This window comes from Aestuariivivens sediminis (assembly GCF_022662105.1).
GTDB classification, from domain to species: domain Bacteria; phylum Bacteroidota; class Bacteroidia; order Flavobacteriales; family Flavobacteriaceae; genus Aestuariivivens; species Aestuariivivens sediminis.
Window position 1 is genome coordinate 461,374 of sequence record NZ_JAKMCP010000003.1, and the last position, 115,343, is coordinate 576,716.

Here is a 115,343-nt window from a genome sequence, read left to right on the forward strand (position 1 = left end):
AAGGGAACTGTACAGAAGATAGCCTCCCACAAAGAATAAAATGAAAGCAATAATTAAATTCAGTATGGGTAAATGGTAAAATGACGCCATAATGTGTTGCAACTGCATGTTGAATTCGGGATTCTCCATAGCCTGTTGCATCAAGTCCTGTTGTGGTTGTTGCATTGGGGTCAGGTCGATATTAAAGATTAGGGAAACTATTGAGATTAAGAACCCTCCTAAAACAATCCAGATGACAAACTGAGTGATCCCTGCCAATGAGGTCCCTATAATTTTACCCAATAAAAGTTGAATCGGCTTTACCGAGGATATTATAATTTCGATGATCCGACTCGTTTTTTCTTCAATAACGCTTCGCATAATCATATTGCCATAAATGATGATGAACATAAACAACAAATAGCCCGCAGCACCACCAAAAGCCAGTTTTAAAATACTATCTGTTTTGGAGGTCTTTTCTCCTTCAAAACTTTCCTGAACAATCCCCACATTAACTTTCGATTCATTAATTAAATCCACATCAATCCCATTTTCTATAAGGTTTAAATTGGTTAGTTTCTTGTTTATTTTGGCTTCCAGTTCTGAAATAACAGTAAATGATGGAGATTCTGTGGAATAAAAAGTGATTTTATTGGCCACATCATTAAGAGCACTCCATTTTTGAATATATAACAATCCATAATTGTTCGAGGCCTTCGTTATCGCTTTGGCCTCTTCCAAAGACATGTTTTGAAGGATTTGGTATTTGGACTTATCCGAACTTTCAAAAACATCATCCATGACACCGGATTCGTCCAAAACCGAAATGACATGAACTTTATCGTTATTTAATTGTGATAAATACGCCACAACAGCAATTAAGGCCATAAAAATCACAGGGCTTAAAATAGTCATCACAATAAACGCCTTGTTTTTCACCTTGGTGAAATATTCGCGCTTTATGATTAGTGGTAAATGGTTCATCTTACTGGCTATTCTTTACGGTTCTTATAAAAATATCGTTAACGCTAGGGATCAGCTCAACAAAATGGGACACCTGGCCATGCCCCGCCAGATATTGAAATAATTGATTTGATGTTTCTCCATTGGGGATTTTAATATTTAATTTTAATTCATCATTTAAGGTTTTAAACTGGGCGGTAGTGACCTCAAATTTCTCAGACAACAGGTGTTGAAGTCCGACTTTATCATGGGTAGTAATACCAACTTCAAAAGTGTTTCTTTTATAGTGTCGTTTAATATCCAATAATTTCCCTTCTAAAATCTTGTTCGCCCTGTGAATTAAAGCAATATCATCACAAAGTTCTTCAACGGATTCCATTCTATGGGTCGAAAAGATTACGGTGGCCCCTTCATCACGTAAGCGCAATATTTCATTTTTAATAATGTTGGCGTTTATGGGGTCGAATCCGGAAAACGGCTCATCGAATATGAGCAATTTGGGCTGGTGCAATACCGTCACGACAAACTGAATTTTTTGAGCCATGCCCTTCGATAACTCCTGAATTTTTTTGTTCCACCAATCCCCAATCTCCAGACGATCAAACCACTGGGTTAGGCGGGCTTTGGCTTCAGCCTTGGATAATCCTTTTAATTGGGCCAGATACAAGGCCTGTTCACCCACTTTCATCGATTTGTATAAGCCCCGTTCTTCGGGCAGGTAACCAATATCCTTAATATGGCTACTATTTAATAATACGCCATCCAAAATCACTTTACCTGCATCCGGTGCAGTAATTTGATTAATGATTCTAATGAGTGTGGTCTTCCCTGCGCCGTTGGGACCCAATAAACCGAAAATGCTGCCTTGTGGTACTGAAATAGACACCTGGTTTAAAGCTTTATAGGTTCCAAAATTTTTAGATACGGATTGAACTTCCAGTAAGTGGCTCATAAATTTGTTTAAATACGCTTCGTGTTTGTAAATATATTAAATGTTATAAAGGTAGTTTAATGCTTTAGCAAGAAATGGAAATAAAATGAAAGTTTACGCCTAAAAACAAAACCCATCCTTAACGAATTAAGGATGGGAAAAAAATTGCTATGAAAAAGAAAAATTACCACTAAAATGAATTAGTGATAGTTCAAATATAGTTTTTTTTTCAATACCATGGGCAAAAGTGTTAAATAACTTATGGCAAAAATTAATCCGCACACTGGCGGATTATAACATTTTTAAAGGGTTCTCTTAGGAAAACATATCTTTAACTTTTTCGAAAAAAGACTTGTCCGAACTTTCTGGTTTTGGTTCAAAATGTTCGTCATTGAGCATGGTTTCAAAAAACTCGCGCTGTTGTTTATTTAATGTTTTTGGCGTCCAGACATTAACATGTACCAAAAGGTCACCTTTGCCGTAACCGTTAATACTTGGAATACCTTTTCCACGCAATCGTAAAATCTTACCCGATTGAACGCCGGGTTCTATTTTTATACGAACCTTACCCGTAACGGTGTCTATTTCTTTGGAAGCCCCTAAAACTGCTTCCGGATAACTCACATACAAGTCGTAGTGCAAATTATCGCCTTCACGCTGTAATTTTTCATGCTCTACCTCCTGAATGGCAACCAGTAAATCTCCGCTAATCCCATTTCCGGGCGCATCGTTTCCTTTACCGGAAACTTTAAGCTGCATACCATCCACCACCCCTGCCGGGATTTTAATTGAAACGGTTTCTTCAACAGCTTTAAGTCCTTGAGCATCCGCATCTGAAGGTTTCTTATCTATAATTTCACCCGCACCTCCACAGACATTACATGGCGATGATGTTTGCATTCTTCCCAAAATGGTATTGGCTATTCGCGTTACCTGTCCCGTACCATGACACGTGGAACAGGTTTTATACGTCGTTCCGGGAGCTTGTATCTTACGTTTGACTTTTATTCTTTTCTCAACGCCATTAGCAATTTCTTCCAGCGTTAGTTTTACCCGAATACGTAGGTTACTCCCCTTAACACGGCGTTGTCCGCCGCCGCCGCCAAAACCAGAGAATCCGCCACCGCCAAAAGCACTTCCAAAAATATCGCCAAACTGACTGAATATATCTTCCATATTCATGCCACCGCCACCAAAACCACCACCGTTTTCAAAGGCCTGATGACCAAATTGATCGTAGCGGGCCTTTTTATCGGGATTGCTCAGCACCTCGTAAGCTTCAGCCGCCTCCTTAAATTTTGTTTCGGCATCCTTATCATCCGGATTTTTATCGGGATGAAACTGTATGGCCTTCTTCCTGTATGCCTTCTTTATTTCAGCATCACTGGCACCTTTACTTACTCCTAAAACGTCATAATAATCTCTCTTAGCCATATTTTTGGTTTATTGTCCTATTACCACTTTTGGAAAACGAATGACTTTATCTCCTAAGGCATACCCTTTCTCGACAACATCTATAATTTTTCCTTTTAAATCGTCACTGGGCGCCGGAATTTGGGTAATGGCTTCATGGTTATCGGCATTGAACTCATCTCCCGGTTCTACTTTAATTTGTGAAAGACCCTTTTGTTCCAGGACTGCTTTAAGTTTATTACTTATTAATTCTACCCCTTTAAGAAGCTCCTTTTCTTTTGATTTCGAGATTTCTAAATACGCCCTGTCAAAATCATCTAAAATGGGCAATAGGGCTACCATTACATCCTGACCTGCCGTTTTAAATAATTCTATACGTTCCTTTGCGGTACGTTTTTTATAATTTTCAAATTCTGCGAACAAACGTAAAAACTTATCCTTTTCCTGTTGGAGCTGTTCTTTAAGCTTTTCTTCAGCGGACTCCTGTTCTGCAACAGGTTCTTCAATCTCTACAGTTTCAGTTTGTGTCTCTTCAACCTGTTCTGAGTCTATTTTTTTTTCATCCTTTTTACTCATGCCAAAATTAATTTATGCAAATTCTACAATTGTTTGGCAAAAGTACTGCCATTATTGTAAAAATGTCATAATGTCACTAAAAAAATTTTAGGCCCTGAACAGAATACTCGGGTGATCCAACTCAAAAGTTGTAATGTGTTGAAAATCATATAATATAAAGCTTTGAATTCAGGAGTAACAGGGGGCTCTTTCAAGCTGTTTTTTTTGGAATCCGGATTCATGAGGCAATTCCCATTATATCTTTTAACTAAAACTAAAGTTTGTAAACCACCCGATACATCTTTGAGATTCAACAGCTCTGTACTAAGATGAAGACCCGAAGCTGTCCCTTTAACACTATTCCAACCAGGCTTTAAAATCTTTCACCTTTTCACGTGCTACGATAACAGGTTGATCTTTAAAGGTATTTAATTTGATCTGTAGACGTGAATTGGTATAACTAACCATATCCTTGATCGCATTGATATTAACAAAAAACTTTCGGCTTACCCGAAAAAATAATTGGGGTTCCAATTCGTGTTCCAACTGCTCTAAGGTGAGGTCCAACAAATAATTTCGCCCGTCGGTGGTATGGAGGTATGTGCCTTTATGTTCACTGTAAAAACATTCAATATCGTCGATATTGATGAGCTTTAAATGTTGTCCGAATTTTACGGAAAACCGCTTTTTATAACCGCGATCCAACGGATTTACCAAAAGATTTTTAATATCGTTGAAATCTAAAGTTACGGCTTGCTGGGGAAGTATCCTGTGTTTGTATTTATCAATAGCCACGGTCAGTTCGCCTTCATCAATGGGTTTTAACAAATAGTCAATACTATTCAGTTTAAATGCCTTAAGGGCATATTCATCAAAAGCGGTGGTAAATATAATGGCAGATTTAATATCGATCTGTTCGAAAATTTCAAACGACAGGCCATCACTTAATTGTATATCCAAAAAAATTAAATCAGGGTGATTGTGGTTTTGAAACCAGTTTATGGCCTCTTCCACCGAATGTAACAAGGTTTCGGCCTGCACATTTAACTTTTTTAACATGCGTTGTAATCGTCGTGCTGATGGTTTTTCGTCTTCTATGATAATGACATCCATTCGTTTTAAAAATTACTGGTTTTTGTTTCAAAAATGAGCATACCTGATAAAATGGCCTTTTCGTAGGTATTCCATACCATTTTTACCTTTGGTTTGCCTTACACTTCATGGGATGTAAAACATGAGTGACGCCCAACAGGGCTACTCCCAACGCTTATTTTCTTGATCCATATACCTCTTTATTTTTCGTTCTTCCCATGATTTACTAAAGATGATGTGCTTACCAAAAACTCCCAAGGCATGAAATCCCAAACCAATACCCCAAAAAATGGCAGTGGAAAAGGTTCCGAAACTCCAGAACTCCGTGTTTTGACTTCCTATAAATACAATTAAAAAGAAGTTCACCACGACATACCAGAACGCGTGCCAATAAAATCCTTTTAAGGACTTCACGCGTTTTTCTGCGCGAAGATAGGCATCCTCTTTATAAAATCCCTGGTTTTTCAACCTGTTTGGTTCGTGTTCTCTCATCGCATATTGTTTTAATTCCAACGTTTTTCTTCTTCCTGCATGTACTGTTCTATTTTTCGTTTTTCCCAATCTCTGCCGTAGGGACCATTGTTAATAAATAAGCGGAAAGATTGAATTCCAATCCCAATACCCCAACCAAATATGGGGAACCAAAACCATTTGAAATCCCAGGAAGTTTGATAGTTAATGAATATTAAAAACGGTATGACGAAACAGAAGGAAATTATACTGTAATACAAATGTTTAAGTTCCTCAACATAGTTACGGGCACGCACGTAAGTGTCGTCTAATTTTGATTCTGATGAAGGTCTCATAATTGCTATTTGTTTTGTTAATATAGGTACTGCTACAACAAACCTATTGGTGTCTTTATTAATGGTTATTTTTCTATTCGTTAACAGGTTATACCGTTGTTTAATATTATCCAGTCCCACACCACTGCTTTTTTTTAGGATTTGTTTGGGCTGTACGTTATTTTCAACGATCAATTCCCCTTGATGTTCATAAATTTTTATGTGTAAGGGTTTTGTTGAAGTGACCCTATTATGTTTAACTGCATTTTCCAACAACAATTGCAACGACAAGGGTACTACCTTACTTTCCGGATCTGAAGCCTGCTCCGGTGCACTAAATTTAATACTATCCTCAAATCGCATTTTAAGCAATGACATGTAGGTTCTTGCAAATTGTAATTCCTCATCCAGGGTAACCAGTTCCTTATCCTTTTGCTCCAACACATAGCGGTACACTTTGGATAGTGATGTCGTGAAATTTTGAGCCTGTTCGGGGTTTTCCTCTATTAAACTGGTTAATACATTTAAGCTATTGAATAAAAAATGGGGGTCTAATTGATTTTTTAATGCATCAAATTTAGCGCTTGCCGTACCTGCAATGACCTTTTGCTCCTTTATCCTGTTTTGCTGGTACTTGTTATAAAAATAAATAAGATGAAAAATCGCCACTACGACAAGGGTAATCCATAGCCCAAAGGAATAATTTTCCCATTTTTCATTATCCAGAAAGGCATCAAAACTTTTGCCATTAAAAATTATGGCCGTCAGTGCCCGCAATACAAACAAACCCATTACGGTTAACACGGTGGAACCCAGTACGCCTAAAACGCTACGTTTTATCCAGTTATTGGGCTTCCATTGGAGGCTGTTCATGTAATGGAAAAAATACATATTGGAATATCCCAACACAAAAGTATACAATTGATAAAAGGCGAAATCGATTAAAAAATCATTAGGCGTTTCGAAATTAAAGCCCCCGGACAGGATATGTCCGACCGCAAAAATGGCACAGCCCATAAGGAATACGATAACGATATTTTTAATCGATTGAGACATGATTATTCTTTATTTAATTTAATTCCTGCAAGATTCCAATAACAGGGTTGTTCGTTCCTTGCCCCAATTGGGGTGAAACGATGTTTCTGGTTTAAAGTTAGCAAAAAGTTCCAAGGCTTTTTCGAAATCTTTACAATAGGGTGCGGTATCCTGACCAAAATATTGGGCACTTCTCATATTCCATTCCGCCTTACAATAGGTAACTCTTGGATTTTCTGGTGCAAGTTGTTCTGCGGTATTATAAATCTCCATAATTTTAGGGGAAAGGGTTCTGCCGTAGGTTGCTCCATCATAGGCTAACCAAGCCGTATGCAATAAGGCCTGTAGCACCATTATCTCCGGATTGTTATTAGAAATGATTTGAGCTTCGTTAATTAAATCCTGTGCTTTGTTAAGTTGTGCCGTAAGCTGCTCCACATTATTTAATCCAAAACTATTAATAATAAGGATTTGGGCTGCATAATAAGGGGGTAACCAATTGTCGGGTTCTGCCTGTGCTATGCGCTCAAACAGATTGGACGCCTCGATGGGACTGTTTTTCCATAGCTCAAAGGCGGTTTCCATGCCTTTTTCATAAGGACTTTGCGATTGCATTAATCCGCATACCGATAAGGATAGGATAAAGATGATTTGTTTCATTTTTAAAAATTTAGAACTGAATTGACTTCAGCAGTAATGACGAAACAAATATCCTCAGTTAGGCATCATTTTAAAAATGAGACCGCCCCAACTGTTGTTTTTTGACACTGAACTGTATAAACTGAGATCCATTTGTGAAAACGAACGGATCCACGCCCCCTAGGCCGAGGCATGAAATTTATGGACCGGGTAAGATCTATTATAGGCTTTAAACCATAGCAGCTTCACGCATCAGGTCTGGAAAGGTGATATTCCATGCCTTTTCTAACCGTCTCGAAGTTTAAAGAAAATGGGGACGGCATAACTCACTTTTACCGGCTTATTACGTTGCATTCCCGGAGTCATTCGGGGTAATAATCCAATGATGCGTTCGGCCTCTTTTTCCAAAATCCGATCGGGTCCTCGTGAACGAATACCTGTTACAAAACCCTGGGAATCTATTGCAAAAAGGACAGACACACGTCCTTGTATACCCAAATCCACGGCGGTTTCAGGGTACTTAAAATTCTCTTTAACATGTTCCTGAATTTTTAATTGGAAACATTCTTTAGATTCGAATTTACTGAGTCCTTCACAGCCGGGAAAAATGGGAACCTGTTCTATAACCGCAAAGGCCACCTCAACTTCTTCTTCGACTTCTTCGACTTCCACCTCACTAACTTCCATAATATGCTCAACGATGGCTTCTTCCTGATTGGTTTCGGTACTTTCAATAACGGTCTCTTCAATTTCCTGGATATCTTCAACTATTTGAATGGATTCCTGAATGGCGACTGGCGGAGGCGGAGGGGGTGGGGTATTAATATTTATGACCGGAATGTCTTCTTCCATGTCCTCCGTAACATTAACAACGCCAATATCAATATTGGATTGCTCATAGGTTTTATGCTCCAAAGCTCTCCAAGAGATAAAGAGCATAAGATTCAACCCTACGGCAAAATACAGGCTGCTATTTCGGCCTATTTCCAGCTCGGGGTTCTTTTTAGCTCTCATGACATTTACATTTTATCTATTAAAAATATTGAAATCCCAGCGGAATTACTATGATATATATCATTTAAGAACAGAGATCACCGAACTTTGAAAACATAAAAAAAGCCTGTTAAACAACAGGCTTTATAATAAACAGGTTCAATGATTTTAGGAAATCTTTATGGTTCGGGAAGGCTTTTGTTTGGCTTCCTCTTTTTTAGGAAGATGCACCGTTAAAATACCTTCATTATAACTGGCATTTATCTTACCGTCATTAACGGTATCCGGTAATGTAAAGGCTCTTTTAAATGAAGAGTATCCAAATTCTCTTCGGGTATAGCCTTCATCTTTATTATCGTTTTCCTGTTTGAGCTCTGCGGAAATTGACAAAAGGTTATTATCTAAGTTTATATCGAAATCTGATTTTTTCATACCTGGAACAGCCATTTCCACAATAAATTCATCTGAAACCTCTTTGATATTCACTTTTGGCATGGATATGCCGGTATTAAAACTTGAAGAAAAGAGAGATGGAAACTCACCCAATGCAAAATCGTCAAACCATGTTGATAATCCGGGGAAATTTGGCAACCTATTTTTAGTTCTATGTGCTAAATTTCCATTTTTTGGTAATGTCACTAGATTGCTCATAATATAAAAATTTTTAAGAGTTAAACAATTAATTTTCACTTCATATTATACAAATAAAATACCAATGCCAAAGCCTGTAAAATTTGACATGCTTATTAAGATTTCATTAACAGATTTCTGAAATTTTGACATTTCAAAGTGGCTTATTTGCGACAAAATTTCAGATAGAATTACTATAAAGCGTACCGGTCCACAGCACTTATCAATGGGAATGGCTGGCTATGTAATACTATAAGTTATCCAATTGATTCCTGTTCTTATCATCACTTATGGTCCAAAAGAATCCTACAAAAAAGAATTGGTCTGCCGCTGGCTGCAAGGCACGACGATTAAAATGCCCGGTCACATCTGGAGAAGTTGCATATTGATAGCCATTAATGTTTTTAAAACCCAATACGTTATTGACCGAGGCGTAAACTATTTTTTGCTGACTGATTAGATAAGCCCAATTCAGACTCAAGTTATTATACGCCCTGGTTTTCGCATTTAAAAATCCTGTCCGGTTAGGATTGGTATAGGGTCGTCCTGAAGCAAAAGAATAACTCAATCCAACCTGACTTCTCCATTTATTTATCCAATATTTTCCTACCAGCGACAGGTTATGGGTATTGACATAGCTCGGCTGTACCGATTTGGGGTAATTATCATCATTTCTCCTGGTATCCAACAAAGAATAACTCATCCAGTAGTCTACGTGTCTCAAACTTTCACTGTCCCGCCAAAAGAAATCAATACCTCGAGCATAAGCCTTACCGTCACTGGTAAAATAGCTGTTGGCACGGGGTATATCAGAATCGTATTTCGCCAGGTTATCATAGGATTTAAAATAGGCCTCTGCCCTAAATAGTCTTCCGTTCGAGTTATGTTGATAATTCAGAATATAATGCTTAGCGTTTTGTGGTTTAAAATTCGTATTAAACTTAAGAAGATGATTTGACGGGGTTTGAAAAAAACTACCATAGGCCAGGGATAATTGACTTTTTGAGGAGGTCTTCAAGGCCAAAGATACCCGTGGTACAAGACTGAAATCATTTAACAATGCACTGCATTCTGACCTGAGACCTGCTTTAAATGCCAGGTCTTTTGATACAAAGATATCGGTCTCGACAAAAGCGGCAGCAATGTCATTCCTAAAACCGTATTCCAAGGCTTCATTTGGTGCGTCACCATATGGCTCATTAAAATCGGTAGTTAAATATTCCGCTCCAAAATAAAGCCTCCAATAGTTACTAATATGATTTTTAAACTTGATTTTGGCGTGTATCGCCTTTTCAACTGCTGCAATAGCTCTATCATCGATGCGCCTTTTGTTTTTGGCGCGTGTATAACTTAAACCTGCATGCATAGACCAAGCTTCGCCTAAAACGCCGCCATATGAACCATTAAAGTAGGCATTTTGATTGTCTAACTTAAAGAATAGTCCCTCCGGTTTATTGATATCCTCCTGTATCAATTCAAAATTCGTACTATCATATGCTCCATAGAGTTTAAAAAGACCCTTTCTTGTTTTCCGTCTGAACACCGATTCTCCTGAAACCGACTCGTACGGTTTAATAAACTGATTTCTATTGGGTAAAATGGCATTATAGGGCGCTAAATTGATATAGGACATATTCACGCTCAAAGACCCTGTCCTCCATTTTTGTGTATTCCCTAGTTTAACACCCAAGCTCATTAGACCCACATCGGTCTTTTCCTGATCGGGTTCATTTATGGTATTCAATAAAAGTACCCCGGATAAGGCCTGACCGTACTCCGCTGAATAGCCTCCCGTAGAAAAGGTAATGCCATCAAATAAAAAAGGGGAATACCGACCGCGGGTTGGTGTATTATTTGTTGTTGGTGTATACGGTGTAAATACACGAATACCATCAATGAATATCTGAGTTTCTCTTGCCTGACCACCACGCACAAACAAACGACCGTCTTCGGCAACCGTAGTGGTTCCCGGTAAGGTTTGCAATGCGCCTATAAAATCACCCAATGCACTCGCCGTTGTCACCACATCGAGAGGCTTTAACACATTTATCTTACTATGATCCCCTGCATGAAAGGTTCCTGCCGACAAGACTACCGCATCCAAAGCATTTACATTTTCACGAAGACTAATGGATAGATCCCTCATACTTAATACCTCATCCATCATGCGACATGTTTGGAAGGATAAATAGGAGATTATTAAAGTTTGGGTTCCAGTTTCATGGGTTAGAAACGAAAAGGTACCATCATCCAAACTTGTTGCCCCGTCGTAGGTGCCTTGCAGATAAATATTGGCCCCCGGAATAGGCATACCTGTAACTGAAGTGACCTTCCCATTAATGATAGTTTGAGACTGGATCACTTGGAGTGTTGCCATACTAAAAAAGAAAATAATGGAGGTCAAAAGATTTAATTTTGGCATAAGGATTTCATTTGAAACAAAATTGAACCAGAAAACCAATGGTTAAAAGTTAAACTAACTGAATTGTGATTATTTGATGATGAAATGAATGCTTAGACAAAAAACAGACCCAGCAGATGACGTTCTATGTAACCCCTTTCAGTACCAAAAATGGGGTATGATAAACCAAATATTTGACCAAAGGGCTAAGATATTTTGTTCAATTTATGATATCCATGGGTCCTTTATATCTATTTTTTTAAAGATGATTAGGGAGATTTAAGACATCATATCATGCCGTACTCACCATTATTTTTAGATAAAAATGCAGCTCATTTTATCTGGTGAACAAGTTGCTTCGTTGCATTTTGTTTTGGGTTTTCTAAGAATTTCTGGGTCTTATATGTCATGCGGATGATGGATTTTTGAATATGGTTTTTGGTGTTTTACGCATCACTGAGACGAGCCGCATATTAATGGATGCTTTAAGGTAAATCTGTAAGGGTATTACCATGAAAAGCCATCATAAACAAAATCTATAATTGAGCCTTTTATATTTGATTATTAGAATTATAGAATAACTAATATAAACTTATACTTTAATTAATAAAACGAACACTGACAGCCATTTAACTTTTAACTTAAAATGGTAAAATACCGATTAAAACATTAAAATATCGGCCTGTCATGAGCCGAACAGTTAGGTCCATTTTTTAATATAAGGGTAATCCTAAATTGTTAAATTTACATGCCACAAGAGTCCATTGTATTATGAAAGTCTTTTTATTTTTATCCCTTAATGCTCCCTCTACTCTAGTCTATAACAAATGATTATTTTTGTAACATTTTTAAACGCTATGCTACTTACACAATAACTAACCCACCAATTTGAAGAAAGATCTCGAACATAGTTTTGTGGAATTGCTGGAAAGGCATCAAAACATCATACATAAAGTATGTCGGTTGTACACAAACCATTACGATGCGCATAATGATTTATTTCAAGAGATCACCATTCAACTATGGAAAGCGTATCCCAAGTTCAGGGGCGATTCCAAATTTAGCACGTGGATGTATCGCGTGGGTTTAAATACGGCCATTACCCTGTACAGAAAATCGAAACGCCAGATTTCAACTCAAGATTTTGATGGGGTTGAATTCAAAATTAAAGCAGAACATTATGATGACACTGAAGAACAACAACTGAAACAGCTCTATACAGCCATTCATCAATTGAATGATATTGAAAAAGCCCTTGTATTTCTGTATTTGGAAGACCGGGATTATAAAGAAATAAGTGAAACATTAGGTATAAGTCAAGTCAATGCCCGCGTGAAAATGAACCGGGTAAAAACAAAACTAAAAACCCTGCTAAACTCTTAAACCTATGGATGAATTAGAGGTATTAAAAAAGGATTGGAATAAACAAGATCAGCGTTTTAGAAAGTTGTCCTACGGTGAGATCTACAAAATGATTTTAAAGAAATCGTCCTCCATTGTAAAATGGATTTTTATAATTAGTCTCCTTGAGTTTGTATTCTGGTTTGTAATTTCTTTTTTATTAAAGGGAACTTCGGTTTCGCGTAAGGTTGAGGCTCTCGAAATGGATCACATCTTAATTCCATTAAGTGTAGTCTCCTATATTATTTTAATCTATTTCTTCTATTTGTTCTATAAAAACTACAGAAACATTTCGGCTACCGATAACGCCAAAAGTCTCATGGAAAACATTTTAAAAACCAGAAGAACGGTTAAATATTATGTTATTTTCAATCTGGTGGCATTAGTAATCGGCACCGTAATAGGTACCTTTTATGCCCTAAGACATAGTCCGGAGTTTACTGAAAAAATGGCTATAGCGACATCACAGGACGACACCTTTAAAATCTATGCCGGAACGGTAATCGCCATCGTCATTGCCTTGGCTATTACCATTTTATTTTTATTGGTGTTTTATTATCTTATCTACGGCTTGTTGCTAAAACGGTTGAATAAGAATTACAGGGAATTAAAGAAATTAGAGGTCTAAATATGGGGTGGCTTTGGAAAATTTTATAGAGTCATGGACCTGAACGACCTATGGTGAAAATAAACGCAACGCTTTACATGCTATCAGGTTCTTAGCGCCCAGCTAAATCATAAATTTATCGACCTCCATAACCTCCCCCACGTGCATACCATCCAAACCAATACGTCCTACCCTAACCCGGACCAATCGCAAGGTGGGGCATCCTACTGCCGATGTCATTTTTCGCACTTGCCTAAATTTACCTTCCCTCAAGATTATGGATAGCCACGTTGTCGGCCCATGACGTGCATCCCTTATTTTCCTGGAACGTTCGGGTAAATTTGGGGTTTTCTCCAAGGGTATTACTTTACAAGGTTTAGTGGTATATTTTTTGCCATGGATTCCTATGTCTACACCATCCCTCAATTGCTGAACAGCTTCATTAGAAATTCGACCATCGACCAGAGCGTAGTATTCTTTCTCTACCTTTTTACTGTTTACGTAATCGCTCATTTTTCCATCGGTAGTCAACAACAGTAATCCTTCCGATTTTTCATCCAAACGTCCAACAGCCATAATACCAGAAGGAAAGTCCTCTAAATCCCCTAGCAACTTTTTTTTGTTTTGTTGTGCAGAGTTGGTTTGAAACTGACTTAAATACCCATAGGGTTTATAGATGATGTAATGCTTATGGATGAGTTTATTCATTTCCATGACCTTGAATCCTATTGCTCTTTAACTTTGGGAAGTAAAACCTGAAAGGTGTTATTTTAAATCTATAATGTTATACACTGAGCCCTCCTTAGATTTACCAGAACTGCTCCAGGCCGTATTTCCAACAGGCAGATGTAAGTCCTCATGGTTTCGAGGCTTACCATTCCCGCAATTTATTGAGCGCTTCTTGCTCTTCCAGTTCGCTTTGGGGAATGACCTTAAGAAATGATGGGTGCTGTTCTATGGCAAATTCTATTTTTTTTACGATGTCTTCGGTGGTTTCATTGTCGTAATCAATTTCCAAAGGCGCTTTAATCTCCATGGATTGCAGAATATTCTTCTTTTTAATCCGCAGGCCTTTTTTATCGAAAGAGCGCCTAAAACCGTCAATAACTATAGGCACTACTATAGGCTTATAGCGTTTTATAATATGAGCGGTGCCCTTTCGAATGGGCTTAAAAGGTGTAGTTGTTCCTTGGGGGAAGGTAATCACCCAACCATCATCCAAAGCCTTTCCGATATTAGAGATATCGCTCATCTTTACCTGTCGGTTGACCTCCTGACCATCCGCTCTCCAGGTACGCTCAATACTTATGGATCCGACATAAGCCAGAATTTTTGGTAACAATCCAGCCCTCATGGTTTCCTTGGCTGCCACGTAATAAATATTTAATTTAGGGTTCCAAAGGTATCCCACGTTTTTTATGGAATCCACACGACCACTCAAACTGGCATTAAACACATGGAACATGGCCACCACATCCGCAAAGTAAGTCTGATGATTCGATATAAACAGCACGTTATTATCCGGTAAGGTTTTTATGACCTCTGAACCATCAATTTGCAGTTCGTTAAACCCTCTAAAACGCCTGTGGGTCATCACGCCCAAAATACGAATGATCCATTTTTTTATAAAGAGAATATGTCCGAATGGATTTTTCTTGAATAACCCCATAAAACCCTGAGTGAAAATTTAGTTAGCTGCTACAAAAGTACATGAAATTTTTCCATTTGAAAATTCACGAAACAAAATGGAAAAACGATTTGATTGCACTAAGGGAATGCTAAGGTAACATTAAGTTTTATCCTTATTCGTAGAAAAATTAATTTCTTATTTATGAAACACAAGGCTTAAACCACCTGCCTTATGAGGTCTTTAATTTCACTTAACATCATAGCTGTGGCACCCCAAACCACATAATTGTTCAAATAAAATGCAGGAACCTCTACATCCATACTATATGATGTTTCCACTTTTTTTGTAATTAAAACCGTATCCTCCATAAAATGATGTAAAGGAACTTCAATAACCGTTTCAACCTCATCCTCTTGTTTGGTAAATACCGGAGTTTGATGGGTAATACCCAAAAACGGAGACACATAAAAATTACTTGGAGGTATATAGACGCTGGATAATTCGCGAATAATTTCAATGGCAGGTACAGGCACACCTATTTCCTCGAACGTTTCCCTTAACGCTGCATCTTTAAGGTTTTGGTCTTGCTTTTCCATCTTACCTCCCGGAAAACCTATCTGTGCTGAATGTACACCGTTATAGGTTTTTCGCAATATCAATACAAAATTGGTTTGTCTTCTGATATCAGGAAAAAATAAAGCAAGAACACCCGCACGTTTCGCATTTTCAATTCCTTTTCTTTGCGTTTTCAAAAGTTGCTGACGCAAAGGGGGGACCATTTTAAAGTGTGAGGTTTCGGCTGGTAGCTCAATATTTTTTATTTTTGAAATCGATTTTATAAATTCATCAAAATTCATTTACATGCGTATTGCCCTTTTACTTGGTTTATTTTTCATTCTTCTGAATTGTGAAGATAAACAATCTAAAAAAAACAGCATATCACAACCAACAACGGATTTGCAACAGGAAGAAAAAACCAATACCACTGTTGCAAGGAACAAACCGGAGCGTGTCTATCCGCAATTAAATGATGAAAATGCCATGGAGTTCTTTCTGCAATATGAAAAGGACCACAAAGAGAATAAAGTACGCATGACTACGGATTTTGGGGTTATTGATATTCTATTGTTCAATGAAACAAAATTCCATCGTGCCAACTTTATCTTTTTAACCAAACAGAACTATTTCAACAACACGCAGTTTTACAGGGTTATAGATAATTTTATGGTTCAAGCCGGAAATAGTGACGATAGAAAAACAGCAAGAAAACGTAGAAAAATTGGAAAATATTTACTACCAAAAGACACGAAACGTGGTTTTACACATGAAAGAGGAGTCATATCCATGCCGAGCAGCGAAATTGACAATCCTCATAAATTGGCCTCCCCATATGAATTTTTTATCGTACAACAACACGGTGGCGCCCATTATTTAGATGGTGACTACACTATTTTTGGAAGGGTTATTAACGGCATGGATGTGGTGGATAGAATCGCTGCGGTCGATACCGATGAAGCCGATTGGCCCCTTAAAAATATTTTTATTAGAAAGGTTGAAATTTTGGAATAGGCCGGAAGATCTGAAACCATACAAAACTTAACCATTTACTTATAGATAACAGGCAGTGCAATTTTAAATTTGACGGCAAGTAACCTCAGCACTATAACCACAACACCAGAAATTATAAAAACTACATGGTTTGCAATGGGTAATTCCTGCAACAAGAAATAGGTCAGTCCTCCTAAAATACATGCCGTGGCATAAATCTCCCTTCTAAATATCACTGGTATTTCATTACACAGAATATCCCTTATTACACCACCAAAACTAGCGGTCATGGTTCCCAAAGCTATACATATAATGGGGTGCAATCCAAAATGAACTCCCTTTTCAATACCAACCACGGTATACAACCCAATTCCAATGGTATCGAACAAAAACAAGGAGGTTCTTAAATAGTTAATCCTGGATCTAATCATTATGGCAATAATAGCTGCAGCCATAATGACGTAGGTATATGTCATATCCTTCATCCAGCTTACGGGTGTGGCCCCGATAAGCAAATCCCGAAGTGTTCCTCCTCCCACGGCCGTAACAAAAGCAATTATGAAAATGCCAAACATATCCATCTTCTTATTAACGGCTGCAAGTACGCCAGAAATGGCGAAGGCTATGGTTCCTAAAATATCTATGGCATAAAACATCATTAGTCTTGTTATATTATTAATTCGGTGATCTGTTACATGTTTTGTGTATAATAGTTGTAATCCTTTAAAATGATATCTATGAATTCAACATCTGAATCCTGTTTTATTTCCTTGATATCCATAACTTCTACCAATTTCTGTCTTAATTTTATTAATGTTGGATAATCCCTGGTTTTTTTCGCGGCTAGGAATGTGTCCTTGATAATACGTGCATCCTTATCGGATAATCGAATAACATGGGGATAAGATGGCACGTAATTATTACTTAAGTCCTCTAAAATAGTATGACTGATGTTTATATTATGCTTTAAAGTAATGACTGCTGTTCCGGCAGCTAAATCCCCCAGCCTTTGATTTTTGGAGCTCGTGATAATAGCAATTAGGGCTACGATACCGGTCATGATATTCAAATCCACAATACGCATAAACCATCGTATCAAAAAGTCGGCAAAAGACGCTTGATACCCATCGATCTTAACCACTTTGATTTTCATGATGCGCTTACCGGGAGTTTGCCCGTCTAAAAGAGATTCGAAGACCAAAGTGTAAACGACCACTGGCATATAAAACAAGGCATAAATGGATATTTGAGACCACTGGTCCATATCTCGTACCGCCTCATCTATACGAAATAGATTAAACATTACCTGATAAATTACCACGATGTAGGCAATTTTTATAATCCAATCGATACCATAGGCTAAAATACGTTCACCCACGCTGGCTGCGGTAAAATTAATATTTACATTTTGGGTGGTATTTATTTGTAATTCTACCATGAATCGACTTTAAATTTTGCCATACAAATCTATTGTAATTTATCGTAAGGACTAAACTACGATTAAATAATTTTGATTAGTTTTGATTTGCATGAGAGAAGTTGCCTTTATTAAACAAAACAAGGAAAAATGGCTAAATTTCGAAAAAGCTATTTTTGGAAGGACTCTAAAAAATCCTGATGAACTGGCATCTTTATATATTCATTTGGTTAACGATTTGTCTTATGCACAGACCTACTATCCCAAGAGTAAAACCATCTTATATCTCAACCATTTAACGGCCAAGGCTTTTCAAAAGATTTACAAGACCAAACGCGAAGACACCAATCGTTTTGTGAGTTTTTGGAAGAATGAAGTCCCCCTGTTAATTTACCAATACAGAAGGTATGTCCTGTATGCCTTTATTATTTTTTTTGGTTTTGTCACCATCGGCGCTTTATCGGCGGCCTTTGACGATACTTTTGTGCGTATAATTTTAGGTGACGACTATGTGAATATGACCCTTGAAAATATCGATAAGGGCGACCCTATAGCTGTTTACAAAAACGGGAGTAATTGGGGAAGTTTTATTGGGATCACTTTAAATAACATATACATTGGTATTAAGTCCTTTATTTATGGTGTTTTTGGAGGATTGGGTACCGGATTGGTAATGCTGTATAATGGTATTATGCTGGGGTCTTTTCAGTATTTCTTTTATGAACAGGGTGTGTTTTGGGAAAGTGTACGTGGCATTTGGATACATGGTGCTATGGAGATTTTTGCCATCGTCATTGAAGGGGCAGCAGGCCTCATGCTTGGCGCCAGTATTTTGTTTCCAAAAACCTATTCTAGATCGACTTCATTTAAAATCGGTATCAAAGACGGTGTTAAAATTTTAATTAGCACCTTCCCATTTACGATACTTGCAGGATTTTTAGAGGGTTATGTAACACGCTATTCCAATATCATGCCCAATTGGCTGTCTGTAGGCATTATTTTAATTACACTTGGGATGATTTCATATTACTATCTCATTTACCCATTTATAGTACATCATAAACTCAACAAGTCGCATGCAATTATATAAATCTAGAGGATTTAGTGATTTTTTTCAGGATACCTTTGCTTTTATTAATCAGAATGGAAAGCATTTTTTCAAACACTATTTTATCATCAATGGTGTTTTTTTACTCATTCTTATAGGTATTGGTTATCTATTTACCAAATTTTACACCAATGTTGTTTTTGGTGGATTTCTTGGAGGTAATCAAAGCACAACGGTGTTAGATAATTATATTAATGATCATCTCGGGTTATTTATTGCCATAATGTTCATATTCATTTTTGTTGCCATTATAGCCGCGATGGTATCCTATGTTTTCCCTGCCATTTACTTAAAATTATATGTTGCCCATGATGGTTATCCATTTAACACCGCACAAATAATCAATGTATACAAACAAAACATAGGAAAACTTATAATTTATCTCATTTGCAGCATGCTTTTAGGTATACCGTTGCTCATTGTCTTTTTTGTTGTAGCTTTTATTTTAGCCATTACCATTATAGGCCTATTGGCCATTCCGTTGCTCTTTGGCGCCTTCATGCTCTTTTATATTATGACATTAATGGAATACTTAGAGCATAAACGAGGTATCTGGGAAAGCTTCAGGTACTCCTGGGAACTTTTAAAATCCAAGTTTTGGGCCGCTGCAGGCTGTGTAGGCCTGTTCTATCTTATAAGTTATATTATACAAAACGTGATTAATATAATTCCCTATTTATTTGGAATGGCAAGCTTATTCACAACCATAGAAACAGGAGGTCCCGGTAATGATGAGTTGGATACAACCATGACCATTATACTGTTAGCGGTTTTCTTTTTGTCATTTTTGGTAAGCGCCTTTTTAAATACCATTGTACAATTGAACCAGGGCATTATCTTTTACAGTTTAAAAGAAGACCTTGAAAATATTAATGCCAAAAGCATTATTGACCAAATAGGATCCGGTGAATAAAAATTATGGCCTTCATATCATTGTTTTCCTTATGGGGTTTTTATGGATGTCTCATGTATCCGAAAAATCAGCGATTATCCCTTTTGAACCGCAACAAAACACAAGGGATAGTTTGCAAATAGACACCGGTAAGGTGTCTCCAAGAAAATTTGAAGATTTTAACGATCGCTATACCGATGATGATTTTATTTATGAGAGAACGGTGGAAAACTCTGGTTGGTGGATGCGTTTTAAGCAGTGGTTGACAGATATATTTTGGGACCTCTTCAATCTAAAAAATAAAGAACAAGCTGCTGAGATAACCAATGTAGCCATAAAAATAGCCGGTATTATTATTTTTCTATTGGTTGTTTATTTTATTGTTAAAGCGATATTAAATGAAGAAGGCACCTGGGTATTTGGGAAATTATCCGACAAAAGTATAATTCCTGCAAGCACCATTGAAACCCATATCCACACAACGGATTTCAAAGCCTTAATACAGGATGCAGAAAATCAAAATAACTACCGCTTAGTGATTAGATATTACTACCTATGGCTCTTAAAGTCATTAAGTGAAACCGGAGCCATTGCATATGACCTGGAGAAAACCAATAGTGACTATTTCAATGAGATTGCATCAACCGAGATTAAAGAAGGATTTGCCTATACCTCCTATCTCTATAATTACATATGGTACGGGGAGTTTAATATTGATGACTCTCAGTTCGGTAAGGCCAAACAGGCGTTTGTTAAATTGCTTAGCCTACTAAAAGAATGAACAAGACCGTAAAACTATATTTAGTTATTTTACTTATCCTATTTATTGGTGTGGCCGCTGTCGAATTGTCTTTACCTAAACCCATAAACTGGACACAAACCTATAATGAAAAGCATAAAATACCATACGGCACCTATATTCTGCATGACCAATTAAAATATTTATTTCCTAACGATAGTATCATAACCATACGTACTACGCCCTACCAATATTTTAATGCCCTGTACAACTGGCAGGATAGCACCTATACCTCAGCCGGAACTTATCTTTTAATAAAAGGGTTTACCAATATGGACGACGCATCATCTCAAGAACTATTGGATTTTGCATCCCATGGCAATGAGGTGTTCATTGCCTCCAATTATCCACCCCAAAACATATTGGACTCACTTCACATAACGGTGAAGTACGACTATAATTTTAAAGGTAGGGCTGAACTTAGCCTTTCCAACCCTGTTTTTAAAAAAGACTCCATTACTATAGAAAAAGGATTGAGCAATTCTTATTTCTCTGCATTGGATACCGTGAACACCACGGTCTTGGGTTATCAAAAATTCAACACGTCGAAACATATTAATTATGTGAAGGTCAGTTATGGATCAGGCCATGTCCTGGTACACCTTCAACCAGCCGTGTTCACCAATTATCATTTGTTAAAAGAAGACCATAGGAAATATGCAGCGGCTATTTTATCTTATATAAAAGAGGGTAACATCTATTTCGATTCCCAAAATAAATTAGGGAATAGCTTAGGGAATTCGCCATTGCGGTTCATTTTAAATGAACCTGCATTACGCTGGTCCTGGTATTTAGGACTCATCAGTCTGGCCTTGTTTATGGTATTCAATGCCAAGCGAAAACAACGCATAATACAGGTTATAAAACCTTTGGAGAATACCACTATTGCCTTTACAAAAACCATTGGGAACCTGTATTATGAAACCAGGGATCACCATACCATTATCGATAAAAAAATCACCTATTTTTTAGAGCATGTCCGAAGACTGTATTATATAGATACACAGGTTTTAGATGACACCTTTATTAAGACCTTAAGCCTTAAATCCGGAAAGGATCGGGCAAAATTAAATCAGTTAATCACTTTAATTATAAATTTAAAAGGAAATCGACAGTGCACTGAGGATGATTTGCTTAAATTGAATACCGCTATTGAAAATTTTTACACCACATAAATATGGAACATTTAAACAGTGACGATTCCCAAAAATCACAAAACAAAAATGAAGCACATACAGAAAGCTCAGACCAAATGACTCAAAACCATATGGAAGAAAATATAGATTTTAAAAACCGTTTAGACTTGAGTGAACTTCAGGAGGGCATTGCTCTTATAAAGCATGAAATAACCAAAGTTATTGTTGGTCAAAACAGTATGATCGATTTGCTCATTGCCACAATTTTGGCCAATGGTCATGCTTTAATTGAAGGTGTACCGGGGGTAGCTAAAACCATTTCAGCTAAATTATTGGCAAAATCCCTGGATATTGGCTTTAGCCGAATTCAATTCACACCGGATTTGATGCCTAGCGATATTTTGGGAACTTCGGTGTTTAATGTTAAAACCTCGGATTTTGAATTTAAAAAAGGGCCTATTTTCTCCAACATGATTCTTATAGATGAAATAAACCGCGCTCCGGCTAAAACACAGGCCGCTTTATTTGAAGTTATGGAAGAGCGTCAAATCACCATGGATGGCCTTACATTTAATATGGATCTTCCTTTTATCGTTTTGGCCACTCAAAACCCCATAGAACATGAAGGTACCTATCGGTTACCGGAAGCCCAGCTGGACCGTTTTTTGTTCAAAATAGATATTGATTATCCTAAACTGGATGAAGAAATTGAAATTATTAACCGGGAACAGGCTTTACATGGCGAATCCAAAACCGAAAAAATAACGGCAAACCTTAGCGGCAGCAAAATCATAAATTTTCAAAATATTGTAAATCAAATTATTATCGAATCCCATTTAGTAAAATATATTGCCAATATTATTGTTAATACCCGAAACAATCCCTTTTTATACCTGGGAGCATCACCACGAGCCTCTATAGCCATTTTAAAAGCCAGTAAGGCGTTTGCTGCCATGGGTGGACGTGATTTTGTAACGCCGGAGGATATTAAGCGTGCTGCAATTCCCGTTTTGCAACATCGCGTTATTGTCACGCCGGAACGTGAAATGGAAGGTGTTACAACAAAACAGATTATTAGTCAAATTATTGATACGGTAGAAATACCAAGATAACAGGAATGATTTCAGCTAAAATCGTATGATTGCTAAACCATTAATTAAAAATCCAAAACATAAATAGTGAAGCTTCTTAAGGCGCTTTATATACAAAATCGTTTTTTTTATCTGGCCATGGCCCTGATGGGCTTGTTTGCCCTGGGGTTTGTTTTTCCCAGTTGGTTTAACATCACCAAATTGATCTTATTGGTTTTGGCTACTGTCACTGTTTTGGACATGCTCATCCTTTTTAGTACAAAAAAAGGGCTTACAGCAGAAAGGCACTTGCCTGAAAAATTTTCTAACGGGGACCCAAATCACGTCTCTCTAACCATCGAAAACTTTTATACATTTCCTATATACACCAGGATTATTGATGAAATACCGGAGCAATTTCAAATTCGTCATTTTAAAATAGACAGGAAAATAGCTCCGACAAGCCTATTGGAATTACAATATGAATTACGCCCCACAGCACGTGGCGAGTACCATTTTGGGAAACTTAATATTTACGTCTCTTCCATTTTTGGGCTTATTACACGCCGTTTTAGTTTTAATGACCATATGACAATTCCCACCTACCCTAGTTTTATGCAATTGCACAAGTTCGATTTATTGGCGATAAATAACCATTTACACCAGTACGGAATAAAAAAAATCAGGAAAATAGGTCACACCATGGAATTTGAGCAAATCAGGGAGTATGTCCTGGGGGATGATTTGCGCACCATCAATTGGAAATCTACCGCCAAGAAAAACGAATTAATGGTAAATCAATTTCAGGATGAAAAATCCCAACCGGTATATTCGGTAATTGATAAAGGGCGTGTTATGAAAATGCCCTTTAATGGCCTAACCTTATTGGACCATGCTATAAATTCCACCCTGGTTATCAGTAATGTTGTCCTTAAAAAGCACGATAAAGCCGGACTTTTTGCATTTTCAAAAAAAGTAGAAAACCGCATTGTGGCAGAACGTAGATTGTCGCAAATGCATTTAATATTAGAATGTCTTTACAATATTAAAACTGATTTTTTCGAAAGTGATTTTGGGCGTCTTTATGCGGATATAAAACGAAACATTACGCATCGAAGCCTTATATTATTATACACCAATTTTGAAACATTAGATGGGTTACACAGACAAATGGCCTATTTGAAAGGCATTGCTAAAAGTCATCTATTAGTGGTGATCTTCTTCAAGAATACTGAATTAAGCGCACTCATAAGCAAAAAAGCAGAAACCGTACAACAAGTTTATGATAAAGTTATTGCCGAAAAGTTCTCATTCGAAAAACGATTGATTGTTAATGAATTAAAAAAGTACGGAATCCAATCCATTTTAACCACCCCGCAGGATCTTACTATTGATACGATAAACAAATACCTTGAAATTAAAGCTCGTGGTTTACTTTAATCAAAAAAAATACCCGCTATAAAACGGATATAGCGGGTATAAAAACTAACCACTAACTCATCTAAACTGTTTGACCTAACCAGGCTTTCATCATCCAAACCGTTTTTTCTTGCTCCGTAATGAAGTCACTCATCATGGCATTGGTTCCTTCATCATTGGCATCATCTGACTTGTCTAAAATATCGCGTTCAATTTTAAGTAGTTCGGTTAAGGATTCAACAATCAACCAAACGGCTTTTTCATCCTCAGAAATGTTTTTACCCACTCGTACCTGGGCGATTTCGGAATAATCTTCAAAGGTATGTAATGGTGTTTCTCCAAGGGTCAATATACGTTCGGCTATCATATCAACTTTTAAATTGGCATCATTGTATAACTCTTCAAACTTCACATGCAAATCGAAAAAGCGTTTGCCTCGTATATTCCAATGAATTCCTCTTAAATTTTGATAATATATTTGAAAATTAGCCAGTAATTTATTCAATTCCCGGGCCAATTGGACTGTTTTTGTGGCATCCAAACCAATACTATTACGTGTCATCATTTTTATCATTCTTATAATTCTTATATTATTTTGTACTACAAATTTAATTTATAATTAACGCCTATTTTAATAAATTTTATTGATAGTTTTTATATTTTTATAGCCTAAATCAATAGATTATGACCATTACACAATTGTACTATGTCCTGGCGGTTGCTGAAAACCAAAATTTCACCAAAGCAGCCGAAAAATGTTTTGTGACGCAGCCCACTTTGAGCATGCAAATACAAAAACTTGAGGATCAATTGGATGTTCAAATTTTTGATCGTACCAAAAAACCCATAGAACTCACTGAAATTGGAAGAAAAATTGTTACCCAAGCAAGAAATATCGTTAATGAATCGTATCGTATTCAAGATATCGTAGACCAGCAAAAAGGGTTTGTTGGAGGTGAATTTAAGTTAGGTATCATACCGACAGTCATGCCTACCTTATTACCCATGTTCTTAAAAAACTTTATTAAAAAACACCCTAAGGTTAAGCTCATAATCGAAGAATTAACCACCGAAGAAATAATAAACAAAATAAAAGATGGGCATTTGGATGCGGCTATTGCTGCCACGCCACTCGAGGAAGAAGACATTAAAGAACGGGTACTTTATTTTGAACCCTTTGTAAGTTACATTCCCAAAAGCCATAGGCTACATTTAAACAAAAAAATAAATGTTGAAGATCTGGATATTAATGACATGCTTTTATTGGAAGACGGGCATTGTTTTCGGGATGGAGTTATCAACCTGTGTAAAGTTTTTAAGAATAATCCCGACGATAAATTTCAGTTGGAAAGTGGAAGTATTGAAACCTTAATAAAACTCTCCAATGAAGGACTTGGCATGACTTTACTCCCGTATTTACACACGTTGGACATCAATGAAAAGGACAAAGAGAACATTCACTACTTTAATGAACCCACTCCTGCTAGGGAGGTAAGTCTCATCTATCACAAGAGTGAACTAAAAATACAAATTATTGAAGCCTTACAGGATGTCATATCCGGCATCATTAGAGGTGCCATTGCCTTCCAGAATGTAAAAATAATTAGTCCTCTATCCAAAATGTAAAAGAGCGACTTAAAGTCGCTCTTTTCCCTATGGTTTTAAATAGATTAAACATTGATTTAATTCTGGGTTTTGCTGTACCAAGGACTGAATAAACACTTTGAGCTCCTCAATCTCATAAGGTAACAACCGTGTTAAAGCCTTTTGTACTTCCTTGCAAAACAATGTAACATCAAAACTGACTTTATTAAGTACCGTTTTGGTATACTCAAGCATTGCTCTTGCCATAATTAATATTAAGTATTTGGTTTGAAAAAGTAAAGGTATACGATAGGCCAGAATTTTTAAAATTTAACATCTAAATTTAACAAAAAATTGGAAACGCCCATCAAAATTTAAATTTTTTAACATATTAAAATCTATTGTCACCGTCCAACAAATCACCTAAACCTCCCAAAATACTACCTTCTCCTTTATCTTTACCGCCTCCTCTGGGTGCTGAAGCCAATACTCTTCCGGCCAATCGACTAAATGGCAAAGATTGAATATAGACTTCTCCAGGCCCTTGCAATTTCGCAAAAAACAGCCCTTCACCTCCAAATATTGTGTTTTTAATACCCCCTATAAATTCAATATCATAATCCATATCCTGGGTAAAACCAACAATACATCCTGTATCCACGCGCAAGGTTTCACCCGATCGTAATATTTTTTTAGCCATGGTGCCTCCCGCATGAACGAATGCCATACCATCGCCTTCCAGTTTTTGCATTATAAAACCTTCCCCTCCAAAAAGTCCACGTCCCAGTCGTTTAGAAAATTCGATGCCAATACTAACCCCTTTAGCGGCACATAAAAAAGCGTCTTTTTGACAAATAAATTTACCCCCATACTGGGTCAGGTCTATTGGAATTATTTTACCGGGATATGGAGAAGCAAAGGAAACTTTACGTTTACCTGACAATATGTTATAGAATGCTGTCATGAAAAGGCTTTCTCCTGTAAGAATCCGTTTTCCAGCACCTAAAATTTTACCTAAAAACCCGGAATTTTGTTGGGATCCATCTCCAAAAATGGTTTCCATTTTAATGCCATCATCCATCATCATAAAACTACCAGCCTCGGCAACAATGGCCTCCTGTGGATCCAGTTCAATTTCTACGTATTGCATTTCTTCTCCGTAGATTCGATAATCTATTTCGTGTGCAGTCATTTTTTTATGGTTTTGATTCGTTTATTTGTTGATTCCATTTAGCTTTTGTTACACCATGTCTTAAAAAATTCCATTTACCATTCTGAAATTTTAAGTTTTGAACTCGTTTATGCTGATACCTATTACCTCTTTTTTTTTAAATCTTAATTTGCGGATCTATTTTTTAACTTTTATGCTCCATTCAAATTTAAATGTCGATACTTCCAACCCCGCTTCATTAACGCCCGTGGCAGTCATCCAAATGGTTTCCCCTTCTCCACCATGTATTGCTTTATTTAAGGCCTCGTCCACCAGACTCCCATCTTGGCAAGTAAATGTAATTTTACCTGTTGCTTTTTTTGTAAACGTTGCCTTATTGGAGGTAACTAACATAGACATCCTTGTTCCGCTTTCCTTAATTTTACCTGTAATCAAGGCTCCGGTAGAAAATTCGGCTGCCATTCCTTGCACTGCCCAATACATGGATTTAAATGGATTTTGATTTATCCATCGATGCCTAACGCTCACTTCACATGACCGGGCATCAATAAACGCCGTTCGAACCCCGCATAGATAAGCCGATGGCAACTTTAAAAACATGAACAGATTTAGTTGTCTGGGTGTTAATTTCATTTAGTAATGGTTTAAATACAGCCTAAATTAAAAAATAAATCAATAGCCGTAAATGTTAAATTAATGTTAAATTTTAGTACTGTGTATTGCATAATACCTTCTTTTAGATATATATTTGCATAAGAAACTATTATATGTTTTAAAATCATGTTAGATAATCACCAAAAAAATATTGCAACATTTATCCATTTATCTACTTTTAGCAGGTTTATAATTCCCTTTGGAAATTTTATAGGCCCTTTAATTTTATGGATTAGCAATAAAGATAAATCAGAATTCATTGATCATCATGGTAAACAGGCTCTAAATTTTCAAATTAGCATTTTGCTTTATGCCATTATTATTGGTACGATTACCATTCCTCTCTTTGTATTCAAAATACTCGGTGGATTGGATTTTATGGAATTTAACGGTTTTCATGATTTTCATATCAATATTGGGAAGCCTTCGCCCCTACTGTATATTGGTGGCGGTCTTGGCGTTATAATGATCCTTGCATTTATTGTGGAACTTGCACTGATCATAAGGGCCAGTCTTAAAGCAAGAAATGGCGACCTGTACAACTATCCCCTGACCATTAATTTTTTAAAATAGACGTTACACATTTCATCATCAATAATCAATCAAAAAATGAACAGTTTCACCTTATTTAAACGCTTTAGAACATGAAGATAGAAAACACAAAAGCACAAATGCGCAAAGGGGTTCTGGAATTCTGCATACTATCGGTCTTAAAGGACGAAGATGCCTACGTAGCAGAAATCTTAGATACCCTGAAGAACGCTAAGTTGCTTGTAGTAGAGGGAACCATTTATCCACTGCTAACACGGCTTAAAAACGCAGGACTCTTAAATTACAGATGGGAAGAATCTACATCCGGACCTCCAAGAAAATATTACGGGTTAACCGAAACGGGCAAACTTTTCCTTAAAGAACTTGATAATACTTGGGGAGAACTACAAAATGCAGTAAATATAGTAACAAGACAAAAAACAACAAAAAAATGAATAAAACAGTCAACATAAATTTAGCAGGTATATTTTTTCATATCGATGAGGATGCATACTTAAAATTACAGCGCTATCTTGAGGCTATAAAACGTTCATTTACGGACTCTCAAGGACGTTCTGAAATTATCGCCGACATAGAAGCACGCATTGCTGAACTTTTTAGTGAACGCATGCAACACGATAAACAAGTTGTACGTATAAAAGAAGTCGACGAAATCATTGCCATTATGGGACAACCCGAAGACTATCTGGTTGACGACGAAATTTTTGAAGATGGGCCGAAGACGACTTCCAAAAGACCTTCATCTCCGTCGAAAAAATTATTTAGAGATACAGACAATTCTTATATAAGTGGTGTATCTTCCGGGTTAGGTCACTATTTAGGTATCGATGCCGTATGGATAAGACTATTGTGGATCCTGCTGACCTTAGGATCTGGTGGTACGTTTATATTTATTTATATTCTATTTTGGGTTTTAGTTCCTGAAGCAAAAACGACCGCTGAAAAACTAATGATGACGGGTGAGCCCGTCAACATTAGTAATATTGAAAAAAAAATCAAGGATGGCTTTGAAAATGTATCGGATACTATAGAAGATGTCGCTAAAAATGTGTCTGAATCCGTTTCTGATGTCGCTAAAAATGTATCGGATGCTGCCAAAAAAGTTGATGTTAAAAAACAGGCTAACTCCATAAAATCGTCTTCAAGGACATTTTTCGACACCCTGGGTGAAGTTATACTGTTCTTTTTCAAGATATTCGCCAAGTTTGTTGGTATTCTTTTAATGCTTATTGGTGCCTCCACGCTCATTGGACTCGTTATAGGGTTGTTTTCTTTAGGCGTTGTAGATATTATTCATATTCCCGGTTTGGATTTGGTAGATATTCTTAATACTGGTGAAACACCTATTTGGCTTATTTCACTATTGACCTTTTTTGCCATAGGAATCCCCTTCTTTTTCCTGTTCTATTTAGGGTTAAAAATTTTGATTAACAACCTGAAATCCATTGGAAAAATTGCAAAATTTACATTGTTGGGTGTTTGGTTAATGGCAATCATTGGTTTGGTTGTGACCGGTATTCGGCAGGCCAGTGAACATGCTTTCGACGAATCCGTATTGGAAAAGCATGAAATAACCATAAAAACTTCGGATACTCTAAATGTTAAAATGTTATCCAATGATTTTTACAATACCTCCAATTTTAGATACCACCATGGATTTCGAACCGGACAAAATGAAAATGGTGAAAAAACCATTTATTCATCAGATATTACCTTAATAGTGCGGTCAACAACAGATTCCATAGGTAAACTAATAATAGATAAAAATGCAGATGGCAGAAGTTATGAAAAAGCTATTGCGCGGGCAAAAAATATTAACTACAAGTATAGTATCGGTGATAACGAAATACAACTTGGATCTTATCTAACGACCGATCCCAAAAACAAATTTAGTGATCAGGAAGTTACTGTTATACTGTATTTACCGGAAGGTACTATTGTTAATTTTAGTAAAAGCACGAAATCTATATTGCATTTTAGCAGATATAATAACACCATTGTAACATCCGGGGATGTCAATCATTATTTGAAAATTCTTGATAGTGATATTGAATGTTTGGATTGTCCGGTAGAAGAAGGATTTGACGTAGATGTTGATATTAGAGATGACGACTCCAGCTTAAAAATAAATGATGAAGGAATGGAAGTCAAAGTTGATAGTTCTAGCCTTTCCATAAAGCGTCATGCTATTAAAGGCAGCACCGAATCTGTTAAAGTCGATTTGGATAAAGACGGGCTTTCCGTAAAATCAACTAACGAATAACATTTCGTCCTCGGAAAATAACAGCTCAGATATAAAAATTACTTTTTCCCGGTCTTTCATCAGACATTTAATCAAAATTAATCATCAATTAAAAACGAACAGTTATGACAACTTTAATCAAAATCATAGTATCAACCCTCATGAGTTTAACCCTTTTCTCCTGCAATTTCGATTTCAATTTTGGTATGGGAGTTCGCGGTAATGGAAATGTGGTTGTAAAAGAGCGTATGATCAATGGAAATTTCTCTACGATTAAGGCGACGGAGGGTTTGGATGTTTATTTAACCCAAAGCGATAATGAAAGTATTGTTGTAGAAGCCGATGAGAACCTCCACAATCTTATTTTAACAGATATTGAAGATGGTGTATTAAAAATTCATACCAAGGAGAATATTGGATCCTGCAAAGCCAAAAAAATATTAGTAGGTTTTAAGACTATTTCCCAAATCATTGCCACAAGTGGAAGTGATGTGTATTCTACAAATACCATTACTGCTAACCAATTGAATTTAAGAACAACCAGCGGCAGTGATATGAAGTTAGATGTTAACACCCAGACCTTGCATTGTGAGGCTACCAGTGGCAGTGATTTGAAATTATCCGGAAACACCAATACTTTAATTGCAGAAGCAACCAGTGGAAGCGATATTAAAGCCGGGGAATTGTTTGCCCAATCCAGCGAGGTAAAAGCCACTAGTGGGGCAGATATTACGATAAACACCTCCAAGGAACTTACTGCAAGAGCTACAAGTGGGGGTGATATAAATTATTACGGGAACCCGGAACATGTTGATAAAAAGGACAACTCTTCCGGTAGTATAAGGAAAAAATAGCGACATATCAAAAACCAACCAAATAAAAATGAAAAAGGTCTTCAATAATTTGAAGACCTTTTTTGCATACATCTTTTAATACTTAATTTTCTCTTACGGCCAATTGAAAATCAATTGTAATTTCATCCTGTACGGTAACTAATCCAAATAGTTTTTTAGGGGCCTCCAAATTATAATCCTGCATACTTAAAGTTAGATCTCCCATAATGAGCATGCCCTTATCCTTTTTAAATGTTAAAGGCACTTTATAGTTTTTATTAATGCCGGCAATGGTGATATCTATATTTGCCAAAATATTATCGGAATGCGCCTCTAGTTCACTAATTTCATTTAAAAATAGCGTAATTTGAGGATACTGATTGGTTTTTAATATTTTTTGAAGATCATTATTCAGGGCTTTCCCTCCACAATCAAAACATTCATTTTCCAAGACCAATACCGTTTTGTTAAAAACCATTTTATTATCCTTAAGATAATAAATTACCTCAATCGGATTTTTAAGTTTATTCACATCGAAACCACAGGTAAACCTATTGATGTTGGTTTTACCACTAACCTCTAAGGAACTCTCGGACGTTACAATTACCGAAGTTCTTTCAAATACAGCATCACTTGTTGCAAATGCCAACAAACTGAGCATTAACCCAATAAATAAAATCTTTTTCACGGCACTTAACGTATTAAAAATTATTACATAATTTATGAACTATAAGCTCTTACGTTTAGGTAATATAAGAAAAATGAATGAATTAAAATTTCAATTCCTTTTGAATCCTTTATTTAGTCATTAATCGCAGCCCTTTTAACAACATCCCCAATCCCAAAGTATTATCGGAATCGGGGATCTGTTTAACTCAAATCATCCTCTTTTAAATGCATTCTTATCTTAGAAGCTAATGGCTGCCTCTAGCATAAGGCCATTAAATTCACCGTTGTTAAGTAATGAGCCTGGAGCATACCCATGATAATTTTGATCAACATATTCTAATTTCATTAAAACGTTCTTGGTCATAAACCACCCAGCTCCTATTTGGCGTCTATCAATACTTACGTCACCACTGGTTTCCTCAGAATCTACGTTGTTATAACGTGCTCCCAAGTAGAAATTTTCTGATTGACCGAATCTGTAAATCACCTCACCGGCTAACTGTGTTACATTTCTACTATCACTATCTCCGGTAGACTTGCCTGAAACCGTTTCAAAAGTACCAAAGAATTCTAGTCCATTGTATTTCAAGAATGGATTTATCATGATAGCCGTAACACTATTTCTAAAACTGGGTGAAAAACGTCCTGATCTAAAGCCTGAAGAACCTACAGGTTCCATAACATGATAATATCTTGATCCTGCTCTATCTGCTGAGTACAAATATAAACTTGGAACATAACCCGTGTTATACAATGACCCTGTTAATCTGAATCTAAAATCGTCGTTAATTTGTTTATCATACCCCAGTTTAGCCAGGAATGATGCGCCTCCGGTCTTATCACTGGTGTATTGACCGGTATTTCTGCTTATAGGATTCTCTGTTGATTGGTTTAATTTACCATTTGCAAAACCAATCATTCCCAATAAACCACTGTCACACTGATAGTATAATTCTGCTCCTACCTCGGTCGTAAAAGCATCCATAATTAGGTTACCAACAAATGGGTTAAATATGGTTTGGGCATTATCACTTCTTCTAAAATGCGCGTCACCATAGTTGTTTTCCATGTGTCCTATCTTAATGGTGGCATGTTTCATAAAGTCCTCTAAAAGTCCTTCACTGATAAAATCCAAATTATCAATTTGAAAATACCCCCCTTTTACATAGGGTTCTGGGTGGTGTCTGGAGGATAAATAGGTGCGTAAATGCATCCTAACACCCTTTGCTAATGCGACATCCAAATCCAGGTTGGCTGTGGCTAAATTAAAGTTTGATCCAATCTCTGCCAAAGGAGTAACATCAAACCATGGGCTATCTTCATCGGTCGTAGCCATCCAACCACTATCATGGTCTAAGGATTGGTATTGTAATGTCGATGACCCACCTATTCTAACCTTTACGCCTTCAAAGGTACTTACGGTATCCTTAGGTGCTTCAAAGACGTTTATGCCGTTTTTATCGGGTTCCCGATAATTATCTAGGCTTCTGTTCTGAGCATAAAAGCTCAACCCCATAAATACTACTGCCAGTAATATTACTTTTCTAAATATTGATCTCATGATTTTACTATTTTATAGTTATTAATTGTTATTGTTTAAATATTGATTCGAATTTTATTGTAATTTCATCTCCGGTTGTAATGGTTCCAAGTAAAGCTGTTGGTGGGTCAACATTAAAATCTGTCATCAGAAAGGTTTTCTCACCTATCAATTTAATGGTGTTGCCATTTACCTCGGCCTTAAGTTGTAATGAAATATTCCTTTTGGTTCCGGAAATAAAAAGATCCCCAGATGTATCTGCTATATACCTATTTTCTCCCAGAGATTTAACGCCCTTGACTTGTGTTAAGTGGAATGTGATTTTTGGGAATTTATCCGTCTTCAAGGCTTTGTAGGTATTTTTGTCCATGGACTTCTTACCACTTTTAAGCGTCTCGGTTACAATATTAACCTGCAATTTATCCAAGTTGAAGTCTTCCAAACTTGTAAATGACACCGTTCCATTATAGGAATCGGTTTGGATATGCCAATCGTGTAAACTGGACGTACCAAAAACTTTTAATGATGAGTTGCCCGCATCTAATTTAAATACCTGACCAAAACTGAAACTGATGTAGAAAACAGCAACCAGAAAACAAGCTAATGTGCTTTTATTTTTTATAGATCCCATAATATTGTCTTTTATTGGTACAAAGTTCCGACACGAACCAATATTAAAATATGATTTTTGTCATTGTCTAACAACAAGGTGTTTCAGCGACGGTAATGGTATAACATTTTTAACTTAAAACTTACATTTTTTAAACACACCCGCTGAAACCCAAATTCCATAGATCTCAAAATAAAAAAATTATTGTATTGAATTATGGTCGAACTTTTTTAAATGATTGATTCCCCCATATTTTATCTACAGGTGTTTCGCTTAAGGGGATTACACCGCATGAATTTAACATAATTAATCATGGTAATAAAATATCTGGCTATTTCGAATTTATCATGCTGCCATAAAGGATGAATGAGATCGATAGGGGCCTTAATGCATACAACTATGTTAATTGAAGTAAAATTAATATCTTTCCATTATACCATCGATTTCCAAAGCATACCTGTCGATACCCCCTTGAAGGTTATAAACGTTATCAAACCCATTACTATGGAGATAGTCAACCACTGCTTTACTTCTGCTACCAAGATGACATATTACAACTATGGATTTATTTTTAGGTAACTTATTCAAGTTTTTTGAAATTTGTTGTAAGGGTATTAATTCAGACCCCTCAATCCTGGCGATTTCATATTCATGGGGTTCTCTAACATCCAATAAAAAAACTTCATCCTTCCTTATTAAATGCAACAAACTTTGAGGTTGTATTTCTTTATTGTCTTGAGGATCAATGGTTGAATGTGAAATTTTTGATTCGTCTTTTTTTACGCCGCAAAAAACATCATAATCAATGAGTTCTTTAATGGTTGGGTGCTCCCCACATATCTCACAATTTGGATTTTTATGTAAACGAATTTCCGAAAAGCGCATGTCCAAAGCATTGTATACTAATAAACGTCCGATTAAAGGCTTTCCTTTATCCAAAATTAGTTTAATCACTTCAGTGGCCTGAACCGTTCCCATGATTCCCGGCAAAACGCCCAAAACACCTACTTCAGAACACGACGGTACTGTTCCTGCCCCGGGTGGACTAGGGTATAAACATCTGTAACAAGGCCCATCATTTGTCGCAAATATACTGGCTTGACCTTCAAACTTATAAACCGATGCATAGACATTGGGTTTCCCCAATAACACACAAGTATCGTTGACCAAATATCGTGTTTGAAAATTGTCAGTCCCATCAGCCACAATATCATAATCTTTAATAATATCCTTTGCATTGCTCGAATGTAGTGCAACATGATGTAAAACTACATGAACATCCGGATTAATATCCTTAAGGGTCTGTAGGGCTGATTCTATTTTTAGCTGTCCTATGGAGGAGTTACCATGAATAATTTGTCGCTGGAGATTAGAGGTTTCTACCACATCAAAATCAACCAATCCTAAAGTACCTACGCCCGAAGCAGCCAAATACATGGCGAGTGGAGAACCCAATCCTCCGAGACCTACTACCAAAACCGATGCCTTTTTTAGCCTTTTCTGTCCTTCCATTCCGACTTCCGACAATAATATATGCCTGGAGTATCGTTTTAATTCTTCTCTGTTTAACATGTTCTGTGTAATTTTGTAAACATTCAATTCTCCACCATTGAGAGGAAGTGTTTACCGTATTTAAATTAAAATCATTGGATAAAATTAAGACATTTCATATAGAAAAATTGATATTATGTCAACATTTAGAGTCTTAAATACAAGTTATTCCTTTTTCGTAACATGCTACCTTAATTTGTTAATCCGCCAATCACTCTAGATTTTAGATCGATAGACAGCTTCTTAAAATGTCTTTGGATGAAATAACGATTAACTCTAGACCTAATAGTTTTGGGATTATGGTGGTCCACTGTTATTTTAAAATAATTGATAATACCCTTCTACTAATTCTAAAGTCTAATTAATGTAACGTTTTGGGTATAACCTATTGCCACGCCTAAAATTACTAAAAATGTAATTGCTTTTTTCATGATAAGTTGGTTTAGTAACTATTTAAACGTGTTGAAACACATTATCTGAAAATGTATCTAAAACGAGACTCACTTACTGTTTATCAATATTCTAATAAAAGTTTAAAAGGTGTAAAAAACAAGGCTTACAGGTAGGAAATATTAGCTTGAATTAAGGTAATTCAAGCCGTACTTTTAATTTAGAATTATAATTAGGACCAGGAGTATACAAATTACCATTAAAACCTTATATAAAAGAATAACTAATAGAAACTTATTTCTGCTTTTCATATTCTGCTATTATTTGTCTATTTCATTATTTAAGCTAGCCACCAATACAAGCCGAAACAAATGATTGTATAAAACACCAATAGAAAGAGTTCCAATTTGAACTTATTCAGTTCTTTCATAGCTTCATCTTTTTAAAGTGAAATGGGATTTAAAGGATTTTATTTCTCCGTTTTTTGGCTCTATATAGTTCAGGGTAAACCAATAATCATCTGCAGGCAGAGGAACACCCTTGACAGTACCATCCCATCTCTCCCTGCTTGGATTAAACTGTTTGATTAACTTACCATAACGATTAAATATATTGACACAAGCATTAGGTTGATTGTCAAGACCTGAAATATTCCAGGTATCATTATATCCATCGCCGTTAGGTGTAAAATACCTGGGATAGTCCATAACTATTTTTCTTATACTGCTAACACCACATCCTGCTAAGTTTCTTACGGTTATGAGATGCTCTCCTTTGCTTACATTACTAAATAGGTTGCTTTTTTGCCAAGGGTTTTGATCCAATCTATATTCAAAATCTTGAATACCAATACCTGATACGTTAACTTTTAGGGTGTTTTCCTCAATTAAAGGATAAAAAATTGTTTCAACCATAATTTCCGGTGGTGGACTCAACACAACTCTTGTTTTAAATGTGCAAAAACAATCTGTTAGTTTACTTTTAACCTCAACATGATATTCTCCATCTTCTGTAGGAGAGATTGTGTTTGACGATTCGTTTGAAATTATAGTACCATTGTTAAACCATTTAAAACTATATTCATCCGCATTGAGTCCTGTATCTATTTTTTGATTATTCTTTAATAATCCTTTGGACTACCGATGCGGTTTCAAATTCCATTTTAAGCACATAAATACCTGCAGGAAGTGTTGACAGGTCCAGTATTGAATCCTTTTCTTTAATATTTTTCACAGGTTTACCAAGCATATCGAATAATTGCATGCTTACCATCTTATGTTCTTTCGAAGATACATGCAATTGTTCCGTTGTTGGATTGGGATAGATTTCTAGTCCTTCCAGCAGTTCGGCCCGGTCCACACTTAACAGTGCCCCACTGTTTACATACATTTCCGCAATTCGTGTGTTGGAATAGCCTAAAATTATGATATCCTCTGTACCATTACCATCCACATCTCCAATGGCTATATCTGCATTATTAATGCCCGTTATACTCTCTGATGACTCTTCTCTAAAATTACCCAACCCGTCATTGCTGTACAACCTGGTATTTCTTTTAGGTGTTGAATTCTCATAACCAGAAATAATGACATCCATATCACCATCGTTGTCGGTATCAAAAAAATTTACAGTTCCGGCATTGCCACCAATAAATGGTTGAGTGGCATCTAATGTAAAGGTTCCCGTCCCATCATTTAAATATAACTCGGCCACCCTGTCTGAGGTCCCAAAACGTCCATTTATTAAAAGATCCTGGTCGCCATCACCATCAACATCTGCAAAATCAGCATCACTATCCCTCATATCTGTGAATATGGCAGAAGCCGCGATATCCTTTACAAAAACACCCGTTCCGTCGTTTAAATATAAACTCGTTAACTCACTGGGCCCTGTATCTCCTGTGATCAACAAATCTAAATCTCCATCACCATCTACATCGGCAACATCAACATCGCCCTCGTTCGCCAAATCGAATGCCGGGCTGGCTGTAAGCAAAGTGAATACCGCCGGATTTGCACCGTTATTCTTATAAACCTCTGTTATCCTAGCTGCGGCTGCAGTATTATATCCGGAAAGGATTACATCTAAATCACCATCGTTATCCAAATCCTCAATGATGACATCGCCAACACTAACATCCTTAAAGGGCTGGGAGGCATCCAAGATAAAAGCTCCTGTCCCGTCATTAAGCCATAATTCTGCTATCCTACCGCCTGAAATACTTCCGGTCAAGATTAAATCCATATCACCATCCCCCTCGATATCCGCAAATTCAGACCCCACATTTTCCACACCTTTAAAGGGTGTCTCTGCTACTAGAGTAAAATTACCTGAGCCATCATTAGTGAACAGCTCTGCTATCCCCTGAAATCCAGAGCCTCCCTGATCTCCTGTATTGAAAAAATCCAGGTCCCCGTCGCCATCTATGTCCACCAGGTGAGCTGATCCGTCTGTGGTGCCTTTGAATGGGGTACCACCAATTAATGTAAAGCTTTGGGCATAAACAATAGCCCCACATAAAATTGTTAAAAATGTAATTTCTTTTTTCATAATTAGTCTGATTTAGTAACTATTTAAAAGTGTTAAAACACGTTAACGATATACGCATCTCAATCAAGACTAACTTACTGTTTATCAAATTTTTAATAAAACTTTATAGGTGTGAAAAACAAGGCTTACAGGTAGGAAATTTTAGTGATATCGGTGAATATTATCGGTGTGTTTCTTGAAGGTAAAACGATCCTATTGAACCAACCCTATTTGTATAATTTATCTCGGTATTCGCTGGGAAGCAACCCATAGTGTTTTTTAAATTTTTTGGAGAAATATTTTGAATCCCTAAACCCTACAATGTAGGCGATTTCAGCAATGGAAACATCTTCATTCTTTGCTAACAGATCACGTGCCAATTCCAATTGAATTTTATTTTGAAATCCAATTAAAGACAATCCCACAATATTTTTTACACGACATCTTAATTTTTTTTGTGGCATATTTAAATCCTCTGCAATTGTTTTCCAGGTTTTACCATTTCGAATGATTTTGTCATGCACAGCCATTTCAACTAACGCAATCCATTGTAAATCATTTTGGATGGCATCCTCAGTAAACAGTGTCTCTTTTCCCGTATTGGGTTTAAGTTGGGTAAATTCTGAATGGATAAATTTAATTGGAATGGAAAACGGTAATTCGTCCTCCTCTTTAAACTTATTCTTATTGTTACATGTGCATTCAAATGTGTTTGACAATTCCCTTCCTAGATTTATCAATTCTTGCTTGTTAATTTCTATTCTTGGAAATGACTTTTCTATGGTACTAATCAAATTAAATATACAAGAAAAAAACAATTTGTTATCATTAAATGCACTTTTCGACAGAAAACTTAACTCATCTGTCACTCTAAATTTAACCAATAAAGTCAATGTTTTATCCATTTTTAAAGTTGACTTTATCCTGTTTTTTTCCATTAGGTTTTCTTCCATGTTAATAATGCCAATAGTGTTGATGTTATGGCTGCTCCGATCCAAAAGATGGTTATGCCATTAAAATTGTATACCGTATTTCCCTGGATTACGGATTTATTGTTTTCAATTAAATACCCACTGGCAATATCTTGAATCCCTGCAGCCATATAGCGCATTATACCTACCACTCCCAAAGCTGCTCCTGATGCCTTCTTAGAGGCCATATCAATAGCCATTAAACCTCCAAGGTAACATATTAAAGCACCTATTGCTAACCCAAAAATAATCATGCTTAAAGCATCCAACCACCACATATTTTTGGGCCCTAATAAAAAAAGTGATATCCCTATCACGTTCATCAATCCAAAAATGAAGGCAGGGGCTTTTCTCCTACCCTTAAAAAATCTATCTGATACAAAACCTGATGATGCGGTGCCCAGAATACCACATATGGCACTAATTGCAACGAGCGAATTTGCCTGTGTTAATGTATAGCCTTTCGCCGTTTCAAAATAATATGGGCCCCAACTGTTTACAGCGTATCTTGAAATATACATAAAGGCACTGGATAATGCCAAGATCCAAACGTAAGGGTTCTTTAAGACACCTTTTTGTTCTTGCCAAGTCGATAAATTATCCTTTTTAAAATCTTCATTAACTGGCGAAAGCCCCATGCTCTCAGGGGTATCATGAAAGAAAACAGAAATAATTAACGCTCCAAACAATCCAACCAAAGCTGCTGCTCTAAAGCCCCATTGCCACCCAAGATAAGATACAATCACAGCAGTTAATATATATGTAAAAGCTTCACCTATATTATGACTGGTACTCCAAAACCCATAAAAACTCCCACGTTCTTTGTCTTTATACCAGCGTGAAAGCGACACGATACAGGATGGCGCCCCCATGGATTGTACCCAACCATTTATCCCCCAGCACATCGCAAAAAATATAAAAGTACTAGTAAAGCCCATAATTAAGTTAGCTAAAGCAGATATTAATAGCCCTGCAGACATGAATCGTCTTATATTACTGTGATCGACCAAAAACCCATTAGTGAGTTTACCAATGGCATAGGTGAAAAATAAAGCTGATCCTATTAAACCCAACTCAGATTCTGTCAATACTCCAGTGTCTACAATGGGCTTTTTAATTACATTTAGACTCATTCGACATACATAGTATAATCCGTAACCTAAGGTAGCGGATAGAAAAACCTCCCATTTTAGTTTTTTATAGAATTCGTCTTGCTCTACATCCAAGATTAGATTTTGCTTAGGATTTGATTTCTTAAAATATTTGATCATGAACTATTTTATTTATTTGGACCCGTATATTTTACCTGGCTAGATGTTCGATTAAAGTTATCTATGGTTGGCAACCCTATTTTTGTGGAAACAATCCTTTTATAGACTATTAATTATTCAAATTATCTGAACTATCTATAAAAGTTGACAATAATTCAATGTCTGATTTTTTAAAAAAGGTAATGGCATGGCATAATGCCATGCCTTCCCTTTCAACAACTGAACTAACTTAAATTAACCAAATACTAAAATTACCCAGCATTGAATTAATGTTTTTATTCTGTGATCTTTAATCATGAAGGTTTTTACTTCTTAAATATTCTAACAATAATTTTGGACATTCGGTCTGAATGATATTAATCCCTTTTGAAATCAATCTCCCAAATGCAGCATCAGGCTCTTTTAAGGCCCGGTCATCATGATGTCCCTTATTATGATCAGGCCAAAGCACGTTGACCCAAACACGTGTACTCACTCTTTGAAATTCAATTAACTTTTCAACTTCCGGATAGGGATCAGATGAAAACCTAAATTCAACAGCATCAAAAGAGTTTTGTAATACCTCAATAAAGCATTCCTGATATTTATCCTCACCGAGTTGATAATTAGCATGTACAGCACGGAATCCATTTAGAACCCAAAATTTTGTTTAACATTACTAAGGGGTTTATTATATCCCTTAATGATAATTTGATCTGCGGTATTTGTGCCCTTATTAATTGGTAAAACTTATTCATATAAAAGAGATGATTAAAGTGGCATTAGGTCTCGACATGTTTAGAAAAAAACTGCAGATAAAGTCAGATTGAGTTCCATTTTTTGTTCCTTTCTCGATTACAGATGCCCCTGCTAAAGGCATCCCGGACTCATCTGATATTACACCAGATACTTCGGCTTGTTGTCCAACCTTTAGCGAGTCGTTATTTCTAACTAAAATGGTATTATTAGCCGTGAATTTTACACTAAATTTACCACTGGAAAGACTTCTCTCGGATAACTGATTTGCATTAATATTGCCCTTTTTTACCTCTATCTTTGTAAAGCCATCAAATAACCCATCTTGATAAATAAACTTATATGCTGTTTGTTCTTTTATCAATTTAAAGATCTCTTCACCCGTCAATGATTGGTCAATATCAATCTTGCCCTTTGCATTTTGAGATAGTAAATTGTTTGGTGAGAAGCTAAAAGCGGTCAAACAACATAATATAATAAAGGTACACATGATAATAATTAGCCATTTCCTTCTAAAAAAACAAAGAACATGTTTACATTTTAACTCCATAAATTTGCCTTGTTATTAGTTAGTTTTTATTTATTAATTAATGACTCCAAAGGGAATAAAGCGCAATACTTATCAGGTAAACCTTTATTCCCCATTTTTTACTTTAAGGTTATTGTTTTATTACTTATTTCATAATTTTTAATTGTACTTAATGTTTTTAATGTGGTAAATATTCCTTCAATGTTCTGATTTTTTCCCAATACGCCGGAAAACGTTATAGTCTCTAATTGTTTATTTTCATAAATCACATCCACATCATACCACCTCGAAATGGTTTTCATGATATCCCGTAATGGCTTTTTATCAAAACTGAAAATGCCATTTTTCCATAAAATTTCATTGTTCACATTAACTAATGCAACACTCATTTCATTATTACTTGAGTTTAAAATGGCTTGCTCCCCGGGCTTTAATACCCTATTTTGCCCTGAAGAATGTATGGAAACTCTTCCCTCCACCAAGGTAGTGTAAATGGAAATGTCGTCTTTATAAGCTTTTATATTAAATTCCGTTCCCATCACCTGAACTTCCTGTGCATTATTGAGGACTTTGAACTTAGATCCGTTGTGTTCCTCACTTGGGGTTACATCAAAATAGGCTTCACCATAGACCAATTCTACCTGTCTGTCTTGTTCTTCAATAAAGCTAACCGGATATTTTAATTGGGATTCTGAATTCAACCAGACCTTTGTCCCGTCGGCCAGTACTATAAAAAATTGTCCTCCTCTGGGTACTGTTAAGTAATTATATACTAATTCTTTAGTTCTTTTCTGATTGGATTCATAAACTAACTGCTCACCATCACTTGTTGCATAAAATGTTTTTAGAGAGGTCCCTTTCTGTAAGGCAATTTGGGATCCGTCTTCCAATGTTAAAGTGGCTTTATCTGTTCCCGGTTCAATTACATGGGTATTTACCAGTTCCGGATTAATTGTATCATCCCCGGATGAATGAAATATATTGTCTTTTAAGAAATAAACCGTTGTCAATACTCCAATAATAATGGCCGCTGCATATTTGGACATTCTTTGCACGTGTCTTAACCTAACCACTCTTTTTTCACTTTCGATCAGTTTATTAAGTTCATGCTCCGTTCTACCGGAATTAAAGCTTTTCAAATTATAGTCAATTAAATAATTGGTTTTAACATAATTGATAAACTCTGCTTTATTCTCCTTTTCCTTTACCCAAAGATATAATTCATCTAATTCAGATGATGAAGCCTGATTTATGCAGTATTTAACTATTACTCTTTGTATTTTTTTTGACGACATTCAATTATAATCTTTTCAACTAAAGCGAAGCAAAAACGAAAAACCCTAACTTTTTTGATAAGTTTTTTTTTAGTTTTGCAATAATTGATGTCTAATTTTATTGATTTCGATATGAAAGTTGTATACAATAATGATGTTGAATTGATACAATCGTTAAAAAATGGAGAATCAAAAGCTTATAGTTATTTATTAAATCAATATCACCATAAACTTTGTGTTTATGCTTATGGCCTTACTAATGACTATGACATATCAGAAGATATCGTCCAAAATGTTTTTGTTTATCTTTGGAAGAATCGAGTAAAATTAAAAGATCTATTTTCTATTAAGAGTTATTTATACAAATCCGTTTACAATGAGTTTATTGACCAATATAGAAAAAAGAAAACCGTAATAGCCTTGGAAAAGGAGTATATTGATGCTTTAAACCATGTTGTAGACACGGAAGACGAAAACTCCTTGGAGCGACTTATCACCCTTGTGAAGCAAGAAATTGAACATTTGCCCCCGAAATGCAAACAAACCTTTTTACTCAGTAAAAAGGAAGGTCTTACTAATATGGAAATTGCTGAATATCTTGATGTTTCCATTAAATCAGTGGAAGCCCATATCACTAAAGCGTTTTCTATATTACGCCAAACGGTTGGTGATAAAATGGAAAGTTTGCTGTTCTTATTATTTGGGATAACCAGGAGGTCATCTTCCACCTATTAAATTTTGAATTTCAATCCCTTTACTGACTTAAAAGGTCGCTTTTGATAAAAGGTTTTGATGTTGTCACTGGTATGAATTAGGAATTATGTCTGAATATTTCCCTTGCCCATATTTCCTTCCCTCAAATTATCCAAGAAGATGATTTTTACATTCTATATCGGAGCAGACTAATTCTATATCGTTTTTTGGTTTTGCAGCACTTTTTCAAGGATTTCTTCAACGCCTTCTTCGGCATTACTATTGGTTGTATAACGCGATATTTTTTTTACGTCTTTATGCGCATTTTCCATGGCAAAACTAAAATAACCCAACTGCATCATGTTCAAGTCGTTATTATAATCGCCAAATACCATGGTTTCTTCATGACGAATTCCCATCTCTTTCTGAACTAATCCTAAGGCATAACTTTTATCGACCTCCGGATGTGATATGTCCAACCAATTTTGACCGGAAACCACCACCTTTAATTCATTGGACAATTCCATTAAAAAAGGCAACACCTGTTCCTCTGTAGATTCAAAATGATACACTGCAATTTTTAAGAAGTCATCATCAACAACCTGGGTCAAATCGTTAACAATGTTATAAGCGGTATAATAATTACTTAATTTAGATATAAAACCAGGATTATCCGTCTCAATATAGGCCGATTTTCTTCCACACAGAACAATATAACTTCCTTTAACTGCCCTTAAAATGGTAATAGCCTTTAGGACTTCATATTGGGTTAGTTTAAACAAAATCTGTTCGGTATTCTTGTATTTTATCATGCTACCGTTTTCGGCAATTATGGATAACTGATCTTTTATGGGATGCAGTTTTTCCAAAATACTTTGATATTGTCTCCCACTGGCCACTACGAAATGAATATTTTTCTTTCTTAATTCCATAAACTGGTTAAAAAAGCGTGTACTCACCTCACCCTTTGGATTGAGTAAAGTCCCATCCATATCTGAAACAACTAATTTAATCTGTGATAATTTCATAGTAAAAAATCAAGTGACAAAAATAACATATTAATGTTGTCTCGAAGCTAAGCTATATTAAGTTTTTGTTTTAAACTGTACCGCTTAACAAAATCCATCGATTACATTTGCAATTATTGAAGGCTTAAAGAACCGTTTAATTTACTTTTTCAGAATTACTCCTGCGCTATCGCTTCAAGGTGAAATGGCCTTTAAAGGATCTTCCGTCTGCCAATTCCACGTGAAACCAATAATCGCTGGTGGGTAGCATGGCTCCATGGAAGGTCCCATCCCAGCCCATAGATAAAGGGTATAATTGTTTTAATAGCTTACCATACCGATCATAAATATAGATTTTGCTATCAGCCTGTAAAGTGCTCAATCCTTGAATTTGCCAATAATCATTTTTACCGTCCCCATTGGGTGTAAAAAACTTTGGGTAATTCATTATATAAACCTTCTTTTCAACAATACCACATCCTTTCTTATCTCTTACATAAACAACATAGTCGCCCGGAAGTAAATCATTAAAAGTATTTTGGTCCTGATAAAACAGATTATCTATGGAGTACTCATAAACTCCATTACCCTGAGCATGCACGCTAATGGAATTACTCTGAAATGTCCAATCCTTAATTTCAATATTATTGATGACTGCCAGGCCAGATTCAAAAACCTCAATTTCTACGGTATCCTCACAGACGATTGATGGGTCTGCAGTGTTGTTAAATACCGTAACACCATACGTTCCTGCATGTTTGATTTCAATGACACTAGTAGTTTCGCCAGTCGACCACAAATAGCCATCGTGACTCGAATTTAAATACAGTATTACCGGTTCTTGATCACATATAAACCAATCTGTGTTGATATCAATGGATGGATTGTCATACACCACAATAGTTTGATTTAAATAATAGGTGTTATGGCCAGATATTACCTTCGCATTAACCTCATATACTCCCGGAGTTTTATACAAATACTCCAAGGAGGCTTCGGAAGAATTTTCCATTTGTCCATCCCCCAGTTCCCAGGTGATGCTGTCAATTGGTTGATTAATCTCTAATTTAAATTGACCGGCATTCCCCAGGCAAATATTATCGGCTTCAATACTCCCAACAAAATAGGATTGTATAAAGGACGGTAGTCCAAAAACTGTAATTCGATCCCCTAAATTGATCACCTGACTTCGGTGCTCACATCCAATTCCCCGTACATTAGGGTTATCTATAACATCCAAAAATGAAGTGTAACTATTAGATATATATATTCTACCATCCAGGGCCAATTGTATTGCCGACAATAAATTCGGTCCAGAATAAATAAGGATATCTGAACTTAAAATGCTGTCTTTGTCATAATTGCTTACATCAAATTGGTGTAACTTGCTTGAGACTTTTGCCAAATTGAAATCTGAAACATAGAGTAGATTGCCATTTGGAGAAAATTCCAAGCCATAAGCACCACTTCTACCATCATTATCAAAAACACCATTAATTAAAATAGGATCTGTAATAGCACCCGTGCGGGTGTCAAAATTGAAGAGCTCCACAAAACTATCTGTATACCATTTAGCTATTGCCAGTTTAGTACCATCCGGAGATACCTTCAAGTACCCAGGGCTGTTATTTCCATGGCCTCCATGATAGCTACCTGTCGCTATTTTCATGGGTGTTGTGTTTACCCCATTATCGCTAACACTAAATACTAAAAACTCATTACTGTTCCACGCATGGGAAATTACCCAAAAATCCTTGCCATTGGAATGATGTACAGCGGTAATTTTTTCAGAACAAGGGGTATACAAGGGAACATTTTTATTCGTTGTAACCGCTCCCAAGCCATTATTTAAACTAAGGTCGACTTCAGTATATCTCAACCCATTCGGGTTGCCTACATTGGTGACCGTAAAGATGTAATAAATAGAATTAGAGTTTGGTTGTGGCACAATGATAGCAGATTGCGTACTGGATGAATGCCCCAATAGACCTGTCCCATTGGACATTATGTGATGCCTTCTATCCCAAACCGTAATTCCATCGGTATAGAATAACAGTTCCCCTTTATTATTTGATATGGTGGCACAACCTTCATTGGTTACTAAAGCACCGTTCAAAACAACTTCAGCATCACTCTTATTAAAATGTAAACCAGCTGCATTACCAAAATACCAATAGGAAGACTCTTTTTGAGCACTAGACCAATGAACTGCAATCACCATAAGAACCTGCAACAGTTTTCTTAAAGATTTGTATAAATTCGCGTATTTTTTGTTAGAATTGGTCAATATATCCTTTTATTCAATAGCATTAAATAAGTTCCAGACCCATTTAAATTACCGTTTCCATCATAGATTATAATACAAATAAGTGTATATTCCAAAAGATAAAGTCTTCCTTGCTGTAGATTGTATTATTTTTGGCTTTGATGATGACAATTTGAAGATTTTATTGTTTCAAAGGAATTTTAGATAAAGTATTGGATGAGATAAACTTTATCAATAAAATAAAATCGATGGATATCCTTAATTAAGTTAAAAGAAAAAGATATGACCTCTTCTACTAAGGGATCATATCTTTATAGGTTTGATCGGAAAAAATACGACGCCAAACAAGGCAACCATTTTTACTTGAAGTTATCGTATTCTAATTTCCTTTTTTAAAGTCCTCTAAGAACTTTGCCAATCCGATATCGGTTAACGGGTGTTTCAATAGTCCCATGATGGAAGATAACGGGCCTGTCATCACATCACTACCTATTTTTGCACAGTCAATCACATGCATGGTGTGTCGTATAGAAGCCGATAAGATTTGTGTTTCAAAGCCATAGTTGTCATAAATTTGTCTTATTTCTGCAATAAGATGTAAGCCATCTGTGGATATATCATCCAATCTTCCAAGGAATGGGGATACATAGGTAGCTCCGGCTTTCGCTGCCAACAGGGCCTGACCCGGAGAGAACACCAGGGTCACATTGGTTTTAATACCCTTATCTGAAAAGTATTTACAAGCCTTGATACCGTTCGCAATTAGAGGAACTTTTACAACGATTTGTGGATGTAGAGACGCTAATTGCTCCCCTTCTCTTACCATGCCTTCAAAATCGGTTGCTATGACCTCAGCACTTACGTCACCTTCAACGATATCACATATTTTTTTGTAATGGGCCAAAATGTTTTCAGCTCCTGTAATGCCTTCTTTGGCCATTAAGGATGGATTCGTTGTAACGCCATCCAAAACACCCAAGGCCTGGGCCTCGGCAATCTCATTTAGATTTGCCGTATCTATAAAAAATTTCATGTTTTTAATTTATTAGAGCCGTTTTTCCTATGAATTGTTTGACTTCTTCACTCACTTTTTTACCAGTGAATCCGAATTTCTCATCCAGTACAGATGCCGGCGCTGAATATCCAAAATGATCCAAACCAAATACTTTTCCGTTCACACCCACTAGCCCTTCTAAATTAATAGGCAACCCAGCGGTTAAACCAAATAATGGAACATCATTGGGAATTATGCTTTCTTGATAAGATTTCGGTTGTGATCTAAACAGGCCTTCTGAGATAATGGATGCTATACTCACTTTTAAACCATCCTCCTCTAAAATGGACGCTGCCTCCACCAATGTTGACACTTCAGAGCCATTGGCTATGAGCACCACATCGGGATTTTCAATTTGCTTCACTAAATAGCCTCCCTTTTCCGATGCTTCAGCGTCTTGATAGCGCGACCCGGTAACCGCCGGAATATCCTTAATATTTTGTCGTGATAAGATGAGACCTGAAGGTGTCTTATTATTTTCCAGGGCCATCTTCCAAGCCACTGAGGTTTCTGCTGAATCCGCAGGTCTTAAGGCCAGGAAACTGTTATGACCACTATGGTTCTTCAATTTTTCCAATAAACGCAATTGGGCTTCCTGCTCTATCGGTTGATGCGTCGGGCCGTCTTCTCCTACCCTAAAAGCATCATGGGTCCAGACATACTTAACCGGAAGCTCCTGGATACAACTCAACCGAATGGCCGGTTTCATATAATCTGAAAATACAAAGAACGTCGCTACCACGGGAATTACTCCACCGTGCAAGGCGATCCCATTGGCTATGGCGGCCATCGTTAACTCGGCTACACCGGCTTGTAAAAATGAACCACTAAAATCCCCTTTGCGTAAGGCTGAGGTTTTCTTTAAAAAGCCATCTGTCTTATCACTATTGGATAAATCGGCAGAAGACACAATCATATTCTCAACATGGTCGGCCAAATACCCCAAAACATTCGAAGACGCTGCTCGTGTGGCTAATCCCGGCTTGTGTTCTATTGAGGCAAAGTCTAAACTCGGTAGGTCACCGGAAAGAAAAAGATCCAGTTTTTTGGCCAGTTCAGGATTTGATTTTTGCCACGCCTTTATTTGGTTCTTCTTTTCAGATGCTTGAGATGTTTTCGATTTTTTTAGGCCTTCATAACATTTAGCTACATCCTCAAAGATATCAAAGGGCTGCTCAGGATTGGCTCCCAAGTTTAATAAGGTCTTGGTATAATCTGCCCCTGTATGCCCCAATGGCTGACCGTGCAATTCACAGTGTCCCTCATACTTACTGCCATCGCTGGCAACACAACCTTTACCCATAATGGTCTTACCAATGATTAGGGTTGGTCTTTCAGTTTCCGCATTAGCATGTTTTAAGGCCTGTCTGATTTGATCATGATCATGGCCGTCAATAGTCAAGACATTCCATCCCCATGCTTGATACTTCATCGCAGTATCTTCAGTGGTTACCACATCTGTAGACGTCGATAATTGAATGTCATTCGAATCGAAAAACATAATAAAATTACTCAGGCCTAAATGACCGGCAATTCTACCCGCTCCTTGAGAGATTTCTTCCTGTATACCACCATCGGAAATAAAACCATATATTTTATGATCCATCCATTCTCCAAACCTGGCCTGTAAAAACTTGGCTGCGATAGCCGCACCAACGCCCATGGTATGTCCTTGCCCCAAAGGTCCGGAGGTGTTCTCTACACCTCGTTTTACATCAACTTCGGGATGTCCTGGTGTATTAGAGCCCCATTGTCTGAAATTCTCAATATCGTTTTTTTCGTAATTACCCAATAAATAATATTGGGCATACATGAGGGTAGACAGATGACCCGCATCCATAAAAAATCGATCTCTAAATGGCCATGTCCTATCCGTTGGATCGTAATTAAAAAATTCCGAATACAGGATATGCATAAAATCCGCGCCTCCCATGGGACCACCCGGGTGACCGGAATTCGCTTTCTCTACCATGGCGGCTGCCAATGCCCTGATATTATCCGCAGCTTGTTGATCGATTTTTTTGTTCATTTCTAATCAATTAAATACAGTTAACAATTATTATTTCTAAAATACTTATAAAAATTTACTTAATATTAAACTTGTAAGTCTTATATATAAATTTTAAACCCCTATTCTATTTACAACCTTAACCAATAATATAAAGTTTATTACAGGGTTTTTGGTTATTATCGAATTGAAAATTAATAATACTTAGTAAAACAATTATATCCTATCTCAAATAACTAATCCACTGCATAAAAACTTTTAAAAGGATATAAATCAATTATATAGAATAACATACCCATTCACTTAAATACAGGTTTGTCTTCGCAATTGATTATTTGAAAACCATTAACCCCATTATTCCCAAAAAAGTAAAAAAAACAGGTTGTATCTTGTGAAACATTTAAATCCCTTGTCTAGCTATTTAGTTGTTGTTAAAAGGTTTGTATATTTTAAACCTTAAAAAGTCGGGATGACAGGATTTGAACCTGCGACCACACGGCCCCCAGCCGTGTACGCTAACCGGACTGCGCCACATCCCGATGTCTTATGGGCTTCAAAGAAAACACTTTTTAAAATAATTACAAAACAAAAAACCAAAGCATTTCCATACTTTGGTTTATTTTTTTAAGTAAAGTTAACACTAGTTATATGTAGACGTTGAAACTTCAAACGACGAATCTTTTGCTGCCAAATACCGTTCTGCATCGAGAGCAGCCATACATCCGGTGCCAGCGGCGGTAACTGCCTGTCTATAAACATGATCTGCCGCATCACCAGAAACAAAAACGCCTTCAACATTGGTTTTGGATGTTCCGGGCTTGTTGATAATATAGCCCGTTTCGTCCAACTCCAAATAATCCTTAAAAATATCAGTATTGGGTTTATGACCTATAGCCACAAAAAATCCTGTGGCAGGAATCTCAAATTTTTCACCGGTTTTATTGTTAAACACACGAACTCCTGTAACAACCTGTCCGTCGCCCAGGACCTCATTGGTCTCGGTATTAAACAAAATCTCTATATTCTCGGTATTTTTTACCCTAGCTTCCATTATTTTAGAAGCTCTAAATTCATCTCTGCGCACAAGCATGGTTACTTTTTTACACAATTTTGATAAGTAATGTGCTTCTTCACAGGCCGAATCCCCTGCCCCAACAATTACCACTTCCTGATTTCTATAAAAGAAACCGTCGCACACAGCACATGCTGAAACGCCTCCACCTAGTTTTAAATATTTCTGTTCAGATTCCAATCCCAGATATTTCGCTGATGCCCCTGTTGAAATAATTACCGTATCACAATGAATCTCTTTTGTATCGTTAACCCATACTTTATGTACAGGTCCGGAAAAATCCACTTTAGTAATCCATCCGTCACGCACATCGGTATCAAAACGTTCCGCCTGCGACTGAAACTGCATCATCATTTCTGGTCCCGTAATCCCGTCAGGATACCCCGGAAAATTTTCAACCTCATTGGTAGTCGTTAATTGACCGCCCGGCTGCGTCCCCTGGTATAGAACAGGCTTCATATTGGCCCTTGCCGCATAAATGGCTGCAGTATAGCCCGCAGGGCCTGAACCTATAATTAGACACTTTACATTTTCTATTTTTTCAGACATGATATTTCATTTAATGACACAAAAGTAGAGTTTTTGCCTAAAACCTTACTTATAAGTTATCAACAGTTCTTATTTAAGAATAACTGCTTGTTATGGTATTTAATATTGAATAAGTTTTTTTTTGTAACTTGTAAGAAACTAACTTAAATTGAATAATATTGAGACTATGAAAAAATATGTATTCACCCTCTGTCTTGTTTTGATTTTTTCTTGTAAAAATAATTCAAATTCAACAGCGAACGATGATAACTCGCTAGAAACCCATGAAGATAGCCACTCTCTACAAGGGGCATGGGAATTGGTTAGCTATTTTAACTACAGAAGTGATGGTACTATTGATACCATAAAATCTTCAAATGCCCTCAAGCAAATTAAAATGTATTCTCCTACCAAAGTCATGTGGTCCAGATTACGCGTTTCGGATTCTATAGATTGGTTTGGATACGGTGATTACACTGCTAATGATAGTGTTTTAACGGAAATTTTAGATTATGGTTCAAAGGCGATGAACAACGTGATTAAAGAAAACAAAGAATTTGAATTCAGATTAATTCTGGGAGAGGATAAATTTTCACAAATTCAATTAGACGAACAAGGAAATCCGATGTTTGCAGAAAATTACAGACGCATTGAATAATTCGCCCATTATAAAGCAGTCTTACTTAAAACCCACAAATCCTTGCTGATGATATAATGAGCAAGGATTTGATATTTGCCAACTATTATCAATTTCATAGGAGTAGCAATGACGCTTATCCCGTTCAATAAATTATTTTTCAATCATTTCATATTTCAAAAACAAATTTTGAGGAATTTATTGACGTTTTTACCATGATTATTTACGGCTTTTTATCATGACTTAACTATTAACCATTTTTATTTGTTTAAAATTTGAAATTAGATGTTTAAGGCTATTATCAAAAACAAATAATACGTAATTTTATTCCAAATCAGACACAATGAAAAAATTCCACATCACTCTTATTGCCTTCATCTTTTTATCAATAGCACTAGGTTATTGTCAGCATGAAAACGACTCTAAAGTCATTTTAATTACTTTAGACGGGTTTAGATGGCAGGAACTTTTTACAGGTGCAGATGAAACTCTCGTTTCCAACGAAAAATATGTAGCGCAACCAGAGCATTTAAACAAGTTGTTTTGGAGATCTTCTGCCAAGGAACGAAGAGAAACTCTTTTACCATTTATTTGGAACTCTGTTAGCCAGTTCGGGCAAATTCACGGTAACAGACGGCTAAATAGCAAGATGAACTTAACAAACACCCATTGGTTTTCTTACCCGGGATACAACGAAATATTAAGTGGTATTGCCGATGACGACCGAATAAACAGTAACGACAAAATACCCAATCCTAATACAACAGTTTTAGAAACCGTGAACAATACGTCAGAATACCATGGACATGTTGCGGCATTTGGGAGTTGGGACGTTTTCCCATACATTGTGAATAGCGAACGAAGCAAAATACCCGTAAATGCGGGCTTTGATGTAGCATCCGGACTTTATTTAACACCGAATGAACAGTATTTAAATAGAATACAAAAAAACACCTATAGTCCCTGGAGTTCTGTGCGTTTAGATGTGTTTACCCACCTTTATGCATTAGAGCATATGAAAAAAGAACACCCCAATCTCGTTTATATTGCATTTGGTGAAACAGACGACTTTGCCCATGATGGCAATTATGAAGCCTATTTAAAATCGGCACATAGGACCGATAGCTTCATTAAAGAATTATGGGATTTTACACAAAATGACCCCTTTTATAAAGACAACACAACGTTTATAATTACTACCGATCATGGCAGGGGAACTGAACCATTGGACACCTGGAGAAGTCATGGAAGAGACATTAAGGGCGCAGATGAGGTATGGTTAATTGTTTTTGGGAAACATATTGAATCCTTAGGAGAGGTTTCAAGATCTGAACAAATATATACCAACCAAATAGCAGCATCTATTGCTAAACTGTTAAACGTTCAAGTGAGCAAACAAGCTCAGGGCAGTGCGTTTTATTTCATAAATAATCCCTAAAAATGAAGTATCATCAATACGTGAAAATTCAAGACTGTAAACTCATCTTGTTTTAAGTTCAGAAAAGTCCCGAGATTATCTTATAAATATTTTTAATCAATCTTTTATGGCATGAAATTCATAAGCTTTTTATTTTACTCATTCCTATTCTTATTAATAAACGTTTCCTGCAACTCCAAAATCGAGTCAAAACCAGAAGCAGAACTGCAAATAGCGGTTATTGCCGATGTTCATTTACAAGATGTGTATGGCGCACTTTCAGACCATAATTACAGGGGTGTAAAAAACGATAAAAATGGAAAATATGCGCTTATAAGAACTATGGGATCTCAATTGCGTTCCACTCGAATTTTTAATGAAAACTATTTTGCTTTTTTGGCTTCTTTGGACGATGTCGTGAATAGAAATATCAAGCACGTGTTGCTTCCTGGTGATTTTTCGGATGATGGTCAACCGCTGCATTTAAGAGGTCTAAAAGAAATTTTGGATAGGTATTCAAAATTGCACAATATTTCCTTTTACCTGATTACGGGGAACCATGACGTAGTACAACCCTTTAGTCATGATGATGGCAAGGTCGATTTTCTAGGCATTGGAGGTAAGGCTCAACCTATATTGTCGAGTTCAACCTTACAAACTTCTTCTTCCAATGAGACCTATCCCCCAATAGTAAGTAAAGATATTCAAAATTTAGGATATCTGGAGGTGACCAAGCTATTCGGGAATTACGGATTTTTTCCACAAGAAAGCAATTTATATTGGGAATCTCCATTTTCCAATTACAATTATGATAATTACGATTTTCAAGTTGCTCAGCAAATGGCTGCATTGGAAAACAGAAGCCGGCTAATACCCGGAAATGATATTCCTCTTCCTGACATCAGTTATCTGGTTGAACCTATTAGTGGCTTATGGTTATTGGCACTGGACGCCAATACCTACCTGAAAAGAGATCTGAATGAACTAAATTCAGAGTATCGTAATACCGGTGAAGGACATAACAATTTACTAAATCGAAAAAAATATCTTATCGATTGGGTAGAAAAAGTGGTTAAAGAAGCACAGCTAAGAGGCAAAACACTTATTGCTTTTAGTCATTACCCGATGATTGACTTTAACAATGATGCCTCATCGAATATCGATAACCTGCTAATTGGAAGTAAAATGCAGCTTAACAGGGTGCCCAATGAAGATGTCGCCGAATTGTTTGCTCAAGCCGGTTTGAGAATCCATTTTGGTGGTCACATGCATCTCAATGACACCGGAATACGAACGAGCAAAGAAGGACATACCCTTATAAACATACAGACACCATCACTAGCAGCTTACAAACCAGCCTATAAATTGCTTACCTTAAAAGAAAATAACCTGGCAGAAATAGAAACCATTGTTATCGATTCGGTTCCTGGATATGATACATTTTTTGAACTCTACAGACAGGAACATGATTATTTAAAAAGTATCGGAACTATAAATATTTGGAACGATACCATACTGAGCTCTAAAAGCTACCATGAATTAATGAGCTGGCATTTAAAGGAACTAGTGCGATTGCGCTTTTTAAAGTCCGAATGGCCTTCTCATTTTACCGAGCTGCTCTTATCGCTTTCAGGAAAGGAACTATTAATGCTTTCGCAATTAGAAAGCGGTTTACCGTTTGATGAAAACTCTAAAAATACGCTATTTGAAAATATCCGTTTTTCGAATAGATGGCCACAAATTGAAACTATGTTAAAACAACATAAATTAACACTGGACCAGTTTGAAGATTGGTCTGGTGAAGATTTGATATTTGACATCTATAGACTTAGGAGTGCAGATCAACTTGCATTTAATGACATAGGTACCAGCAGATTAAAACAATACGAATGCCTTACCCATGCTTTCTTAAACTCGAGTGCTATGACTTCAGTTGATAATACTTTAAGCAAGAAAATGATGGAACTGATGATTTTACTTGATAAATTTATGCATGGTGCGCCTTCCATTCATTTTGAAATTAACTTGAACACCGGAGAAATACAGTCTTTATATAATTAAAACTATTAGGATAATCAAACAAATTCTACTTGGTTTGCCGATGACATTCCTTCCTTAATTAAACAAAATTCAGGTACCCCTCCCAAAATAAACGCATATTGGTAAAAAGGCCTAAATAGTAGATATCAAAATCTAATAAAGAACCTATTTAAGGTCCCTTAAATTTACAAATGCCCTGTAGACAAATTGTTTTGATAACATGCATCCAATACTGCTTAAAGTTGTTTTGCGAAACCACAGGGTATAGATTTGAATAAAAAAACACAGGCAGAAAACTTTCATTATCTGCCTGTGTTATACAATTAAACTAAAACTAAACTATAATAAACTAACTCAAATCTTAATATCCACTATTTTGTTCCAGATAACCTGGGGTATTAGAAGCTCCGTCTATAGCAGACTGTGGAATTGGGAACAATCTGTTATTTGGATTGGCATCCGATTTTTCTGTCCACGGATCTTCATAGTGACCAAAACGGATCTGATTGGTTCGTCTTAGGCCTTCCCAATAGAATTCGAAACCAAATTCTCTATACAGCACATCCAAATTCACTGATGAAAGTGCAGCAGGGATAGGTGATCGTGCGGTTCTGGATGTTCTTACTGTATTGACATCGGCTAAAGCCCCGGCAGCATCTCCATTTCGTAATTTTGCTTCGGCACGCATCAAATATATTTCGGCGTAACGTAATAACACGATATCTATGCTACTAAAGTTGTTAGCGTTTGGCGATGTACGGCTAAAAGCGTATTTCGAAAAACGGTAACCTGTGTGATGCGCTCTTCCTTCGTTAGTGAAATCAATTTGCGGAGTCAAATCCACATAGGCCACATTTTTATCCGGACCATTACCTTTGATTTGTTTCACAGGGTAAATCCTGTACCCTTCATCACAGGTATAAAATGCTCCGTTCGGGTCTTTTCTTGGTCCCCATGGCACGCCGCGAATTATACCTCTGTCAAATTCATAATCATCGGCAGATGCACAGTAATAGTGATCTTCATCATTTAATGGTGATAAACCTGTTAAATCTTCAAGCTCCGGCGGTATTTGTTGGTTCTTCTTATAAAATCTGGAATCGGCATCCGCAGGATCTGTAGCACCATATGCATCTACCCAGGTTTGATAGAAATCCGGAGTCATACCAGGGCCATCTGTTCCATCCGAACTTGGAAACTCAGGTCTACCCCAAAGGGAACCTGGTAATGACCAATAAGTCCATCGACTGTGTTCTCTTCGCAATACACCTCGCTGATCTAAAGCAAAAATTAACTCCGGGTTAGTATTGTTGTCATCATCGAACAAATCAAAATATTCGGGAGACATGCTAAACAGTCCCGAGTTAATAATGTTATCGGTATATTGAATCACTTTATCCATATCGGCAGTTGTGAAATTAGGCGTTCCGTAAGGGTCGCGGTACACTGCTGCATTTAAATTCAATCGTGCCAAAAAGCCCCATACTGCTGCTTGGGACAATCGACCCGGTGCTTTGTTCGTATTGATTACATCGACCACAGACAGTAATTCACTTTCAATATAATTAATAGCTTCCTGACCACGAAGTACTACAGAGGTTTCAGCAGAGGACTCCTTTTGAAAAACAAGACCCCAGCTATCTAACATAAGCATATTTAAATAGGCTCTAAGTGCTTTCATTTCATACAACGCTCCAGCTGCTTCTGAATTTCCATTTTCTGCCAACGGTGTTAGCACCTCGATTGCAGATAAGGTTCGGGAAATGTTTTTAGTTAGCTCATTCCATGCGCTACCCACTAAATCGTTGGTAGGTGTGATGGTGTGTGCGTGCGTCGCTAAGAATTTACCGCCATCGTACCAGTCGGTTCCACCGCGATAAGGCAAAATGGCTTCATCACTGGCAATTTCCTGAAGCCCAAAATAGTTGGTATGACGCCATACCCATGACACCTGACCATAGGCCGGTGCTAAAGCTCCGGTAATCGCTTCTGCTTGACCGGTACCTTCCAAATTTTCATCAAGCACTTCTTCATTTAAATCGGTACAGTTCCAGTTTAAAAGTAAACTGGCTGCAAGAATTGTGTATATTATTTTATTTTTCATTACCTAAATTTTTTTTAATTAAAATGCTACGTTTAGACCAAATAATACCGTTCTATTCCTAGGGTAACTGTAGTAATCAATACCATAAGTTTTAATATCATTTGTTGGGATACCTGTATTAAGTTCAGGATCAAATCCACTATAATCTGAAATGGTGAATAAATTTTGTCCTGTTATTGTTAGACGAATATTATTAACCATATCTCCTATTCCTAATACATTTGGATCTAAGCTATACCCTAATGTAGCGTTGTTTAATCTTAAATAGCCTCCATCTTCCAAATAACGATCTGAAACCGTGTTCGAGTTGGATGCAGACTCATTCGGGTACTCGATAGCCCTATTTGTTGTATTAAAGGAGTTGGCCAAATTTCCTCTATTGAAGAGAGACATTGCCACGTGGTTGTATATTTTATTGCCACTTACACCATTAAAATTTAACCCTAAATCAAACTTCTTATAATTAAAGTTAAGAAAGAAGGAATAGATAAAATCCGGTAATGCATTCCCTGCAACATAACGGTCGTCATCTAAAATTTCGCCATCACCATTTCTATCACTAAATTGATTTAATCCATCCGAACCTATTCCATCAAATTCCAACATATAAAAGGCGCCGATAGCCTCCCCGTTAAGCACGCCATTAATGGTGGCCCCGGTTTGTCCTGCTCCTTGTGCTGCTCCTGTAGTTAGTATTTGATATGGAGAATTTACAACTTCATTTTTAATTATAGAAAAATTACCTCCTATGTTATAGGAGAAATCCCCGTTTTGGTCGCTTTGATAATCAAGAGCCATCTCCAAACCATTGTTTTTAATTTCCATATCCGGAATATTGGTCCAGTATCTATCAGTCGGTTGGATAGGATCTGTTGGTGTTACTTCCAATAAAATATTCTCAGAGACCTTATTAAAGTAATCTATCGTACCGGATAATCTATTGTTGAACAGACTAAAATCTAAACCAACGTTAAACTGTGTAGATACTTCCCATTGAATATCAGGATTTGCCAAACGCGTGTAAATTGTACCATAAGGATAAGCACTTATGTCGTTCGCTCCTGATAATAAAGGGTATGTGTCATTATCAGTTATACTTTCCGTAAAACTTGCTTTGGTTATTTTTGCGGGTATTTCCTGGCTACCCGTTTGTCCCCAACTTGCTCTTAATTTAAGATTGTTTATGGATTCGGATGAGGCCATAAACTCTTCATTGGTAATATTCCAACCCAAGGCAAAGGATGGGAAATAACCATACCTGTTGTTACCACCAAATTTTGATGAACCATCCGCCCTAATGGTTGCCGTTAATAGATATCGGCTATCATAGGCATAATTCAAACGTCCAAAAAACGATTGTAATTCATTTCTTATCGCATAAGCCGACTGCAATGTTGGTTCCGAAGCTGTTTCAATTTGATATCTCGGTTCCACACCATTATCAGGGAACCCTGATAAATTAAATACTTTTTGGTATACCTCCGTCTCCTGGTATGAATGTCCACCTAAAAGTGTGAAGTTGTGTAAATCCTTAGTATAGTTATACGTTAGTGTGTTTTCCACTAATGTATTTTGATTTTTTGTCGTAGAAGAATTTAAAGAACCTAATGTAATAAAGGTCTCTGTGGCATATGGCCTTAGCTGGATGTCCCTATTCGTCATCGAATAATCGACCCCAATATTTATTCTATAAGTCAGTCCGTCGATAATCTCTAATGAAGGTGCAATATTTGCTAAAATCCTGTAGTTATCAGCAAAATCGCCATAGAGTCTTTCTGAGACTAAAGGGTTTACCACATCATTACTTAAATCTGAGGTAAGCTCTCCATTAGTATAAACAGGATCGGTTGGATTCATGCTCAGCATATTGTTTATGATGCCATTCGTATCTGGCCGGGTATTGTCTATTTTACTTCCCGTAAAATTGAATTCTACCTTTAATTTATCTTTAAGACCTCTCTGCGTTAAATTTAAACGACCTGAATAACGCTTTAAATTACTGTTTCTAAATATCCCTTCCTGATCGTCAAGCCCTAGAGATGCCGCATATGAAGAATTTTCTGTTCCTCCGCTCATTGAGAAATTTATATTCTTAGAAACGGCCGTTCTCGTTAATTCATCTTGCCAATTAGTCGATCCGCCGCCATCATTCAAAACACCGTTAATGGCGTTCACCTGAGTTCTAAATTCATCAGCGCCAAAGACATCTACTTCGTTCGATAAGTTTGAAAAAGCCGTAGATACCGACAAATTCATTTGTGTTTTACCTTGCTTACCTTTTTTGGTCGTAATTACAATAACCCCATTGGCCGCTCTTGATCCATAAATAGCAGCAGCAGAGGCATCTTTAAGTACATCTATACTTTCTATGTCTTGTGGGTTAATAAAGTTTAATGGATTGGTAGACACACCAATTCCCGTATTATCAAGAGCAAAACCATCTACTACGTAAAGTGGTGTGGTTCCAGAACGTAAACTACCTACACCACGGATTATCACATCCTGAGCGGCTCCAGGCTCTCCACTGGCAGCCGTAATATTCACACCGGCTACTTTACCTTGCAAAAGCTGTCCCGCATTCGCTACGACCCCTTTATTAAAGCCTTCGCTTTTTATAGAAGCGATCGCTCCGGTTACGTCTTTTCGTTTTTGAGTTCCATACCCTACAACAACTACCTCGTCGAGGGCACTTGCATCTGATTGGAGTGTAATGTTTAGTTTAGTTTCTGTGCCGATTGTTACCTGTTGTGTAACCATCCCAACATAAGATATCTCTAGCACATCTCCTTCTGCGGCCTGAATCGCAAAATTTCCATCGAAATCGCTAACAACACCTCTGGAAGTTCCAACCAGTAAAACATTGGCTCCTGGTAAGGGCATACCTGTTTCATCGGTTACCGTACCCGTAATCTCGATTTGCGCCCACGATATTGTGGATAATGCGACCAATAAGATTACCATTAAAGTTGTAATTTTTTTCATATTTGATCATTAAAAATTAGTTATTTATCAGCGAAATAACAACAAAATTGTCATATTCTGAATTATTTACACCCAAAACCCTATGCAAAGGTTTGCATAAATTTATGCTTTTTTCCGCATTACTTCATCTTAAAAATACTCCGCTGTATCACTTATTTTTAAGTCCCTTTGACTCCTGAAACAAACTCTAATAAATATAATCCATTTTTATTTACTCCCGACGTTTTATCTGATAAATAATATCTCCATTATTAATCAATAAACCACAATGACCCATTCCATATTTATTGCATATTTCTTTTTAACCAACAATGCAAACCTTTGCACAACAACTGTGCTTTCAACTTTTCCATCCATGCTTTTTTATTGTTATTTTGTGATAAATCAAAAATTCATGTTCAGAAGATTTAACATCCTAGCCTTTTTGCTTTGCACCTCTTTCCAATTTGTAGTGGCCCAGCAAACCCATCTCATTAAAATTCATTCGCATAACGACTACCATCAAACCGTTCCATTTTGGAATGCTTATTCTAATGGATTACACTCCATTGAAGTTGACATTTATCTAAAGAATGACACCCTTTATGCAACACACGGAGTATCTGAGATCATACCAGGCCGTACTATTGAAACCCTGTATTTACAACCCTTAAAGCGGGCATTGACATTGCAATTGGGAGAACATAAGCATTTACAACTGTTAATAGATATAAAATCTGAGGCTTATGCTACGTTAAATAAATTAATTGCGATTTTAGATACCTATCCCACACTTATAAATAATCCCAAAGTATCTTTTGTAATTTCAGGGAATGAGCCAAAATTAAAAGACTTCACAAGTTACCCAGATTATATACAGTTTGACTATCAAAGCTTAAACGATATCAATGATAAAGCCATTTGGGATAAAATTGCATTGATTAGTCTAAGTTTTAAAACGTTTTCTGCTTGGAATGGATATGGCCGGTTGACTGCTCCAGATTACATAAAGGTTAAAACTGCTATTGACAAAGCGCACAGTTATAACAAACCTTTTAGGTACTGGGCTACACCAGACTCTAAAACGGCCTGGAAGGCCCTAAGCGATTTAGGGGTTGATTTTATAAATACCGATAACCCATATGGAGCCTCGGCCTACTTAAACACCTTAAGCCAGCGCGTTTATTATAATAAAACATCCTCGAAGGTGTATACTCCAACTTATAAAAGTGATAAAACTGAAACCCCTATAAAACAAGTTATATTGCTTATTGGGGATGGCAATGGATTAACTCAGATCTCTTCTTCTGTACTCGCCAATGGAGGTCAGCTCACTTTAACGCAGCTTAAGAGCATTGGTTTTTTAAAAACGCAATCGGCCGATGATTTTACCACAGATTCCGCTGCTGCGGGGACGGCGCTGGCTACCGGTTCTAAAACGTATAACCGTGCCATCGGGATAGATGTCAATGGACTTCCTATAGCAAACATTACCGAGGTACTATCTGAAAAGGGGGTTCTTTCGGGCTGTATTACCACGGATAAGATTACCGGGGCCACTCCGGCATCATTTTATGGACACCAGAAAGATCGTGATCATATTAAAGAAATTGCAAATGATCTGTTAACCAGTAAACTGTCTTTATTTATTGGTGGTGGAGCCAATATTTTTAAAATCAATTGGGACAGCTACGGGTTTAGCATCATAAAACAACCGGATGACATATCACGTAGTACAGCTGACAAAATCGGCTACTTTATGGCTGAGGATGATGTACCAAGTATACTTGAAGGACGCGGGAATTTATTGGCTGATGCCACCAGAAATGGTTTGACTTTTCTCCATGCAAAAAATACACCTTTCTTTTTAATGGTCGAAGCCGCAAAAATTGACAGTTATGGACACGATAACAACGTATCAGGTATTGTTTCAGAAGGAATTGATTTTGATAAAGCCATTACCGAGGCCATAAAATTTGCTGACCAAACGGGGGATACACTTGTAATTGTTACGGCAGACCATGAAACCTCAGGGTATAGTATTCCGCAGGGAAATCTTAAAAACAAAATGATCGAAGGCTCATTTACGACTCATGACCATACAGGAACTATGGTTCCGATATTTGCATATGGCCCCTATTCGCATGAATTTACCGGAGTTTATGAAAACAATGAAGTGTTTCACAAAATACTTAAAGTATTGGATTTACATCCATAATATTTAGCTTAATCAACATTCGGTGTTCCTAATACCCGAATTATATGGATTGCAACAATTGGGGCTTTTCTTTGTGTAATTTTAGAATCAACTCACCAAATAAGGTATTGGCCCAAGCGAACCAATCCCTGGAATATTTAGAGGCGTCATCTTTATGAAAGGTTTCATGCATAAAGCCCGAACCGTTATGGGTACGCATTAGCTGACGGATGCACCAGACAATTTCTTTATCGTCTGTTGATGTCATGGCCCGTAAAATAATACCCATAGGCCAGATGGTATCCATTCCCGCATGTGGTCCACCCTGTCCTTCCCCTGCTTTTCCTTTGAAATAATACGGGTTATCCTGACTTAAAAGATAACGTCTGGTATTATTGTAAACCTCTGTATTATAATACGCTCCATGTATTAAATATTTCATTGCGATCAACGAAGGAATGTTAGGATCGTCAATGAAAACCTTATTACCAAACCCATCGACCTCGTAAGCATATATTTTACCATAATCCAAATGTTCCGATATGGCAAACCTATTGATAGCCCGCAAGACTTCACTCGAAAAGTTAGCACAACGTTTTGAAAACTCACTGTCTCCAACAACCTCTTTGTAAATTTCACTAAGCTGGGCCAAGGCCTCAACAGCAAACAAATTTGAAGGGATTAAAAACGGGAACAGGGTGCCATCGTCCGACGGACGAAATGAGGAGGCTATTAACCCCACTGCCTTAACAGGTCGCCCTTTACCATAAAATGGGGCCGTAACGGTGCTATTACTTGATACACGCTCAAAATAGTATGGCGTACCACCGTTTTTACGTTGTTCGGTTTCCAAGGTTTGTACGGCCAGTCGCATGGCTTGGTCCCACTGACTATCAAACACCGAAATATCTCCTGTTTCTTTGTAATACCCGTGAGCCAATCTTATGGCGTAGCAAAGGGAATCTATTTCCCATTTACGCTCGTGAACACCGGGTTTTTGTTTGGGCCTGTCATCTTTCCACTCGGAAACCCTTGTGAGGTCTTTAAAAAATGCATTGGCATAGGGATCCAATAAAATGCATTGGGTTTGCCGATTGATCAATCCTTTAAACAAATCTTTCAATTTATTATCGGTATTAACAAATGGAAGGTACGGCCAAATTTGGGCCGTAGAATCTCTTAGCCACATGGCATCTATATCTCCCGTAATAATGAAAGCATCGGGTTTACCATCTATAATTTCAAAATCCACGGTAGTATCTAAAGTATTTGGAAAACAGTTTTCGAACAGCCAGGATAATTCGGGATTTGAAATGCCTTGCTTTACTTTTATGATAATATCCTCAATGGCTTTGCTGGTAAATGTTCTTTGGGAAGGCAGTGGCCGGTTCGATTTAAAATCCTGAGGTTTTAGCGCAAATCCTCTTAAGGAGTTACCCATAATGGTAACTCCCGTCGTTGCTAAAATACTGTCTTGAACAAACTTTCGTCTTGATATCATATGTTATATTTTTTTCCTTTCCAAATTAAACTCTTCTAAAAACATCCTGTTACATTTCTTATCCCTCGTTATAAGATGGCTCCAGGATAGCTTATTCGCTTCCAGGGTATATTGGCTTTGCCGATGGTGGCACATCTTCTGGAGCAGTGCCCCAGGTTTTATTGGCCTTAGCTCCCATTTCAAGTTCTAAAACACCACCATCTCTTAGGGCCTCATGGGAGAACCAGGGTTTATCCCAGACCTTCCCATTCAATTTTGCTGATTGAATATATTTATTCCCCGTATTATTATTCTTTGCAATAATTTTAAATGATTTTCCATTTGATAATTGTAACGTTACACTTTTAAAAGTAGGACTCCCAATATTATAAACGGGCATTCCCGGTGTTACAGGATAAAACCCCATTTGTGAAAACACAACAAAAGCAGACATGCCACCACCATCTTCATCACCAGGAACGCCCATGACATCATTTCTAAACCAGGTTTTTAGTAATTTTTGGATACGTTTCTGAGTTTTCCATGGTTGCCCGGCATAATTGTATAAATAAGGAATATGTAATGAAGGTTCGTTGGCCATGGAAAATTGACCTACATTACCTGTATGATCGGGAAGCTTTGCATAAAAACTGTATTTCGACATCCCGAGCGGCTCCGCAAATGTTTGATTCAGATTATGAATAAAATTTTCCCTGCCTCCCATAAGCGCTATGAGGTCTGCTACATGGTGTGGCACATCCCATCGGTACACCCAACCATTATTTTCACCATAAAACTTCCTGGCCCCCATACCACCGTCAAATACATAATCAAAAGGTTCTATAAATTTCCCATCCTTATCTTTAGGATGAAAAAAGTCGGTTTTCGGGTTAAACACGTTTCTGTAATTGTATGATTGTTTTAAAAAATGATGGTATGCTTCATCTAACCCCAATTCCAGGGCTAATTGCGATAAACACCATTCGTCATATGATGTTCCCAAAGTAACGGCTATAGGTTGTCTGCTTTCAAAAGGATGCACCTCCGGAATGGTTTCAACCTCTCCTTCATAGAGGGCGGGTATATAGCCATGCTCCTTGTAAAAATCGTCTAACTCTCCGGCAGGTTTACCCGACCAAGGCGCTAAGGTTTTTTGAGTAATGGCATTTTTTCCGGCCTGATATCCTTTCTTTAAATCGAAATTCCTTAAGCCTTTGCGATACCCATCAATCAATGCGGCCACCCCATGGTTGGAATTCATACGTCTGCTATCACCAGTAATTTCGGGAAAGGTGGGTAACCAAAAATGTTCCATTTGCTCAGACATCAAAATAAAAGAATTCAATATATCCTCTTCCTTCCCAGGATCGAGCAGTACCCTTAAGGGATGATGTGCCCGGTAAGAATCCCAAATCCAGTCATCGGTATAAAAATCTCTCCCGTTATCATTATGTACCTGGCCGTCAAAAGCGCTATAATATTTTCCATCTTCAGAAATATTAACGGGTCGCTCATAACAACGATACAACGAGGTATAAAACACCGTTTTGTCATCCTCAGAACCACCTTCAACTTTAAGTTTTCCAAGGGCCTGATTCCAAATTTCCTTACCCTTGTTTTTGATTTCCAAAATGGTTTTGCCACTAACTTCCCGAAGCATGTTATTTTTAGCCTGATCCTCACTTATAAAGGAAACCCCATAATCAATATCCAAAGCAAAGTTAACACGATTATTATGAAACGTTAAAATAATAGCGGCCTGATTCCCTTCTGTAAAGGTGCCTTGAATCTGGATGCCTTCTTTTAAAATGGAAACCTTATCCGGTGCAACCAGAGGTTTTAAATAAACATATACCTTGGTGTTGTTCTCAATGAACTGATAGCCTGAAACAGCAGTTCCATCCCATGACAATGCCCCTCTTTTTGAATGTAACATTAAAAAAGCATCTTCAGAAGCTTCAAAGGTTAATTTGTATTTTGCAGATTGATGGGATACGGCATAGTCGACCAGTATGCGATCGTCATCCAAATAGACCTGATAAGAGGAAGGCGTAATCTTTTCATTATCATAACTATAATACCTAACCGGTTCTAAAGGGTTTGTTAATGTATTAAACGGACTCATATTAAAGGCTGAACTTCCACGATGGCTCGTTGTAATTAAAGGTAAACCATGTATTAAATCCTGGGTATAATCAGCACGTTCGGGATATACTCTCAACATACTGTTCGGTAAATGTATTGTTGGGAATGTAGGTACCAACAAATGACTAATATTTCCCATATAAGGGTTAACATAGTCTACCACATCTTTTTGAACAATTGCTCCATTGTCATTGACACAGGAACAGATTAGTATCATAAAAAAAAGAGAGAGACAACGCTTCAAATTATTAAAAAATACGATCATAATTGGTGTTTGCTTTTAACGGATAATTGAAATTTAAATACCTCTTAGTCTGAGCTCAAAGTCCTTTACTTTTTTAAGATTCATCTACTATTTTATGGGCGGAAAATACATCCTTTAAAGCAGCATAACCAAATATTACTTTCCGTATGTCACCTTTGTGAAAACCCATGAAAAATTGACCCCAAACAAAGAGTCTATAAATTTAATTAAATCTTTATATAGATTCGCCTTTTATCTAACCACCATCCAACACCCCAACACAACATAGTAAAAGCGATAGCCGTAACCAAAGACCCAAAACTTCCGGGAAATATGGCTTGAAAAATCCTTTCACTGACCCATTCGAACGCATCAAGTCCCGAACCCGTGGGTATAGTGCGTAAAGTGATGAAAAAAAGTTCGGAAAATAAATAGATAAACAATGGGTTCTTACCAACAATATTAAAGACTTCAGCACCAGACGTACGCTTTTTAATCTCTATTAAATAAATTAAAACGGCTATTATTAGCAGATCAATTCCCACAGTATATAGCACGAATGAACTGGTCCATAATTTTTTTCCAATAGGAAAAATTAAATCCCACCAAAGGGCCAGAGCAGCAAGTACAAATCCTGCCATACATAGTTTTGCAATACCTTCATAGGATTTTCCTGCTCTTTGAATATATTTTCCCGCCAGTATTCCGGCTAAAACATTTACAACAGCGGGTAAAGTACTTAATATCCCTTCAGGATCAAATGGTATTTTATCGCCTTTATAAATATGGCCCTCACCTAAAATAAAAAAATCTAAACGCGTCCCGGCATTTATTGCCATATCAAGTTCTCCGCCGGGCGCACCAAATACATATAAGAGGGCCCAATATGCCAATAAAATAACAGCAGCTGTAATTAAGGTACCACGTTGTTTTACATAATAAAAAATAACGGCACTTATAAAGTAACAAATGGCTATACGTTGCAGAACTCCCATTACACGTGTTTCTGAAAATGGTTTTAACTCCAAAGTTCCATCAATTCCTTGTTGAAAAAAGGGATACCAATACATCAAATAACCCAATAAAAATATGATAACCGTGCGCTTTATCACTTTTTTCCAAAATGCCTTAGGGCCGGCCTCCTTTAACTTAGTCATGGAAAAACTCATGGCATTTCCCATTACAAAAAGAAAGGTTGGAAAAACCAGATCTGCCAATGTAAATCCAAACCAATCGGCATGCACCAAATACGGATAAAGATCGGCCCCGGTGCCGGGCGAATTGACCACGATCATTAAACAAATGGTCATTCCCCGAAATACATCAAGGGATAAAAACCGATTACTCTTTATATTCATAATCTTTTAATTTTAGTTGACATCGATGTTAATAACAGTTGCATCCTTTACGATTATTTGATCATCCTTGCTTTCAGGTATGGTTACATTTTTAAGTGTAATGTCATGGGCCTGATCAAAAACAAATGCAGGACGATAGTCATCGTTTTCTATGGTCACTTTTACATTATTAAATTCAATTCCCCTGGCATGCCTTACATAGAACCCCCAGGCCGGTAATTCTCCAAACATGGAAAACTCGGGATAATCCTTTATGTTTTCCGGTACTTTAGACAAACTGTCTGTAGGAATGTAGGCCACTTCCCTGGAAGCCCTTCCCGGGTAGGCTATTTCTATATTTTCAAGCACCACATTCTCCACTATATGTCCCGGAATTCCAACAATGGAGGATGGAAATGTGTTATGGGGAACCCTTACCTCAGGGCCATTCATTTCGTAATTTTTATCCGGACGCCCAAAAGGCACCTGAACTTTTACATTTTTAATATTTATGTTTCTCACACTTCCAGGCTTATCACCACTTCTATGCCCCAATCGAATAAAAATGGCATTCCCCGTATTGGAGGCATTGATATTAGAAACATTTATATTTTCAACTGTACCGCCATCAACAGATTCGATAGCGATAGCCGATCTAAAAGTATCATAAACTTCAATATCCTTTATAGTAACATTTTTAAACCCTCCTCTGGAAGCTGTTCCGAATTTTATGGCACTGGCACTGGACCGTACTTTGCAATTGGCCACATAGATATTCTCACACATTAGATTATTGGTACTTGATTTCAGGCAGATGCCATCATCGGCAGTGTCAACAATACAATTGGTTACCCTTGCATTAACGCAATCTGTTAGATCGATACCATCATTGTTTAAGAATGTCGTACTTTTTACTTTTACACGATCTACCACAATATTCGAGCTGTTCCTGTAATCTTGAATCCAGCAAAGACCATTCTTAAACGTTACATCCTTAACTTGCACGGAATCACAATTATAAATGTAAAGTATTTTAGGTCGGTTACCCTCTTCCGGTCGTTTTTGGTGCCAGGGGTTATAGGTCTGGTATTCCAAATCTTCCAGTGTTCCCTCGTTTAACATTTTATAAATATCCTTTATCAATTTATGGCCGTTTCCATCGATGACACCATCCCCTGTGATGGCTATATTGTGTTGACCATTAGCCACAATTAAAGGTGAGGCCTTATGACTGGGCCCGTAATCCATTCTTTTATCACTTCCCAACAAAACGGCGCCCTCCTCCAGATGCAATTCCATATTCGATTTCAATTGAATTACACCAGTCAGGAATTGACCATTTGGAACAATTACCTTTCCCCCTCCATTTCGAGAAATCTGGTCAATGGCTTTTTGAATTACCTCCGTATTATCTGTTTGCCCATCCCCTTTTGCACCAAAATTTAAAATGTTTATCTCAGCCTGATTACCACAGGCCACAATTTGAAGAAAAAGCAGACTAAAAACGAGTCTTTTATACATAGTCTTTATTAACATATCTATCGGTTTTTGCTAAATTTAAAATGTTCCATCCGATTTGGAAGGAGGTAGTTCTCCCGTTCCCCATATCTTAGAAGGTGTACTGCCCATTTTTAACTCAAGCACACCACCATTAACGATATCTTGATGCTCAATAAAGGCTTTTTCAAATGGCTTTCCGTTCAATGTTGCCGATATAATGTATTTATTATTTTGATTAAGCTGTTTGGCCCGAATGATAAAATCGCTTCCATTCTCCTGATGTATTACGGTTTCTTTAAAATAAGGGGTGTTAATGAGGTAATAAGACTGACCTGCATTCGGATAGAGTCCCATCATATGAAAAGCCAACCACGAAGACATGGCTCCTGAATCGTCGTTTCCGGGAATCCCGTCCCTTCTGCTACTGTAATTGGCATCAATAATTTGATGGATCCGGTCGCTACTTAAATCCGGTCGACCTAACCAATGGTATAAATTCGGACTTAAAAATGATGGCTCATTGGCCACATTATAAAACCCTTTATCAAAAAAAGTATTCAGCCTATTTAAAAAGGCTTCTTTTCCCCCGGTTTTTTTGATAAGCATTGCGACATCGTGGGGAACAGACAATGAGTACTCCCAAGAGCTTGCCTCATAAAAAACGCCACACCACCAACACACACAATTGGGCCAGTCCTGGGCAAGAGGCGTATATTGAATATAGTTAACCTTTCCATTTTCTGCATGACACTGTATGCTATCCACCCATTTCCCATTGGCGTCTTTAGGCATGATAAAACCTCTTGAGCCATTATCTTCAATATCCCTCCACAGATTTTGCCAATTATCGGACTGTTTTATAAAACGCCAGTATTCACCCTTACGCTCTATCCCTTTTGCTACTGTTGCCAAACAATAATCGTTATACGCATACTCCAATGTGCGATTTCCCGAACGCACAAAGTTAGTCGACACATACCCTAAACGATTATAATCGGTAAGTCCACCACGCCCTTCCTTTTCCTCATTACCACCGGGAGGAAACATGGCATCCTTCATCATGGCTTTAAGTCCTAGTCCATAATCAATCCCCTTCAACCCCTTAACAAAGGCATCAGCAATCACCACTTCAGCATTCGACCCCCCTTGTGTACGTCCATTGCAATTACCACTTCGTGCATCGGGCAGATATCCATCCAGTTTATAGATTTGCAGCATGGCATTTACGATGTCTACTTCGCGTGAAGGTTCAATAAGCGTAATTAAGGGGCTGGAGGATCGATAGGTGTCCCAAATAGCATAGAAATCATCGTAATACGGGGTGTCATTTTCCCAGAGGGGATTTTCTCCCGTACGATCTACCGGCATGAGCATAGTATGATATAATCCGGTATAGAACATCTTCTTTTGTTCTATTGGTGCATCTTCATCAATTTCTACTCTTTCTAAAATACGCTCCCATTTCTGTTGTGTTTCCGCCAGTTCTTTACCAAAATCCCAATGTGGGATCTCATGATCAATATTCTGTTTTGCTTTTAAACTGCTTATGAATGAAATTCCTATCTTAAAGTTTACGCTTTGCTCTTTTAAATCATCAAAAAACAACATAGCGCCCGTTTTACTACCGTCATCCACTTGCGCGTTTTTACCAGGATAAAATTGTTCATTCTTCCATGTGGAAAAATCGGAAAACGACTGATCAAAAACAGCAAAAAAGTAAACGGTATAAGCACTTCCATTATTCCATCCACCTCTTATTCTGGTATATCCCTGTACCTCGGTATCTGATACCACCTCAATTTGCGACCCTACAAATTGCTGGGCTTCACGACCATCTGGAATATCCGATTCCCCAAGGTATCTACCTAAATCTATTTTAACCGCATTTCTATTGCCTGAATTAAAAGTAAACCGGTAAAATGCGGCCCTGTCTGATGTTGTTATCTCGGAATGTATGTTATACTTACTAAGAACTGTTCCATAATAGCCTAACGCCACCTGTTCTTGTTCCCTTAAGGATCCCTGTTTTATGGATGTAAACTCACCTGAAAACGGCATAACCGATACATTCCCATATTTAGGACCTCCCCCTGTACCACTTACATGCACCTGGCTAAATCCGTAAATGGCTTTATCCAAATCCGGGGAATAACCACTATTGGCATTTTTAGCATTATCCGGCCCAGGTTTCATCATTCCATAAGGACATGAAGGTCCTATAAACACATTGCCAAGACCCTCTGATCCAATCATAGGATCGACAAAACGGTGATTTTGGGCATTCAAGAACGCCACATTTAGTAATAGTATAAAACACGTTAGAACACTATTTTTAATAGATTTCATTTTTTTGACTATTTAGATATGCTTTTAGAATTGTTAATCGGTTGTTTTAATTAGGTCTTTATTTAAAGTTAAGTCGGTATCATCGACATCTTTTAATACAATCTGAGCTTTCTTTTCCATCGGCAATTCAATTTGGTCCATGTGTAAATCACTCACATCATCAAAAACAAATGCCGGTCTAAAATCAGAATCCTCTAATGTTAATCTTATATTATTAAAAGAAATACCTCTAGCATGGCGCACATAAAAGCCCCAGGCCGGCAGTTCACCAAACATCGAAAATTCGGGATAATCACTCATCTTTTCGGGAACCTGTTCCAAGCGACTTAAAGGGATATAGGCCATACCTTTGGTGGCCCTTCCCGGATACGAGATCTCAATATTGTCAAGATGCACCTGTTCAACATTATAATCCGGAATACCAACAATGGAAGCCGGAAAAGGGTTATGAAAAAAATTAACTTCAGGACCTCTCAAATCATAGTCAATGTCGGGGCGTCCAAATGGGACCTCAACATTTATGTTCTTTAAACTGATGTTCTTAATACTTCCCGGTTGTTTCCCCGAACGATGCCCTAAACGAATAAAAATGGCATTTCCAGTATTCTTAGCGATTATATTATTTACTTTAATATTTTCTATAATCCCGCCATCAACAGATTCAATCGCTATTGCAGATCTGAAGGTATCGAAAACTTCAATATGCTCAATGGTTACATTTTTAAAGCCTCCATAAGATGCTGTTCCAAACTTAATGGCACTCGCACTGGACCTTACGGTACAATTTGAAATAAAAATGTTATTATTAAAATGATTTGGGGAATGTGATTTCAAACAAATACCATCATCGGCAGCATCGACATTACAATGCGTTATCCTAACATTATGACAGTCTACAATATCAAAACCATCATTGTTCCAATAGGCCCTATTATAAACCGTCACGGAATCATAAACCACCTGATTACACTGCTCAATGGTTTGTAGCCATCCGGCTGAATTTTTCAAGGTGACCCCTTTAATTTGGATGTCCTTACATTGTTTTAAATTAATCAATTCCGGGCGGAAAGATTCATGGGGGCGCATGCGTCTTAGGTTGTAATTTGGATCTACTCTTTCTCCGATATGATGAAGGCTGTCTATTGCCAAAGCCAATGCTCGACCTTGGCCATCAATGGTCCCTGTCCCTAATATTGAAATATTTTCTGCATGGCCTGCAAATAAAAAGGCCAGATTCCCTATTCCTTTTCTATACTGATAGGGGTCTGTACTTCCCAATAAAACAGCACCTTCTTGGAGGTATAATGTGACATTGCTTTTTATTTCTATACTTCCAGATAAAAAACGGCCTTTGGGAAATATTATTTGTCCACCTCCAAAACGATCCAAAGAATCTATAATACTTTGAATCTTTTTGGTGTTTAAAGTCTTTCCATCCCCTACAAGGCCAAAATCTTTTACATTAATACCATTAACAGATATGTCCTTATTTGTTTCTGTGCTACTTTTACCTTGATCCTTTTTAGATTCACAATTCATACTAAGTGTCACCAAAAGTAAAAACAACATTTTGTGAATTCTTTTCATAATATGCTTTTATTTTTCCTGCTATTTGCTCATTGAAAATGGCTTGCTATTATCTTTTAGTCCCCAATTTTTATTTGGTGTTGAACCCATTTTAAATTCTATTACCCCTCCTTTTAAAAAATCAAAGTGGTTAAAATATGTACTTGTATAAGGTTTCCCATTATATGTAATTTGCTGTATAAAATTATTTCCAGAGGATGCTCCTTTAGCAATAAAAACAAGTGTTTTACCATTTTCCAGATTAATGGTTATCTTATCAAAATGGGGGCCCGAGATCACGTATTCCGGAACAGAGGGTGCAACGGGATAAAAGCCCATAGCTGCAAAAACATACCACGCCGACATTTGTCCGGCATCATCATTACCACTAAGACCTCCAACATCATTACTGTATTCGGTTTGCATAATTTGCTTAACCAATGCTTGAGTTTTCCATGACTGCCCGGAATAATTGTACAAAAAAGGAATTTGATGCCCCGGTTCGTTTCCATGCCAATATTGGCCTTTGGAATGAAAGCGATCCAAATTATCATTAAATGCCTTGGTTCCTCCCATTAAATTAATTAGGCCCTGCACATCCTGAGGGACATACCAGGTATATTGATAGGGTGTCCCTTCGGTTATATAGGGCTGCCTCACATATTTGTCAAAATCATTAACAAAGGTCCCATCAGCATACTTACCCCTAACCGTTGAATCCTTTTTACTGTACACCCTCTTATAATTTAACGCACGTTCCCTAAGAAGTTTAGCATGTTTTTTATCTCCCATTCTCTTCGCGATTTGGCTCAAAGCAAAATCGTCGAAGGCATATTCCAGGGTCCTGGATACCTGCTCATTGTTATGAAACGATTCTTTTACTTCCTCCTCTAGAGGAATATAACCGTATTTCATATACGATTCCAAAGCTCTTCTCCCCTTACCATTTTTATAATCGACATACGATTCAGGAGATTCGAAGGCATTTTTAAGTAAATAATTATATTGCTCTTCGTTAAGTTCAATAATATCTTTCATGTAGGCATCTGCAATAGTGGCAATACCATGATCTCCTATCATAGCCGAGGTATAACTATTCCAGCATGGAAATATAGGTAGCCAACCACCTTGCTCTGCTTTTGAGAACAGGCTTTGCATCATATCGGAACTTATGGATGGCGTCAATAAATTAAAAAGCGGATGTGAGGCTCGAAAGGTATCCCACATTGAAAAATCGACAAAATAATCCTTACCACTTATAGTATTCCTTTTGCCAGTTCCTGCAAATCCTGGGTAAGAACCGTCAACATCATTAAAAGTTCGCGGCTGTAAATAACTATGGTACATAGCCGTGTAGAATACAACCTTGGCATCTTCATTGTGACCTTCAACCTTAATTTTTGAGAGTAACTGTTCCCAATTTCGTTTTAATTCTACTTTTATATCATCGAATGTCTTCTTTTGTATCTCTGCTTCAAGATTTTTACGGGCATTAGCTAAACTTGTAAAAGATGTTCCAATATAGGCGTACAAGGTTTCATTTGGTTCTGTATTAAAAGAAATATACGCTCCCAGGTTTTCCTGATTTGATATTTGCGCCCTTCCTTTATGAATATGATCATTTTGATAGGTTCCAAATGCCCTTACCTCTTTATCGAATTTTACCACAAAATAGCCATTAAATCCGGCGTAATCTCCCCATCCTTGATAAATCCTGTGTACTGGATTGTATCCTAAAATTTCATTATTTAGGGTATCCACTTTAATAAAACCCTCACCTTCATCACTATTCGGATTTACTACTAAATGAGCTTCTCCTCCATTATTGAATTTAAATTTGAACAAGCCAGATCGTTTTGCAGCGGTCATTTCCACATCGATGTTATAATCATCTAAACGCACTTCATAGCTATACGGGGTAGCCCTTTCTGTTGCATGAGAGAATTTTGAACCTCGATTATCCGGTAAACATTTTAATGGTCCTGAGATTGGCATAATGGTCATACTTCCGTAATCCTGAACACAGGAACCACTTAACCAATGACTTCCTCTAAATCCCGTAATAATTGAATCCGTATAATAATAAGGTGCATGGCATTTGGTTTCGGTCGATTGGGTTTGTGGTGTCCAATTGGTCATTCCAAACGGCAGTGTTACAAAGGGAACCACCTGGGCATTATTTTCTTTATGCAACCCATGTTTTATAGCACTTATTGTCGTAGATGGCGCTGTACCAATTAGAGGGTTCACATAATCAACCAAATCCTTAACCTGGGCATTCGAAAGAAATATTCCGACAAAACCGCACAGACTTAAAAGATAATATTTTATATATTTTTTTAGGTTACTATCCATTTTACTTTTTAATTGATAATCACGACTAAAATGCTTAAAAATCTTCTTTCCAAATATTTAATACCATTTCTTTAAGTAAACTACATGAGGTTAATTCGTCGCCATCTATCACCCCTTTTCACAACACATGCTAATTATCCCAATTTATATAAATAGGGTTTCCAACTAATACCAAGGTTCCTTCTTTGTTCCTTATGTTAACCCGTACCCATTGGCGCATCCCAGTAAGTGGAACACTTTTATACTCTTGTAAATAATCTCCTTTTGTTTTTTTCCGGCTTACCGTTTCACCGTCAACAATGAGTTCGACAATAGCATCTTCAACACCCTGTACATTCACTTTTAAATCCAATTGCTCTCCTGTTTTTCCTGTTAAATCACCTCCCATGAAAACGTGTTTCCCATTTAAGTCACCCATCATTTCCAGCAATCGCCTTTCCGAACCTCCCTCTATCTCTACGAAGGTATTTCCTGAACGAATACCTTCAAGAATAGCGGCCTGAGATAATCTTTTAGTATAAACATAGGTCCGTACCTGCCCAATATATTGATCATGTGTCTTAATCTTTATCAAATGATGGGCGTCGCTGGTCCCTACTCCTGTTAATCTTATGCCCTGATTTAAGAATTTGGTCCAATATTCAATTCCTGACAGTGCCTCTTCTATATTCCCTTCTTTTCGTGCTATGGTATTTCCACTTACCACCTCAATAGCATTTATTAATGCCATATTCGCTTCTTTAGGTCGCCATCCTCCATAAATCCCCGGATGGTTAATGATTACCAAGCCATGTTCTTCTTTTACATGTTCCAATACCTCATTAAACGTAAGGGCCCCGGGAAATCCCTCCCTAAAATCCATAAATGACCTTGTTCCGAGTATATTGGCGTGGCCAAAGGGCATTGTTTGTTCTCTCCCGGCTATTATTAACAAATCATCAAAATAAGGTTGCAATTCATCCAATATGGCAAAATGACTCACGGTATTATGATCGGTCAAAGCAATAAAATCTAAACCTTGAGTTCGTGCTGTTTCTAAAACTTTGTGAACCGGACTGGGTATTCTTTTACCCTTTTTACTCAAGGTGGTACCATCACTATGTCCGGAATGCATATGAAGATCTCCTCGATACCAGCCCGCTTCTTCTATTAATGGATTATCCCCAAAAGCAAATTCCTGATGCGCCTCATTGCGTTTTTTAAAATGAATGGAAATGCTATAGGTATCATATCCTCTTGACTCTGGAACACCCAACCAAAAATACCAGGTACCCGGTACTATTTTACCTCCTGAGTAAGACGGTGTAGCCCCGGTTTCCCTTATCGTGAAATCTGATTTATTACTTCCACTCCATCCTTTAAACCCCATTGGGTCGGACAATCCAAAATCTAAAATGGTCCCCTGACCTTTTCCTGTGTATTGGACCTTAAAATTAATCTCAACAATATCGTTATCGGGCACCTGAAAAGGAAGTTCCAAATACGCACCTGCCTCTTCGGTCAAAACGCCCTTTAAAACCACATCCGGTTTCTCCGATTGCGCAAAAACACCAAGAGCAGTACATTGCCATAAAACAATAAAAAGTAGGGTTCTTAAATCGATTCGCATTAGGCTAATCCTTCTTAATTTCTTCATGTCGTACTCCATGATTTAAAAAGCCGATATTACAATATTGGACGCTTTCTACTGCTCTGAAAATGCATTCTTATTTGGTTCTTTGCCCATCTCAAATTCCAATAGGTTACCGTTCATGATCTGTGAATAAGTAATAAAAGGTGTTTTCAAAACGGTATTATCCAATTTAACCGATTGTATGTACATATTTTTTTCCGAAAGGCCTATCGCCTTAATCTTGAATGTTTTAGGTTTTCCTTTATGGATTAAATTCATCGTAATTTCAGGAAACTGGGGCGCCCCGATAGCAAATATCTCTGTTCCCGGAGTTACTGGATAAAAGCCTAATACGCCGAAAACATACCAGGCAGACATTTGTCCGCAATCGTCATTACCATTTATTCCTATGGGATGGTTTCTGAAATTTTCTGATGAGGTATGCTTACGAATCAGCTCCTGTGTTCTCCAAGGTTGTCCACAATAATCAAATAGGTAGGCATAATGATGGCCTGGTTCATTGTCATGACGATAGTGTCTCCCTTGGAAATTCTCATTCAGCTTTTCAGCAAATTTTTCTTTACCGCCATAGAGTTCAATCATACCTTCTATATCGTGCATGGCTCCAAACAAATAGGTCCAACGTCCCCCTTCTGTAAATCCTTCCTGTTCATTTTCATGCCAACGCCCGTCAAATTTTTTCGCATTTAAAAACCCTGTTTCTGGATTATACAGATTTTTATAATTCTTGCTATTATGCATCAATCGTTCATAATCATCGGTTTTACCCAAATCTTTGGCAACTTGCGCTATGGCATAATCATCAATACCAAATTCAACCGTACGTGTTACAGATTCCCTGGTCTTATCGGCAGCCACATAACCTAAAGCATGATAATAGGTTAAGCCTCCCCGGGCTTCATACTGTGTACCTTCATCTCTATCGCCCCAATGTTTTTCGGTATCGCAAGGAGGGGGTAACATCGCATTCTTTCTCATGGCTTCATAGGCCAGATCCACATTGTAGTCTCTAAACCCTTTCACGTAGGCATCCCCGATAACCGCATCGGCATGTGTTCCGGTCATAATATTGGAATAGGTAGGATTAGGCCATTTCGGCATCCACCCCCCTTCCTGGTACATTTGCAGTAAGGATTGAATCATGGGACCTACTCTTTCGGGATGCGTAAAATGTAACAATGGATGTAATGCCCTAAAGGTATCCCATAATGAATAATCGTTGTATGAAACGCCTTCATGAATCTTATCGTCAAAGGGGCTATAATATTTTCCATACTCTGAAAACTCACGAGGAAATAACATCGTGTGGAAGAGAGAGGTGTAGAAAATCGTTTTTTGATCATCTGTAATTCCATCAACCTGTATTCTATTCAAATTCTCATCCCATATATCTCTGGTTGTTTCCTTAACCTTATTGAAATTCCAATCCACAATTTCCTTTGACAAATTAATCCTGGCTTGTTCAATACTGATAAAAGAGGTTGCTATTCTTACTTTTACCTTTTCTCCTTCAACAGTTTTAAAACTAACATAGGCCCCCATACGGGCACCATATTGCTCCGTGCCTTCAACTTTTATTTGAGGTTCATTTCTAAATGAATTCCACGTACCAAAAGAATCGAAACTTTTATCCATCTGGATGATGAAATAGCCTTTAAAGTTATTAAGTACGGGACCTAAATGCGATGACATTCTTTCCGGATTATAACCTGTAATCTCTCCTTTTTCGTTATCTACCTTAATATACCCCTGAAAGTCCTTTTTGTTTTCTGAATTATTAATGCCCTGAATAATAATATGGGACGCCTCAGACTCCGGAAAAGTAAACTGGAACATTCCGCATCGAGAGGAAGCCACAATTTCTCCTTTAATTCTTTTGCTCTTCTTGTCTCCCATGCTAACAGCATAATAATAGGGCTTAACCGTTTCATCCTCGTGAGAAAACGACATGGCGCGCTCTTCGGGTAGCAATCTGAGCTTCCCCGTTTGAGGCATTACAGAGACATATCCATAATCACCCATCCAAACCGTAGGTTGGTGCGTCGCCATAAAACCATGAATGGTATTATCCTCATAAGCATAGGGCATTTTACTTATCATATTTTGCCGTGTCTGAGCCACAAAGTTGGTCATGGCAAACGGTGTTCCCACACATGGCATTGTACCCCCACCATCTCTTCCAGCCATGAATCCTTGCGTAGATGTTCCAATGAGCGGATTAACAAAATCAACAGTCCTTGTATTTTGACTCCATGAAATATTTATAACACAAAAAATGAAGCATACAAGAATCACATATTTATTATACAGTTTCATCTATTTAAAATTTTGTGGTTTATTGAAAAGGCCCTCTATATTATTTTGAATATGCTTTTGGTTCAAATAAGTAATCGATGAAAATATTATTCTAATTTTTCGGCAACTTACAATTATTCAATGAATATTTTTATTTAGATTTAGCTTATATTTATGCAAAGGTTTGCATTTTAATTACAATAAAACGAGAATGAAAATCAATGTTTTAATGTTAATTCGTTGCAATTATAAATCCAATTAATTATTGAAAAAACAACCATTGACAAAGGTTATTTTTTAAATATCAATTAAAGAAGACATGAATAAATTTATAAGCTCAAATATCAATCTTTACTTATTAATGTTGGATTTGATTTTTTCTGTTGCTTTAGTAACTATTAAACGATTATTATGAGTAAGCCCAGAGCAACCCTTAAAGATATTGCTACAAAACTAAACATTTCTATTTCAACGGTCTCAAGAGCCTTAAATGATCATCCGGCCATAAATCAAAAAACCAAGAGGTCGGTAAAATCAACTGCAAAAAAACTAAACTACTATCCCAACTTATTAGCATTAAATCTTTTACAAAAGAAATCCAACACGATTGGGGTTGTGGTTCCAGAAATAACCAGTCATTTTTTCTCATCTGTAATTACCGGTATTCAGGATATATTAAGGCCATCGAATTATAATATGATAATATGTCAATCTGAAGAGTCCTACAAAGACGAAGTCGAGATTGTAGAGAACTTAATGCGTGTTGGTGTGGATGGTATTTTGGTCTCTCCATCATCATCTACAAAAAATTTCGAACACTTCAGAAGACTTAAAAAAAGTGGCATCCCTATAGTCGTTTTCGATAGGGATTGTCCTGGATTAGAAGTAGACAAAGTCCTTGTTGACGATTATGACGGTGCCTTTCAGGCGGTAGACTATCTGATTAAGTCCGGTTGTAAGCGTATAGCCCATATTGGAGGCCCATTAAATCTTTCGACCACGAAGCACAGACTTGAAGGCTACCTGGATGCTTTAAAAGAAAATGATATTCCTATTGATAAAAAATACATTAAACACGTTAAAGGATTTACGCATGAAGATGGAATAAAACCAGCGAAATCACTTCTTAAATTAGAAAACAAACCGGATGCTATCTTTGCCGTTAACGATTGCATAGCCATTTCCGCTATGTATGCCGCTAAAATGCTCAAACTAAAAATTCCAGAAGAAATTTCTATTATTGGTTTCGACGATGAACCACACTCCAGTTATTTTACACCCGAATTATCAACGGTTTGGCAACCCGTTTATAGTATGGGCATGCTTTCCGCAAGAATCTTATTGAAACGGATAAGCAATACCGATGAAAAACAAAAACTACGAGAGGAGATTTTTAAGCCTGAACTTGTAATTCGAGCGTCTTCAAAAAAAATATAAACACAAAACATACCTTCAAAAAAATGCAAATTTAATGCAAAGGTTTGCATTAAACTTTACTCCTATATCCTTTCTATAATCAATTTTTAGTTGTTGTTTTGACATAAATTTAATGCACAAAAGTGCAATGCATCGTGCTTTTATATGATTGTTTCACCTAAAATATTTTATACGCATTGTTATGGCAAATATGCTATACCTGCCATCAATATTTTTACACTGGAACAAGTTATAGGATTATTTAGAGCAGGACAAAAGGCCAATGCTCCATTTATTGTTCAAATGACACCGGTAGCGAGAAATTATACCCATCCAGACATGTTATTGGGCATGATTAAAGCGGCTTCTAAAATATATCCTAAAGCTACGTTTGCCATTCATTTAGATCATGGTAATGAAGCTCATGCCTTTGATGCGATTGCCTCAAACAGCTTTAATTCGGTTATGATCGATGCGTCACATGACCCGTTCGAAAAGAATGTAGAAAGAACAAGGGCAGTTGTTATCAAAGCACATAAAAACAATGTTTTAGTTGAAGCAGAATTAGGAGTGCTCAGTGGTGTTGAAGATGATCTTTCTATCGATGAGAAATCCGCTAGATATACACAGCCTTCTGAAGTAGAACAATTTGTTAAAAAAACCCAATGTGACAGTCTTGCTGTGGCTGTTGGAACGAGTCATGGAGCCTACAAATTTTCCGGCGGACAGGGTATTCAGTTCCAAATATTACAAGATATTCAGCACCGTATCCCCTATTTTCCCATTGTGCTTCATGGTGGATCGGCGGTTAATGAAGCTGAAATAAAGCGGATCAATAAAAATGGCGGACGATTAAATTCAAGTGCTTTGGGTGTATCTTCCGATGAGATCACTGAAGCTATTAAGTATGGGGTGTGTAAAATAAATATTGCCACCGACCTCAGGCTAATATGGGCCAGAGTACACAGGGAATTTTTTAATGATAACCCTGAACTATTCGACCCGATAATCCCGGGTAAGTCATATATGGAGGCTTGCGAAACATTTATGCTGGAAAAATTTGAACTATTGGGAGCAACGGGTCAAGTGAGCCAGCTAAAGATATAATTAAAAATACAACGTAATGAAAAGTGACTCTCATTTATTGATTAAACCAGATAAAAACGCCTCTGTTTATCATAGGATCACACCCGAGTCTGCAAATTGGAATTACCTGAATTTTGAGGCTAGAAAAATGAAACTTGGAGACCTTTGGGAACATGATACTCAAAATAATGAAATGGCCATTGTGCTCCTCGGCGGAAATTTTAAAGTGACAAGTGACAAGGGAAGCTGGGAAACTATCAATGGCAGAAAAGATGTATTTAGCGGTATAGCACATACCTTATATCTACCTAGGCATTCAAAATTTGTATTGGAAGCAACAAGTACCGAGTTGGATATTGCCTATGGCTGGTGCAGATCTGATGTGGATTACCCTGCAAAATTTGTGACACCGGAAGAGACGCCTGTGGTTATTTTTGGAGGTGATAATGCTACTCGTCAGTTCAACGATTTAATCCCACCGGGATTCGGTTGTCATAGACTGGTCTCCCGAGAGGTCTATACCCCCTCAGGTAACTGGAGTTCCTATCCCGCTCATAAGCATGATGAACGCATATTGGACGCACAGGGACATGTATTAGAACCTATTCAGGAAGAAACTTACTTCTATAAATTCGAAAAACCGGAAGCCTATGCCATACAGCAAGTATATACCAAAGATAAATCCCTCGATGAAATTGTTAGAGCAAAACACGACCATGTGGTGTTAATTCCAAAAGGGTTTCATCCCGTGGTAGCTGCTCATGGCTTTAATTGTTATTACCTCAATTTTTTAGCTGGGACAGATCAGTGTCTAGCAAACACAACGGATCCCGATCATGAATGGATTTATAATTCCTGGAGCTCAAAGGATCAAAGATTACCACTGGTTACGGCAGAGATGAATAACATAAAATTAACATGAAAGGCCTTTATTCCAATATTTAAACCTGATGCATTAAAAAATGAAAAATAAAAAATTAGATATCATCACTTTTGGCAGATCTTCCATAGACCTGTATTCTCAGAATATCGGAGCTGCTTTTAATGATATTAAGGGCTTTGATGCCTTTGTTGGGGGCTCACCACTGAATATTGCCGTGGCGTGTGCCAGACTTGGTGTTAAAGCCAGTTTGCTTACCGCGGTTGGGGATGATAAAGTAGGCGAATTTATTTTAGATTTTCTGAATAAAGAAGGGGTCAACACAAGCTGTATAACAGTGAAGGAAAAAGCAAGAAGCAGCGCGGTCGTTTTAGGGATTGAACCACCCGACAAATTTCCGTTAGTTTATTACAGGAACAATGCCGCCGATAGCCAGGTAACCATTGATGATGTTCTAAATGCAAACATTGAAAATCACAAAATACTGCTCATTAATGGTACCGCCCTGAATATTGAACCCAGTAGAAGTGCCACGTTCTGTGCAGCTGAAATAGCCAATAAGAATAATGTAGAAGTCGTATTGGATCTGGATTTCAGAGCCGATCAATGGCATGATTATAGGGCATTTGGTCTTATGGTACGAGCCATTCTTCCGAAAGTGAAAATTGCCATAGGTACCGAGGAGGAAATATTGGCAGCGACGCTCAATGAAGCCTCACAGGTTTCTATTAAACACCAACAGATATCTGCTCCTGAAATAAAAGGTGATATTGACCATTCTATAGCACAGCTTCTTGAATTGGGTATTGAAATTTTACTTGTAAAACGAGGTGAAAAAGGTGTGAGTATTTATACAAAAAATAATACGAGAGAAGATGTACCAGGTTTTCCTGTTGATGTATTAAATGTTTTAGGGGCTGGCGATGCTTTTGCCGGTGGTTTTTTATATGGAATACTACAGGGTTGGGATCTGTATAAGGCATGTCGCATGGGAAATGCCAGTGGTGCTCAGGTAGTTATGAAAAAAGGCTGTGCCAATTTTATGCCTACATTAAATGAATCTATGCAATTTATCAATGAGAAAGGCGGATTTTAAAACCATTTTTAAATGAAAACAAAAAGACTAACCGTAGCCCAGGCCACCATAGAGTATCTTAAAAATCAATATGTTGAAAGAGATGGTGAGCAAACCGCATTCTTTGCAGGTTGTTTGGGAATTTTTGGCCATGGAAATGTTGCCGGTATTGGACAAGCCCTTCATCAAAATCCGGATTTTCCGTTTTACGTGGTAAGAAATGAGCAAGCTATGGTACATATGGCCGCAGCTTATGCCAAGGTAAAAAATCGTATGCAGACATTTGTTTGCACCACTTCCATTGGCCCCGGAGCAACTAATATGATTACCGCCGCTGCCGGAGCAACCATTAATAGAATTCCTGTTTTACTGCTTCCTGGAGATATTTTTGCTACAAGACAAGTAGCACCGGTATTACAACAGTTAGAGTCTTCAATATCTCAGGATATATCTGTAAACGACTGTTTTAAACCTATCTCTAAATATTGGGATAGAATCAATCGCCCGGAACAACTTGTAACGGCCTTACCCGAAGTTATGCGTGTCCTAACCTCACCTGCTGAAACCGGGGCAGTTACTTTAAGTATACCACAGGATGTTCAGGCCGAAGCTTTTGATTTTCCTGTTGAAATGTTTCAAAAGCGTGTTTGGGTTATAGGTAGAACCATGCCGGACAAAATGTTGTTAAAAAAGGCCATAGACATCATACTTACAAGTAAAAAACCAATGATAATTGCAGGAGGAGGCACCATATACAGTGGGGCAACATCGGTTTTAAAATCTTTAGTTAACCGTACCGGCATACCGGTATCAGAAACCTATGCAGGTAAAGGTTCATTAAACTATAACGAACCTCAAAACCTTGGAGCCATAGGGGTAACAGGAACCCCCGGAGCTATTGAAATAGCCAATGATGCCGATGTCGTTATAGGTATAGGAACCCGGTATAGTGATTTTACAACAATATCCAAATCGGCTTTTCAAAACCCTGATGTTCAATTTATTAATATTAATGTAGCCGAATTCGATGCTTTCAAACATGGGGCTATTCCATTGATTGGTGATGCCAAAGTTGTTTTGGAATTTATTAACGAGGAGCTTTCAGACTATCATGTACCCCAAGGTTATAAGAAAAAAACAGAAGCTTTGAATCAGTCTTGGGATGCTTTTGTCTCTGAAATTTATGCGGAAAAAAATAATACGCCTGCTTTTCAAGGAGAAGTCATTGGTGCCGTAAATACCTTCTCAAACCCCGATGATATTGTCCTTTGTGCAGCAGGAAGCCTTCCCGGCGACCTTCATAAGCTATGGCGAACCTCCAATCCAAAAGGATTTCATCTGGAATACGGATATTCCTGTATGGGCTACGAGATAGCCGGAGGACTTGGAGCAAAAATGGCCAGGCCTGATAGCGAGATTTATGTCATGGTGGGAGACGGCAGTTACCTAATGATGTCTCAGGAAATAGTAACCTCCATTCAGGAAAAGCAAAAGATAACGATCATCTTACTTAATAATGACGGATACTCCAGTATTGGCAGTTTGTCAAATGCTGTTGGTAGCGAAGGCTTTGGTACATATTACAGGTATAGGAATGAAGTAACACAGCAACTTGATGGCGACAAGTTACCCATAGATTATGCGGCTAATGCTGCCAGCATGGGGGCCTATGTGATAAAAACATCCAATGTAAAAGAATTAAAAGAAGCACTTGAAAAAGCTAAAACCATTGAAAGAACGACTTTAATTTACATTGATGTGGATAGAAAAAAGGCAGTTCCCGGCTTTGCCTGGTGGGACGTTGCTATTGCCGAGGTTTCTGAAAAAAAGCCTGTAAAAGAAGCATTAAAAACCTATCATAAAAATAAAAGTAAACAAAAATATTATCTGTAAGTTTTAACTAACCAACCATTATTTATGAATTTTAATTTAACTATTACACTAATATCATTTATCTTATTTACAGGTGGGGTTGCTTTTTTTACCTGGTTTTACCTTCGTAAAACGAATTTAGCATCATCTACAGGATATTTTCTTGGTGGTCGAAGTTTATCAGGTATTGTTATCGCTGGATCCATGTTGCTGACTAATATTTCCACGGAGCATCTTATAGGCATGAATGGAAATTCCTATGTGAATGGTTTTATTATTATAGCATGGGAAGTCACTTCGGCCATAGCACTCGTTATCGCGGCTATTTACTTTATTCCCAAATATTTAAAAATGGGATTAACTACCATTCCACAATTTTTGGAAAACCGTTTTGACGGTATGACCAGGACTTTGGTTGCGGGATTCTTGATTGTTTCCTTTGTGGTGACCCTTTTACCTATTGTCCTTTACACGGGAGCCATAAGTTTAGAAAGTCTATTTGGAATATCAGAACTCTTCAATGTTTCGAAATCCGATGGTCTTTGGATGACAGTTATTATTATTGGTGTTATTGGTTCCATTTATGCGATATTTGGAGGATTAAAAGCAGTCGCGCTATCGGATACCATCAATGGTTTTGGACTGCTTCTTGGGGGCTTATTGATTCCTGCCTTGGCTTTATACGAAATAGGCAATAACAATGTATGGGACGGCCTTGTAAAAGTCTACCATTTTGCACCAGAAAAGTTCAATGTTATTGGGGCCAAAGATTCGGTAATGCCTTTCGAAGTCATATTTACAGGACTAATTATCAACCAACTGTATTTCTGGGGAATGAACCAAACCATTATCCAGAGAGCCCTGGGAGCCAAAAACTTAAAAGAAGCGCAAAAAGGTCTCTTAATAACCGGTGTTTTTAAAATTTTGATCCCTTTGGTTATCATTCTCCCGGGAGTTATTTGCTATTACTATTTTCAGGATACATTTTATAACCAACAAGATATGGTATACCCGGAATTGGTTAAAAAAGTTTTGCCCGTATGGCTTATTGGGTTCTTTGCTGCCGTTATTATGGGAGCTGTGTTAAGTACGTTCAATTCGGTGCTAAATTCGGCTGCCACCTTATTTAGTGTTGGAATTTACAAAAGACATATCGATAAGAATATAACTGATGGGAAATTAGTTTATATCGGAAAATCCACATCAACCATTTTGGCCATTGCCGCTATTTTTGCCGCACCCATGGTAGCGAATGCTTCTGATGGTTTATATCAGTTGTTACAACAGCTGAATGGCATCTTTTTTATTCCTATTGCCTCTATACTTTTAGCGGGGTTTTTTATGAAAAAAGTATCGGAAACTGGTGCCAAAACAGCGCTGTTGTTTGGACTAACGTTTTACATTGTCATGTCATTTATATATACCAGTCACGGCATTCACTTTGTTCATCTTTGGGGTATAGAGTTCATTTTGAATGTGATTATCATGTATGTAGTATCCTATTATTTCCCCAGAAAAAATCTCTATGAAATAACAGATGTTAAAGCCGTGGATTTAACCCAATGGAAATATACCAAACCTCTTTCTATTGGGCTTTGTACAGTAACCATTCTAATATATGTATTGTTAGGACATAATAGTTAAAGAGAATCATAATTAAATAAATAAACAAAATGAATATTTTAAAGAATTATATAGGTGGTGAATGGATAGAAAGCAATTCTAAAGAAACACTGGATGTACTCAATCCTGCCTCCCAGGACATTTTGGCCAAAGTCCCTTTCGGACCTGATACGGTTAAAGATGTTATGTCCGCAACTGCGTCTGCTTCAAAGGCCTACAACGAATGGCGAAATGTCCCGGTTATAAAACGTGTACAGGTCTTATACCAATTAAAATCCTTAATTGAAACCAATGTAGAATCCTTAGCTGAAATTATCACTAAAGAATCTGGTAAAACTTTTGCCGAATCGAAAGGCGAAATACAAAGGGCTATTGAAAATATTGAAGTGGCCTGTGGTACACCTATGCTCATGGCAGGAGATTTTATAGAGGATATTGCATCGGGCATTGATGAAATGATGATTAGACAACCTGTAGGTGTTTGCGCATGTATTACACCATTTAATTTTCCGAGCATGATTGTCTTCTGGTTTTTGCCCTATGCCATTGCTACAGGTAATGGTTTTATCATAAAGCCTTCTGAAAAGGTACCGTTAACCATGATGAAGATTTTTGAATTTATAGATCAGTTAGATATCCCTAAAGGTCTTGTAAACCTTGTTCATGGCGGAAAAGATTCGGTAGATGCTATTTTAGAACACCCTGAAATAAAAGCGATTAGTTTTGTGGGAAGCACACCAGTAGCAAGGTACATCTACTCCAAAGGAACGAGTAATGGAAAAAGAGTCCAAGCCCAAGGTGGTGCGAAGAACCCGGTTGTGGTATTACCCGATGCCGATATAGAAATGTCTACCAGAATAATTGCCGATTCTGTTTACGGATGCGCCGGACAGCGTTGTCTGGCTGCTTCAACCATTATTACCGTAGATGACCAAAGCAGAAAAATTAAAGAAGCCCTTTATGAAACGGTAAAAGGACGCACAACGGGATATGGATTAGACCAAGGTGTCGATATGGGGCCTGTTATAACCGCAGATAGCAAGACCCGAATTGAAGGCCTGATACAAAAGGGCATCGATGAAGGTGCAAATGTTCTATTAGATGGCAGAAAAACTTCTATTTCCGGTTATGAAAAAGGTAATTTCCTGGCACCAACCATATTAGAGAATGTGGCTCTTGACAAGGAGTTAATAAGAACAGAAATTTTCGGTCCGGTCATGAGTTTAATTTCCATGAATACCGTTGAAGATGCTTTAAGTTTTGTAAATAGTGGTAATTATGGAAATATGGCATGTTTATTCACCGGAAGTGGTGCCAGTGCGCGAAAATTTAGAAATGAGGCCAATGCTGGAAATATAGGGATAAACATAGGGGTTGCAGCACCTATGGCACAGTTTCCTTTTAGTGGCTGGAAAGACAGCTTCTTTGGGGATTTACATGGTCAAGGCAAACATGCTATTGAATTTTTTACACAAACGAAAGTTGTTATTGAACGCTGGCCAAAAAAATGGTCTCGCAAATTTTAAAGAACAAATATGATAAAGATAGCAAATGCACCTTGCTCATGGGGAGCTCTGGAGTTTGACCTTGAAGAAAAATCAAAGGAAATTGGTTTTGAACAAGTGTTGGATGAAATTAAAGAAACAGGCTATGTGGGTACCGAACTTGGAGACTGGGGCTTTATGCCTACATCTCCTGAACTGTTAAAAACCGAAATAGAAAAAAGAAACCTGGAGTTACTGGGCGCATTTGTTCCGGTTGGACTGGCCGATGTGTCTAACCACAAATCGGGAATTACTGCTGCCTTAAAAGTAGCCGAATTAATGTATCAGGCAGGTTTTAAAAATGCCTTTATTATACTTGCCGATGATAATGGTTCTGTTAAGGAACGCACAATAAATGCCGGAAGAATTCAACCCGGTATGGGACTATCGAAGAAACAATGGGAGAATTATGCCAAAGGAGCAGAAAACATTGCAAAAGTTGTTAAAGAAACCTTTAGTATGCGCACTGTTTTTCATCACCATTGTGCGGGCTACGTGGAAACCCCAAAAGAGGTGAAAAAACTGTTAAAATTAACAGACCCGGACTTATTAGGATTGTGCCTCGACATGGGACATTACGCTTTTGGTGGAGGAGATCCTCTTGAAGCTTTAAAAATGTATGAAGACCGTATATGGCATATTCATTTCAAAGACTTCGACCCTAATGCCGCGGCATTATCCAAGAAAAGTAACGGAGATTACTTCGATGCTATAAAAAGAGGTGTGTTCTGTGAATTGGGTAAAGGCGTTGTGAACTTTAAATTGATAGTCGATTTACTGCATAAGCAAAACTATGACGGTTGGATTGTTGTCGAGCAGGATATTTTACCAGGCATGGGAAACCCGAAAGCATGTGCACAGGCTAACCGAGATTATATAAAAACATTAGGATTATAAACTCTTTATAGATGAAAAAATTAAGATTTGCTATCGCTGGATTAGGACGCATTGGTAAGATCCATCTGGACAATTTGCTAAAGGTAAATAATGTTGAAGTTGTTGCCGTTATGGATCCTTTGGATGCGTCTCAACAATATGCACGCAAAAGAGGTATTCCTTTTGTGGTAGATACTTATGAGGAGCTCTTAAAAGTGACCCCTTTTGACGCGGTTGTTATTTGTTCTCCCACAGATACCCATGCCGACTATGTTGAATTAGCAGCTGAAAAAGGTATAAACATATTTTGTGAAAAACCTTTGGATCTTTCTCTTAAAAGAGTAACCGAAGTATTAACGACCATTAATAAAACCAATGTTAAACTCATGCTCGGTTTTAACAGACGGTTTGATAAAGAATTTAAAAAAGTACAGCAACTTGTAAAAAATGGTGCTATTGGACAACCACACATCGTTAAAATAACCAGCAGAGATCCAGGTGCTCCCCCAATTAGTTATATAGAAAAATCTGGAGGACTATTTTTAGACATGACGATTCACGACTTTGACATGTCACGCTTTATTGTTGAAAAAGAGGTTGAGGAAGTCTATGCAAAGGGCGCTGTACTCGTAGATCCTGAGATAGGGATTGCCGGTGATATTGATACCGCTGTTATTACCTTAACTTATTCAGATGGCACTATGGCCATAATTGATAATAGCAGGGAAGCTGCCTATGGCTATGACCAAAGAATAGAAGTCTTCGGATCGAAAGGTATGGTACAGGCTAATAATAATTTTCATGATTCTCATCGATTATATAACAGTAAAGGTATGCAGGCCGCATTACCTTTAAACTTTTTTCTCGAGAGATATGAAGCGGCCTATAGAACGGAGATGTCCGAATATATTAATAGCCTGCTGAAGAATACTCCAGTCCCTGTTGATGGCAATGACGGTTTACAATCATTAAAAATTGGACTAGCCGCTATTAAATCGTTAAAAGAAAAAAGACCGGTTAAAATACACGAAATAGTGTAATGTAAATAAATCCAAACAATCCGTTGTTAATTTTAAACTTAATTAATTTGTAATTAATAACAACTCCTTATATATCAAATACTTTACCGTTTAAAAGCATGCATCTTATGAAAAAGCAAATACTAACAGTACTGTTCACTTTATTGGTTTTCTTGCCACCATTATTTTCTCAAGTAAAACAAGATATAAAAACCATGTCTTTCAATATAAGATATGACAACCCTAAAGATGGAAATCAAAATTGGAATTATAGAAAAGAGAATATTGTGCGGATGATACATTTTTATGATCTTGACATTATTGGTTTGCAAGAAGTACTTGTAAACCAACTTGGTTATTTAAAAACAAATTTAAAAAAGTACAACTATGTTGGTGTTGGAAGGGAAGATGGGAAAGAAAAAGGGGAATATGCCCCTATTTTTTATTGTAAAGATCGATTTGACGCATTGCAAAGTGATACTTTTTGGCTAAGTCAAACCCCTGATAAAGTAAGTAAAGGCTGGGATGCTGATCTTGAAAGAATTGCCACATGGGTAATTTTAAAAGACAAAATAACGGGAAAAACATTATTTGTGATTAATACGCATTTTGATCATATTGGAAAACAGGCACGAATTGAAAGTGCCAAATTGATTAAACAAAAATCAATATCTTTGGCCGGTGATATGCCAATTATTCTAACTGGAGATTTTAATCTTACTCCAGAATCGGAAGGAATTCAAACCTTAACATCGCCAAAGGAAAAAGATGCATTCATTGATTCTAAAAATGCAGCCGTTTTTACCTATGGCCCTGATTGGTCAACCTGTGGTTTTGATAACCGTCCTTTTGAAGAACGTAAACTCATTGACTATATTTTTTTGAGAAATGTTAATAAGGTAAAAAGATATGCGGTACTAGCTGAAACACTTAACGATTTATTTTTATCGGATCACTGTCCCATATATGCTCAAATTTCATTGTGAAAGTTTTCATTGTTTAGAAATTTCATCAACAAATAAATGAACTTGACATTGACTTTTGAATTTTCATTGGATGAATGTGATTGGAATTATAAATAGGAATACTAAATCAGGAACAGTATATTTAAAAAGATTGATTTAAATCCTATATAACCTTATATGCAAACCATTTATTAAACGTCCCTTACCCCTTTTACTTTTGTTATTATTTTAATATTCATATAGTTTTTGAAAGTCAACGGGAAAGCATAGTTTTCAATCTAAATTCAAAATTATAGCCTTTAAAAATATTTATTGTTCATTTAATAATGCAATGAGCTTTTCCATTTCGAAGAATATTCTAGCGCCATGATTTTCAAGTTCAATATGATTGTTACGATTAGCAAAGCCAAAAACATCAAATCCGCCTCTTTTTGCTGCTTTAACCCCTGCAGTGCTGTCTTCAATTACAACACACTCACTTGGTTCAAAACCCATACTCGTAGCTGCATACTCAAAAATTTCTGGGTTAGGTTTCCAGCTTCCAATATCATAGCAGCTAAATATCTTATTCTCAAACTTTTCGATTAATCCAGTCGTTGTCAAATTTAATCTTATTTTTTCCTGAGGTCCACTGGAAGCAACGCAATATGGAACAGTGATTTTTTCCAACACATTATATATGCCCTTAATTGGCTTTAAGTCAGTTTTGAAAGCCTTAAAACTTTGTCTTCTAAATTCTTCTTCAAAATGACCTGGTAGTTTATTATCAATTAAACTTTCAATAAATTCTAAAATGCTCTTTAGTGACTTTCCCGAAAAATATTCTACCGCAAAATTCATGTCAATTTCGGCTCCCAATACCCTGGACATTTCAACGAGGATCCTCGTTGAAATGTCCTCACTATCCACAAGAACTCCATCGCAATCGAAAATAATACATTTATATTTCATAAAATTAAAGGCAAATGTGTTTTAAATTAACACTTACTAATATACGCATGTTATGGAATTTTATTAAACTTCCTGGAAAATTTAGACTCTATTTTTGGACAGTCTAATATTTGAAAAATAATCGTTAGTTTTCTATGTTAAGATTAAAAGCACAACTTTTTATTTTATTTTTTTTGAATGCGGTACAAAGTAAGTTTTCACCTTGTTCAAACAAAAAATGCTGAACTGTCGTTCAGCTTTTATAGTTGGGTAGCAGGATTAACAAGGTTGATCCTGAAAAAGGGTTGTTGCTCATAAAAGAAGAAAAGCTTTGCTTTTCAAATTATTTGTTTTCACTTCGATTAACAAGCAAGCTTCAATCGCGTTCAAACAAATTAAGCCGAACAAAATGTTCGGCTTTTATGGTCGGGGTGGCAGGATTCGAACCTGCGACCTCCTGCTCCCAAAGCAGGCGCGATAACCGGGCTACGCTACACCCCGAAAGTTTCCCCTTTACTAAATAGGTGAAAAAAATCTATGATATTCCCCAATCTCATGTGTCACAAAATAACCGGGGTTTACTTGTACCATAATTACACCATACAAAACTGCCAACACGCTTTTCCCAACTAAATGTCTCACCAAAGAACTAGCAAACCCAAAAAGTTGATGTTAAACACATGTACCATACAAGCTTCTAAAGCCTCTACAATCGTATCTGGCATAACTTAAAGGGCTGCAAATATAAATAAATAATTATAAATCCGTTTCTTGTGCTAAAATTATATTAACATAACCTATAGACTATATTTTTTAATATAATTTTAGTGCACTTAATTAAACACAGGAAATTCTAAGTAAGAAATTATCATGAATAAGCTCTTTTTTCTAATCTTTCTTTTACCCTACACCACGTTTGCGCAAAACGTGTTAAAAGGAAAAGTGATCGATTCAGAGAGCGGTGTCACATTATTGGACGTTAATATCATAAACCAATCCAATAATCAGGGTTTTAAAACAAACGATCAAGGAATTTTTGAAGTCAGTGAGACCGGCACCTATATCTTTAAAAAAACGGGGTATCAAGATAAAGTGTTAAAAATTTCCGGCTCCTTTCAAATAATACAGCTAAATGTAAACCCTTCTGAATTAAATGAAGTTATTATAAATACAAATCCATTACCAAAACGGTTGAAAAAATCGGTGATTACTACAGAGATCATTTCCTCTAAGGACTTGAAAAGATCCAATGACCTCAATTTAGCACCAGTTTTAAATAAGGTTCCCGGCATTTTTATGCAAAGTGGAGCGCTTAATACCAATAGAATTACGATAAGAGGTATAGGGGCGAGAAACCTGTTTGGTACCGCTAAAATTAGAGCTTATTTTAAAGATATCCCACTTACTAATGGTAGTGGAGAAACCAATATAGAAGATTTTGAACTTGCGGCAATTTCACGTATTGAAATTGTTAAAGGGGCTTCTAGCATTTTTGGAGCAGGTCTGGGAGGATCCATACATCTTACCCCACAAAGCGCATATCTTGACAATACTGCAATACATAGCGAGTTGTCTGTTGGTTCCTTCGGATTAAAGAAAGGACTTATTGCAATAAATGCAGGTGGTTTAAATCATAGTTTAAAAGCCTTTTATAGTAATACACATAGTGACGGATATCGAGACAATAATGAATATGATAGACAAACCATAACTTTAAACTCGAATCATTTTATCGGGGAAAAAGATGTTCTATTCTTTTTGCTGAGCTATATAGATTTAAAGGCATTCATACCAAGCTCGTTAGACGAAGACACCTATCTAAATAATCCATCTGCTGCCGCTTATACCTGGAAACAAGCCCAAGGTTTCGAAGATACCCGAAGAGGTATTTTTGGACTTTCATGGGAGCACCAATATCATGCCAATCTAAAACATAGTACAAGTCTGTTTTCATCCTTCAAAAACAGTTTTGAACCCAGGCCATTTGATGTTTTGGACGAAAATAATTTTGCCATAGGAATTCGAAGTCGCCTAATCGGAAATTTTGCAATATTTGAGAAACGATTAGATTGGACTGTTGGCGCTGAAGTGTATCGGGATATCTATAAATACAAGACCTATGACAATTTGTATCAAGATTTTCCTGATGGTACTGGAAGTGTCCAAGGTGAACAACTGACCCATTTTAAGGAAAAAAGAAAATATGGTAATTTATTTCTGGAATCCAATTATAATCTCACCCAAAAAACAATGATTTCCGTAGGCTTGAATTATAATAACACGTCCTATAGATTAGATGATCGCTTTCTTTCAAATACTGAAGATATTGACCAATCAGGATCCTTCAAGTTTAAAGGTATTGTATCTCCAAAATTTGGAATGTCACATTTATTTTCAGAACATCTCTCCTTTTACACAAACATAAGTCACGGATTTTCACCCATAACACTCCAAGAGACCTTGTTGCCAGACGGACTTATAAATCAAAACCTGAAACCTGAAACTGGCTGGAATTTTGAAATTGGAACACGGGGTGCGCTAATCCATAACAAACTGCTGTTCAATCTGGCTATTTATAGGTTAAATATAAAAAACCTATTGGTTTCCAGAAGAACAGCTGAAGATCAATATATAGGCATAAATGCCGGGCGTACTCAACATGATGGTCTGGAGTTGAGTTTAAGTTATAAATGGTTTAACAGTGAACCGTTTACCTTAGGAGCCTTTGTCAACTATGCATTGAACGACTATAAATTCAAAGAATTTACAGACAATGATGCTAATTATTCGGGCAATGAACTCACCGGCGTTCCGAGGAATGTCTTTAATGCAGGTGTTGATTTCGAAACCAAATTAGGATTTTATGGCCATACCAACTTTCAATATGTGGGTAGCATGCCTATAACAGATAGTAATAGTTTATATTCAAAGGGTTACACCCTTACCAATTTAAAAATTGGCTATAAATTCGACATAGATAAAAAGTTCAATTTTAACTTATTTTATGGATTGGATAACATTTTTAATGAGAAATATGCATCGCAAATATTAATTAACACTATGGGCTTTGGAGGCACTGCGCCGAGGTATTATTACCCTGGAAATCCTGTTAACTATTATTCAGGAATAAAATTCAATTATACTTTTTAATGAAATATATTTAACTTTGAATATGAAAAAAATAAATCCTGTGAAAAGAATAACGATACTCATTTTTATTATTTCCTCTACTTGTATTGCCTGTGCGCAACAAAATGAGTCCTTGATTAAAGCCGAATCACCTACTGATATTAAATATTCGACAGAAATTGTAGTGCCGGATATCCTTATTGCATGGGGTATGGCATTTTTACCTGATAAAAGCCTGTTAATCACTGAAAAATCTGGTGAACTCATACATTTTAAAAATGGTATGAAAACCTCTATAAAAGAAGTTCCGGAAATTTATGTTCGAGGTCAAGGTGGGTTTTTAGACATTAAACTACATCCTGATTATGAAACTAACGGCTGGATTTATATGACTTACGGCTCTGCTGACGGAGATGGAGATGGAGGAAATACAACTTTAATGAGAGCCAAACTGGTTGAAAACACTTTGGTTGACAAAGAAGTACTTTACAAGGCAGTACCCAATACCAAAAAAGGGCAACATTGGGGTTCCAGAATTACATTTGACAATGAAGGGTATTTATATTTTTCGGTTGGAGATCGTGGAAATAGAGATGTTAACCCGCAGGATATTACACGCGATGGAGGTAAAATTTACAGGCTTTATGATGATGGCCGCATTCCCGAAGACAATCCCTTTTTCGATGATGAAAATGCCAAAAAAGCTATTTATAGTTATGGGCATCGAAATCCTCAGGGGTTGACTACAAATCCAATGACCGGAGAGATTTGGGAAAACGAACATGGTCCTCGAGGCGGTGACGAAATCAATATTATTAAAAAAGGAAAAAATTATGGTTGGCCCATTATTTCTTATGGCATTAATTATGACGGAACGACTTTTACTGAAATCACAGAAAAAGAAGGCATGGAACAGCCCCTATTTTATTGGGTGCCATCCATAGCGCCATGCGGTATGACCTTTGTATCTTCTGATGTTTATCCCGATTGGAAAGGAGACGTTTTGGTAGGATCTCTGAAATTTTCCTATTTGGAACGTTTGGTTTTAGAAAATAACAAAGTCGTAAAACGGGAAAAGTTAATAGAAAATTTAGGGCGGATTAGGAATGTAATTCAAGGCCCAGATGGCTATATTTACGTTGCTGTTGAAGGTAAAGGCATTGTAAAAATAATTCCTAACGAATCATAAAAAGCATGAAATTCATTTTTTTGTTTTGCTTTTTACTCCTTCAAGCATTTATTTTTAACATCACCCAAGATCCAATCCTGGAAGAAAGTATAAAAAGGGGAAGTGACATTTATAGCGATTTTTGCGTGACATGTCATTTACCGAATGGTGAAGGTGTTGATGGTGAATACCCTCCATTGGCTAAATCGGATTTTTTAATGAAAAATCGTGTACAAAGTATAATGACCATTAAATATGGTGCAGAAGGTGAAATCATTGTCAATGGAAAAACATTTAATAATACCATGGCTCCTCTGGGTTTAGCTGATGACGAGATTGCCGATGTCATGAATTACATTACCAATAGCTGGGGTAATGAAAATGACAAAATGATTACTGAAGAAGAAGTTTCGAAAATTAAAAAATAAGATTTTTCATTTAACTAACTTTGTAAAGCTAATTCAACTACAAATTATGTTAATTATTGGAATTGCTGGTGGTACAGGTTGTGGAAAGACAACAGTTGTCAATCAAATTCTTAACGAACTTCCTGAAGGTGAGGTTGGTGTAATTTCTCAAGATTCATATTATAAAGATACCACTCATTTACCATTTGAAGAGCGAGAGAAAATAAATTTCGACCATCCAAGATCTATAGATTTTGAATTATTGGAAACCCATTTAAAAGCATTAAGAAATAATAGTCCCATATACCAACCTGTTTATTCATTCGTTAAACATAATAGAACCGGGGATACCATTTTAACACATCCTAGAAAAGTTATGATTGTTGAAGGTATTTTAATTTTAACAAATCCTGAGTTACGCAAAATATTCGATATTAAAATATTTGTACATGCCGATACGGACGAACGGTTAATCAGGCGTTTAAAACGTGATATTTCAGAACGTGGCAGGGATTTAAATGAGGTCCTTACTCGTTATAAAACCACACTAAAACCAATGCATGATCAATTTATTGAACCAATGAAAGAATATGCCGATATCATTATTCCCAACAATAAATATAACACGGTGGCCATAGACATTGTAAAAACCATTATTAATAACAGATTGTAACATGGGGGTTTTTAAAAAAAAATATTTAAATCCTTTTAAAAACTGGTTTGTGATAATTTTAATTGGGTTTGTTATTTGGATGCTTTTCTTTGATGCCAATTCATGGTTTATTCACAATGAATTAAATAATGATATTGAAGCGTTAGAGGCAGAAAAAGAATACTACCAAAGAGAAATTGAAACGGACAATAAGGCTATTGAAACTTTAAAAACAGAAGATGGTCTGGAAAAATTTGCAAGAGAAGAATATTATATGAAACGTGAGAACGAAGAAATCTATATAATTGAATACGAGGACAGTTTAAAGGCCAAACAAAATGAGTAAACAATTATTTGATGATTTTCCCGAAGTTTCAGCTAAACAGTGGAAGCAAAAAATTCAATTCGATCTCAAAGGGGCAGATTATAATAACACGCTCATTTGGAATACCATTGAGGATATTGATGTAAAACCCTTTTATCATGCTGATGACTTCAGTGAACTTCCAGAAATCTCGAACACAAAGGCCAGTCAATGGAAGATTTGTGAGACCATTTTTGTTCAAGATGCTGAAAAATCAAATCTATGGGCAAAAAATGCAATAGAACATGGTGCCGAAAGCATCAATTTTAAGGTCCCATCAGATTCTATATCTATTGAATCCTTATTAAAAGATATCCGTTTAGATGACATCTCTATTCAATTTGACCTTCAATTTCTTTCCACCGATTTTGTGAATAAATTGATTGCCTCTGCTCCGAAATCAATCCTTTTCCATAATGATATCATTGGCCATTTAGTAAAATCAGGAAACTGGTTCAATAACTTTAATCATGATTTTCTGCAATTCATAAATATTTTTGAAGTTACACATTCGTTTTCCGTTAATGCATCGCGATACCAAAATGCTGGAGCTACCATGGTACAGCAATTGGCTTATAGTCTGGCTCATGCCAACGAATACCTAAATTCTTTAAATAGCACTAAAAGTGATGCTGGGAATCCATCTTTTAAGCAACCGTATACAATACTGTTTAATGTGGCAATCGGGTCGAATTATTTCTTCGAAATCGCCAAATTAAGAGCGCTTCGGTTACTATGGAACTCATTGGCCTCTCAGTATGGTATACCTTTCGATTGCCAAATATTGGCTACACCAACCATGCGTAACAAAACCCTGTATGATTACAACACCAATATGTTGAGAACCACAACAGAATGTATGAGCGCCATTTTAGGAGGTGCAAACACTATTTCGAATTTACCCTATGATTCTATTTATCATAAGAGTAATCCATTTGGTGAGCGCATTGCCAGAAACCAGTTATTAATTTTAAAACACGAGAGTTATTTCAAAGTTGTTGATAATCCATGTGATGGTGCTTATTACATTGAATCATTAACACAACAACTTGCTCATAAAGCCTTACTCCTCTTTAAGAACATTGAAGCTAATGGAGGCTTTTTGAAACAGCTAAAAGAGGGTACTATTCAACGAAAAATAAGGGAAAGCGCGCATAAAGAACTACACGCTTTTATACATGGTCACGAAGTTCTAGTAGGTACGAATAAATATCCTAATCCCAAAGATCACATGAAAGACGACTTAGAACTTTATCCTTTTGTAAAAAGGAAGTCACGAAAAACTTTAATAGAACCTGTAATAGAATACAGACTTTCGGAAGAAATCGAAAAGGAACGTTTAAAAAAAGAACAATATGATGAAAACAAAAATTAATGTAATTGCCTTTTTATTAGCACTAAACTTAATGGGCTGCAAAAAAGAACAACCTTTCAATGACTATCAGTATTCAGACAAGGGTATGGTTATAAACTGTGAAAATATGGATACTAAATTATATAATGAAGCCCTTTACACCTTTGAAAATGATATCCTGAAATTTTATGGTACAGACAGACCAAATCAACTAAGAGCCTATTCGCAATTTGTAAGAGAGGCCGTATATAACCGTGCAAAATATGTTGATATTTTGTCCCCGCATACCGTTAATGTTTTTCAAGCTCTAAAAAAAGACAATACTCTATGGGACGCGAACCAACCAAAAAGTCATTTAAACTATAACAGCCCTTTTTTTAAGTGTATTGCAGATAACATTCAAAGTAACGATTTAAAGGTAACACTCAATGCCTTGGTTTCAACCAAAAGTATGAGTCCCAAACTGTTTGGAACACCATTAACTTCGCAATATAGTCTAGCGATTAAGGACAAATATTTGGCGACCTATATAGCTTTTGATCTGTTTTACGCTAAATTGTTTGATGTTGACCTTAGCCAAATTAATATGGATAAACCCAAGGAAGCAGTAGACTTTAATAAAGTACCGAAAGATATAAATCCTGATATGCACGCGGGACACAATCACTAAAATGCGAAAAAATCTTCAACATATAGAACTCAAGTTAGAATCCGATAACTTGAATCATGAAGAAAAATTCATTGAAACCGCAGAAGGAATTGCGATCAAATCTTTCTACACTAAAAAAGACATCAGGGATCTAAATCACCTGAACTTTGTAGCCGGTATTCCCCCATATTTAAGAGGTCCGTATAGCACCATGTATGTGCGAAGACCTTGGACCATAAGACAATATGCAGGGTTTTCTACCGCCAAAGAAAGTAATGCCTTTTACAAGCGTAATTTAGCTGCTGGACAAAAAGGATTGTCCGTGGCCTTCGATTTAGCGACACACCGCGGGTATGACAGTGACCATGAACGTGTTATTGGTGACGTTGGAAAAGCAGGTGTTGCCATTGATTCGGTTGAAGATATGAAAATCCTATTCGATCAGATTCCTTTAGATAAAATGTCGGTCTCCATGACTATGAATGGTGCTGTTTTACCGATTATGGCTTTTTACATCGTAGCCGCACAAGAACAAGGTGTGGAGCTAGAACAACTAACGGGTACAATTCAAAACGATATCTTAAAGGAATTCATGGTACGTAACACCTATATCTACCCTCCAACCCCATCCATGAAAATCATTTCCGATATTTTTGAATTTACAAGCAAGTATATGCCTAAATTCAATAGTATAAGTATCTCGGGATATCACATGCAGGAAGCTGGTGCAAGCGTCGATATAGAACTCGCTTATACCCTATCTGATGGATTGGAATACCTTAGAACCGGTATAAAAGCTGGTATGGATATCGATATGTTTGCACCACGACTTTCTTTTTTTTGGGCTATAGGCATGAACCATTTTATGGAAATTGCCAAAATGCGTGCAGCACGTATGCTTTGGGCCAAACTGGTAAAACAATTTGAGCCTAAAAATGAAAAATCCCTGGCCTTGCGTACCCATTGCCAGACTTCCGGTTGGAGCTTAACCGAACAAGATCCGTTTAATAATGTGGCCCGAACCACTATAGAGGCGGCGGCAGCCGCTTTTGGCGGCACACAAAGTTTGCATACCAATGCATTAGATGAAGCTATTGCCTTGCCATCTGATTTTTCGGCCCGCATTGCTAGAAACACACAATTATACTTGCAAGAAGAGACCAAAATCACCAAAACTGTTGATCCCTGGTCAGGAAGCTATTATGTTGAGTCTTTAACCCATGCTATAGCCCAAAAGGCCTGGCTACTTATTGAGGAGATTGAAGCTTTAGGTGGCATGACGAAAGCCATTGAAGCTGGTATTCCAAAAATACGAATAGAAGAGGCCGCCGCTAAAAAACAGGCCCGCATAGATTCAGGGCAAGATATAATAGTAGGTGTTAACAAATACACATTAGAAAAAGAAGAACTCATTTCGACACTTGAAGTAGATAACCAATCCGTTAGAAATCAACAAATTGAACGATTAGCTATTATAAAGTCTAATAGAAATAATAACAAGGCCCAAGCAGCCTTGACTAAGTTAACCAAAGCTGCAAAAAATTCATTAAATTCGAGCCATACAGACAACAATTTACTGGCTTTAGCAGTCGAAGCTGCACGTGAACGTGCCACACTTGGTGAAATAAGCATGGCATTAGAAGTAGTTTATGGTCGCTATAAAGCTGAAATAAAATCATTTTCAGGGGTGTATAGTAAAGCAATAAAAGACAACGAATCATTCAAAAAAGCACAGGAACTGGCCAATGTTTTTGCCGAGCAAGATGGTAGACGGCCCCGAATTATGATTGCAAAAATGGGACAAGACGGTCATGATCGTGGTGCTAAAGTCGTAGCCACCGGTTATGCCGATATTGGGTTTGATGTTGATATTGGTCCCTTGTTCCAAACACCGGAAGAAGTTGCAAAACAAGCAGTAGAAAACGATGTTCATGTTTTAGGCATATCGTCATTGGCTGCTGGTCATAAAACCCTTGTACCTCAAGTAATAGAAGAACTAAAAAAATATGGCCGTGACGATATTATGGTTATTGTAGGTGGGGTAATTCCAAAGCAAGACTACCAATACTTATTTGATGCAGGTGCCATTGCCGTTTTTGGTCCAGGTACTAAAATAAGTGATACGGCCATTACAATTTTAGAAATTTTGATTGATTAATCTTATAACGAAACGCGTTATAATTCCTAAAGTTAAACTGGCATTAAAAAGTCAATTTTCATTGCTCTTAATTTTAATATTTTCAGTGCTAATTATTTGAATAATCAAAAAATCTTCAATTGCCATATGAAAAAAATAGCCTTTTTCTCACTGTTTTTATTGCTTAGTATTTCAAATAGGATTTTATCTCAAGAGGCTTCTAATGTAACTCAGAAAATTCCTATTTCTAAAGATGTAATAATTGGAAAACTTAGTAATGGTCTGACCTATTACATTCGGAACAATTCGAAACCTGAAGATAAGTTAGAACTAAGGCTTGTTTTAAAAGCGGGGTCCATTCTTGAGGACGAAGATCAGTTAGGTTTAGCACATTTTATGGAACACATGAATTTTAACGGAACAAAGAACTTTAAAAGAAATGATCTTATCCATTATTTACAAAGTATCGGTGTATCATTCGGTGCAGATTTAAATGCCTATACCAGTTTTGATGAAACCGTATATATGTTGCCGATTCCAATTGATGACAAAGATAAGCTTGACAAAGGATTTCAAATTCTTGAAGATTGGGCACATAATGCCACCTTGGATGAGGAAGAAATCGATAAAGAACGTGGTGTAGTCTTAGAAGAATATAGACTTGGTAGAGGTGCCGACGAACGTATGCTCCAGAACTACCTTCCTAAAGTTTTATATGGCTCAAAATATGCCTCAAGATTACCTATTGGAAAAAAAGAAATTCTGGAAAATTTTGACTACGAAGCCATCAGGAGGTTCCATAGAGATTGGTATAGACCGGATTTGATGGCTGTTATTGCCGTTGGTGACGTAGACGCGGATACCTTGGAAGCACAGATTAAAAGCCACTTCGGTACTATTCCTGCAGTAAAAAATCCAAGGAAAAGGGAAACTTTTTATGTACCCAATCATGAAGAAACCTTTATAGCTATTGAGTCAGATAAGGAAGCTTCATTTTCAAGAGTTCAGGTCTTATTTAAAGACAGCACCGATGTAAAACCAATAAAAACTCTTGAACAATACAGAGAAACTATAGTTAAATCATTGTTTACGCAGATGATAAATAATCGCTTAAATGAGTTAAGGAATAGCGAAAATCCACCTTTTGTTTATGGCATCTCATATCACGGCAACACATGGGCAAAAACAAAAGCAGCCTATCAATCCGTTGCCATTTCCAGTGAAACGGGACAATTAGAGGCTTTAAAGACCTTACTTATTGAAAACGAACGTGTGAGACGCTATGGTTTTTTTGAAGGGGAGTTCAATCGTGCTAAACAACATATTTTAGCCAGACTAGAAAAGGCTTATAAAGACAAAGACAAAACGCTATCTCAAAATATTATTGGTGAATATATCAGACATTTCTTATCGAGCGAACCTATTCCGGGAATAGCCTGGGAATATAATTTCCACAAACAAGAACTTCCAAATATTGAATTGGAAGAAGTAAATGATATTATAAATACCTATTTGAAAAGCAACAACAGGGTTATCGTAATTACAGGTCCGGAAAAGGAAGGTATAAATAAGGTCACAGAGCAAGAAGTTCAATATCTTTTAAATACGCTGGGTTCAATGGAAATTGAACCCTATCAGGATGAGGAAGTTGCACAATCTCTCATGGAAAATGATCCAGAAAAAGGTTCAGTAATTAATGAAGTAAAAGATAGTACGCTTGACATCACAACGCTTACTTTAAGCAATGGTATGAAGGTTACGTATAAGATTACCGATTTTAAAAATGATGAAATTTTGTTTGATTCCTTCAGTTACGGTGGTACTTCCTTATACTCCTTAGAAGATTATCGCGCGACGGCCTATGCAAATGGAGCTTTAAGTCAGGCCGGAGTCAACAACTTTGACTACATTGAATTAGGCAAAATGCTTTCCGGAAAAATCGTTTCGGTTAGGCCAGACATAGGAACGTATAGTGAATCCATTTCTGGTTCAGCCTCACCAAAATACATGGAAGAGATGTTCCAATTGATACATCTTTATTTTACAGCATTAAACAAAGATGACAAGGCTTTTGCTTCTTTTATTAATAAACAAAAAGCACTAATTGGTAATTTGCTTGCAAATCCACAATATTATTTTCAGAATGAATTTAGTAAGTTCTTAAATGAAGGTAATCCACGATATTTAGGATTTCCTACCCAAGAAGATTTAAGTAATGCCGATTATGATTTAGCGTACAAACTATACAACGAGCGATTTAAAAATGCTGGAGATTTCAACTTCTATTTTGTTGGAAACATCGAAGAAGAAAAGTTCAAAGACTTTTGTAAAACATATTTGGCTAGCTTACCATCGGATGGAAAAAAAGAAAACTTTATAGTACCTGAACATCGCCCTTTAACAGGACGTCACACCAAAATCATTGAAAAAGGAGAAGACCCTAAAAGCAGCGTGAGCATTATATATCAGGGTGAGACGGAATATGATGAAGAGGAGGCACATGCTATGAAAAGTTTGGGGGAAATAGTGACTATTAAATTATTGGAAGAATTAAGAGAAGCTGAAAGCGGTGTTTATGGAGTTGGTGCAAGTGGAAACATTACAAAAATTCCTTATGGATGGTATACATTTAGAATAGGTTTCCCTTGTGGTCCGGAAAATGTAGATAAATTGGTTGAAGCTTCAATTAAGGAAGTTGAAAAAATTATAGATAATGGCCCAACGCCAGAAGATTTAGCCAAAGTAAAGGAAAATCAAATTCTGAAAACTAAACAGAATCTGGAACAAAATAAATACTGGTTGAATAGATTAAAGAATTCTGATTACAGTGATAAGGATCTTTCAGAAATATTTGACTACAAGGACAAAATCAATGCGTTGACCGCAGAAAAAGTACAAGAAGTGGCTAAAAAATATTTGACTAAAGGCTATATTTTAGGTATTCACAATCCTGAAGATGAAGAATAAGCTTAGCATTATTTTAAACAATCGGGGCGAAAAACCCGTCGTTAATGTTAACAAGTTCCATTTTTATTCCTCATAAATAATTGTATTTTTACCGCTTATTAAACCAAATCATTTAATGGGTAAAATCATTGCAATTGCTAATCAAAAAGGTGGGGTCGGTAAAACGACTACCTCCATAAATTTAGCAGCCTCACTTGGTGTTCTGGAAAAGAAAGTGCTCCTTATCGATGCCGATCCACAAGCCAATGCGACCTCCGGGATTGGCATTGACGTAGAATCGGTTGAAGTGGGTACCTACCAACTATTGGAACATTCCAATACAGCCAAGGAAGCCATTATTAAAACAGATACACCAAACTTATACGCTATTCCTGCTCATATAGATCTTGTTGCCATTGAAATTGAACTGGTAGATAAGGATAACCGGGAATACATGTTGAAAATGGCTTTACATGAAATTAAAGATGAATTTGACTATATTATAATTGATTGTGCTCCGTCTCTGGGATTATTAACCTTAAATGCCTTAACCGCAGCCGACGCCGTAATGATTCCCATTCAGTGTGAATATTTTGCGTTAGAAGGCTTAGGTAAATTGTTGAACACGATAAAAAGCGTCCAAAGAATCCATAATCCTGAGCTAGATATCGAGGGTCTCTTATTAACCATGTATGATTCTCGACTAAGACTCTCTAATCAAGTGGTTGAAGAAGTTCAGAAGCATTTTAACAACATGGTTTTTCAAACCATAATCCAACGAAATGTCCGTTTAAGTGAGGCTCCGAGTTATGGTGAAAGTATAATTAATTATGATGCAAGTAGCAAGGGTGCATCGAATTACTTAAGTTTGGCAAAGGAAATTATCAATAAAAACGATTAACATGGCTAAGGCGACTAAAAAACAAGCTTTAGGTAGAGGCTTATCGGCACTCTTGAAAGATCCTGAAAACGACATAAAATCGGTTCAAGATAAAAATGCCGATAAGGTTATAGGAAATATCATTGAATTAGATATCGATTATATTGAAGTTAATCCGTTTCAACCCAGAACCAATTTTAGTGAAGAATCGATAAAAGAATTGGCTTCATCCATAAAGGAGTTGGGTATCATACAGCCCATAACCGTTAGAAAATCGGATTTTAACAAATACCAATTGGTTTCTGGTGAACGTCGATTTAGGGCCGCCAAACTGGTTGGTTTAGACACCATTCCTGCTTACATAAGAATCGCCAACGACCAAGAGTCGTTAGAAATGGCCCTGGTTGAGAATATTCAGCGTCAAGATTTAGATCCCATAGAAATTGCATTGTCTTATCAACGCTTAATTGATGAAATTAATTTAACCCAGGAACAAATGAGTGAGCGTGTTGGTAAGAAACGTTCTACTATTGCCAACTATTTGCGATTATTAAAGTTAGATCCTATTATCCAAACCGGAATGCGGGATGGATTTATAAGTATGGGACATGGGAGGGCATTAATTACTATTGAAGACCAGTCTATTCAACTTGATATTTACGAAAGTATTCTTTCTAAAAAATTATCCGTTAGAGAAACTGAAGAAATAGTGCGTAACTACGGTACAACCAAAGAACCTAAAACAACCAATAACAACACTACAGAGAAAGATAACCCGGAATATATTAAAAAAGGGATTACAGTCTTTTCTGAATACTTTGGCCATAAAATTGACGTTAAAGTTTCTAAAAATGGGAAAGGAAAAATTACCATTCCCTTCCATTCGGAAGAAGATTTTAACCGCATAAAAAAATTAGTTGAAGGTGCCAAATAAATGTATAACAGCTGCTGTAATTTCATTTCTGTTTTGTTTTCCAACACTTGCACAAGATAAGGAGGGGGAAAAACTCCCGGAGATTATCGATGAAAGAGCGGTTGAATTTAGTGAGGATATCAATCCCTTATCTCCAGCAAAAGCTGCTTTTTATTCTGCTGTATTACCCGGTTTAGGTCAAGCGTACAATAAAAAATACTGGAAAATACCCATTGTTTATGGTGCCTTGGGTACTGGCATCTATTTTTATATCAACAACAACAATGAATATAATAGATATAGGGATGCTTATAAGAGTCGCTTAGCGGGATTTAAAACTGATGAATTTTATTTCGATCCGCAAGGTAATCCATTAACATCTCCAAGAATAACGGATGATGGTCTCCGGCGTGCCCAAAAATTTTATAGGAGAAATAAGGAATTGTCGCTTTTAGTTACTATTGGGATATATGCCTTAAATATTATTGATGCCAATGTTGATGCACATTTATTGCAATATAATGTAGACAAAAACTTATCTTTGGCACCGCATTATAAATTAAATGAGATGGATGCGAGGAGTAACCTCGGGTTAACTTTAAACTTTAAATTTTGAAAATGGACATTGCATTATTAGGCTATGGAAAGATGGGAAAAACCATAGAGCAAATTGCCCTCAAAAGAGGGCATACTATTGTATTAAAGATAGATAAAGATGACAAAGATTATGATATTACCAAAGCTGATGTAGCCATAGATTTTAGTATTCCGGAGGTAGCCTTTAACAATATATCGCTTTGCTTAAACCAAAACGTGCCGGTCGTTTCAGGTACCACAGGCTGGCTAAACGATTTTGATAATGCCGTTAGGCTTTGTAAAGAAAACAATGGCGCCTTTATTTATGCATCCAATTACAGCTTGGGGGTAAACATTTTTTTTGAACTCAATAAAACACTGGCTAAAATGATGAGTAATCTTAAACAATACCATGTAAGCATGGAAGAAATTCATCATACACAAAAGTTGGATGCACCAAGTGGTACCGCCATTTCGTTGGCTAATGATATCATTGCAAATCATAACAATTTAGATGACTGGAAATTAAATATGGGTAATGAAAACACTATTCCTATTGTGTCTAAACGTATTGCAGATGTTCCAGGCACCCATAGCATAACTTACAAAAGTGAGGTAGATACCATAAATATTGAGCATATAGCCCATAATCGGCAAGGGTTTGCCTTAGGGGCCGTAATTGCTGCCGAATGGCTGGTGGGAAAAACAGGGGTTTATAATATGAAGGATGTCTTGGGGATTTAAATTTTTAAAAGTATTGAAAATAAACAATTAAGAATTGATCTTTATACGGTCTCATGTTGCATTTGTGATTCCTTTTCATAATTTTTGATAATTCTTTGTTAAAAAAAGTCAACCAAGGTAACAGGATTTTTTTATCATCTAGAAAAACTGCAAATTTGAACATTAAAAATTAATTTCTTGCCATTTGGCAATTATCAATAGTAAAGATTATGACGCTAACACAATGGTTTATATTTCTTCTAGTCATACAAATAGTACATGGTTTAGGGACTTGGAAATTATATTTAAAAGCGGGTAGAAAACCATGGGAAGCCTTTGTCCCCATCTATAATGGTATTATTCTAATGAAAATAATTAACCGGCCTTGGTGGTGGGTTATATTAATGTTCTTACCAATTGTTAACCTGATCATGTTCATTGTAATCTGGGTAGAAACCGCCAGGAGTTTTGGCAGGAATTCTTACTCAGACACCTTTTTAGCAGTTGTTACACTTGGGTTTTACAGTTACTATCTAAACTATGTTACGGATGTCAATTACATTGAGAACCGAAGTACACAGCCTAAATCTGGATCTGGAGAATGGACAAGCTCTATATTATTCGCTATTGTCGCTGCCACTATCGTGCATACTTATTTTATGCAGCCTTTCACCATTCCATCATCGTCATTGGAAAAATCTCTTTTGGTTGGTGACTTCTTATTTGTGAGCAAATTTCATTATGGTGCCAGGGTGCCCATGACCACGGTAGCTGCACCCATGGTGCATGATACCATTCCTGGGTTAAAAGTAAAATCCTATCTATTTGATGACCACAAAGGGAGTCATTCATGGAAAAATAAACTTCAGCTACCCTATTTAAGGATTCCCGGTTTTGAAAAAATAAAACGAAATGAAATAGTAGTATTTAATCAACCTGCGGATACGCTATTAAATATGAACGATTTTCATCCAGATCGAAATTACTACAAACCTATCGATAAAAAAACCAATTTGGTAAAACGATGTGTGGGACTACCCGGAGATTCATTAGAGGTTCGTAATGGTTATGTTTACATCAATGGAAAACAAAACCAATTACCAGATAGGACTCAACTGCAGTTTAGCTATTATGTACAGCCAAAAAATAGTCGTTTTAATGCAAAATTTTTAAAAGATCGTTATGATATTACGGATTATTTTGGAATTATTAATGCCCAAAACACCTATAGGTTTTCTGCAATTTCAGATGCCGCTTTGGCTAAATTTAAAAATCATCCTAATGTAGCGAGTATTACACCCGTAAAAGCTGAAAAGGGTGTTAGAGATGCCAATCTATTTCCACAACATCCTGATTATAATTGGAATATAGATTTTTTCGGTCCTTTATACATTCCCGAAAAGGATGAAACCATTGCAATTAACCTGGAGAGTTTACCCTTATACAAACGTGTTATTACAGAATATGAAGGTAATACGTTACAAGTAAAAGGCAATCAAATTTTAATAAATGGTGAAGTGACGGACACCTATACCTTTAAACAAAATTACTATTGGATGATGGGCGACAACCGACACAATTCTATTGACGCGAGGGCATGGGGCTTTGTCCCCTTTGACCATGTTGTTGGTAAGCCGGTGTTTATTTGGATGAGTTGGGATGGACTCAAACACCCGCGTTGGGAACGCTTCTTTACAACAGTACATGGTAAAGGAAAAGCAACATCTTATCTTATACCTTTTTTAATTGTACTATTGGGTTGGATCGGTATTAGCAAATGGAGAAAACGACGAAAAGACAAAAGTTAAATCCTTAATGGGTTTATGTTGATTTGATTATTTGAGAATTTTTCAAAACTATTAGTATCTATTTCTATTAAAAATCAAATCGACAAATGAATATCCTCATCCACCCAACATACTTCCCTTCGATAGCTCATTTTGTAGCCATTGCAAAGGCTACGGAAGTAAGGTTTGAAATGGAGGATAATTTTATTAAGCAAACCTATAGAAATAGGGCCTATATATACGGTGCTAATGGTAAATTGGCATTAAACGTTCCAATAATCCATTCACAAAAAAACAGACAAAAATATAGAGATGTAAAAATTTTTAATGAAGAACAATGGCAAAGTGTACATTGGAAATCTTTACTTTCTGCCTATAGTACCTCACCTTTTTTTGAATTTTATAAAGATGAATTGGCTATACTTTTTCAAAAACCTTTTCATTTCATTTTAGATTTTAACTTAATCTGTTTTGAAATCCTTTGCGATTGTTTACAATTAGACCCAGACACCACTAAATCTGATATGTACAGAAAATCCATTGAAAGTCACTTGGACTTGCGTTATCTCGTACAAGCTAAAAAAGAGCAACCTCAAGATTTTAGACCCTATACCCAAGTATTTAATAGTAAACATGGGTTTATTCCCAATTTAAGTGTATTGGATTTACTATTTAATGAAGGGCCCAATGCATTAACATATTTAAAATCACAAGAGATACGATGAGTTCAATATTACAGCCTGTTGTGCATTACGGTTGTCATTTTTTGCTTCCATTGGCCATCGCTTTACTATGGTACAAATCAAACTGGAAAATAGCATATGTAACAATGTTGTCTGCATTTTTAATTGATTTAGACCACTTAATTGCCAGCCCGATTTTTGACCCTAACAGATGTGGTATTGGTTTTCATCCATTACACTCCTCTTTTGCGATAACAATTTATTTGTTTCTTTTAATTCCAAAAAAATCACGCTTACTTGCCCTTGGTTTGGTTATCCATATTATATCGGATGCTGTAGATTGTTTATTAATGCATTGATCATTACATACGGTATGCACTTATTGCAACTGGGGTTTTTCAGATTTCTAAAGTGGCCATAATTGGATAATGGTCAGAATAGTGCTCTTCATAGGTATTAAATCCATTAACTCGAATATTGGCATCCGTAAAAATAAAATCAATCCTTATAGGAAAAAATTTAAAATCGTAAGTACGACCAAATCCGTTACCTGCTTCTTTGAATGCATCTTTTAAATCACCTTTAATCGTTCGGTATACATATGAAAAAGCGGTATTGTTAAAGTCTCCGCAAATAACCATTTTATAGTTGCACTGTTTTTTATGTGCCATGAATAATTCTGTTTGAAATTGTTGCATTTTAAAGGTCTTACTGACTCTTTTGAATAAGCGCTCAGAATCTTCTTTCTTAAGGCTTTCCACATTGGTATCGATATGTAATGACTCCAAATGGATATTATAAATCCGAATCGTATCGTTTCCTTTAACAATATCGGCATAAATGGCATTGTTTCCAGTATTTGGGAATTCTATGGAACCGCTATCAACAATAGGAAACTGAGAAAAAATCGCTTGTCCCGATTTCACTTTTTTTCCTGATAATTTTTCATATTTGTACCTAAAAAAAGTAAGATCAATATTCTTATGTGGATGATATTCTTGTAAACTTAAAATATCTGGTGCCTGTTCTTTAAAAAATTCTATTGTTTTGGCTTCAATGTTTTTTTTTGGTATCCAATTATATAGATTAAACAACCTAACATTAAAGTTCATCACTTTCAAATTGTTTTTTTTCTGAATGTTTTCTGATGCTGAGAAATTATATAAAGACCCATAGAACAGATACCCTATACATAACACTAAGAATGACAAAAATAGCTGCTTTTTTACTCTAAATAACCAGTACAGGAAGAACAGAACATTGGTTAAAATCAAAAATGGAACTCCCAAATTGATCACCGATAAAATGGAGAATGTTTGGGGAGGAAGTAAGGGCAACATATAAGATAATAAAAGAAGTATCGCGAATAGGACATTTATTATATAAATGATTTTATCGAAAAAACGTAATTTTTTCATGATCTCCCCAGTCTAAAATATTATACTATGACTCAATTCAAACTATTTTTACGTCATTTACCCGCTCTAAACAAAAACTCCTTTTCTTCTTTGGTTAGGCTTTCGTAACCACTTTTACTAATTTTTTCTAAAATAATATCTATCTTCTTTTGTTTATTGAACTCATTAAAATCAGATTTATTAAAACCGCCTACTTTGTTTTTGTTCTTATGCACTTTTTTAAAGGGTTTACGATTTGAAAATTTAAATACCCCTGCAATAGCATCGACAAATTTTTCAAACCCCTTCCCTATATCGGTACCCCTGGCTAATTGCTTTGCATATAAATACCCAAGAAATGCACCTCCCAAATGCGCGATATTACCACCGGAATTGCCATAAATAGGATCTTTTATACCAGAAATAAGACCTAAAACATCCAATATTACAATAGCAAGACCTATGTACCATAATTTTATACTCAGGGTGAAAAACCGGAATTCCTTATGAGGCATATAAGCACATAAAAAAATAAGCAGTGCCCTGACCGAAGCAGAAGCCCCAACCAGTCGAGAATTCATGAAAACATCAGGAAATAGGTTATACACCAGCACATACAATACGGCTCCTGATATAGCCCCCAGAAAATAAATATTTAGGGCCATTTTTGGGTTAAATAAATTTAAAATCCATTGCGCAATTATGTACAACCATAGCATATTGAACAAAATGTGCATAAATTCATAATGTACAAAGGCATAACTTACCAAGCTCCAAGGTTGTAAAATGAATGTATTAAAACTACTCGGTAACTCAAACCACTCTAAAAGTGGTCTGTAAATTAACCCTAAAAGGAAAACAACCAGGTTAATGACTATTATTTTCTCAAAAACATTTAATCGTTTCAGCTTATTCTTTATGTCTTGATTAAGTGATGTCATAAATCCCACCTGTTTTTATTGAATTGGTTCTTTTTCCAATACCACATAATAATACCTCCGGTGATGGCACCTCCCACATGAGCAAAATGTGCAATATTGGCACCGCCAAAAATAGATTGTCCCCTTAGCCCTAAAATGGCTTCAATAATTAGTAGTGCTGGAATAAAATATTTTGCTTTTACAGGAATAGGTAGAAAAATAAGCATTAATCGAGCCTCTGGATTCATTATTCCAAAAGCAGCCAATATTCCCATCAGGCAACCCGAGGCCCCTACCATAGTAACACTATACAAATAATAGGCTTCTTGTAAATACTGATGCTGTGTAGCACTCATCCCGTCAACACCTCTCGCGCTGGCCAGCATTTGCAAAATTTCTGATTTGGAAAAACCAGAAGCAATCAGGTCATTGAAATAGGGCATAAATCTAAAATAATATTCACCCAATTGCAGCGCCAAAGCCCCTAAACCCGCTGAAAAATATATAAATAAAAATTTTTTTGAACCTAATACTTGCTCTACTGGGGTTCCAAACATCCAAAGCCCAAACATATTCAATGCCAAATGCATAAATCCAGCATGCATAAACATATGGGTTAATACTTGCCAATAATTAAAACTTTCATTTTTTGGAAAATGCATAGCGAACCATTCGTAAAACAAATTTCCACCAATAGTCATTGTTCCAATAAACATAATCACATTAATGATTATCAAATGTTTTACTGAATCTGTCAATCTTATCATAATCTAAATAAATTTTTTATCCAATTCATCAACACCAACAGTAATAAATATTAAACGATTGGCAGGAGATATATTTGGCTCTTTACATGCAAAAAGCCTATTAACAATATATTCTTGCTCATCCTTTTTTAATATCTGTCCCGTTTTTATGGCTAAACTTTTTGCCATCGAT

Annotated in this window: 97 protein-coding genes and 2 tRNA genes (2 of these 99 only partly in view); 45 read left to right on the forward strand and 54 right to left on the reverse strand. The window is 36.8% G+C overall.

Annotated elements, in window-relative coordinates:
* The 11 genes from MR054_RS10065 to MR054_RS10115 all read right to left on the reverse strand — a co-directional run.
* A protein-coding gene (locus MR054_RS10065) for an ABC transporter permease (protein ID WP_242157761.1) crosses the window boundary here: on the reverse strand, positions 1-963 show its 5' portion. 351 nt of this gene lie to the left of the window's left edge; the window shows 963 of its 1,314 coding nt (coding positions 1-963); its start codon is at positions 961-963; its stop codon lies beyond the left edge, outside the window.
* 1 nt (position 964) lies between these two features.
* The gene (locus tag MR054_RS10070; RefSeq protein WP_242157762.1) at positions 965-1,894 is read right to left on the reverse strand and encodes an ABC transporter ATP-binding protein; all 930 of its coding nucleotides are present in this window, start codon (positions 1,892-1,894) and stop codon (positions 965-967) included.
* Positions 1,895-2,188: 294 nt separating this feature from the next.
* Positions 2,189-3,307, reverse strand: coding sequence for a molecular chaperone DnaJ (dnaJ, locus tag MR054_RS10075; protein ID WP_242157763.1), 1,119 nt, complete (start codon positions 3,305-3,307; stop codon positions 2,189-2,191).
* A gap of 9 nt (positions 3,308-3,316) precedes the next feature.
* Positions 3,317-3,862: a nucleotide exchange factor GrpE gene (locus tag MR054_RS10080; protein ID WP_242085205.1), complete on the reverse strand. Its 546-nt coding sequence runs from the start codon at positions 3,860-3,862 to the stop codon at positions 3,317-3,319.
* Positions 3,863-4,198: 336 nt separating this feature from the next.
* Entirely contained in the window at positions 4,199-4,954 is a 756-nt protein-coding gene (locus MR054_RS10085; protein WP_242085206.1) for a LytR/AlgR family response regulator transcription factor, read from the reverse strand.
* Positions 4,955-5,095: 141 nt separating this feature from the next.
* Positions 5,096-5,425 (reverse strand): 2TM domain-containing protein, encoded by a 330-nt coding sequence (locus MR054_RS10090; protein ID WP_242157764.1) that lies wholly within the window; start codon positions 5,423-5,425, stop codon positions 5,096-5,098.
* Between the two features lie 11 nt (positions 5,426-5,436).
* Positions 5,437-6,774, reverse strand: a complete 1,338-nt coding sequence (locus MR054_RS10095) for a histidine kinase (protein ID WP_242157766.1) — start codon at positions 6,772-6,774, stop codon at positions 5,437-5,439.
* A gap of 18 nt (positions 6,775-6,792) precedes the next feature.
* Positions 6,793-7,413: a tetratricopeptide repeat protein gene (locus tag MR054_RS10100; RefSeq protein WP_242157767.1), complete on the reverse strand. Its 621-nt coding sequence runs from the start codon at positions 7,411-7,413 to the stop codon at positions 6,793-6,795.
* A 264-nt stretch (positions 7,414-7,677) separates the two neighbouring features.
* Positions 7,678-8,406 carry an energy transducer TonB gene (locus MR054_RS10105; protein ID WP_242157768.1) on the reverse strand — a complete coding sequence of 243 codons (729 nt, stop codon included), beginning with the start codon at positions 8,404-8,406 and terminating at the stop codon, positions 7,678-7,680.
* A gap of 147 nt (positions 8,407-8,553) precedes the next feature.
* The gene (locus MR054_RS10110; RefSeq protein WP_242085211.1) at positions 8,554-9,036 is read right to left on the reverse strand and encodes an Hsp20/alpha crystallin family protein; all 483 of its coding nucleotides are present in this window, start codon (positions 9,034-9,036) and stop codon (positions 8,554-8,556) included.
* A gap of 229 nt (positions 9,037-9,265) precedes the next feature.
* Positions 9,266-11,437, reverse strand: coding sequence for a TonB-dependent receptor (locus MR054_RS10115; RefSeq protein ID WP_242157769.1), 2,172 nt, complete (start codon positions 11,435-11,437; stop codon positions 9,266-9,268).
* Between the two features lie 867 nt (positions 11,438-12,304).
* Between MR054_RS10115 and MR054_RS10120 the strand changes: the two genes are divergently transcribed.
* The gene (locus MR054_RS10120) at positions 12,305-12,799 is read left to right on the forward strand and encodes an RNA polymerase sigma factor (RefSeq protein ID WP_242085213.1); all 495 of its coding nucleotides are present in this window, start codon (positions 12,305-12,307) and stop codon (positions 12,797-12,799) included.
* Between the two features lie 4 nt (positions 12,800-12,803).
* On the forward strand, positions 12,804-13,445 hold the full coding sequence (locus MR054_RS10125; RefSeq protein ID WP_242157770.1) for a hypothetical protein: 642 nt from the start codon (positions 12,804-12,806) through the stop codon (positions 13,443-13,445).
* A 102-nt stretch (positions 13,446-13,547) separates the two neighbouring features.
* On the opposite strand, the gene MR054_RS10130 is transcribed toward MR054_RS10125, so the two are convergent.
* The 3 genes from MR054_RS10130 to MR054_RS10140 all read right to left on the reverse strand — a co-directional run bounded on the left by MR054_RS10130 (position 13,548) and on the right by MR054_RS10140 (position 15,911).
* Positions 13,548-14,138, reverse strand: a complete 591-nt coding sequence (locus MR054_RS10130; protein WP_242157772.1) for a pseudouridine synthase — start codon at positions 14,136-14,138, stop codon at positions 13,548-13,550.
* Between the two features lie 157 nt (positions 14,139-14,295).
* Positions 14,296-15,093 carry a lysophospholipid acyltransferase family protein gene (locus tag MR054_RS10135; RefSeq protein WP_242085216.1) on the reverse strand — a complete coding sequence of 266 codons (798 nt, stop codon included), beginning with the start codon at positions 15,091-15,093 and terminating at the stop codon, positions 14,296-14,298.
* Between the two features lie 176 nt (positions 15,094-15,269).
* On the reverse strand, positions 15,270-15,911 hold the full coding sequence (locus MR054_RS10140; protein ID WP_242157773.1) for an NUDIX hydrolase: 642 nt from the start codon (positions 15,909-15,911) through the stop codon (positions 15,270-15,272).
* 4 nt (positions 15,912-15,915) lie between these two features.
* Between MR054_RS10140 and MR054_RS10145 the strand changes: the two genes are divergently transcribed.
* Positions 15,916-16,623, forward strand: coding sequence for a peptidylprolyl isomerase (locus tag MR054_RS10145; protein ID WP_242157774.1), 708 nt, complete (start codon positions 15,916-15,918; stop codon positions 16,621-16,623).
* A 35-nt stretch (positions 16,624-16,658) separates the two neighbouring features.
* On the opposite strand, the gene MR054_RS10150 is transcribed toward MR054_RS10145, so the two are convergent.
* Positions 16,659-17,258, reverse strand: a complete 600-nt coding sequence (locus tag MR054_RS10150) for a trimeric intracellular cation channel family protein (RefSeq protein ID WP_242157998.1) — start codon at positions 17,256-17,258, stop codon at positions 16,659-16,661.
* Positions 17,259-17,293: 35 nt separating this feature from the next.
* Positions 17,294-18,040, reverse strand: a complete 747-nt coding sequence (locus tag MR054_RS10155) for an RDD family protein (protein WP_242157775.1) — start codon at positions 18,038-18,040, stop codon at positions 17,294-17,296.
* 91 nt (positions 18,041-18,131) lie between these two features.
* On the opposite strand from MR054_RS10155, the gene MR054_RS10160 reads away from it, so the two are divergent.
* The 6 genes from MR054_RS10160 (at position 18,132) to MR054_RS10185 (ending at position 24,464) form a co-directional block, all read left to right on the forward strand.
* The gene (locus MR054_RS10160; RefSeq protein ID WP_242085220.1) at positions 18,132-19,109 is read left to right on the forward strand and encodes a stage II sporulation protein M; all 978 of its coding nucleotides are present in this window, start codon (positions 18,132-18,134) and stop codon (positions 19,107-19,109) included.
* The gene (locus MR054_RS10165; protein WP_242157776.1) at positions 19,096-20,040 is read left to right on the forward strand and encodes a hypothetical protein; all 945 of its coding nucleotides are present in this window, start codon (positions 19,096-19,098) and stop codon (positions 20,038-20,040) included. Before MR054_RS10160 ends, MR054_RS10165 begins: the two co-directional genes overlap by 14 nt.
* Positions 20,033-20,800, forward strand: a complete 768-nt coding sequence (locus tag MR054_RS10170) for a DUF4129 domain-containing protein (RefSeq protein ID WP_242157777.1) — start codon at positions 20,033-20,035, stop codon at positions 20,798-20,800. Before MR054_RS10165 ends, MR054_RS10170 begins: the two co-directional genes overlap by 8 nt.
* Complete coding sequence (locus tag MR054_RS10175) at positions 20,797-21,993, forward strand: DUF4350 domain-containing protein (protein ID WP_242157778.1); 1,197 nt, start codon at positions 20,797-20,799, stop codon at positions 21,991-21,993. The genes MR054_RS10170 and MR054_RS10175 overlap by 4 nt, the downstream gene beginning before the upstream one ends.
* A gap of 92 nt (positions 21,994-22,085) precedes the next feature.
* Positions 22,086-23,066, forward strand: a complete 981-nt coding sequence (locus MR054_RS10180; RefSeq protein WP_242085516.1) for an AAA family ATPase — start codon at positions 22,086-22,088, stop codon at positions 23,064-23,066.
* Positions 23,067-23,132: 66 nt separating this feature from the next.
* A complete protein-coding gene (locus MR054_RS10185) occupies positions 23,133-24,464 on the forward strand; it encodes a DUF58 domain-containing protein (RefSeq protein ID WP_420868339.1) in 1,332 nt (443 codons plus the stop codon).
* A gap of 61 nt (positions 24,465-24,525) precedes the next feature.
* Here the strand turns inward: MR054_RS10185 and MR054_RS10190 are convergent, their stop codons facing one another.
* A complete protein-coding gene (locus MR054_RS10190; protein WP_242085518.1) occupies positions 24,526-25,005 on the reverse strand; it encodes a Dps family protein in 480 nt (159 codons plus the stop codon).
* A gap of 122 nt (positions 25,006-25,127) precedes the next feature.
* On the opposite strand from MR054_RS10190, the gene MR054_RS10195 reads away from it, so the two are divergent.
* Positions 25,128-26,069, forward strand: a complete 942-nt coding sequence (locus tag MR054_RS10195; protein WP_242085224.1) for a hydrogen peroxide-inducible genes activator — start codon at positions 25,128-25,130, stop codon at positions 26,067-26,069.
* Between the two features lie 27 nt (positions 26,070-26,096).
* Here MR054_RS10195 and MR054_RS10200 read toward each other — a convergent pair whose 3' ends face one another.
* The 3 genes from MR054_RS10200 to MR054_RS10210 form a co-directional block, all read right to left on the reverse strand.
* Complete coding sequence (locus tag MR054_RS10200; protein ID WP_139002358.1) at positions 26,097-26,294, reverse strand: hypothetical protein; 198 nt, start codon at positions 26,292-26,294, stop codon at positions 26,097-26,099.
* Positions 26,295-26,418: 124 nt separating this feature from the next.
* Positions 26,419-27,219 (reverse strand): TIGR00266 family protein, encoded by an 801-nt coding sequence (locus tag MR054_RS10205; RefSeq protein ID WP_242157779.1) that lies wholly within the window; start codon positions 27,217-27,219, stop codon positions 26,419-26,421.
* Between the two features lie 156 nt (positions 27,220-27,375).
* Complete coding sequence (locus MR054_RS10210) at positions 27,376-27,831, reverse strand: DUF4442 domain-containing protein (protein ID WP_242085226.1); 456 nt, start codon at positions 27,829-27,831, stop codon at positions 27,376-27,378.
* A 147-nt stretch (positions 27,832-27,978) separates the two neighbouring features.
* On the opposite strand from MR054_RS10210, the gene MR054_RS10215 reads away from it, so the two are divergent.
* The 4 genes from MR054_RS10215 (at position 27,979) to MR054_RS10230 (ending at position 31,500) form a co-directional block, all read left to right on the forward strand.
* Entirely contained in the window at positions 27,979-28,425 is a 447-nt protein-coding gene (locus MR054_RS10215; RefSeq protein ID WP_242085227.1) for a DUF4870 domain-containing protein, read from the forward strand.
* Positions 28,426-28,496: 71 nt separating this feature from the next.
* A complete protein-coding gene (locus MR054_RS10220) occupies positions 28,497-28,838 on the forward strand; it encodes a PadR family transcriptional regulator (protein ID WP_242085228.1) in 342 nt (113 codons plus the stop codon).
* Entirely contained in the window at positions 28,835-30,667 is a 1,833-nt protein-coding gene (locus MR054_RS10225) for a PspC domain-containing protein (RefSeq protein ID WP_242157780.1), read from the forward strand. Before MR054_RS10220 ends, MR054_RS10225 begins: the two co-directional genes overlap by 4 nt.
* Positions 30,668-30,771: 104 nt before the next feature.
* Positions 30,772-31,500 carry a head GIN domain-containing protein gene (locus MR054_RS10230; protein WP_242157781.1) on the forward strand — a complete coding sequence of 243 codons (729 nt, stop codon included), beginning with the start codon at positions 30,772-30,774 and terminating at the stop codon, positions 31,498-31,500.
* 82 nt (positions 31,501-31,582) lie between these two features.
* Here MR054_RS10230 and MR054_RS16735 read toward each other — a convergent pair whose 3' ends face one another.
* The 11 genes from MR054_RS16735 to MR054_RS10285 form a co-directional block, all read right to left on the reverse strand.
* Positions 31,583-32,167: a YceI family protein gene (locus tag MR054_RS16735; RefSeq protein WP_242157782.1), complete on the reverse strand. Its 585-nt coding sequence runs from the start codon at positions 32,165-32,167 to the stop codon at positions 31,583-31,585.
* 219 nt (positions 32,168-32,386) lie between these two features.
* Positions 32,387-33,709 carry a TonB-dependent receptor gene (locus tag MR054_RS10240; RefSeq protein ID WP_242157783.1) on the reverse strand — a complete coding sequence of 441 codons (1,323 nt, stop codon included), beginning with the start codon at positions 33,707-33,709 and terminating at the stop codon, positions 32,387-32,389.
* A 28-nt stretch (positions 33,710-33,737) separates the two neighbouring features.
* Positions 33,738-34,319: a YceI family protein gene (locus MR054_RS10245; protein WP_242157784.1), complete on the reverse strand. Its 582-nt coding sequence runs from the start codon at positions 34,317-34,319 to the stop codon at positions 33,738-33,740.
* Positions 34,320-34,715: 396 nt separating this feature from the next.
* A complete protein-coding gene (moeB, locus tag MR054_RS10250; RefSeq protein WP_242157785.1) occupies positions 34,716-35,870 on the reverse strand; it encodes a molybdopterin-synthase adenylyltransferase MoeB in 1,155 nt (384 codons plus the stop codon).
* A gap of 803 nt (positions 35,871-36,673) precedes the next feature.
* Positions 36,674-37,153, reverse strand: a complete 480-nt coding sequence (locus tag MR054_RS10255) for a T9SS type B sorting domain-containing protein (protein WP_242157786.1) — start codon at positions 37,151-37,153, stop codon at positions 36,674-36,676.
* A gap of 199 nt (positions 37,154-37,352) precedes the next feature.
* Positions 37,353-38,789, reverse strand: a complete 1,437-nt coding sequence (locus MR054_RS10260; protein ID WP_242157789.1) for a T9SS type A sorting domain-containing protein — start codon at positions 38,787-38,789, stop codon at positions 37,353-37,355.
* A gap of 206 nt (positions 38,790-38,995) precedes the next feature.
* Positions 38,996-39,673 carry a helix-turn-helix domain-containing protein gene (locus MR054_RS16705; protein ID WP_276520166.1) on the reverse strand — a complete coding sequence of 226 codons (678 nt, stop codon included), beginning with the start codon at positions 39,671-39,673 and terminating at the stop codon, positions 38,996-38,998.
* Between the two features lie 32 nt (positions 39,674-39,705).
* Entirely contained in the window at positions 39,706-41,010 is a 1,305-nt protein-coding gene (locus MR054_RS10270) for an MFS transporter (RefSeq protein WP_242157790.1), read from the reverse strand.
* Between the two features lie 289 nt (positions 41,011-41,299).
* Positions 41,300-41,578 carry a DUF4996 domain-containing protein gene (locus MR054_RS10275; RefSeq protein ID WP_242158001.1) on the reverse strand — a complete coding sequence of 93 codons (279 nt, stop codon included), beginning with the start codon at positions 41,576-41,578 and terminating at the stop codon, positions 41,300-41,302.
* Between the two features lie 165 nt (positions 41,579-41,743).
* Entirely contained in the window at positions 41,744-42,208 is a 465-nt protein-coding gene (locus tag MR054_RS10280) for a carboxypeptidase-like regulatory domain-containing protein (protein ID WP_242157791.1), read from the reverse strand.
* A 185-nt stretch (positions 42,209-42,393) separates the two neighbouring features.
* On the reverse strand, positions 42,394-43,569 hold the full coding sequence (locus MR054_RS10285; protein WP_242157792.1) for a FecR family protein: 1,176 nt from the start codon (positions 43,567-43,569) through the stop codon (positions 42,394-42,396).
* A gap of 111 nt (positions 43,570-43,680) precedes the next feature.
* On the opposite strand from MR054_RS10285, the gene MR054_RS10290 reads away from it, so the two are divergent.
* Positions 43,681-44,283, forward strand: a complete 603-nt coding sequence (locus MR054_RS10290) for an RNA polymerase sigma factor (RefSeq protein WP_242157793.1) — start codon at positions 43,681-43,683, stop codon at positions 44,281-44,283.
* 173 nt (positions 44,284-44,456) lie between these two features.
* Here the strand turns inward: MR054_RS10290 and MR054_RS10295 are convergent, their stop codons facing one another.
* The 6 genes from MR054_RS10295 to trxB all read right to left on the reverse strand — a co-directional run bounded on the left by MR054_RS10295 (position 44,457) and on the right by trxB (position 52,197).
* A complete protein-coding gene (locus MR054_RS10295) occupies positions 44,457-45,269 on the reverse strand; it encodes an HAD family hydrolase (protein ID WP_242157794.1) in 813 nt (270 codons plus the stop codon).
* Positions 45,270-45,435: 166 nt separating this feature from the next.
* Complete coding sequence (locus tag MR054_RS10300) at positions 45,436-47,469, reverse strand: T9SS type B sorting domain-containing protein (RefSeq protein WP_242157795.1); 2,034 nt, start codon at positions 47,467-47,469, stop codon at positions 45,436-45,438.
* A gap of 424 nt (positions 47,470-47,893) precedes the next feature.
* Positions 47,894-48,547, reverse strand: coding sequence for a fructose-6-phosphate aldolase (fsa, locus tag MR054_RS10305; RefSeq protein WP_242157796.1), 654 nt, complete (start codon positions 48,545-48,547; stop codon positions 47,894-47,896).
* A gap of 4 nt (positions 48,548-48,551) precedes the next feature.
* On the reverse strand, positions 48,552-50,597 hold the full coding sequence (locus MR054_RS10310) for a transketolase family protein (RefSeq protein ID WP_242157797.1): 2,046 nt from the start codon (positions 50,595-50,597) through the stop codon (positions 48,552-48,554).
* Between the two features lie 443 nt (positions 50,598-51,040).
* Positions 51,041-51,115 (reverse strand) — tRNA-Pro (locus MR054_RS10315).
* A 101-nt stretch (positions 51,116-51,216) separates the two neighbouring features.
* A complete protein-coding gene (gene trxB / locus MR054_RS10320) occupies positions 51,217-52,197 on the reverse strand; it encodes a thioredoxin-disulfide reductase (RefSeq protein WP_242085249.1) in 981 nt (326 codons plus the stop codon).
* 166 nt (positions 52,198-52,363) lie between these two features.
* Between trxB and MR054_RS10325 the strand changes: the two genes are divergently transcribed.
* From MR054_RS10325 to MR054_RS10335, 3 genes are all read left to right on the forward strand, one after another.
* Entirely contained in the window at positions 52,364-52,834 is a 471-nt protein-coding gene (locus MR054_RS10325; protein WP_242085250.1) for a hypothetical protein, read from the forward strand.
* Positions 52,835-53,156: 322 nt separating this feature from the next.
* Positions 53,157-54,251 (forward strand): alkaline phosphatase family protein, encoded by a 1,095-nt coding sequence (locus tag MR054_RS10330; RefSeq protein ID WP_242157798.1) that lies wholly within the window; start codon positions 53,157-53,159, stop codon positions 54,249-54,251.
* A gap of 111 nt (positions 54,252-54,362) precedes the next feature.
* Positions 54,363-56,291, forward strand: a complete 1,929-nt coding sequence (locus MR054_RS10335) for a metallophosphoesterase family protein (RefSeq protein ID WP_242157799.1) — start codon at positions 54,363-54,365, stop codon at positions 56,289-56,291.
* A gap of 340 nt (positions 56,292-56,631) precedes the next feature.
* Here the strand turns inward: MR054_RS10335 and MR054_RS10340 are convergent, their stop codons facing one another.
* Complete coding sequence (locus MR054_RS10340) at positions 56,632-58,374, reverse strand: RagB/SusD family nutrient uptake outer membrane protein (RefSeq protein WP_242157800.1); 1,743 nt, start codon at positions 58,372-58,374, stop codon at positions 56,632-56,634.
* 18 nt (positions 58,375-58,392) lie between these two features.
* The gene (locus MR054_RS10345; protein WP_242157801.1) at positions 58,393-61,356 is read right to left on the reverse strand and encodes a SusC/RagA family TonB-linked outer membrane protein; all 2,964 of its coding nucleotides are present in this window, start codon (positions 61,354-61,356) and stop codon (positions 58,393-58,395) included.
* 394 nt (positions 61,357-61,750) lie between these two features.
* Here MR054_RS10345 and MR054_RS10350 point away from each other — a divergent pair, with 394 nt between their 5' ends.
* Complete coding sequence (locus tag MR054_RS10350) at positions 61,751-63,553, forward strand: alkaline phosphatase (RefSeq protein WP_242157802.1); 1,803 nt, start codon at positions 61,751-61,753, stop codon at positions 63,551-63,553.
* Between the two features lie 40 nt (positions 63,554-63,593).
* Here the strand turns inward: MR054_RS10350 and MR054_RS10355 are convergent, their stop codons facing one another.
* The 9 genes from MR054_RS10355 to MR054_RS10395 form a co-directional block, all read right to left on the reverse strand.
* Positions 63,594-65,033: a glycoside hydrolase family 125 protein gene (locus MR054_RS10355; protein ID WP_242157803.1), complete on the reverse strand. Its 1,440-nt coding sequence runs from the start codon at positions 65,031-65,033 to the stop codon at positions 63,594-63,596.
* A gap of 91 nt (positions 65,034-65,124) precedes the next feature.
* Positions 65,125-67,422 (reverse strand): GH92 family glycosyl hydrolase, encoded by a 2,298-nt coding sequence (locus MR054_RS10360; protein WP_276520167.1) that lies wholly within the window; start codon positions 67,420-67,422, stop codon positions 65,125-65,127.
* Positions 67,423-67,628: 206 nt separating this feature from the next.
* On the reverse strand, positions 67,629-68,759 hold the full coding sequence (locus MR054_RS10365; protein WP_242157805.1) for an acyltransferase family protein: 1,131 nt from the start codon (positions 68,757-68,759) through the stop codon (positions 67,629-67,631).
* A gap of 12 nt (positions 68,760-68,771) precedes the next feature.
* Positions 68,772-70,274: a glycoside hydrolase family 28 protein gene (locus MR054_RS10370; protein ID WP_242157807.1), complete on the reverse strand. Its 1,503-nt coding sequence runs from the start codon at positions 70,272-70,274 to the stop codon at positions 68,772-68,774.
* A gap of 21 nt (positions 70,275-70,295) precedes the next feature.
* Positions 70,296-72,584, reverse strand: a complete 2,289-nt coding sequence (locus MR054_RS10375; RefSeq protein WP_242157808.1) for a GH92 family glycosyl hydrolase — start codon at positions 72,582-72,584, stop codon at positions 70,296-70,298.
* A 33-nt stretch (positions 72,585-72,617) separates the two neighbouring features.
* Positions 72,618-74,171: a glycoside hydrolase family 28 protein gene (locus MR054_RS10380; RefSeq protein ID WP_242157809.1), complete on the reverse strand. Its 1,554-nt coding sequence runs from the start codon at positions 74,169-74,171 to the stop codon at positions 72,618-72,620.
* A gap of 21 nt (positions 74,172-74,192) precedes the next feature.
* Positions 74,193-76,505 carry a GH92 family glycosyl hydrolase gene (locus MR054_RS10385; RefSeq protein ID WP_242157810.1) on the reverse strand — a complete coding sequence of 771 codons (2,313 nt, stop codon included), beginning with the start codon at positions 76,503-76,505 and terminating at the stop codon, positions 74,193-74,195.
* A gap of 130 nt (positions 76,506-76,635) precedes the next feature.
* Positions 76,636-78,141 (reverse strand): CehA/McbA family metallohydrolase, encoded by a 1,506-nt coding sequence (locus tag MR054_RS10390; RefSeq protein ID WP_242157811.1) that lies wholly within the window; start codon positions 78,139-78,141, stop codon positions 76,636-76,638.
* A 48-nt stretch (positions 78,142-78,189) separates the two neighbouring features.
* A complete protein-coding gene (locus tag MR054_RS10395; protein WP_242157812.1) occupies positions 78,190-80,454 on the reverse strand; it encodes a GH92 family glycosyl hydrolase in 2,265 nt (754 codons plus the stop codon).
* 390 nt (positions 80,455-80,844) lie between these two features.
* On the opposite strand from MR054_RS10395, the gene MR054_RS10400 reads away from it, so the two are divergent.
* The 10 genes from MR054_RS10400 to MR054_RS10445 all read left to right on the forward strand — a co-directional run bounded on the left by MR054_RS10400 (position 80,845) and on the right by MR054_RS10445 (position 92,810).
* Positions 80,845-81,870, forward strand: a complete 1,026-nt coding sequence (locus MR054_RS10400; protein WP_242085265.1) for a LacI family DNA-binding transcriptional regulator — start codon at positions 80,845-80,847, stop codon at positions 81,868-81,870.
* A 144-nt stretch (positions 81,871-82,014) separates the two neighbouring features.
* The gene (locus MR054_RS10405) at positions 82,015-82,956 is read left to right on the forward strand and encodes a class II fructose-bisphosphate aldolase (RefSeq protein WP_242157813.1); all 942 of its coding nucleotides are present in this window, start codon (positions 82,015-82,017) and stop codon (positions 82,954-82,956) included.
* A gap of 16 nt (positions 82,957-82,972) precedes the next feature.
* Positions 82,973-83,857, forward strand: coding sequence for a 5-deoxy-glucuronate isomerase (gene iolB, locus MR054_RS10410; RefSeq protein WP_242085267.1), 885 nt, complete (start codon positions 82,973-82,975; stop codon positions 83,855-83,857).
* Positions 83,858-83,897: 40 nt separating this feature from the next.
* A complete protein-coding gene (iolC, locus tag MR054_RS10415) occupies positions 83,898-84,911 on the forward strand; it encodes a 5-dehydro-2-deoxygluconokinase (RefSeq protein WP_242085268.1) in 1,014 nt (337 codons plus the stop codon).
* 12 nt (positions 84,912-84,923) lie between these two features.
* A complete protein-coding gene (iolD, locus tag MR054_RS10420; protein WP_242157814.1) occupies positions 84,924-86,783 on the forward strand; it encodes a 3D-(3,5/4)-trihydroxycyclohexane-1,2-dione acylhydrolase (decyclizing) in 1,860 nt (619 codons plus the stop codon).
* A 24-nt stretch (positions 86,784-86,807) separates the two neighbouring features.
* A complete protein-coding gene (locus MR054_RS10425) occupies positions 86,808-88,406 on the forward strand; it encodes a solute:sodium symporter family transporter (protein ID WP_242157816.1) in 1,599 nt (532 codons plus the stop codon).
* 29 nt (positions 88,407-88,435) lie between these two features.
* Complete coding sequence (locus MR054_RS10430; protein ID WP_242157817.1) at positions 88,436-89,911, forward strand: CoA-acylating methylmalonate-semialdehyde dehydrogenase; 1,476 nt, start codon at positions 88,436-88,438, stop codon at positions 89,909-89,911.
* 9 nt (positions 89,912-89,920) lie between these two features.
* Positions 89,921-90,826, forward strand: a complete 906-nt coding sequence (locus MR054_RS10435; RefSeq protein WP_242157818.1) for a sugar phosphate isomerase/epimerase family protein — start codon at positions 89,921-89,923, stop codon at positions 90,824-90,826.
* Positions 90,827-90,837: 11 nt separating this feature from the next.
* Complete coding sequence (gene iolG, locus MR054_RS10440) at positions 90,838-91,845, forward strand: inositol 2-dehydrogenase (protein WP_242157820.1); 1,008 nt, start codon at positions 90,838-90,840, stop codon at positions 91,843-91,845.
* A gap of 107 nt (positions 91,846-91,952) precedes the next feature.
* Positions 91,953-92,810, forward strand: coding sequence for an endonuclease/exonuclease/phosphatase family protein (locus tag MR054_RS10445; RefSeq protein ID WP_242157821.1), 858 nt, complete (start codon positions 91,953-91,955; stop codon positions 92,808-92,810).
* A gap of 288 nt (positions 92,811-93,098) precedes the next feature.
* On the opposite strand, the gene MR054_RS10450 is transcribed toward MR054_RS10445, so the two are convergent.
* Positions 93,099-93,740 (reverse strand): HAD family hydrolase, encoded by a 642-nt coding sequence (locus MR054_RS10450; RefSeq protein ID WP_242085275.1) that lies wholly within the window; start codon positions 93,738-93,740, stop codon positions 93,099-93,101.
* A 402-nt stretch (positions 93,741-94,142) separates the two neighbouring features.
* Positions 94,143-94,220 (reverse strand) — tRNA-Pro (locus tag MR054_RS10455).
* A gap of 369 nt (positions 94,221-94,589) precedes the next feature.
* On the opposite strand from MR054_RS10455, the gene MR054_RS10460 reads away from it, so the two are divergent.
* From MR054_RS10460 to MR054_RS10535, 16 genes are all read left to right on the forward strand, one after another.
* A complete protein-coding gene (locus tag MR054_RS10460) occupies positions 94,590-96,869 on the forward strand; it encodes a TonB-dependent receptor (RefSeq protein WP_242157823.1) in 2,280 nt (759 codons plus the stop codon).
* Between the two features lie 22 nt (positions 96,870-96,891).
* Positions 96,892-98,037 carry a PQQ-dependent sugar dehydrogenase gene (locus tag MR054_RS10465; protein WP_242157825.1) on the forward strand — a complete coding sequence of 382 codons (1,146 nt, stop codon included), beginning with the start codon at positions 96,892-96,894 and terminating at the stop codon, positions 98,035-98,037.
* Positions 98,038-98,042: 5 nt separating this feature from the next.
* A complete protein-coding gene (locus tag MR054_RS10470; protein WP_242085278.1) occupies positions 98,043-98,444 on the forward strand; it encodes a c-type cytochrome in 402 nt (133 codons plus the stop codon).
* Positions 98,445-98,490: 46 nt separating this feature from the next.
* Positions 98,491-99,096, forward strand: coding sequence for a uridine kinase (gene udk, locus MR054_RS10475; RefSeq protein ID WP_242085279.1), 606 nt, complete (start codon positions 98,491-98,493; stop codon positions 99,094-99,096).
* 1 nt (position 99,097) lies between these two features.
* Positions 99,098-99,421, forward strand: coding sequence for an FtsB family cell division protein (locus tag MR054_RS10480; protein WP_242157826.1), 324 nt, complete (start codon positions 99,098-99,100; stop codon positions 99,419-99,421).
* Positions 99,414-100,814 (forward strand): methylmalonyl-CoA mutase subunit beta, encoded by a 1,401-nt coding sequence (locus tag MR054_RS10485; protein WP_242157827.1) that lies wholly within the window; start codon positions 99,414-99,416, stop codon positions 100,812-100,814. The genes MR054_RS10480 and MR054_RS10485 overlap by 8 nt, the downstream gene beginning before the upstream one ends.
* A complete protein-coding gene (locus MR054_RS10490) occupies positions 100,795-101,463 on the forward strand; it encodes a hypothetical protein (protein WP_242157828.1) in 669 nt (222 codons plus the stop codon). Before MR054_RS10485 ends, MR054_RS10490 begins: the two co-directional genes overlap by 20 nt.
* 1 nt (position 101,464) lies before the next feature.
* A complete protein-coding gene (gene scpA, locus MR054_RS10495; RefSeq protein WP_242157829.1) occupies positions 101,465-103,600 on the forward strand; it encodes a methylmalonyl-CoA mutase in 2,136 nt (711 codons plus the stop codon).
* A gap of 126 nt (positions 103,601-103,726) precedes the next feature.
* Positions 103,727-106,546 carry a M16 family metallopeptidase gene (locus tag MR054_RS10500; RefSeq protein ID WP_242157830.1) on the forward strand — a complete coding sequence of 940 codons (2,820 nt, stop codon included), beginning with the start codon at positions 103,727-103,729 and terminating at the stop codon, positions 106,544-106,546.
* A 115-nt stretch (positions 106,547-106,661) separates the two neighbouring features.
* Positions 106,662-107,426, forward strand: coding sequence for a ParA family protein (locus tag MR054_RS10505; protein WP_242085285.1), 765 nt, complete (start codon positions 106,662-106,664; stop codon positions 107,424-107,426).
* Between the two features lies 1 nt (position 107,427).
* Positions 107,428-108,339 (forward strand): ParB/RepB/Spo0J family partition protein, encoded by a 912-nt coding sequence (locus tag MR054_RS10510; protein ID WP_242157831.1) that lies wholly within the window; start codon positions 107,428-107,430, stop codon positions 108,337-108,339.
* Complete coding sequence (locus MR054_RS10515) at positions 108,329-108,934, forward strand: DUF5683 domain-containing protein (RefSeq protein ID WP_242085287.1); 606 nt, start codon at positions 108,329-108,331, stop codon at positions 108,932-108,934. Before MR054_RS10510 ends, MR054_RS10515 begins: the two co-directional genes overlap by 11 nt.
* 2 nt (positions 108,935-108,936) lie before the next feature.
* Complete coding sequence (gene dapB / locus MR054_RS10520; RefSeq protein WP_242157832.1) at positions 108,937-109,638, forward strand: 4-hydroxy-tetrahydrodipicolinate reductase; 702 nt, start codon at positions 108,937-108,939, stop codon at positions 109,636-109,638.
* 209 nt (positions 109,639-109,847) lie between these two features.
* Complete coding sequence (gene lepB, locus MR054_RS10525; protein ID WP_242157833.1) at positions 109,848-111,425, forward strand: signal peptidase I; 1,578 nt, start codon at positions 109,848-109,850, stop codon at positions 111,423-111,425.
* A gap of 86 nt (positions 111,426-111,511) precedes the next feature.
* Positions 111,512-112,129, forward strand: a complete 618-nt coding sequence (locus tag MR054_RS10530; RefSeq protein ID WP_242085289.1) for a WbqC family protein — start codon at positions 111,512-111,514, stop codon at positions 112,127-112,129.
* Positions 112,126-112,446 carry a DUF6122 family protein gene (locus MR054_RS10535; RefSeq protein ID WP_262916415.1) on the forward strand — a complete coding sequence of 107 codons (321 nt, stop codon included), beginning with the start codon at positions 112,126-112,128 and terminating at the stop codon, positions 112,444-112,446. Before MR054_RS10530 ends, MR054_RS10535 begins: the two co-directional genes overlap by 4 nt.
* Before the next feature lie 39 nt (positions 112,447-112,485).
* Here the strand turns inward: MR054_RS10535 and MR054_RS10540 are convergent, their stop codons facing one another.
* The 4 genes in view from MR054_RS10540 to mutL are tightly spaced (at most 53 nt apart) and all read right to left on the reverse strand, a layout consistent with a single transcriptional unit that may run on beyond the window.
* The gene (locus MR054_RS10540; protein ID WP_242085290.1) at positions 112,486-113,505 is read right to left on the reverse strand and encodes an endonuclease/exonuclease/phosphatase family protein; all 1,020 of its coding nucleotides are present in this window, start codon (positions 113,503-113,505) and stop codon (positions 112,486-112,488) included.
* A gap of 53 nt (positions 113,506-113,558) precedes the next feature.
* Positions 113,559-114,425: a rhomboid family intramembrane serine protease gene (locus MR054_RS10545; RefSeq protein ID WP_242157834.1), complete on the reverse strand. Its 867-nt coding sequence runs from the start codon at positions 114,423-114,425 to the stop codon at positions 113,559-113,561.
* Positions 114,422-115,171, reverse strand: a complete 750-nt coding sequence (locus tag MR054_RS10550; protein ID WP_242157835.1) for a rhomboid family intramembrane serine protease — start codon at positions 115,169-115,171, stop codon at positions 114,422-114,424. Before MR054_RS10550 ends, MR054_RS10545 begins: the two co-directional genes overlap by 4 nt.
* A gap of 3 nt (positions 115,172-115,174) precedes the next feature.
* Positions 115,175-115,343: the 3' end of a DNA mismatch repair endonuclease MutL gene (mutL, locus tag MR054_RS10555; protein ID WP_242157836.1), read on the reverse strand. Its footprint extends 1,670 nt past the window's final position; 169 of the gene's 1,839 nt are visible here — the last part of the coding sequence; its start codon lies beyond the right edge, outside the window; it ends in the stop codon at positions 115,175-115,177.

Coding starts and splice junctions, on each gene's coding strand:
- MR054_RS10070 (WP_242157762.1), bottom strand. CDS start 1,894: ATGAGCCACTTACTGGAAGTTCAATCCGTATCTAAAAATTTTGGAACC.
- dnaJ (WP_242157763.1), bottom strand. CDS start 3,307: ATGGCTAAGAGAGATTATTATGACGTTTTAGGAGTAAGTAAAGGTGCC.
- MR054_RS10080 (WP_242085205.1), bottom strand. CDS start 3,862: ATGAGTAAAAAGGATGAAAAAAAAATAGACTCAGAACAGGTTGAAGAG.
- MR054_RS10085 (WP_242085206.1), bottom strand. CDS start 4,954: ATGGATGTCATTATCATAGAAGACGAAAAACCATCAGCACGACGATTA.
- MR054_RS10090 (WP_242157764.1), bottom strand. CDS start 5,425: ATGAGAGAACACGAACCAAACAGGTTGAAAAACCAGGGATTTTATAAA.
- MR054_RS10095 (WP_242157766.1), bottom strand. CDS start 6,774: ATGTCTCAATCGATTAAAAATATCGTTATCGTATTCCTTATGGGCTGT.
- MR054_RS10100 (WP_242157767.1), bottom strand. CDS start 7,413: ATGAAACAAATCATCTTTATCCTATCCTTATCGGTATGCGGATTAATG.
- MR054_RS10105 (WP_242157768.1), bottom strand. CDS start 8,406: ATGAGAGCTAAAAAGAACCCCGAGCTGGAAATAGGCCGAAATAGCAGC.
- MR054_RS10110 (WP_242085211.1), bottom strand. CDS start 9,036: ATGAGCAATCTAGTGACATTACCAAAAAATGGAAATTTAGCACATAGA.
- MR054_RS10115 (WP_242157769.1), bottom strand. CDS start 11,437: ATGCCAAAATTAAATCTTTTGACCTCCATTATTTTCTTTTTTAGTATG.
- MR054_RS10125 (WP_242157770.1), top strand. CDS start 12,804: ATGGATGAATTAGAGGTATTAAAAAAGGATTGGAATAAACAAGATCAG.
- MR054_RS10130 (WP_242157772.1), bottom strand. CDS start 14,138: ATGGAAATGAATAAACTCATCCATAAGCATTACATCATCTATAAACCC.
- MR054_RS10135 (WP_242085216.1), bottom strand. CDS start 15,093: ATGGGGTTATTCAAGAAAAATCCATTCGGACATATTCTCTTTATAAAA.
- MR054_RS10140 (WP_242157773.1), bottom strand. CDS start 15,911: ATGAATTTTGATGAATTTATAAAATCGATTTCAAAAATAAAAAATATT.
- MR054_RS10145 (WP_242157774.1), top strand. CDS start 15,916: ATGCGTATTGCCCTTTTACTTGGTTTATTTTTCATTCTTCTGAATTGT.
- MR054_RS10150 (WP_242157998.1), bottom strand. CDS start 17,258: ATGTTTTATGCCATAGATATTTTAGGAACCATAGCCTTCGCCATTTCT.
- MR054_RS10155 (WP_242157775.1), bottom strand. CDS start 18,040: ATGGTAGAATTACAAATAAATACCACCCAAAATGTAAATATTAATTTT.
- MR054_RS10160 (WP_242085220.1), top strand. CDS start 18,132: ATGAGAGAAGTTGCCTTTATTAAACAAAACAAGGAAAAATGGCTAAAT.
- MR054_RS10165 (WP_242157776.1), top strand. CDS start 19,096: ATGCAATTATATAAATCTAGAGGATTTAGTGATTTTTTTCAGGATACC.
- MR054_RS10175 (WP_242157778.1), top strand. CDS start 20,797: ATGAACAAGACCGTAAAACTATATTTAGTTATTTTACTTATCCTATTT.
- MR054_RS10180 (WP_242085516.1), top strand. CDS start 22,086: ATGGAAGAAAATATAGATTTTAAAAACCGTTTAGACTTGAGTGAACTT.
- MR054_RS10190 (WP_242085518.1), bottom strand. CDS start 25,005: ATGACACGTAATAGTATTGGTTTGGATGCCACAAAAACAGTCCAATTG.
- MR054_RS10195 (WP_242085224.1), top strand. CDS start 25,128: ATGACCATTACACAATTGTACTATGTCCTGGCGGTTGCTGAAAACCAA.
- MR054_RS10200 (WP_139002358.1), bottom strand. CDS start 26,294: ATGGCAAGAGCAATGCTTGAGTATACCAAAACGGTACTTAATAAAGTC.
- MR054_RS10205 (WP_242157779.1), bottom strand. CDS start 27,219: ATGACTGCACACGAAATAGATTATCGAATCTACGGAGAAGAAATGCAA.
- MR054_RS10210 (WP_242085226.1), bottom strand. CDS start 27,831: ATGAAATTAACACCCAGACAACTAAATCTGTTCATGTTTTTAAAGTTG.
- MR054_RS10215 (WP_242085227.1), top strand. CDS start 27,979: ATGTTAGATAATCACCAAAAAAATATTGCAACATTTATCCATTTATCT.
- MR054_RS10220 (WP_242085228.1), top strand. CDS start 28,497: ATGAAGATAGAAAACACAAAAGCACAAATGCGCAAAGGGGTTCTGGAA.
- MR054_RS10225 (WP_242157780.1), top strand. CDS start 28,835: ATGAATAAAACAGTCAACATAAATTTAGCAGGTATATTTTTTCATATC.
- MR054_RS10230 (WP_242157781.1), top strand. CDS start 30,772: ATGACAACTTTAATCAAAATCATAGTATCAACCCTCATGAGTTTAACC.
- MR054_RS10240 (WP_242157783.1), bottom strand. CDS start 33,709: ATGAGATCAATATTTAGAAAAGTAATATTACTGGCAGTAGTATTTATG.
- MR054_RS10245 (WP_242157784.1), bottom strand. CDS start 34,319: ATGGGATCTATAAAAAATAAAAGCACATTAGCTTGTTTTCTGGTTGCT.
- moeB (WP_242157785.1), bottom strand. CDS start 35,870: ATGTTAAACAGAGAAGAATTAAAACGATACTCCAGGCATATATTATTG.
- MR054_RS10255 (WP_242157786.1), bottom strand. CDS start 37,153: ATGGTTGAAACAATTTTTTATCCTTTAATTGAGGAAAACACCCTAAAA.
- MR054_RS10260 (WP_242157789.1), bottom strand. CDS start 38,789: ATGAAAAAAGAAATTACATTTTTAACAATTTTATGTGGGGCTATTGTT.
- MR054_RS16705 (WP_276520166.1), bottom strand. CDS start 39,673: ATGGATAAAACATTGACTTTATTGGTTAAATTTAGAGTGACAGATGAG.
- MR054_RS10270 (WP_242157790.1), bottom strand. CDS start 41,010: ATGATCAAATATTTTAAGAAATCAAATCCTAAGCAAAATCTAATCTTG.
- MR054_RS10285 (WP_242157792.1), bottom strand. CDS start 43,569: ATGTCGTCAAAAAAAATACAAAGAGTAATAGTTAAATACTGCATAAAT.
- MR054_RS10290 (WP_242157793.1), top strand. CDS start 43,681: ATGAAAGTTGTATACAATAATGATGTTGAATTGATACAATCGTTAAAA.
- MR054_RS10295 (WP_242157794.1), bottom strand. CDS start 45,269: ATGAAATTATCACAGATTAAATTAGTTGTTTCAGATATGGATGGGACT.
- MR054_RS10300 (WP_242157795.1), bottom strand. CDS start 47,469: ATGGTGATTGCAGTTCATTGGTCTAGTGCTCAAAAAGAGTCTTCCTAT.
- fsa (WP_242157796.1), bottom strand. CDS start 48,547: ATGAAATTTTTTATAGATACGGCAAATCTAAATGAGATTGCCGAGGCC.
- MR054_RS10310 (WP_242157797.1), bottom strand. CDS start 50,597: ATGAACAAAAAAATCGATCAACAAGCTGCGGATAATATCAGGGCATTG.
- trxB (WP_242085249.1), bottom strand. CDS start 52,197: ATGTCTGAAAAAATAGAAAATGTAAAGTGTCTAATTATAGGTTCAGGC.
- MR054_RS10325 (WP_242085250.1), top strand. CDS start 52,364: ATGAAAAAATATGTATTCACCCTCTGTCTTGTTTTGATTTTTTCTTGT.
- MR054_RS10330 (WP_242157798.1), top strand. CDS start 53,157: ATGAAAAAATTCCACATCACTCTTATTGCCTTCATCTTTTTATCAATA.
- MR054_RS10335 (WP_242157799.1), top strand. CDS start 54,363: ATGAAATTCATAAGCTTTTTATTTTACTCATTCCTATTCTTATTAATA.
- MR054_RS10340 (WP_242157800.1), bottom strand. CDS start 58,374: ATGAAAAATAAAATAATATACACAATTCTTGCAGCCAGTTTACTTTTA.
- MR054_RS10345 (WP_242157801.1), bottom strand. CDS start 61,356: ATGAAAAAAATTACAACTTTAATGGTAATCTTATTGGTCGCATTATCC.
- MR054_RS10350 (WP_242157802.1), top strand. CDS start 61,751: ATGTTCAGAAGATTTAACATCCTAGCCTTTTTGCTTTGCACCTCTTTC.
- MR054_RS10355 (WP_242157803.1), bottom strand. CDS start 65,033: ATGATATCAAGACGAAAGTTTGTTCAAGACAGTATTTTAGCAACGACG.
- MR054_RS10360 (WP_276520167.1), bottom strand. CDS start 67,422: ATGATCGTATTTTTTAATAATTTGAAGCGTTGTCTCTCTCTTTTTTTT.
- MR054_RS10365 (WP_242157805.1), bottom strand. CDS start 68,759: ATGAATATAAAGAGTAATCGGTTTTTATCCCTTGATGTATTTCGGGGA.
- MR054_RS10370 (WP_242157807.1), bottom strand. CDS start 70,274: ATGTTAATAAAGACTATGTATAAAAGACTCGTTTTTAGTCTGCTTTTT.
- MR054_RS10375 (WP_242157808.1), bottom strand. CDS start 72,584: ATGAAATCTATTAAAAATAGTGTTCTAACGTGTTTTATACTATTACTA.
- MR054_RS10380 (WP_242157809.1), bottom strand. CDS start 74,171: ATGAAAAGAATTCACAAAATGTTGTTTTTACTTTTGGTGACACTTAGT.
- MR054_RS10385 (WP_242157810.1), bottom strand. CDS start 76,505: ATGGATAGTAACCTAAAAAAATATATAAAATATTATCTTTTAAGTCTG.
- MR054_RS10390 (WP_242157811.1), bottom strand. CDS start 78,141: ATGAAGAAATTAAGAAGGATTAGCCTAATGCGAATCGATTTAAGAACC.
- MR054_RS10395 (WP_242157812.1), bottom strand. CDS start 80,454: ATGAAACTGTATAATAAATATGTGATTCTTGTATGCTTCATTTTTTGT.
- MR054_RS10400 (WP_242085265.1), top strand. CDS start 80,845: ATGAGTAAGCCCAGAGCAACCCTTAAAGATATTGCTACAAAACTAAAC.
- MR054_RS10405 (WP_242157813.1), top strand. CDS start 82,015: ATGATTGTTTCACCTAAAATATTTTATACGCATTGTTATGGCAAATAT.
- iolB (WP_242085267.1), top strand. CDS start 82,973: ATGAAAAGTGACTCTCATTTATTGATTAAACCAGATAAAAACGCCTCT.
- iolC (WP_242085268.1), top strand. CDS start 83,898: ATGAAAAATAAAAAATTAGATATCATCACTTTTGGCAGATCTTCCATA.
- iolD (WP_242157814.1), top strand. CDS start 84,924: ATGAAAACAAAAAGACTAACCGTAGCCCAGGCCACCATAGAGTATCTT.
- MR054_RS10425 (WP_242157816.1), top strand. CDS start 86,808: ATGAATTTTAATTTAACTATTACACTAATATCATTTATCTTATTTACA.
- MR054_RS10430 (WP_242157817.1), top strand. CDS start 88,436: ATGAATATTTTAAAGAATTATATAGGTGGTGAATGGATAGAAAGCAAT.
- MR054_RS10435 (WP_242157818.1), top strand. CDS start 89,921: ATGATAAAGATAGCAAATGCACCTTGCTCATGGGGAGCTCTGGAGTTT.
- iolG (WP_242157820.1), top strand. CDS start 90,838: ATGAAAAAATTAAGATTTGCTATCGCTGGATTAGGACGCATTGGTAAG.
- MR054_RS10445 (WP_242157821.1), top strand. CDS start 91,953: ATGAAAAAGCAAATACTAACAGTACTGTTCACTTTATTGGTTTTCTTG.
- MR054_RS10450 (WP_242085275.1), bottom strand. CDS start 93,740: ATGAAATATAAATGTATTATTTTCGATTGCGATGGAGTTCTTGTGGAT.
- MR054_RS10460 (WP_242157823.1), top strand. CDS start 94,590: ATGAATAAGCTCTTTTTTCTAATCTTTCTTTTACCCTACACCACGTTT.
- MR054_RS10465 (WP_242157825.1), top strand. CDS start 96,892: ATGAAAAAAATAAATCCTGTGAAAAGAATAACGATACTCATTTTTATT.
- MR054_RS10470 (WP_242085278.1), top strand. CDS start 98,043: ATGAAATTCATTTTTTTGTTTTGCTTTTTACTCCTTCAAGCATTTATT.
- udk (WP_242085279.1), top strand. CDS start 98,491: ATGTTAATTATTGGAATTGCTGGTGGTACAGGTTGTGGAAAGACAACA.
- MR054_RS10480 (WP_242157826.1), top strand. CDS start 99,098: ATGGGGGTTTTTAAAAAAAAATATTTAAATCCTTTTAAAAACTGGTTT.
- MR054_RS10485 (WP_242157827.1), top strand. CDS start 99,414: ATGAGTAAACAATTATTTGATGATTTTCCCGAAGTTTCAGCTAAACAG.
- MR054_RS10490 (WP_242157828.1), top strand. CDS start 100,795: ATGATGAAAACAAAAATTAATGTAATTGCCTTTTTATTAGCACTAAAC.
- scpA (WP_242157829.1), top strand. CDS start 101,465: ATGCGAAAAAATCTTCAACATATAGAACTCAAGTTAGAATCCGATAAC.
- MR054_RS10500 (WP_242157830.1), top strand. CDS start 103,727: ATGAAAAAAATAGCCTTTTTCTCACTGTTTTTATTGCTTAGTATTTCA.
- MR054_RS10505 (WP_242085285.1), top strand. CDS start 106,662: ATGGGTAAAATCATTGCAATTGCTAATCAAAAAGGTGGGGTCGGTAAA.
- MR054_RS10510 (WP_242157831.1), top strand. CDS start 107,428: ATGGCTAAGGCGACTAAAAAACAAGCTTTAGGTAGAGGCTTATCGGCA.
- dapB (WP_242157832.1), top strand. CDS start 108,937: ATGGACATTGCATTATTAGGCTATGGAAAGATGGGAAAAACCATAGAG.
- lepB (WP_242157833.1), top strand. CDS start 109,848: ATGACGCTAACACAATGGTTTATATTTCTTCTAGTCATACAAATAGTA.
- MR054_RS10530 (WP_242085289.1), top strand. CDS start 111,512: ATGAATATCCTCATCCACCCAACATACTTCCCTTCGATAGCTCATTTT.
- MR054_RS10535 (WP_262916415.1), top strand. CDS start 112,126: ATGAGTTCAATATTACAGCCTGTTGTGCATTACGGTTGTCATTTTTTG.
- MR054_RS10540 (WP_242085290.1), bottom strand. CDS start 113,505: ATGAAAAAATTACGTTTTTTCGATAAAATCATTTATATAATAAATGTC.
- MR054_RS10545 (WP_242157834.1), bottom strand. CDS start 114,425: ATGACATCACTTAATCAAGACATAAAGAATAAGCTGAAACGATTAAAT.
- MR054_RS10550 (WP_242157835.1), bottom strand. CDS start 115,171: ATGATAAGATTGACAGATTCAGTAAAACATTTGATAATCATTAATGTG.